Source organism: Thermococcus prieurii, from assembly GCF_054657655.1.
Genome location: NZ_BAAHYH010000001.1, coordinates 53,356 through 161,312 on the forward strand (window position 1 = coordinate 53,356; position 107,957 = coordinate 161,312).

At 53.7% G+C, this 107,957-nt stretch carries 124 protein-coding genes, 2 tRNA genes, 6 pseudogenes and 1 CRISPR repeat array (2 of these 133 only partly in view); of the genes and pseudogenes, 53 read left to right on the forward strand and 79 right to left on the reverse strand.

The annotated features are described in order from the left end of the window. Together ACYQ04_RS00315 and ACYQ04_RS00320 are read right to left on the reverse strand one after the other, a co-directional pair. A protein-coding gene (locus tag ACYQ04_RS00315) for an ABC transporter ATP-binding protein (RefSeq protein ID WP_099209144.1) crosses the window boundary here: on the reverse strand, positions 1-251 show its start. The gene continues 658 nt to the left of window position 1, outside the view; only the first 251 of its 909 coding nucleotides appear in the window; its start codon is at positions 249-251; its stop codon lies beyond the left edge, outside the window. Beyond that, the gene (locus ACYQ04_RS00320; RefSeq protein WP_099209143.1) at positions 248-1,576 is read right to left on the reverse strand and encodes a radical SAM protein; all 1,329 of its coding nucleotides are present in this window, start codon (positions 1,574-1,576) and stop codon (positions 248-250) included. The genes ACYQ04_RS00315 and ACYQ04_RS00320 overlap by 4 nt, the downstream gene beginning before the upstream one ends. A 406-nt stretch (positions 1,577-1,982) precedes the next feature. On the opposite strand from ACYQ04_RS00320, the gene ACYQ04_RS00325 reads away from it, so the two are divergent. The 5 genes from ACYQ04_RS00325 to arcS all read left to right on the forward strand — a co-directional run bounded on the left by ACYQ04_RS00325 (position 1,983) and on the right by arcS (position 7,964). Next, a complete protein-coding gene (locus tag ACYQ04_RS00325; RefSeq protein WP_460126687.1) occupies positions 1,983-3,245 on the forward strand; it encodes a phytoene desaturase family protein in 1,263 nt (420 codons plus the stop codon). A 142-nt stretch (positions 3,246-3,387) separates the two neighbouring features. Continuing rightward, positions 3,388-4,332, forward strand: a complete 945-nt coding sequence (gene arcC / locus ACYQ04_RS00330) for a carbamate kinase (RefSeq protein WP_460127227.1) — start codon at positions 3,388-3,390, stop codon at positions 4,330-4,332. Between the two features lie 47 nt (positions 4,333-4,379). After that, complete coding sequence (locus tag ACYQ04_RS00335) at positions 4,380-5,225, forward strand: SDH family Clp fold serine proteinase (protein WP_460126689.1); 846 nt, start codon at positions 4,380-4,382, stop codon at positions 5,223-5,225. Between the two features lie 121 nt (positions 5,226-5,346). Then, positions 5,347-6,252, forward strand: a complete 906-nt coding sequence (locus ACYQ04_RS00340; RefSeq protein WP_167913999.1) for a coiled-coil protein — start codon at positions 5,347-5,349, stop codon at positions 6,250-6,252. 5 nt (positions 6,253-6,257) lie between these two features. After that, on the forward strand, positions 6,258-7,964 hold the full coding sequence (gene arcS, locus ACYQ04_RS00345) for an archaeosine synthase subunit alpha (RefSeq protein ID WP_460127228.1): 1,707 nt from the start codon (positions 6,258-6,260) through the stop codon (positions 7,962-7,964). Here arcS and ACYQ04_RS11990 read toward each other — a convergent pair. Both ACYQ04_RS11990 and ACYQ04_RS00355 read right to left on the reverse strand, forming a co-directional pair. Further along, positions 7,942-8,262, reverse strand: a complete 321-nt coding sequence (locus ACYQ04_RS11990; RefSeq protein ID WP_487248088.1) for a PIN domain-containing protein — start codon at positions 8,260-8,262, stop codon at positions 7,942-7,944. The two genes, arcS and ACYQ04_RS11990, sit on opposite strands and share 23 nt — an antisense overlap. 24 nt (positions 8,263-8,286) lie before the next feature. Continuing rightward, entirely contained in the window at positions 8,287-8,559 is a 273-nt protein-coding gene (locus ACYQ04_RS00355) for a UPF0175 family protein (protein ID WP_460126694.1), read from the reverse strand. Between the two features lie 80 nt (positions 8,560-8,639). Between ACYQ04_RS00355 and ACYQ04_RS00360 the strand changes: the two genes are divergently transcribed. Further along, the gene (locus ACYQ04_RS00360) at positions 8,640-8,936 is read left to right on the forward strand and encodes a DUF2103 domain-containing protein (RefSeq protein WP_460126696.1); all 297 of its coding nucleotides are present in this window, start codon (positions 8,640-8,642) and stop codon (positions 8,934-8,936) included. A 28-nt stretch (positions 8,937-8,964) separates the two neighbouring features. Continuing rightward, positions 8,965-10,374 (forward strand): DUF2079 domain-containing protein, encoded by a 1,410-nt coding sequence (locus ACYQ04_RS00365; RefSeq protein ID WP_460126698.1) that lies wholly within the window; start codon positions 8,965-8,967, stop codon positions 10,372-10,374. Here the strand turns inward: ACYQ04_RS00365 and ACYQ04_RS00370 are convergent. Continuing rightward, complete coding sequence (locus ACYQ04_RS00370; RefSeq protein ID WP_460126700.1) at positions 10,339-10,974, reverse strand: hypothetical protein; 636 nt, start codon at positions 10,972-10,974, stop codon at positions 10,339-10,341. The two genes, ACYQ04_RS00365 and ACYQ04_RS00370, sit on opposite strands and share 36 nt — an antisense overlap. 59 nt (positions 10,975-11,033) lie before the next feature. Here ACYQ04_RS00370 and ACYQ04_RS00375 point away from each other — a divergent pair, with 59 nt between their 5' ends. Together ACYQ04_RS00375 and ACYQ04_RS00380 are read left to right on the forward strand one after the other, a co-directional pair. Beyond that, positions 11,034-11,666 carry a class I SAM-dependent methyltransferase gene (locus tag ACYQ04_RS00375; RefSeq protein ID WP_460126702.1) on the forward strand — a complete coding sequence of 211 codons (633 nt, stop codon included), beginning with the start codon at positions 11,034-11,036 and terminating at the stop codon, positions 11,664-11,666. Between the two features lie 13 nt (positions 11,667-11,679). After that, positions 11,680-11,757: transfer RNA gene (locus ACYQ04_RS00380), tRNA-Gly, on the forward strand. Between the two features lie 95 nt (positions 11,758-11,852). On the opposite strand, the gene ACYQ04_RS00385 is transcribed toward ACYQ04_RS00380, so the two are convergent. From ACYQ04_RS00385 to ACYQ04_RS00435, 11 genes are all read right to left on the reverse strand, one after another. Beyond that, a complete protein-coding gene (locus ACYQ04_RS00385) occupies positions 11,853-12,026 on the reverse strand; it encodes a hypothetical protein (RefSeq protein WP_460126704.1) in 174 nt (57 codons plus the stop codon). Beyond that, positions 12,023-12,238: a hypothetical protein gene (locus ACYQ04_RS00390; RefSeq protein ID WP_016049684.1), complete on the reverse strand. Its 216-nt coding sequence runs from the start codon at positions 12,236-12,238 to the stop codon at positions 12,023-12,025. Before ACYQ04_RS00390 ends, ACYQ04_RS00385 begins: the two co-directional genes overlap by 4 nt. Continuing rightward, positions 12,239-12,592 (reverse strand): hypothetical protein, encoded by a 354-nt coding sequence (locus tag ACYQ04_RS00395; RefSeq protein WP_016049683.1) that lies wholly within the window; start codon positions 12,590-12,592, stop codon positions 12,239-12,241. Between the two features lie 214 nt (positions 12,593-12,806). Continuing rightward, on the reverse strand, positions 12,807-13,370 hold the full coding sequence (locus tag ACYQ04_RS00400) for a hypothetical protein (protein ID WP_016049682.1): 564 nt from the start codon (positions 13,368-13,370) through the stop codon (positions 12,807-12,809). A 6-nt stretch (positions 13,371-13,376) separates the two neighbouring features. Continuing rightward, positions 13,377-13,901: a hypothetical protein gene (locus tag ACYQ04_RS00405; protein WP_016049681.1), complete on the reverse strand. Its 525-nt coding sequence runs from the start codon at positions 13,899-13,901 to the stop codon at positions 13,377-13,379. After that, the gene (locus ACYQ04_RS00410; protein ID WP_016049680.1) at positions 13,901-14,299 is read right to left on the reverse strand and encodes a hypothetical protein; all 399 of its coding nucleotides are present in this window, start codon (positions 14,297-14,299) and stop codon (positions 13,901-13,903) included. Before ACYQ04_RS00410 ends, ACYQ04_RS00405 begins: the two co-directional genes overlap by 1 nt. Continuing rightward, positions 14,296-14,544: a hypothetical protein gene (locus ACYQ04_RS00415; protein ID WP_016049679.1), complete on the reverse strand. Its 249-nt coding sequence runs from the start codon at positions 14,542-14,544 to the stop codon at positions 14,296-14,298. The genes ACYQ04_RS00410 and ACYQ04_RS00415 overlap by 4 nt, the downstream gene beginning before the upstream one ends. Before the next feature lie 31 nt (positions 14,545-14,575). Continuing rightward, positions 14,576-14,842 carry a hypothetical protein gene (locus ACYQ04_RS00420; protein WP_460126708.1) on the reverse strand — a complete coding sequence of 89 codons (267 nt, stop codon included), beginning with the start codon at positions 14,840-14,842 and terminating at the stop codon, positions 14,576-14,578. After that, positions 14,839-15,084 (reverse strand): hypothetical protein, encoded by a 246-nt coding sequence (locus ACYQ04_RS00425; protein WP_460126710.1) that lies wholly within the window; start codon positions 15,082-15,084, stop codon positions 14,839-14,841. The genes ACYQ04_RS00420 and ACYQ04_RS00425 overlap by 4 nt, the downstream gene beginning before the upstream one ends. A 10-nt stretch (positions 15,085-15,094) precedes the next feature. Beyond that, positions 15,095-17,770: a minichromosome maintenance protein MCM gene (locus ACYQ04_RS00430; RefSeq protein ID WP_460126711.1), complete on the reverse strand. Its 2,676-nt coding sequence runs from the start codon at positions 17,768-17,770 to the stop codon at positions 15,095-15,097. Beyond that, positions 17,767-18,072 carry an AbrB/MazE/SpoVT family DNA-binding domain-containing protein gene (locus ACYQ04_RS00435; RefSeq protein WP_460126713.1) on the reverse strand — a complete coding sequence of 102 codons (306 nt, stop codon included), beginning with the start codon at positions 18,070-18,072 and terminating at the stop codon, positions 17,767-17,769. Before ACYQ04_RS00435 ends, ACYQ04_RS00430 begins: the two co-directional genes overlap by 4 nt. Before the next feature lie 183 nt (positions 18,073-18,255). Between ACYQ04_RS00435 and ACYQ04_RS00440 the strand changes: the two genes are divergently transcribed. The 3 genes from ACYQ04_RS00440 to ACYQ04_RS00450 all read left to right on the forward strand — a co-directional run bounded on the left by ACYQ04_RS00440 (position 18,256) and on the right by ACYQ04_RS00450 (position 19,718). Next, the gene (locus ACYQ04_RS00440) at positions 18,256-18,561 is read left to right on the forward strand and encodes an AbrB/MazE/SpoVT family DNA-binding domain-containing protein (protein WP_158523790.1); all 306 of its coding nucleotides are present in this window, start codon (positions 18,256-18,258) and stop codon (positions 18,559-18,561) included. A 70-nt stretch (positions 18,562-18,631) separates the two neighbouring features. Continuing rightward, the gene (locus tag ACYQ04_RS00445; protein WP_460127229.1) at positions 18,632-18,835 is read left to right on the forward strand and encodes a C2H2-type zinc finger protein; all 204 of its coding nucleotides are present in this window, start codon (positions 18,632-18,634) and stop codon (positions 18,833-18,835) included. A 10-nt stretch (positions 18,836-18,845) separates the two neighbouring features. Continuing rightward, entirely contained in the window at positions 18,846-19,718 is an 873-nt protein-coding gene (locus ACYQ04_RS00450) for a hypothetical protein (protein ID WP_460126715.1), read from the forward strand. A gap of 146 nt (positions 19,719-19,864) precedes the next feature. On the opposite strand, the gene ACYQ04_RS00455 is transcribed toward ACYQ04_RS00450, so the two are convergent. From ACYQ04_RS00455 to ACYQ04_RS00535, 17 genes are all read right to left on the reverse strand, one after another. After that, positions 19,865-20,449, reverse strand: coding sequence for a hypothetical protein (locus ACYQ04_RS00455; protein ID WP_460126717.1), 585 nt, complete (start codon positions 20,447-20,449; stop codon positions 19,865-19,867). A gap of 48 nt (positions 20,450-20,497) precedes the next feature. After that, a complete protein-coding gene (locus tag ACYQ04_RS00460; RefSeq protein ID WP_460126719.1) occupies positions 20,498-20,701 on the reverse strand; it encodes a hypothetical protein in 204 nt (67 codons plus the stop codon). Positions 20,702-20,707: 6 nt separating this feature from the next. Further along, on the reverse strand, positions 20,708-20,959 hold the full coding sequence (locus tag ACYQ04_RS00465; protein ID WP_460126721.1) for a hypothetical protein: 252 nt from the start codon (positions 20,957-20,959) through the stop codon (positions 20,708-20,710). Positions 20,960-20,970: 11 nt separating this feature from the next. Next, positions 20,971-23,037 carry a LamG domain-containing protein gene (locus ACYQ04_RS00470; RefSeq protein WP_016049698.1) on the reverse strand — a complete coding sequence of 689 codons (2,067 nt, stop codon included), beginning with the start codon at positions 23,035-23,037 and terminating at the stop codon, positions 20,971-20,973. Beyond that, a complete protein-coding gene (locus ACYQ04_RS00475) occupies positions 23,037-23,384 on the reverse strand; it encodes a hypothetical protein (RefSeq protein ID WP_460126724.1) in 348 nt (115 codons plus the stop codon). The genes ACYQ04_RS00470 and ACYQ04_RS00475 overlap by 1 nt, the downstream gene beginning before the upstream one ends. Before the next feature lies 1 nt (position 23,385). Further along, entirely contained in the window at positions 23,386-25,254 is a 1,869-nt protein-coding gene (locus ACYQ04_RS00480; RefSeq protein WP_016049697.1) for a hypothetical protein, read from the reverse strand. Then, on the reverse strand, positions 25,255-25,515 hold the full coding sequence (locus ACYQ04_RS00485) for a hypothetical protein (RefSeq protein ID WP_460126726.1): 261 nt from the start codon (positions 25,513-25,515) through the stop codon (positions 25,255-25,257). It abuts the gene before it with no gap. Further along, positions 25,502-28,156 (reverse strand): hypothetical protein, encoded by a 2,655-nt coding sequence (locus tag ACYQ04_RS00490; protein WP_016049696.1) that lies wholly within the window; start codon positions 28,154-28,156, stop codon positions 25,502-25,504. Before ACYQ04_RS00490 ends, ACYQ04_RS00485 begins: the two co-directional genes overlap by 14 nt. After that, positions 28,156-28,926, reverse strand: coding sequence for a hypothetical protein (locus tag ACYQ04_RS00495; RefSeq protein ID WP_460126728.1), 771 nt, complete (start codon positions 28,924-28,926; stop codon positions 28,156-28,158). The genes ACYQ04_RS00490 and ACYQ04_RS00495 overlap by 1 nt, the downstream gene beginning before the upstream one ends. Before the next feature lie 2 nt (positions 28,927-28,928). Further along, entirely contained in the window at positions 28,929-29,369 is a 441-nt protein-coding gene (locus ACYQ04_RS00500; RefSeq protein ID WP_016049694.1) for a hypothetical protein, read from the reverse strand. Continuing rightward, a complete protein-coding gene (locus ACYQ04_RS00505; protein ID WP_460126731.1) occupies positions 29,366-30,259 on the reverse strand; it encodes a hypothetical protein in 894 nt (297 codons plus the stop codon). Before ACYQ04_RS00505 ends, ACYQ04_RS00500 begins: the two co-directional genes overlap by 4 nt. Before the next feature lie 2 nt (positions 30,260-30,261). Continuing rightward, positions 30,262-30,717 (reverse strand): hypothetical protein, encoded by a 456-nt coding sequence (locus ACYQ04_RS00510; RefSeq protein WP_016049692.1) that lies wholly within the window; start codon positions 30,715-30,717, stop codon positions 30,262-30,264. Continuing rightward, entirely contained in the window at positions 30,710-30,994 is a 285-nt protein-coding gene (locus ACYQ04_RS00515; RefSeq protein WP_460126733.1) for a hypothetical protein, read from the reverse strand. Before ACYQ04_RS00515 ends, ACYQ04_RS00510 begins: the two co-directional genes overlap by 8 nt. Before the next feature lie 45 nt (positions 30,995-31,039). Continuing rightward, positions 31,040-31,369 carry a hypothetical protein gene (locus ACYQ04_RS00520; RefSeq protein WP_460126735.1) on the reverse strand — a complete coding sequence of 110 codons (330 nt, stop codon included), beginning with the start codon at positions 31,367-31,369 and terminating at the stop codon, positions 31,040-31,042. Positions 31,370-31,601: 232 nt separating this feature from the next. Next, the gene (locus ACYQ04_RS00525) at positions 31,602-31,889 is read right to left on the reverse strand and encodes a hypothetical protein (RefSeq protein WP_460126737.1); all 288 of its coding nucleotides are present in this window, start codon (positions 31,887-31,889) and stop codon (positions 31,602-31,604) included. Beyond that, positions 31,886-32,302: a hypothetical protein gene (locus tag ACYQ04_RS00530; RefSeq protein WP_460126739.1), complete on the reverse strand. Its 417-nt coding sequence runs from the start codon at positions 32,300-32,302 to the stop codon at positions 31,886-31,888. The genes ACYQ04_RS00525 and ACYQ04_RS00530 overlap by 4 nt, the downstream gene beginning before the upstream one ends. Positions 32,303-32,480: 178 nt before the next feature. Beyond that, complete coding sequence (locus tag ACYQ04_RS00535; protein ID WP_460127230.1) at positions 32,481-33,275, reverse strand: integrase; 795 nt, start codon at positions 33,273-33,275, stop codon at positions 32,481-32,483. A gap of 1,181 nt (positions 33,276-34,456) precedes the next feature. On the opposite strand from ACYQ04_RS00535, the gene ACYQ04_RS00540 reads away from it, so the two are divergent. Continuing rightward, positions 34,457-36,376, forward strand: a complete 1,920-nt coding sequence (locus ACYQ04_RS00540) for an aldehyde ferredoxin oxidoreductase family protein (RefSeq protein WP_460126741.1) — start codon at positions 34,457-34,459, stop codon at positions 36,374-36,376. 179 nt (positions 36,377-36,555) lie between these two features. Here ACYQ04_RS00540 and ACYQ04_RS00545 read toward each other — a convergent pair whose 3' ends face one another. Both ACYQ04_RS00545 and taw2 read right to left on the reverse strand, forming a co-directional pair. Beyond that, on the reverse strand, positions 36,556-37,800 hold the full coding sequence (locus ACYQ04_RS00545) for an ATP-binding protein (protein ID WP_460126743.1): 1,245 nt from the start codon (positions 37,798-37,800) through the stop codon (positions 36,556-36,558). Positions 37,801-37,828: 28 nt separating this feature from the next. Further along, positions 37,829-38,674 carry a tRNA(Phe) (4-demethylwyosine(37)-C(7)) aminocarboxypropyltransferase Taw2 gene (taw2, locus tag ACYQ04_RS00550; protein ID WP_460126745.1) on the reverse strand — a complete coding sequence of 282 codons (846 nt, stop codon included), beginning with the start codon at positions 38,672-38,674 and terminating at the stop codon, positions 37,829-37,831. A gap of 89 nt (positions 38,675-38,763) precedes the next feature. Here taw2 and ACYQ04_RS00555 point away from each other — a divergent pair, with 89 nt between their 5' ends. The 3 genes from ACYQ04_RS00555 (at position 38,764) to ACYQ04_RS00565 (ending at position 41,298) form a co-directional block, all read left to right on the forward strand. Then, entirely contained in the window at positions 38,764-39,099 is a 336-nt protein-coding gene (locus ACYQ04_RS00555; RefSeq protein ID WP_167915070.1) for a hypothetical protein, read from the forward strand. A 120-nt stretch (positions 39,100-39,219) separates the two neighbouring features. Then, positions 39,220-39,885 (forward strand): CRISPR-associated protein Cas4, encoded by a 666-nt coding sequence (cas4, locus tag ACYQ04_RS00560; RefSeq protein WP_460126747.1) that lies wholly within the window; start codon positions 39,220-39,222, stop codon positions 39,883-39,885. Between the two features lie 87 nt (positions 39,886-39,972). Continuing rightward, entirely contained in the window at positions 39,973-41,298 is a 1,326-nt protein-coding gene (locus ACYQ04_RS00565; RefSeq protein ID WP_460126749.1) for an ATP-binding protein, read from the forward strand. Here the strand turns inward: ACYQ04_RS00565 and ACYQ04_RS00570 are convergent. Both ACYQ04_RS00570 and ACYQ04_RS00575 read right to left on the reverse strand, forming a co-directional pair. Then, entirely contained in the window at positions 41,232-42,107 is an 876-nt protein-coding gene (locus ACYQ04_RS00570) for an MBL fold metallo-hydrolase (protein WP_460126751.1), read from the reverse strand. The two genes, ACYQ04_RS00565 and ACYQ04_RS00570, sit on opposite strands and share 67 nt — an antisense overlap. A 62-nt stretch (positions 42,108-42,169) precedes the next feature. Then, positions 42,170-42,349 (reverse strand): hypothetical protein, encoded by a 180-nt coding sequence (locus ACYQ04_RS00575; protein WP_167913668.1) that lies wholly within the window; start codon positions 42,347-42,349, stop codon positions 42,170-42,172. A 136-nt stretch (positions 42,350-42,485) separates the two neighbouring features. On the opposite strand from ACYQ04_RS00575, the gene ACYQ04_RS00580 reads away from it, so the two are divergent. Both ACYQ04_RS00580 and ACYQ04_RS00585 read left to right on the forward strand, forming a co-directional pair. Continuing rightward, complete coding sequence (locus ACYQ04_RS00580) at positions 42,486-43,787, forward strand: 2,3-diphosphoglycerate synthetase (protein ID WP_460126753.1); 1,302 nt, start codon at positions 42,486-42,488, stop codon at positions 43,785-43,787. Then, a complete protein-coding gene (locus tag ACYQ04_RS00585) occupies positions 43,784-44,644 on the forward strand; it encodes a 2-phosphoglycerate kinase (RefSeq protein ID WP_460126755.1) in 861 nt (286 codons plus the stop codon). The genes ACYQ04_RS00580 and ACYQ04_RS00585 overlap by 4 nt, the downstream gene beginning before the upstream one ends. Here ACYQ04_RS00585 and ACYQ04_RS00590 read toward each other — a convergent pair. Genes ACYQ04_RS00590 through ACYQ04_RS00600 form a run of 3 tightly spaced genes read right to left on the reverse strand, consistent with a single transcriptional unit; the run spans position 44,616 to position 47,343 of the window. Next, complete coding sequence (locus tag ACYQ04_RS00590; protein WP_460126757.1) at positions 44,616-46,130, reverse strand: metallophosphoesterase family protein; 1,515 nt, start codon at positions 46,128-46,130, stop codon at positions 44,616-44,618. The genes ACYQ04_RS00585 and ACYQ04_RS00590 overlap by 29 nt on opposite strands. A gap of 6 nt (positions 46,131-46,136) precedes the next feature. Next, positions 46,137-46,544, reverse strand: a complete 408-nt coding sequence (locus ACYQ04_RS00595; RefSeq protein WP_042690647.1) for a CBS domain-containing protein — start codon at positions 46,542-46,544, stop codon at positions 46,137-46,139. A gap of 4 nt (positions 46,545-46,548) precedes the next feature. Next, positions 46,549-47,343: a class II glutamine amidotransferase gene (locus ACYQ04_RS00600; RefSeq protein WP_460126759.1), complete on the reverse strand. Its 795-nt coding sequence runs from the start codon at positions 47,341-47,343 to the stop codon at positions 46,549-46,551. Positions 47,344-47,412: 69 nt separating this feature from the next. Between ACYQ04_RS00600 and ACYQ04_RS00605 the strand changes: the two genes are divergently transcribed. Genes ACYQ04_RS00605 through ACYQ04_RS00615 form a run of 3 tightly spaced genes read left to right on the forward strand, consistent with a single transcriptional unit; the run spans position 47,413 to position 50,062 of the window. Beyond that, positions 47,413-48,276, forward strand: a complete 864-nt coding sequence (locus ACYQ04_RS00605; RefSeq protein ID WP_460126761.1) for a type I restriction endonuclease — start codon at positions 47,413-47,415, stop codon at positions 48,274-48,276. A 49-nt stretch (positions 48,277-48,325) separates the two neighbouring features. Continuing rightward, complete coding sequence (locus ACYQ04_RS00610) at positions 48,326-49,000, forward strand: metal-dependent hydrolase (protein WP_460127231.1); 675 nt, start codon at positions 48,326-48,328, stop codon at positions 48,998-49,000. A 45-nt stretch (positions 49,001-49,045) separates the two neighbouring features. Continuing rightward, a complete protein-coding gene (locus ACYQ04_RS00615; protein ID WP_099212280.1) occupies positions 49,046-50,062 on the forward strand; it encodes a cell wall-binding repeat-containing protein in 1,017 nt (338 codons plus the stop codon). Positions 50,063-50,136: 74 nt separating this feature from the next. On the opposite strand, the gene ACYQ04_RS00620 is transcribed toward ACYQ04_RS00615, so the two are convergent. From ACYQ04_RS00620 to speE, 6 genes are read right to left on the reverse strand one after another with little or no spacing between them, the layout of a single operon-like run. After that, on the reverse strand, positions 50,137-50,280 hold the full coding sequence (locus tag ACYQ04_RS00620) for a C2H2-type zinc finger protein (protein ID WP_460127232.1): 144 nt from the start codon (positions 50,278-50,280) through the stop codon (positions 50,137-50,139). Positions 50,281-50,326: 46 nt separating this feature from the next. Beyond that, positions 50,327-51,139 carry a hypothetical protein gene (locus tag ACYQ04_RS00625; protein ID WP_460126763.1) on the reverse strand — a complete coding sequence of 271 codons (813 nt, stop codon included), beginning with the start codon at positions 51,137-51,139 and terminating at the stop codon, positions 50,327-50,329. Then, a complete protein-coding gene (locus ACYQ04_RS00630) occupies positions 51,129-51,809 on the reverse strand; it encodes a hypothetical protein (protein WP_460126764.1) in 681 nt (226 codons plus the stop codon). Before ACYQ04_RS00630 ends, ACYQ04_RS00625 begins: the two co-directional genes overlap by 11 nt. Continuing rightward, entirely contained in the window at positions 51,787-52,518 is a 732-nt protein-coding gene (locus ACYQ04_RS00635; RefSeq protein WP_460126766.1) for a creatininase family protein, read from the reverse strand. The genes ACYQ04_RS00630 and ACYQ04_RS00635 overlap by 23 nt, the downstream gene beginning before the upstream one ends. A 42-nt stretch (positions 52,519-52,560) precedes the next feature. Continuing rightward, positions 52,561-53,436: a lysylphosphatidylglycerol synthase transmembrane domain-containing protein gene (locus tag ACYQ04_RS00640; protein ID WP_460126768.1), complete on the reverse strand. Its 876-nt coding sequence runs from the start codon at positions 53,434-53,436 to the stop codon at positions 52,561-52,563. Positions 53,437-53,441: 5 nt separating this feature from the next. Next, positions 53,442-54,287, reverse strand: a complete 846-nt coding sequence (speE, locus tag ACYQ04_RS00645) for a polyamine aminopropyltransferase (RefSeq protein WP_460127233.1) — start codon at positions 54,285-54,287, stop codon at positions 53,442-53,444. 93 nt (positions 54,288-54,380) lie between these two features. Between speE and ACYQ04_RS00650 the strand changes: the two genes are divergently transcribed. Further along, positions 54,381-54,857, forward strand: coding sequence for a hypothetical protein (locus ACYQ04_RS00650; protein ID WP_460126770.1), 477 nt, complete (start codon positions 54,381-54,383; stop codon positions 54,855-54,857). Here the strand turns inward: ACYQ04_RS00650 and ACYQ04_RS00655 are convergent. Both ACYQ04_RS00655 and ACYQ04_RS00660 read right to left on the reverse strand, forming a co-directional pair. Further along, positions 54,851-55,324 (reverse strand): pyruvoyl-dependent arginine decarboxylase, encoded by a 474-nt coding sequence (locus ACYQ04_RS00655; RefSeq protein WP_099212257.1) that lies wholly within the window; start codon positions 55,322-55,324, stop codon positions 54,851-54,853. The two genes, ACYQ04_RS00650 and ACYQ04_RS00655, sit on opposite strands and share 7 nt — an antisense overlap. A 72-nt stretch (positions 55,325-55,396) precedes the next feature. Continuing rightward, positions 55,397-56,524: a cation:proton antiporter gene (locus ACYQ04_RS00660; RefSeq protein ID WP_460126772.1), complete on the reverse strand. Its 1,128-nt coding sequence runs from the start codon at positions 56,522-56,524 to the stop codon at positions 55,397-55,399. Between the two features lie 110 nt (positions 56,525-56,634). Between ACYQ04_RS00660 and gcvH the strand changes: the two genes are divergently transcribed. The 3 genes from gcvH (at position 56,635) to ACYQ04_RS00675 (ending at position 58,769) form a co-directional block, all read left to right on the forward strand. Beyond that, positions 56,635-57,039, forward strand: coding sequence for a glycine cleavage system protein GcvH (gene gcvH, locus ACYQ04_RS00665; RefSeq protein WP_460127234.1), 405 nt, complete (start codon positions 56,635-56,637; stop codon positions 57,037-57,039). Between the two features lie 57 nt (positions 57,040-57,096). Then, entirely contained in the window at positions 57,097-57,438 is a 342-nt protein-coding gene (locus ACYQ04_RS00670; protein ID WP_042691817.1) for a DUF7132 family protein, read from the forward strand. 233 nt (positions 57,439-57,671) lie between these two features. After that, positions 57,672-58,769 carry an AAA family ATPase gene (locus tag ACYQ04_RS00675; RefSeq protein WP_460126774.1) on the forward strand — a complete coding sequence of 366 codons (1,098 nt, stop codon included), beginning with the start codon at positions 57,672-57,674 and terminating at the stop codon, positions 58,767-58,769. 26 nt (positions 58,770-58,795) lie between these two features. Here ACYQ04_RS00675 and gltA read toward each other — a convergent pair whose 3' ends face one another. Next, positions 58,796-60,241 (reverse strand): NADPH-dependent glutamate synthase, encoded by a 1,446-nt coding sequence (gltA, locus tag ACYQ04_RS00680; RefSeq protein WP_460126776.1) that lies wholly within the window; start codon positions 60,239-60,241, stop codon positions 58,796-58,798. Further along, a complete protein-coding gene (locus ACYQ04_RS00685) occupies positions 60,241-61,107 on the reverse strand; it encodes a sulfide/dihydroorotate dehydrogenase-like FAD/NAD-binding protein (RefSeq protein WP_460126778.1) in 867 nt (288 codons plus the stop codon). The genes gltA and ACYQ04_RS00685 overlap by 1 nt, the downstream gene beginning before the upstream one ends. A 168-nt stretch (positions 61,108-61,275) precedes the next feature. Between ACYQ04_RS00685 and ACYQ04_RS00690 the strand changes: the two genes are divergently transcribed. Continuing rightward, positions 61,276-61,494 (forward strand): hypothetical protein, encoded by a 219-nt coding sequence (locus ACYQ04_RS00690; protein WP_460126780.1) that lies wholly within the window; start codon positions 61,276-61,278, stop codon positions 61,492-61,494. Here the strand turns inward: ACYQ04_RS00690 and ACYQ04_RS00695 are convergent. Together ACYQ04_RS00695 and ACYQ04_RS00700 are read right to left on the reverse strand one after the other, a co-directional pair. Continuing rightward, the gene (locus ACYQ04_RS00695) at positions 61,481-62,242 is read right to left on the reverse strand and encodes a methyltransferase domain-containing protein (RefSeq protein WP_167913866.1); all 762 of its coding nucleotides are present in this window, start codon (positions 62,240-62,242) and stop codon (positions 61,481-61,483) included. The two genes, ACYQ04_RS00690 and ACYQ04_RS00695, sit on opposite strands and share 14 nt — an antisense overlap. Further along, a complete protein-coding gene (locus ACYQ04_RS00700; RefSeq protein ID WP_460127235.1) occupies positions 62,235-62,855 on the reverse strand; it encodes a DUF257 family protein in 621 nt (206 codons plus the stop codon). Before ACYQ04_RS00700 ends, ACYQ04_RS00695 begins: the two co-directional genes overlap by 8 nt. A 57-nt stretch (positions 62,856-62,912) precedes the next feature. On the opposite strand from ACYQ04_RS00700, the gene ACYQ04_RS00705 reads away from it, so the two are divergent. Then, positions 62,913-63,245 carry a signal recognition particle protein Srp19 gene (locus ACYQ04_RS00705; RefSeq protein WP_460126783.1) on the forward strand — a complete coding sequence of 111 codons (333 nt, stop codon included), beginning with the start codon at positions 62,913-62,915 and terminating at the stop codon, positions 63,243-63,245. Here ACYQ04_RS00705 and ACYQ04_RS00710 read toward each other — a convergent pair whose 3' ends face one another. Then, on the reverse strand, positions 63,246-63,488 hold the full coding sequence (locus ACYQ04_RS00710) for an Lrp/AsnC family transcriptional regulator (RefSeq protein WP_042691796.1): 243 nt from the start codon (positions 63,486-63,488) through the stop codon (positions 63,246-63,248). Between the two features lie 194 nt (positions 63,489-63,682). Here ACYQ04_RS00710 and ACYQ04_RS00715 point away from each other — a divergent pair, with 194 nt between their 5' ends. The 5 genes from ACYQ04_RS00715 to ACYQ04_RS00735 are packed head-to-tail and all read left to right on the forward strand — an operon-like array spanning position 63,683 to position 70,140. After that, positions 63,683-65,911 (forward strand): ABC transporter substrate-binding protein, encoded by a 2,229-nt coding sequence (locus ACYQ04_RS00715; RefSeq protein WP_460126785.1) that lies wholly within the window; start codon positions 63,683-63,685, stop codon positions 65,909-65,911. A 56-nt stretch (positions 65,912-65,967) separates the two neighbouring features. Beyond that, on the forward strand, positions 65,968-66,969 hold the full coding sequence (locus ACYQ04_RS00720) for an ABC transporter permease (RefSeq protein WP_099212227.1): 1,002 nt from the start codon (positions 65,968-65,970) through the stop codon (positions 66,967-66,969). A gap of 10 nt (positions 66,970-66,979) precedes the next feature. After that, positions 66,980-68,185 carry an ABC transporter permease gene (locus ACYQ04_RS00725; protein WP_460127236.1) on the forward strand — a complete coding sequence of 402 codons (1,206 nt, stop codon included), beginning with the start codon at positions 66,980-66,982 and terminating at the stop codon, positions 68,183-68,185. After that, complete coding sequence (locus tag ACYQ04_RS00730) at positions 68,178-69,158, forward strand: ABC transporter ATP-binding protein (protein WP_460126787.1); 981 nt, start codon at positions 68,178-68,180, stop codon at positions 69,156-69,158. Before ACYQ04_RS00725 ends, ACYQ04_RS00730 begins: the two co-directional genes overlap by 8 nt. Positions 69,159-69,165: 7 nt before the next feature. Then, the gene (locus ACYQ04_RS00735) at positions 69,166-70,140 is read left to right on the forward strand and encodes an ABC transporter ATP-binding protein (protein WP_460127237.1); all 975 of its coding nucleotides are present in this window, start codon (positions 69,166-69,168) and stop codon (positions 70,138-70,140) included. On the opposite strand, the gene ACYQ04_RS00740 is transcribed toward ACYQ04_RS00735, so the two are convergent. After that, on the reverse strand, positions 70,107-70,757 hold the full coding sequence (locus ACYQ04_RS00740) for a hypothetical protein (RefSeq protein WP_460126789.1): 651 nt from the start codon (positions 70,755-70,757) through the stop codon (positions 70,107-70,109). The genes ACYQ04_RS00735 and ACYQ04_RS00740 overlap by 34 nt on opposite strands. A gap of 44 nt (positions 70,758-70,801) precedes the next feature. On the opposite strand from ACYQ04_RS00740, the pseudogene ACYQ04_RS00745 reads away from it, so the two are divergent. From ACYQ04_RS00745 to ACYQ04_RS00765, 5 genes and pseudogenes are all read left to right on the forward strand, one after another. Next, positions 70,802-71,815 (forward strand): annotated as a pseudogene (locus ACYQ04_RS00745) (DEAD/DEAH box helicase); the annotation flags it as partial. A gap of 324 nt (positions 71,816-72,139) precedes the next feature. Next, a pseudogene (locus ACYQ04_RS00750) lies at positions 72,140-72,826 on the forward strand (LAGLIDADG family homing endonuclease); the annotation flags it as partial. A 180-nt stretch (positions 72,827-73,006) separates the two neighbouring features. Continuing rightward, positions 73,007-74,176: pseudogene (locus tag ACYQ04_RS00755) on the forward strand (helix-hairpin-helix domain-containing protein); the annotation flags it as partial. A gap of 45 nt (positions 74,177-74,221) precedes the next feature. After that, positions 74,222-74,797: a dephospho-CoA kinase gene (locus ACYQ04_RS00760; RefSeq protein ID WP_460126791.1), complete on the forward strand. Its 576-nt coding sequence runs from the start codon at positions 74,222-74,224 to the stop codon at positions 74,795-74,797. Positions 74,798-74,836: 39 nt separating this feature from the next. Then, positions 74,837-75,253: an RNA-binding domain-containing protein gene (locus ACYQ04_RS00765; RefSeq protein ID WP_460126793.1), complete on the forward strand. Its 417-nt coding sequence runs from the start codon at positions 74,837-74,839 to the stop codon at positions 75,251-75,253. A gap of 465 nt (positions 75,254-75,718) precedes the next feature. Further along, positions 75,719-76,217: a CRISPR direct-repeat array (repeat unit 30 nt; unit sequence GTTGCAATAAGACTCGAGGAGAATTGAAAG). 11 nt (positions 76,218-76,228) lie between these two features. On the opposite strand, the gene ACYQ04_RS00770 is transcribed toward ACYQ04_RS00765, so the two are convergent. The 5 genes from ACYQ04_RS00770 to ACYQ04_RS00790 are packed head-to-tail and all read right to left on the reverse strand — an operon-like array spanning position 76,229 to position 79,203. After that, entirely contained in the window at positions 76,229-77,506 is a 1,278-nt protein-coding gene (locus tag ACYQ04_RS00770) for an ABC transporter permease (protein ID WP_460126795.1), read from the reverse strand. Then, positions 77,503-78,258, reverse strand: a complete 756-nt coding sequence (locus ACYQ04_RS00775) for an ABC transporter ATP-binding protein (RefSeq protein ID WP_460127238.1) — start codon at positions 78,256-78,258, stop codon at positions 77,503-77,505. The genes ACYQ04_RS00770 and ACYQ04_RS00775 overlap by 4 nt, the downstream gene beginning before the upstream one ends. Continuing rightward, on the reverse strand, positions 78,248-78,457 hold the full coding sequence (locus tag ACYQ04_RS00780) for a helix-turn-helix transcriptional regulator (RefSeq protein WP_460126797.1): 210 nt from the start codon (positions 78,455-78,457) through the stop codon (positions 78,248-78,250). Before ACYQ04_RS00780 ends, ACYQ04_RS00775 begins: the two co-directional genes overlap by 11 nt. Continuing rightward, positions 78,457-78,822, reverse strand: a complete 366-nt coding sequence (locus tag ACYQ04_RS00785; protein ID WP_460126799.1) for a hypothetical protein — start codon at positions 78,820-78,822, stop codon at positions 78,457-78,459. The genes ACYQ04_RS00780 and ACYQ04_RS00785 overlap by 1 nt, the downstream gene beginning before the upstream one ends. Continuing rightward, positions 78,823-79,203, reverse strand: a complete 381-nt coding sequence (locus ACYQ04_RS00790; protein WP_460126801.1) for a DUF2178 domain-containing protein — start codon at positions 79,201-79,203, stop codon at positions 78,823-78,825. Between the two features lie 101 nt (positions 79,204-79,304). On the opposite strand from ACYQ04_RS00790, the gene ACYQ04_RS00795 reads away from it, so the two are divergent. Continuing rightward, a tRNA-Leu gene (locus ACYQ04_RS00795) sits at positions 79,305-79,392 on the forward strand. Positions 79,393-80,779: 1,387 nt separating this feature from the next. Here ACYQ04_RS00795 and ACYQ04_RS00800 read toward each other — a convergent pair. After that, positions 80,780-81,211, reverse strand: a complete 432-nt coding sequence (locus ACYQ04_RS00800; RefSeq protein WP_460126803.1) for a CoA-binding protein — start codon at positions 81,209-81,211, stop codon at positions 80,780-80,782. Between the two features lie 64 nt (positions 81,212-81,275). Here ACYQ04_RS00800 and ACYQ04_RS00805 point away from each other — a divergent pair, with 64 nt between their 5' ends. After that, on the forward strand, positions 81,276-81,710 hold the full coding sequence (locus ACYQ04_RS00805; protein WP_460126805.1) for a hypothetical protein: 435 nt from the start codon (positions 81,276-81,278) through the stop codon (positions 81,708-81,710). Here the strand turns inward: ACYQ04_RS00805 and ACYQ04_RS00810 are convergent. Both ACYQ04_RS00810 and ACYQ04_RS00815 read right to left on the reverse strand, forming a co-directional pair. Next, a complete protein-coding gene (locus ACYQ04_RS00810) occupies positions 81,667-82,089 on the reverse strand; it encodes an NfeD family protein (RefSeq protein WP_460126807.1) in 423 nt (140 codons plus the stop codon). The two genes, ACYQ04_RS00805 and ACYQ04_RS00810, sit on opposite strands and share 44 nt — an antisense overlap. Further along, a complete protein-coding gene (locus ACYQ04_RS00815) occupies positions 82,062-82,709 on the reverse strand; it encodes a M48 family metallopeptidase (RefSeq protein ID WP_460126809.1) in 648 nt (215 codons plus the stop codon). Before ACYQ04_RS00815 ends, ACYQ04_RS00810 begins: the two co-directional genes overlap by 28 nt. A gap of 38 nt (positions 82,710-82,747) precedes the next feature. Here ACYQ04_RS00815 and ACYQ04_RS00820 point away from each other — a divergent pair. Beyond that, positions 82,748-83,547: pseudogene (locus ACYQ04_RS00820) on the forward strand (SPL family radical SAM protein). Here the strand turns inward: ACYQ04_RS00820 and ACYQ04_RS00825 are convergent. From ACYQ04_RS00825 to ACYQ04_RS00840, 4 genes and pseudogenes are all read right to left on the reverse strand, one after another. Then, positions 83,548-84,177 (reverse strand): diacylglycerol/polyprenol kinase family protein, encoded by a 630-nt coding sequence (locus tag ACYQ04_RS00825; RefSeq protein WP_460126810.1) that lies wholly within the window; start codon positions 84,175-84,177, stop codon positions 83,548-83,550. A 34-nt stretch (positions 84,178-84,211) separates the two neighbouring features. Beyond that, a pseudogene (locus tag ACYQ04_RS00830) lies at positions 84,212-85,530 on the reverse strand (glycerate kinase type-2 family protein). A gap of 30 nt (positions 85,531-85,560) precedes the next feature. Further along, positions 85,561-86,229 carry a TIGR00703 family protein gene (locus ACYQ04_RS00835; protein WP_460127239.1) on the reverse strand — a complete coding sequence of 223 codons (669 nt, stop codon included), beginning with the start codon at positions 86,227-86,229 and terminating at the stop codon, positions 85,561-85,563. Between the two features lie 36 nt (positions 86,230-86,265). Beyond that, a complete protein-coding gene (locus ACYQ04_RS00840) occupies positions 86,266-86,691 on the reverse strand; it encodes a DUF371 domain-containing protein (RefSeq protein ID WP_460126812.1) in 426 nt (141 codons plus the stop codon). Positions 86,692-86,807: 116 nt separating this feature from the next. Between ACYQ04_RS00840 and ACYQ04_RS00845 the strand changes: the two genes are divergently transcribed. Continuing rightward, a complete protein-coding gene (locus ACYQ04_RS00845; RefSeq protein WP_042691737.1) occupies positions 86,808-87,011 on the forward strand; it encodes a 30S ribosomal protein S17e in 204 nt (67 codons plus the stop codon). A gap of 27 nt (positions 87,012-87,038) precedes the next feature. On the opposite strand, the gene phr is transcribed toward ACYQ04_RS00845, so the two are convergent. Further along, positions 87,039-87,632, reverse strand: coding sequence for a heat shock transcription regulator (gene phr, locus ACYQ04_RS00850; protein WP_460126814.1), 594 nt, complete (start codon positions 87,630-87,632; stop codon positions 87,039-87,041). A gap of 112 nt (positions 87,633-87,744) precedes the next feature. Here phr and thrC point away from each other — a divergent pair, with 112 nt between their 5' ends. Beyond that, positions 87,745-88,926 (forward strand): threonine synthase, encoded by a 1,182-nt coding sequence (thrC, locus tag ACYQ04_RS00855; RefSeq protein WP_460126816.1) that lies wholly within the window; start codon positions 87,745-87,747, stop codon positions 88,924-88,926. Here the strand turns inward: thrC and ACYQ04_RS00860 are convergent. The 4 genes and pseudogenes from ACYQ04_RS00860 to rbcL all read right to left on the reverse strand — a co-directional run. Further along, a pseudogene (locus ACYQ04_RS00860) lies at positions 88,906-89,217 on the reverse strand (thymidine kinase); the annotation flags it as partial. The gene thrC and the pseudogene ACYQ04_RS00860 sit on opposite strands and share 21 nt — an antisense overlap. A 66-nt stretch (positions 89,218-89,283) precedes the next feature. Further along, positions 89,284-89,823 (reverse strand): hypothetical protein, encoded by a 540-nt coding sequence (locus ACYQ04_RS00865; RefSeq protein ID WP_460126818.1) that lies wholly within the window; start codon positions 89,821-89,823, stop codon positions 89,284-89,286. Between the two features lie 26 nt (positions 89,824-89,849). After that, positions 89,850-91,163, reverse strand: coding sequence for an HD domain-containing protein (locus ACYQ04_RS00870; protein WP_460126820.1), 1,314 nt, complete (start codon positions 91,161-91,163; stop codon positions 89,850-89,852). Positions 91,164-91,272: 109 nt separating this feature from the next. Beyond that, the gene (gene rbcL / locus ACYQ04_RS00875; protein ID WP_460126822.1) at positions 91,273-92,607 is read right to left on the reverse strand and encodes a type III ribulose-bisphosphate carboxylase; all 1,335 of its coding nucleotides are present in this window, start codon (positions 92,605-92,607) and stop codon (positions 91,273-91,275) included. Positions 92,608-92,958: 351 nt separating this feature from the next. On the opposite strand from rbcL, the gene hpkB reads away from it, so the two are divergent. Beyond that, entirely contained in the window at positions 92,959-93,162 is a 204-nt protein-coding gene (gene hpkB, locus ACYQ04_RS00880) for an archaeal histone HpkB (RefSeq protein WP_011251239.1), read from the forward strand. Positions 93,163-93,188: 26 nt separating this feature from the next. Here the strand turns inward: hpkB and ACYQ04_RS00885 are convergent, their stop codons facing one another. From ACYQ04_RS00885 to ACYQ04_RS00895, 3 genes are read right to left on the reverse strand one after another with little or no spacing between them, the layout of a single operon-like run. After that, a complete protein-coding gene (locus ACYQ04_RS00885) occupies positions 93,189-93,677 on the reverse strand; it encodes a metallophosphoesterase (RefSeq protein ID WP_460126824.1) in 489 nt (162 codons plus the stop codon). A 2-nt stretch (positions 93,678-93,679) separates the two neighbouring features. Next, positions 93,680-94,591, reverse strand: a complete 912-nt coding sequence (locus ACYQ04_RS00890; RefSeq protein WP_042693272.1) for a transcription initiation factor IIB — start codon at positions 94,589-94,591, stop codon at positions 93,680-93,682. A 5-nt stretch (positions 94,592-94,596) separates the two neighbouring features. Beyond that, complete coding sequence (locus tag ACYQ04_RS00895) at positions 94,597-94,920, reverse strand: Gar1/Naf1 family protein (RefSeq protein WP_167913843.1); 324 nt, start codon at positions 94,918-94,920, stop codon at positions 94,597-94,599. Between the two features lie 108 nt (positions 94,921-95,028). On the opposite strand from ACYQ04_RS00895, the gene ACYQ04_RS00900 reads away from it, so the two are divergent. The 3 genes from ACYQ04_RS00900 to ACYQ04_RS00910 all read left to right on the forward strand — a co-directional run bounded on the left by ACYQ04_RS00900 (position 95,029) and on the right by ACYQ04_RS00910 (position 96,821). Continuing rightward, the gene (locus tag ACYQ04_RS00900) at positions 95,029-95,868 is read left to right on the forward strand and encodes a carbohydrate kinase family protein (protein WP_460126826.1); all 840 of its coding nucleotides are present in this window, start codon (positions 95,029-95,031) and stop codon (positions 95,866-95,868) included. A 78-nt stretch (positions 95,869-95,946) separates the two neighbouring features. Then, a complete protein-coding gene (locus ACYQ04_RS00905) occupies positions 95,947-96,459 on the forward strand; it encodes an NUDIX domain-containing protein (RefSeq protein WP_460126828.1) in 513 nt (170 codons plus the stop codon). 5 nt (positions 96,460-96,464) lie between these two features. After that, positions 96,465-96,821, forward strand: coding sequence for an Mth938-like domain-containing protein (locus ACYQ04_RS00910; RefSeq protein WP_460127240.1), 357 nt, complete (start codon positions 96,465-96,467; stop codon positions 96,819-96,821). On the opposite strand, the gene ACYQ04_RS00915 is transcribed toward ACYQ04_RS00910, so the two are convergent. Both ACYQ04_RS00915 and ACYQ04_RS00920 read right to left on the reverse strand, forming a co-directional pair. After that, on the reverse strand, positions 96,811-98,265 hold the full coding sequence (locus tag ACYQ04_RS00915; RefSeq protein ID WP_460126830.1) for a hypothetical protein: 1,455 nt from the start codon (positions 98,263-98,265) through the stop codon (positions 96,811-96,813). The two genes, ACYQ04_RS00910 and ACYQ04_RS00915, sit on opposite strands and share 11 nt — an antisense overlap. After that, complete coding sequence (locus ACYQ04_RS00920; RefSeq protein ID WP_460126832.1) at positions 98,265-99,026, reverse strand: ABC transporter ATP-binding protein; 762 nt, start codon at positions 99,024-99,026, stop codon at positions 98,265-98,267. The genes ACYQ04_RS00915 and ACYQ04_RS00920 overlap by 1 nt, the downstream gene beginning before the upstream one ends. 155 nt (positions 99,027-99,181) lie before the next feature. Between ACYQ04_RS00920 and ACYQ04_RS00925 the strand changes: the two genes are divergently transcribed. After that, positions 99,182-101,707, forward strand: coding sequence for a hypothetical protein (locus ACYQ04_RS00925; protein WP_460126834.1), 2,526 nt, complete (start codon positions 99,182-99,184; stop codon positions 101,705-101,707). Positions 101,708-101,709: 2 nt separating this feature from the next. Here the strand turns inward: ACYQ04_RS00925 and ACYQ04_RS00930 are convergent, their stop codons facing one another. After that, complete coding sequence (locus ACYQ04_RS00930) at positions 101,710-102,384, reverse strand: diphthine--ammonia ligase (RefSeq protein WP_460127241.1); 675 nt, start codon at positions 102,382-102,384, stop codon at positions 101,710-101,712. 92 nt (positions 102,385-102,476) lie between these two features. Between ACYQ04_RS00930 and ACYQ04_RS00935 the strand changes: the two genes are divergently transcribed. Genes ACYQ04_RS00935 through ACYQ04_RS00960 form a run of 6 tightly spaced genes read left to right on the forward strand, consistent with a single transcriptional unit; the run spans position 102,477 to position 107,210 of the window. Then, a complete protein-coding gene (locus ACYQ04_RS00935) occupies positions 102,477-103,775 on the forward strand; it encodes a bifunctional L-myo-inositol-1-phosphate cytidylyltransferase/CDP-L-myo-inositol myo-inositolphosphotransferase (RefSeq protein ID WP_460127242.1) in 1,299 nt (432 codons plus the stop codon). A gap of 43 nt (positions 103,776-103,818) precedes the next feature. After that, positions 103,819-104,967: an inositol-3-phosphate synthase gene (locus ACYQ04_RS00940; RefSeq protein ID WP_460126836.1), complete on the forward strand. Its 1,149-nt coding sequence runs from the start codon at positions 103,819-103,821 to the stop codon at positions 104,965-104,967. 46 nt (positions 104,968-105,013) lie between these two features. Beyond that, entirely contained in the window at positions 105,014-105,607 is a 594-nt protein-coding gene (locus ACYQ04_RS00945; protein WP_460127243.1) for a DUF4443 domain-containing protein, read from the forward strand. Positions 105,608-105,611: 4 nt separating this feature from the next. After that, entirely contained in the window at positions 105,612-106,247 is a 636-nt protein-coding gene (gene pyrF / locus ACYQ04_RS00950) for an orotidine-5'-phosphate decarboxylase (RefSeq protein ID WP_460126838.1), read from the forward strand. Further along, complete coding sequence (locus ACYQ04_RS00955) at positions 106,238-106,756, forward strand: RNA-binding protein (RefSeq protein ID WP_042691685.1); 519 nt, start codon at positions 106,238-106,240, stop codon at positions 106,754-106,756. Before pyrF ends, ACYQ04_RS00955 begins: the two co-directional genes overlap by 10 nt. A gap of 1 nt (position 106,757) precedes the next feature. Then, positions 106,758-107,210: an FAD synthase family protein gene (locus ACYQ04_RS00960; protein WP_460126840.1), complete on the forward strand. Its 453-nt coding sequence runs from the start codon at positions 106,758-106,760 to the stop codon at positions 107,208-107,210. A gap of 52 nt (positions 107,211-107,262) precedes the next feature. Here the strand turns inward: ACYQ04_RS00960 and ACYQ04_RS00965 are convergent, their stop codons facing one another. Then, the gene (locus tag ACYQ04_RS00965) at positions 107,263-107,589 is read right to left on the reverse strand and encodes a CopG family transcriptional regulator (RefSeq protein WP_167913833.1); all 327 of its coding nucleotides are present in this window, start codon (positions 107,587-107,589) and stop codon (positions 107,263-107,265) included. Next, positions 107,576-107,957, reverse strand: partial view of a ParA family protein gene (locus ACYQ04_RS00970; protein WP_460126843.1) — the 3' portion only. 389 nt of this gene lie beyond the right edge of the window; the window shows 382 of its 771 coding nt (coding positions 390-771); its start codon lies beyond the right edge, outside the window; it ends in the stop codon at positions 107,576-107,578. Before ACYQ04_RS00970 ends, ACYQ04_RS00965 begins: the two co-directional genes overlap by 14 nt.

The window sequence follows — 107,957 nt, forward strand, 5'->3', positions numbered from 1 at the left end:
TGGGGCACGTAGGCTAGAGTTTCCTTTATGATGCCCGGATTTGCCAGTATGTCCCTTCCCATAACCCTAATATGGCCCTCAGTAGGCCTTAGAAGTCCCAAAAGCTGACGTATAAGGGTAGTCTTCCCCGCTCCGTTGGGACCGATAATACCAACGATTTCATTCTTTCCCACGTTTATCGAAATTCCGTCGTTAGCCTTTGTACCATCGGGATATACTTTGGTGAGGTTGTTGATTTCTATCACGTTCATTGTTCACCCTCCAGAAGTTTTTTGTATCTTGACTTAACATAAAGTGTCAAAAATTCGCTGTAATTCTGTAAGTGCTCTATGTTACAAGAAATTTTAGACTTTAACGCACTGGCCATCCATTTACATCCTCCATAGCATATTGGGCCAAATTTACAATTGAAAGCACATGGTGGCTCAAAGTTTATTAAAGAATACCATCTAGAATTCATGATGATAAGATTACCATCTTCGTCAATGTATCCGTCTGGGTTTGAATATAAAAAGCCTGGACATTTATATACATTTAGTTGTTCATCCACCGCAAAACTAAAAGCATGGCTTGCCATACATGGACCGAGTACTAGGGGATTTCCTATTGGATATCCCAAATCCACAGCGTAGGAGTAAATTTCAATTAGTAGTTTTGAGATGTGTTGGCTTAATTTATAGCTTTCACCTGCATGTATTGACGTTTGCGTTGGAAATATGTATTCAAAACCAACCCCTCCTAACAACTTATGTAACCCGTATTCCTCTCTTAAATAATGTAATAAGGACTTAACACTAGCGATATTGCTTTCATTTATATTCGATCTCAATATGATTCTCTTTTTGTATTGATCAATATTATCTAGGATATTCTTCAGGATAATATCAAATGTTCCACGTCCATCGGGATATGGTCTCATCTTATCATGAGTCTCCCTCATTCCGTCTAGAGTGATCTGAACTGAATTTATGAAAGGTGCCAGCTCTTGACCCGTTTGCTTGGAGAATAACGTTCCATTAGTTATTATGGACATAGAAGTTTCAATATCTATCTCCCTTAAAGAATCTAGATCTCTTACTGCTACTTTCAGGGTATCATAATTCAACATGGGCTCTCCTCCGAAGAATACAACACTTATCTTCTTTAGAATATCTCCTTTTTTAGAAATCAACTTCATGATTTTGTTCCAATTTTCAACTGTTAAATCTAGATTAATGTTTGAATTCTTTCTTAAGTCTTGATAACAGTATGGACATGCAAGATTGCATCTTGATGTCATATTTACAAACATTCCCATATGTGTTGGGTTATATTTTGATAAATTTATGCGTGTCCTTGCTATCTCCCTTTCATCTAATTCTTCCGGCAATAGAAATCCCAGGTTTATTAATTCATCAAAAATCTCTGTTGGTATTTCTTTGAGATTATCGTTTCTAAGTTTCTTCCAAATTTTCTCTGATACAGCAACTAAAGAATGAGTGAGGGTATTAAATAATATTATATATCTATTGTCCCCTATATCACATGGAATGTCTAAAATATACTTCGAGGCCTTAAATTTACTACTATCTATCATTATTTATCACCTCCTATTTATTAGAAGGGATTAAATAAAAAAAGATAAAAAAGCTCAACGTCTAAACCTCCACATTAATTAGGATTATCTCCTCCTTTCACTGGATTGCAGAAAACTCCACAAAAGTTGGGTTCATCAAAACTTGCTGAACCCCTTTCCAGTACAATCAACTCTTCCATATCATCACCTCCTTAAATTTTTTGCATTATATTATGACCAATGTTTATTTATAAATCTTTCTCTTTATTTTAAGTAAACATTCTTTCTTTTTTTTCGAGTATAAATTTATTCCAACGTATGTTTTCCTATTAGAATTGCCCGAAAGAAGCCTGAGTAAAGGAGTTGCATGGCCATGCAACAGCCAAACCCTTTATAACCAAAACCCCAACCTCTTCCCGGTGGTAGAATGAGGGCTGTGGTAATAGGCTCAGGCATCGGCGGACTTTTAACCGCTTCATTTCTCGCCAAGAACGGATATGAGGTTACCGTTCTCGAAAAGTCCCCGAGAATCGGCGGCAGGTTCGCGAACCTTTCATACAGGGGCTTCGGCCTCTCCACCGGTGCCTTCCATATGCTCCCCCACGGCGAGGACGGACCTCTGGCCCATCTCCTGAAACTGCTCGGCGCGAAAGTCCAGATAGTCAACTCCAACCCGAAGGGCATGATTTTCTATGAGGGCAAAACGTTCCACTACCGCGAGGGCTGGAAGTACTTAAGCTTCACCGAGAAGGCCAAAGCGACGAAGTTGCTCCTCGACGTGAAGAGGAACAAACTCCCAGGGGGAGAAGAGGCCGAGATGAGCGGGCGCGAGTGGATTCGGGAGAAGATAGGCGACAACGAGTTCGTTGACCTCTTCATCAGAAGCTTCCTCGGCTGGGCCGACAGCGTCTTGGACGTTCCCTCTGGAGAGCTGGCGAGGGAAATCAAAGCGGCACTTAAGTGGGGCGGTCCGGGACTTATCAAGGGCGGTTGCAGTGCAGTAACCGATGAACTCGCGAGAATCGTCGAGCGGAACGGGGGCAGGGTTCTAACGCGGAAGAGAGTTGTTGAAGTCGACGTTGATGAAAAGAAGGCCATCACCGCCGAAGGCGAGGAGTTCCCCTACGACGTCCTCATATCAAACGCTGGAATCAAAGAAACCGTTGAGCTGATAGGCCGTGACAGTTTTGACCGCGATTACCTGAAGCGCGTTGATTCGCTGAAGCCGAGCGAGGGCATCAAATACAACGTCGCCCTGAAGGGGAAGCCGAGGATAGGCAACACCGTCGTGTTTACCCTCGACACAGAGAGGATAAACGGCTACAATGAGCCCTCCTCGCTCAGCCCGGAGCTTGCCAGGGAGGGCTACACCCTGATAATGCTCCACCACGCTTTGCAAAGTAAAAACGTCAAGGCCGAGCGGAGGAAGGGCATCGAGGACATTTACAAAATCTTCCCGAACCTCGATAGCGAGGGCGAAATCCTTCTCGTTCAGACTTACCTTGACGGAAACCCTGTGAACAGGGTTGCCAGCGGTCAGGTCGTGGAGGACTTTCCGGTAAGGAACGTCTACGTCGTCGGCGACGCCTACAAGCCCCCCGGCGGGATAGAGGTCGAGGGAATAGCGCTGGGCGTGATGAGGACGCTTGAAAGGCTCGGTCTCGGAAGCTTTTCGGAATGGTATTTGTGAAGGAAAGGCCTTCCGCGATTTTTCTTTACGTTTGCAAATTAAGTTCACCGCTCACCGAACCTTTTTCAAATGAACACCGTTGGGGCCTAACGAACGTTTTTATGCCCAGGCACAGAATCCTTCATCCCAGGAGGTGATGCTCATGAAGAGAGTCGTCATAGCCCTTGGCGGTAACGCAATCCTCCAGCGAGGTCAGAAGGGAACCTACGAGGAGCAGATGGAGAACGTGAGAAAAACCGCCAGACAGATAGCGGATATAATAGAGAAGGGCTACGAAGTCGTTATAACGCACGGAAACGGCCCGCAGGTCGGTGCTCTGCTCCTCCACATGGACGCGGGCCAGCAGGTCTACGGCATACCGGCACAGCCGATGGACGTGGCTGGCGCGATGACGCAGGGGCAGATTGGCTACATGATACAGCAGGCCCTAATCAACGAGCTCCGCGCGCGCGGTATAGACAGGCCAGTCGCGACGATAGTGACCCAGACGCTTGTGGATAAAAACGACCCTGCCTTCCAGAACCCGAGCAAGCCAGTCGGGCCCTTCTACGACGAGGAAACGGCAAAGAAGCTCGCGAAGGAGAAGGGCTGGGTTGTCGTTGAGGACTCCGGAAGGGGCTGGAGAAGGGTGGTGCCGAGCCCTGACCCCAAGGGACACGTCGAAGCTCCCGTAATCCAGGAGCTCGTCGAGAAGGGCTTCATAGTCATCGCGAGCGGCGGCGGTGGCGTCCCCGTTGTGGAGGAGGACGGAGGGCTGAAGGGCGTCGAGGCGGTCATAGACAAGGATTTGGCCGGGGAGAAGCTGGCAGAGGAAGTCAAGGCCGATATCTTCATGATTCTCACCGACGTCAACGGCGCCGCGATAAACTTCGGAAAGCCGGACGAGAGGTGGCTTGAGAGGGTTACCGTTGGAGAGCTGAGGAAGTACTACGAGGAAGGCCACTTCAAGAAGGGAAGCATGGGGCCGAAGGTTTTAGCCGTTATCAGGTTCGTCGAGTGGGGCGGCGAGAGGGGAATCATAGCCTCGCTCGATAGGGCCGTCGAGGCCCTCGAGGGGAAGACGGGAACCCAGGTTGTAAAAGGCTGAACCAAAGCCTATAAATACTCCTCCATCTTTTTCTATTAGGTGATAACATGAGTGACGCGGCAAGCGGGTTCTTCGGCTCGCTTATATGGTGGCTTTTCTTCCTGTACCTGCTCCTCTGGCCACAGATGCAGTACAGGAGCCTCCAGATGGCGAGGGCACGGCTCCTTCAACAGCTGTCCAAGAAGAGGGGCTCGACGGTAATAACGATGATTCACAGGCAGGAGAGCATAGGACTCTTCGGGATACCCTTCTACCGCTTCATCAGCATGGAAGACAGCGAGGAAATCCTCAGGGCTATCAGAATGGCCCCCAAGGACAAGCCCATTGACCTGATAATCCACACTCCAGGGGGACTCGTCCTCGCGGCGACCCAGATAGCCAAGGCCCTCAAGGACCACCCGGCTGAGACTCGTGTAATAGTCCCGCACTACGCCATGAGCGGTGGAACGCTTATAGCCCTCGCGGCGGACAAGATAATAATGGACCCCCACGCGGTTCTCGGCCCGGTCGACCCACAGCTCGGCCAGTACCCGGGACCGAGCATAGTCAGGGCCGTCGAGAAGAAGGGCGTTGACAAGGTGGACGACCAGACGCTAATCCTTGCCGATGTCGCGGAGAAGGCCATAAAGCAGGTTCGCGACTTCGTCTACAACCTCCTCAAGGACAGGTACGGCGAGGAGAAGGCCAGGGAGCTGGCACAGATACTCACCGAGGGCAGGTGGACGCACGACTATCCGATTACCTACGAGCACGCCAAGGAGCTCGGCCTCCACGTGAGCACCGACGTTCCCGAGGAAGTTTACGCTCTCATGGAGCTCTACAAGCAACCTATGAGGCAGAGGGGAACGGTGGAGTTCATACCCTATCCCCAGAAGGCCGAGAACTCGAAGTGAGTTACTTTCCTTTTACTCCTTTTCGATTTCGGCCAAAAAGTTTTTATTGGGTCTTGCATTTTTCAGTCCAGATGTTTGGAGTGAACAGAGCTGTTCTAAAAATGGGAGAGGGGTAAGAGAGATGCCAACGGTTAAAGTGGACCCAGAGGAGATTAAGAGAATCAAGAGAGAATTGGAGGCCCTTGAAAAGGAGAGAAACGAGATAAGGGCCAAACTTGATGAGCTCGAAAAGGAGCTCCAGACCTGGATTCAGAAGAGGGACGAGAAGAACAAGGAAGTCCAGCAGTTGAGGCAGAAGGGCAGGGAGTACAAGGCGAAGAGGGACGAGATAAACCAGAAGATAAAGGAGCTCAAGAAGAACAGGGAGGAAATCAACGCCAAGCTCGACCTCCTCTACCAGGAAATCCTTGAGTACAGGACGAAGAGGGACGAGTACAACCAGCTCAGAAGGCTCCGCATGCCTCCGGAGAAGATACAGGAGAGGATAGAGAAGCTCGAGTGGGAGCTCCAGACCAACCCGAACATCACCCCTGAGAGGGAGAAGCAGATAGTCGACCAGATACAGGTTCTCGCGACCGAGCTTGAGATAATCCAGCAGGCCGACAGGTTCCACAAGAAGCTCGTCGAAACGAGGAAGAAGGTTGACCAGCTCAAGAAGGCCAGGAAGGCCATAAGCCTTGAGATACAGAAGCTCGCCAACCAGAGCCAGCAGTACCACGAGCAGATGATTCAGGCCTTCAACAAGGCCGACGAGGTCAAGAAGGAGGCCGACGAGTACCACGCCAAGGTCGTCGAGCTCCGCGAGAAGGTCAGGGAGGTCAGAAGGGAACTCCGCGCCATCGAGAAGAAGATTCGCGAGTACGACGAGAAGCACAAGGAGCTCATAGCTTACAGGCTCGTCGCAAGGATGCGCTCCAAGAAGGACGCAAGCTTCGAGAGGGCAGTTGAGGCCCTTGAGAAGTTCAAGCGCGGTGAGAAGCTCACCCTCGACGAACTGTTGCTCCTCCAGCGCTACAACCTCGTGTGATGCCCATGGAAGTCATCAAACACGAAGGTCCCGGCAGGCTTGGGTTAGTTCGCTTAGGGGATTACTCCTTTAGAACCCCCTCTCTGGCCGGGGTAGACTTCACGCTCTCGCCCTTCAACTCCTTCTTCCACCCCAGCGAGCCCGGCGACTACGACTTTAACTTGGCTCCCTCAATCCCGCTCGGCTTCTACACTCCCGCTGAAGTCATCGAGAAGGCCCTTGGAAGGCTCTGGAGCGTCAGCTATGACGGCTTCAACGCCTTCTATTTGCCAGCCCTGAGGAGAACCGAGTACCTCGAGGAGTTCTTCAAGATAATCGAGCGCCACAACTTCGATGCCGTCTACCTCGGCAACTCCAAAATCCTCGTCAAGGAGTACCGCTACTTCGTTAAAACCCTCCGCGCGCTCCGCGAGAGGTTCCCCAACCTGATGATTATAGCGGATTTGGAGCCGTTCTTCTATCCGTTAGCAGTTTACCTCGGCGTTGACGCCTTCGACACGCGCTCGCTCAAGCTCTACGACTTCGAGGGCAAGGGCTTCACCCAGTACAGCCCGTTTCTCTGGGGCAAGGAACCGAACTCCCTCGACTTCGCGAGAGAAACTATCCTCCTCGTGAGGAAGGCCCTTGAGGGCGGTAAGCTCCGCTACCTCGTGGAGAACCTGTTCTACACCCAGTATCACGCTGGAATTCTCCGCATAGCGGATTTGGAGCACGCCGATTACCTCGAGAAGTACACGCCGATTCAGAAGGAGACGGTCTATTTCATCAGCGACGCCTCCATCAGGAGGCCCGAGGTCAAGCGCTGGCACTCCCGCGTCCTCGAGCGCTTCACTCCTCCGAAGAACACCGAGCTGGTTCTTCTCTTCCCATGCTCGGCCAAGAAGCCCTACTCATTCTCCCGCTCGCACACCCTCTACAGGCGGGCCGTGAAGGAAGCATTAGGCTCCGGAACGGCCAGGGTTCACGAGCTAATCCTAACTTCCCCCTTCGGCGTGGTTCCGAGGGAGTGGGAGTGGCTGGCAAAGTACGACATAGTCGTCACCGGCCACTGGGGCGAGGAGGAGATTAAGCCAGCCGCCGAACTCCTCGCGAAGACCCTTGAGAAGTACCCGAAGGACGTTCCGATAGTAGCGCACCTCGACGAGGCCTACGTCGAGATAGCGAGGCTCGCGAGCGAGCTTTCGGGCAGGGAGATAATCTTCACCCGCGTTGAGGGTGGAACGACGAGCAAAGAAAGTTTGAAATCCCTCACCGAGACCCTGAGGGAGTTCCACCTTGAGGGAACGAAGGAGGACAGGACCTACCGCTACTTCGAGAACATAAGAAAGGTCTTCGACTTCTACTTTGGCGTTGGCGCCGGAGAGGCCGTCCTTCCAGATAACGGCCATGTTAAAGGCTCTAAAATGCTCCGCCTCTTCGTTGAGAACCAGCAGACGGGAACCTTCAGGGAGGGCCTCATAAGCGTCACGCCCTTCGGAATGCAGAGGATTTACGACTCGCTCAAGGCCTACTGGGTGAAGATTGACTTCGACCTGCGCGGCGACGTCTTCGCGGTCGGCGTGAACGAGGCCGACGAGAGGATTCGCCCGGACGACATAGTTGGTGTCGTGAGGGACGAGAAGGTCGTCGGCGTCGGCAAGGCCGTTCTCGCTGGAGAGGAGATGATTAGGGCAAAGAAGGGCGTCGCCGTCAAGGTGAGGAAGCGGGCATAACTTCTTCAAGTCTTTTCACGGGAGAGTAGAAGCCCTTTTCAATCATTTTCTCCAGCAACTCGTTGCCTTCTTCCAACGTTAGAATGCCTTTCTTGACTCCAAGCACGAGAAGGCCTATCGTCCCCGATACTTTGACCCCGAGCAGTCTCGCCTTCTTTCGCGCGTCGTAGTCATCGCTGAGCAAAATTAACCCCCTGTGTTTTGCGACTGCTATGCAAGATGATTCTCCCTTTCCCAGCTTCGCGCGAAGGAGTCTGTACAATCTTTCCGAGAACGTCCATCGAATTCGTCTTTGCAAAGTTGGACAACACCGTTGTGTCTACTACAAACACGCTATGACCCCCACCTCTGAGAGAACGTCTTCTCTGTCGGGAGTTCTGATGGGGATTCCCCGTTTTTTAAATTCCTCTATAAGCTCCTCTCTCGTTACCCCGAGGACTTCTGCGGCTTTTCCGAGACTTATGATTTCATCAAGATACGCTGAGATTACTATTTCCTTTAAGAGGTCTGGGTCCCTCTTTATAAGGCGGAGGGCTTTCTCTGGCATCAACTCCGCCACTTTTTCAAACTCTTTAACAATCCACAGGTCCTCCATTCTCCCACCGATTTAGTTTGACATTGAGGATAACTTAAGCCTTGCGCAAGAGCTAAAAGTCCCGGGTTGAATCTACGCCCATGCCCAAGCACTTCCGCAAAGGCGTCAAGAGGGAGCACCACTTCCTCAAGGGCCTTGAAAAACCGCTTGAGGAGATAGCCTCGATTCCCGGCGTCAAGAAGGTAATCCCAGGAAGGATTTACGCGAGCGATTCTCGGGGCTTCGAGATTAAGGTAACCCGTGAGACGCATACCGGCCTTAAGCTCGTCGCCAAGAGCGATGGGAGCGTTCAGGAGGTGTTTCTCGTCGTTGACAAAGCCGACCGTGCCAGAGTCCGCGAAGAAGTAGTGCGTCTCGCTGACGAGTGGGCGAAATAATTTTAAACCCCTTTTTTAACTACTTCCGATGGCAAAATTTAAATTTAAAACTCGGTTATCAGCTTACGACGTCACCGCGGCGTCCGTTGCGTTAGTTTACTCGCTCGTTATGATTCATCTTAGTTTCATTAAGTTCAGGCACTTCCGCTACACCAGCTTTGACCTCGGAATCTTTACGCAGTCCCTCTCGAGCTTCCTACGCAACGGCACGTTTTTTAACACCGTGGAGTGGCAGGTTCACGGCGTTACCAGCCACTTCGGTGTTCACTTCCAGCCGATAATGTATGCTCTTGTTCCCATTTTCAAGCTATTCCCCTCCGCGAAGGCCCTTCTCGTGGTTCAGAGCCTTGCACTCGGCACATCCGTTATCCTCGCCTACGTCTTTGCCAAAAAGGTTCTGAACGAGAGGCTGGCACTCGCGCTGACAGGGCTCTACGCCTTCAACTCCTCCCTCATTGGAATAAACCTCTTTGAGTTTCACCCCGTTTCCCTCGCGGTCCCGCTCTTCCTTCTCGCGGCAATTCTCCTCGTTGACGGCCGGGAACGGGCGTTTTTCGCAACCTCTGCCATCTTGCTCTCGGTGAAGGAGGACACGTTTCTCGGCGTGGCTTCGCTTTCGGTGTGGTGGGCCCTCCGCGACGGTCTTTCCATTGAGGGACTGAAGAAAAACCGCCGCTTTCTCGTTCTCGCGGTCCTATCCGGGCTCTACGGCATAATCGCCATCAAGCTCGTCATTCCCCACTTCGGGAAGAGTTACATATACGGTCACCTCTACAAACACATCCACATAACTGGGAGAAAGCTCGCCTACTTCTTGCTCTTCAATCTAAGCTTTGGTCTCCTCCCACTCTTCCTCCCGAGAAACTGGGTTCTCCTTACCCTCCCCTGGTTCGAGAACATCCTTGCCTCAAGGACCAGCCAGTACTCCTTTGGCTTCCACTACCCTTACATGCTCGTCCCGCTCTCGTTCGTTGGTGCGGTATTCGCCCTGAGAGAGCTCGAACTCCCGCGGCTTAAGAAGGTGCTCTCAGTGCTTCTCATCCTTGGGCTCATGACATCTTGGGCAACGATGCCAATTGCCAAGAGACCTCCCAAGGAACCGCTCCAACTCGTTTACTACTCGGTCCTTGAGCCCGTCCCAGGTTATAGAACCGCGTGGAACGTCATAGATGTCCTCTTGAAGACGAACCTCTCGGTCTACACCCAGCCGATATTCTACCCTGCCCTCGCAGTCAAACCGAACGTATACATCTACCCAGCCCACATAAAGCCGGACTTGCTCTTTCTCGACATGAAGACCTATCACGGCAGGCTCTACCTGAGGAGGCTCATGGAGATGGTGGGGGGAAAGTACGTTCTCATATACTCAAAGAACGGAATAAACGTCTACATCCGTGCTGGCTTAAAGGTCCCGCTTCCCCTCAAAGAACTCAATTAGCTCCTCATCGCTTATTTCCTCGTCCGCTTCGGTGTAGCCGAGCTCCCTCTTCTGGAGCTCAATGAGGCCCGGCGTGAGCAAAAGCCTCCCGTCCAGCTTCGGAACCGCGTAGTGGAGCGTTATCTCGCTGAACTCGTCGAGCCTTATCGTCGGGTTCTCCTCGTACTCAATCTCCTCCAGCCTCTTGCCGTCCGCGATTAGCTTGGCCACTATGCTTGCCCCGTCAATCGAGAACTGGGGTTTTCCGATGTGCCTGACCTTAACGCCTTCCATCCTCGACGTTATGAGCTCCTTTGTCCTGCCCCTTGGAACGGCATCGCCGAGGATTCCGCCGACGACTATTATCGTGTCCTCCTCGATGTCTTCTGGCTTCAGCTCTTCCCCCGCCTGAAGGTCAAGGACTATGATTTTTGAGCGGTCAAAGGGGAACCTTGTAACGCTTTCACCGATGACGCTCCCGAGCTTCGCGAGTTTCTCCCTCTCCTCCGGCAGGACGTTGGTGAAAATCAGCTTATCCTTCCACCACTCGCTAACATGCTTGTACTCCAGCCACAGCCAGTCGCTTATCTCCTCGAGGTGCTCTATGACGAGGTACGGCATGCTCTCTCACCGCCCGGCTTTGGGTTCAACTTTTTAAAAGCTCTTCCCAAGTTAGGCTTATGTCGTTCAGGGAGAAGTACTCGCGCATTGCCGGGCACTACGAGACCCTCGAGAAACCCCTCGACAGGTTTTTCTGTCCGCTGAGGAAGAAGGCGGTTTCCTTTGCGGAGGGAAAAACTCTGGAAGTCGGCGTTGGCGTCGGGAAAACGCTGCGCTATTACCCAAAGGACGTTGAGCTCTGCGCCGTCGATGCCGTTCCCGAGGTCATTGAAATCGCCCGAGAAAAAGTCAGAAGGCTTAACCTGAACGCCTGTTTCGAGGTTGCCGACGTTGAGAAGCTTCCTTTTCCCGACGGTAGTTTTGACACAGTTCTGAGCTCCTTCGTCTTCTGCACCGTTCCGAACCCCGAGATGGGGATGAGAGAAATCCTCCGCGTTTTGAAGCCAGGTGGAAGGGCGATTTTCCTCGAACACACGAAGAGTGACTCGGTTCTGCTCAACTACCTGTTTCTCCTTCCCCTGAAGTTGCCGTTGAGGCTGCTCCTCGATGACGACCCGCTCAGGGAGACGCATAAACTGGTCTCGAAGCACTTTGAAATCGAGCGCGAGGAGCGCTATTACCGCGGAATCGTCCGTTTAATCGTCGCGCGGAAGCCCGCTGAGAGTAAAACTTTTAAAGCTCCCTCCCCTTAAGAATAACGGGCGTGCGGTGGTAGTCTAGCCTGGTCCAGGACACCGGCCTCCCAAGCCGGTGACCCGGGTTCAAATCCCGGCCACCGCACCATTCCAGTTTTACGATGATTTCTGGCATCTCTTCTCCCAAAAAGACCCACCTCGCCGTGTCATTGAAGAATTGCGACTTGTTGATGCCCATCTCGTTCATGGCACCGACCACCTCTTCATCGATGGTGATATGAATGCGTGTCTTTCACCCTTTTCCGGCCTTTTGGGGTGTGTGAGAGCCTCTCTCTGGAGTGGCCACTTTGCCCACTTTGACCCACCAAAAATCAAATGCTCCAGGAGTGAGATAAACACTGCGGTCATGAGAATCACCCCTCTACCCCACTAACATCTGCCAACAACGCTCCGAGTGCAACGAGAGCTAGCAAAATATGCCCCCATATTGGCCCGTCGACGATGAAAGCCCCAATGATGGCAACAGAGGCGACGACTTTGAAGAATATCCTATCTCCTGTTAAGTGTTCATATATAATAATAAAGACCCCAAGGAGTAGACCTGCTATTGGTAATACTTCCATGGCCATTCACCACAATTCAGCGACTTTGCCTATCTCGAATTTCCACATCTTTGCCAGGCTTTCCATTCTTTCCGAGAAGCGTTCTGAGAGCTTGTACATTCCTCTGTCCTCTTTAATCATGCCAAGGGCGAGGAGCTTCTTCACGACCCTAAAGTAGAGGACCTTATCAGCGCCTTCAATTCCAAGGACCTCTTGATACTCGTCCTTGAACATGCCTTCGTTCTTTTTGAGATACTCGACGAAGCGCTTTGCTATGTCGAGGGTTTTGCCCTCGAAGAGGAGCTCGAGGGTGCTGGCCGGTGGCTGGTAAACTGGAACTCGTATTTCTACATAGTCGGGAAACTTTCTCCTGCGGGGCATTATACCACCTCTGTTACTTTGTTAGCGAGACTTATATTTTTCAGGCGCCAGGACGCTTCGGAAGTCGTGGGGAATAAGTACAGGTGGTGTATATTTGGCCGGGTTTTCCGGGTAATGAAGTTGGTCATGTGAGGAAGATGTTTTGGAAAGATGGATAATATACAGAGGCTGTTAGTATCCCGAACGTTAACATTCATACGAAAGTTAACATGAGTCATGCCACGTCCCATAGACTATTACCCCCTCCTTCTTTCCATGCTCCATTCGCCCACATATCCCAATACACCTCGAGCTCGAGCCAGAGGTCATGGTCAAAAGCTCCCCTGTCAAAGCCCTCCGGATAGAATAGCCTCGCAAAGCCCATCCAGGCTCTCAATAAGTCAATTCTGCGCGCACTGTTCCAGTTTGGAGAGTACTTCCAGGATCTAAACCCTCCCCACTCAAAGTTTGGTTCTCCATTCACGACCTCAATCCTGAATCCGCTCGACTCAACTACTACCCTGATATCCTCCTCATGCTCAAGGAAAACGCTGATGCCCCTCTTCCTGTACTCCTCGAGGATAGAGAGATAATCAATCTCGTCCACGAGCTGAATCCACCGGTCCATCATCCAATCTTCCCACAGCTCCTGGTCGTAGAGGATTTCCGGCGGGACTCCTTCCATCTCCTTCTTGAACTGCTCCCACTTCTTGTCCACCTCGGCTTTGTAGCGATTATAAATCTCCAGTGCAATCTTCTCAGCCTCCTCAGCAGATAGATGACAATAAACCTCAACCACGCCCCGTCACCTCCCCCACAGCAGGAACCTGAGCGTTTCCGGTAGCTCCTGAGCGGGAACACGAATAACATCATCCAAATCCACGAACGCATAGTAATCATGAGCGTGCCCCTCGCCGTACCACATGAAGTCCGCGTAAGTGTTCCTGACATTCCAGATGAGAAACTCCCTGCCGAGGTTAACGAGATAGTAGAAATCGATGTCAGCCTTCTGAGCAAACCACTTGTGCCCCTCGTACTGCTTCCCATTCACCTTTACGCGCTCGTTCACGATTGCCGAGCGCGGGTTCATGTTCTTCAGCTCAAAGCCGGTGAAGCGGAAGCCCCTGACGCCGTTTCTCCTGAGATACTGTACGATGAGGCTGTCAACGTCGGTAACATACATGTGAACGTCCAGGCCCTTCCGGGCCTTCTGGAGCGCCCGGCTGAAGTGAACCCTGTTCTCAGCGTCCCGCATCAATCTCTTGAAGTACGTGAAAGCGTCGTCAATGCTGAGCGCGTCCTGATAAACAAAAGCCGTACGGGAGGCCATCAGGCCCGCACCTCCTTGGGCGTGATAACAATCTCCTCGACCTCGAGCTGTTCTTCCTCTGGAATCTCCTCCACGCGGGCCACGATGACGGCTCTGACATCTCGGTCCCAATGGGCCGGCGCGAGAGCATTCAAGCCCGCGAGAATTTTCCTGTATTCTTCCCTGCTCACGCGCTCCCTGAGTTTGATTTTGTAAACCTCGGGCGTCACGTAAACCTTTGTGGGCACTGAGAGGCCCTCGAGGTATTTCTCAAGGTCCTCGAGCGGGAGTTTAACGCGGTGCCCTTCTGGCACGTCATCGTCCTCGATGAGGACTTGCACTTTCCTGAGTTGCCAGGATTTTCTGGCTTCCTCCAGCTTCACGGCAAGCTCCTCGGAAAGAGTGATAAAGCGGGTCATGCCCGCTCCCTCCTCTCAAGCCAGTTCAGAGCCTCCTGTGTGGCCTTTGTCAGCTCTTTGAGGGCTTCCTTCGGACTGTACTCGAACTTTGGTGGCCAGATGACCAGGAACTCGCCGACCGCGATTATCTGCACCTCGGGCGGGTCGAAGGCCATGAGCCACGGGCCGTTGATGGGAACAACATGCTGGCCCTCATGCTTTAGGACCGGGCGGGACCCGCCGAGCCAGGGCTTCAGGGTCGTCATGAGCGACCCTCCTCAAACGGGGCTGGAATGCTCATACCAAATCCCCCCTGTCTGTCTTCTCGTAAATCCAGTAGAACCCTTCAATCCAGTTGACGAGGACAAGAACCTGTCCATTCGGAACGCCCTTGTCGTAAGCCCATATCTGCTCGTCCCTGTTTGGACGGCCGTAATGGTCGTTCAGATAACCCCAAAGCTGGAAGCCGGCAAGCTCAAGCTGTTCCTCGATGAGTCCGCGGTCGCGGTAGCTCTCAAATATCTCCATGACGCGCTGTTTAATTGCCTGTATGTTGATGCTCATGCCCTCACCTCCCTCCTCCTTATCGCGTTCAGCACGTCCTGCAAAGCGTCCGCGTAGCCCGTCCAGTACTCCGCGTTCTCCCTGCGCGCGAACTGCCTGAACGCTGCCTCGCGAGCCTCCTGAATCTCCTGCTCCAACCACTCAAGTATAGTAGGCGGTTCCTCCCGGGCCTGCTCCCTCCACCTGGCCTCGGCCACAAGGGCCGCCAGGGTGTCGCCAGCATACACCAACGTCCTAACCATGGCTACCACCTCATGCGCGTGAAGCCAAAATCCACCCTTTCTCCCTCTCAACAACCAGTCCACGCTCATGAGCAAGCTCCAGAGCATAGCGAGCCTTCTCAGAATCGAGGCCTAAGTCTTCCAGGGCCTCAATAATCTCCGATTCTGGAATAATTGTGTAGTACTCATGGAGTTTCTTGAAGACTGCTTCAACTTTCTCCAAAAGCTCAAGCTCTTCTTTGCTCGCCTGAGCCTCAATCTGGCCGAGAATAGACCAATCAACGTCTTTATCGCCCCACGACCTTATGGCTGCAGTAAATACCTCCTCCGCCGCCAGAACGTCCTTAAGCTCAACTCTCTCTGAAAGCCTGAGTAAAGCATTTGCAAGGGAAAGACGCTTCAAAATTCCCCTCAACCTCATGCTATACTTGAAACCCGCGTTAACCAGCGCTTTATTCACCATCAGGCCGAAGCGCTTAATCTCTCTGTACGCCTCATCAGTAAACTCGGGCCGGAGCTCGCGCACGTAGAGGAAAAACTTCCTTAGAAGGTCCTCAGGAATCTCGCGCGTTATCAACCCTTTCTCAAACTTCTCCTGATGGTCGTATATGGCCTCAATGACCTTTGGATCCTTCGGCTGACGGAGGATAAAAATCACATCAAACCTGTCGAGGAGTGAAGATGGAAGAGTAATCTGCTCAAAAACTCCCTTGTAGTCATTGAAGTATCCTCCGACTGGATTCGCGGCGGCAATAACACTCTCCATGGTTTTAAGTGTCGTGGAAATTGAAGCCTTCGAGAAGTCCACAGTTCCATAACTCATTCCACCGTGCATTCTTGCGTAATCATCTGCCTTCGCTTTCTCGAACTCGTCCAGAGCGAGGACAAAACCGTTGGCTCTAACCATCAAGCCACCGCGGAAAACCCACTCGCCAGTCAACTCCTCACGCTCTGGCATTCCAATGAGGCCCGCACCGCTGACGTTGCCTCCTTCTCCATATACGGCCACGGTAACGTTCTTGATGTCCCTGATGATGCGGCTCTTTCCGGTCCCCTTGTCTCCAACCGCTAAGACGTGAATCCACAGCCTCTCGTCGCCAGGTCCAAGCTCCTTTGGGCTGGCAATCGCGTAGACAATCGCCTTCTTAAAGAACCAAAGCTCAGGAAGAAGCTTGGGGTCCGCAAAGATGCCCGGAGCAAGAGAGCGGGCCACCGCGTCCGGAAGCTCATCGCCGTACTTCTCCTTCAGCTTCTTAATCTCGGCAATATCCTCCTCGGAGAGCTCCCCCACGCCAATGTCATCAAGAAACTCCACGTGAAGGACCTCAAGAACCATGTCATTGTTCTGTCTCCTGTCCTTGTGGATGGTGTCTCTGAGGATGCCAGTAACAAGAACGCGGTCGCCAGGGGCAAGCGAAGCGTGAGGCCTGAGCATATAAGCAGAAACCTTCGACGGCTGTTCCTTGTTGCCGAGGTCCTCAACCATATCCTGGAGGGCAAAGAAGACGATATCTCTAACCTCGCTCTTTTTCGGGTCAACCTTAATGTTCCTTGAGCCACAGGCCTCACACTTAGCAGGCCATTCGACCTTAGCAATCGGGTCCTGAATCCTTGCAGTTTCCCAACCACAGTCTTGGCAGACAAAGACCATCTTCCTGTAGAACAGCTTCTTCTTTGACGTAACGCCTGAAACCATGGCCCTGACAGTAACCATCTTGCCAAGCTGTCTGTCCTTGAGGTTCTTCACGCGAACCGGCTCGCCCACGTTCGTGAAGTGGACGGCATAATCACCAGGCTCAAGGAACAGGCGGTCTCTGCGGAAAATCTTAAGGGCCGTTTCAAAGGCGTCGATAGCATCTTCAGGGTTCTCGACGACATACTCTGCCAGCTCAGGGTTGTAAGAGCGGAGTTCTTGCCAGTCAACCAAGAGGTAATCCTTGTGAGTGAAGGTAGTCAATTCAATGATTTTCTGCTTGTAAACATTCTCGTAGAAGTCAATGGCCGCCTCAATGACTTTCTCCCTATCGGCCTGCTTGAGCTCCTCCTGCTTTTGAAGAACTTCTTTCTCCTTGAGAATAATCTGAAGAGTATCGATGATTTTCTTTGCCGTCTTCTCCTTCAGGCGGTAAACGAACATTCCAGTCGTCGGGTCCTTGCTCGACCAGACGTGAGGAGAGTTGCGGACGAAGGAGATGGCCTTTGCTATCGTGTTAGAATCATACGGCTCTTTCTTGCGAGAGAAGATAGTTCCTAACTGTGCAAGCTCTCTCCTGAGGTCAGGGTCAAACATTTCCTTGTTTCTCAAGAGAAGATAAACAGCCAGTCTTTTCACCGGCCTGTCAGCAGTATTGATAACTTTACCTATAGCCTCAAGCCAGAGGTCCATACTTTCCCCAACTTGGTCATCAGTTTGGGAAACTGTTTGGGAAATTGGGAAAGTATTTCCCGAAGCCTTTATTTCGTCTTGGGAAGTCTCGGGAAATTGGGAATTTGGGAAATATTTTTCCCAACTCTCTTTGACATGCTTCTCTATTTCCTGTGTTGATATCATGTCTTTGTCAGAATAGCCAAGTTTGTACAGGACATTGCGGAAGTTGAGAGTCAGGGTCATGACCTTGACCTTGTCCCTGCCCATCTCTCGCATGAAGTCGATGAGTTCCTTCAGCTCCTCAAAGTCGGAAGGCGTGAGTTTTATTTCCTCACTCATACGCTCCCCTCGGCGCGTATTATTGGTCTGTATATTGCGAGAAGGGTGACCTCCAACCAAGAGCCGGGTTTGAGAGAAAGTCTCTCTCTAATGTGCTTAGGAATCACTACTAAGCCTCTTTTTCCAACGTTGCTTATGAAAAGGGCAGATACATCGTCTTTGGCGGGTTTAATTTTCAGTTCAACTTGGTCTCCCTCCTTGAGTTTGAGAAAGCTCCTGGTTCCTTCGGGGATAATTATCCTCCCGTTTTTCATGAGACGGGCATAATATATTGCGATTGGCTCTTTGTTTCGCATGTTCATCACCTTAATGCGATATTTTCACATTAATTAGAATACTCAGCATATTTAAGGTTTTCTCTTGAAAATGTGATAAAATAACAAAAACGATTGGGAGCTTTTAGCAGTCGTGGGAAAAGATATATATGATGCTGGACATTCACACAATAAGGAATCTCCCACATAAACTCGATGGAGGAGAGCAATATGGCAGAAGAGGTCTTGCTGAGGTTTCATGCAAAGATTTCCAGTGGGGGCAGGATAACTCTACCAGAGACTTCGAGGAAGTATCTTAAGCTTAAAAATGGAGATTTTGTTAAAATACGGGTTAAAAAAGTCAAATTTGACGAATCAAAGTTGACAATAAGACGGATTTCAGAGGCAGTAGTTTATGGAAAAGTCGCGTCACGTGGACAAATCACGATTCCTAAGCATATAATGCAGGCTCTTGGTCTCAGGGAGGGGGACATTGTCGAGGTCGACCTCTTGGAGTTCTCTTATGCTCCTTCTTGATTTAAACAATTTCACATTTTAGCGAAAAAATTTATAACTATTAACATCGTTTCTTTTTAGGGTGGTACTCATGCCAGAGTGCCCTTATTGTGGGAAGTGGTTTAAGACGAAGAAGGGCCTCCAGCAGCATATCACGAAGGTTCACAAGGTGGACACTCCTTTTGGGAAGGTTCTGGACCCGTCGACGTTTGATTTCATGGGCAAGATGAAGAGGGAAGAGGAGAGAGCTAAGAGAAGGAGGAAGAAAAAGAAAGACCCGTTCAGCCTCTTCTGAGGGAGCGTAAATGGGGTTCAAGGACCTTCTCAAGAAGGTGGGTAGCGCCACCAAGAAGGCTATGGACAGGGCCGCGAAGGAGGTTAAGTGGCGGAAGCGTATTGGGGAGGCGAAGCGGGAGGTTCTCTCACGGTTTAAGGTTGAGCAGTTGCGCAGAATTGCCAGCGCGAAGAGGATTTCATTGTATGAGACTGACCCGCTTACTGGCGAGCGTCGGGCGTTGAGGACTAAGGCCGAGATTGTGGACAAGCTGGCGAGGAATTTGAGCTTTGAGGATGTTGTTCGTTTGGCCAAGAGATACAAGATAAGGTATTCTGATGTTGTCAAGGAGCTGGAGGAGTTCCGGCGGGAGTTGTTTGAGGAGGCCCCACGCAGTAGAAGTGAGGAGGATATTCTTGAGGATATCTATGAGGAGGAAAAGGAGGAAGTTGAGGAGCTTGCTGAAGTAGAAAGGGTTCTTAGGGCAATTGAGGAGTTTAAGCCATCAAGGCCAATCAGAAGGGAGAAGGAGTTACAGGCTCGTTTGGCGTCATGGCTGGCTTCAAGGTTTGGAGCGGATGCCGTTGTAGAAGAGTATCCATTTGAGCATGGACAGGTTGACATTGTCGTTTGGGATTCTATTGCGATTGAGCTTAAGATTGCTAAGGGGAAGCAGTCTCTGAAGGACCTTATGGGTGAGGTTGATACAGATAAGATGTACTTCAGTACGGTTATAGCGGTAATTTTTGATGTAGGGAAGGACGTGGGCTTGGACTTCTTTGTTAATATGATAAGGAGCAAGGGTGCAAAAGCGGTCGTTATTCCGGTTCAGATTCGCAGAGGCAAGAACAGGAGGCAGGAGATTATCATCAAGCAGGGGGCGCGCAGGATTATTATTCGCTGAAGGTTTAGCGGGAAGTAAGCTTTATATATTCTTGTTTTCAATCTAAAACTAGGCGGGGGTTACCCCCGAGTGGACCCCCGGTTCGGAAACATGATGACGGCCGGGGCTTCCGTGAGGGGGTTTGGCGAACGCCGTTCCCCCGTTGTTCATTCTACAAGATTTATCCCAAGTTTTCTCAGTAGCGCCTTAATCTCTGAGAGTTTTCTCTCATGTGTGTATCTTTCTTCATAGATCGCGCGCCCGAAGTAAGCCACGTTATCGGCTGTTGTCATTAGGTACTTGTAGGTTTTATGCTTCTTTGCAATGCTTTCTCTCATTGCTTTTTCAGTGGGGAATCCTTTTTTCTCGTAGAGTTTGTCTTCTAAGAGTACAAGTTTGTAGCTCTCTTTCTCCAGCCGTTCTTTAATCAGCCTCTGGTTTGGTGTTATCTCAACTCTGTTTAAGAGGGGACGGATTTTCAGAAATTTATTCTCAAACTTATGTTTGTATCCTTTGTTCTGTTCTTTTGCATGTTTGAGCCAGTCTCTATCTCTGCCGATATTAGCTATGAGCTCAGGAAGTTTTGTTTCAGGAATATCTACCCATGAATACACGGTGACTTTCACGGATTTTCCTTTCTTGGTTTTCACCGATTTTTGGCTCCTATCAATCGCTATTATCAAGTCGTTAAAGGGTTCTGGAACTTTTTGCATGTTCTTTTTCTGTTTCTTTTTCTTCTTCCGCTTCCCCACTTCTGGCCCTCCAAAAAAGATGGGGGTTGGGGCGCGAAAAGCGCCCCTTCACCTGCGCTTGTGGTGCTTCCTGTGGTGTTTCTTGTGGTGGTGTTTGGCCTTCTTGTGGTGCTTGCGGTGATCCTTCTTCAGGGCTTCGTGGGTGACCACTGCAAGGATTTCCCTCTCGTGCTTGCTTAGCTTCTTTCCCTCTGCCACTTTCTTGGCCAGGATGTGCAGGACTCTTTCGGAAGTGTCTTTCTTCTTCGCCATACCACATCACCTCCCGTACGTTTTCTTCAGCCAGTTCAAATCGGCCCGGGCGCGGGCCTTTAGGTAGGGAGCTATCCGAGCGGCCCCGGCCAGGAAGGCAACTTTCTCGACTGTCTTCTTGTACCCGTACCTGCGGACGGCCTTTCCAAGGGCCTGGTGCCTGACTTTGGCCGGGGCGTGGAGGCTGTACCCGTACTTCTCGAGGCTTCCGGGGTGTTTGACGGGGTTCCATTTCCGCTTTTTGGTTCGCCGAGTCATGTTTCCACCCCCTAAGTTTCGCGTGAGTAGTTGTAGAAGAGGTCCCACAGGGTCCAGGCCACGAGGAAGACCACGAGCATAAAAGTCATGCCGCTGTTCCTCAGGCTCGGCGCTTCACCGAGGATTCCGAGGCTCATGGCCCATCCTATCAGGGCACCGCCGAGGGCCGCGAGTGGGCTGGTGGTCTGGACGAGGACGACGATGACAATCGCGAGAATGAGAACCTGCGGCAGGATTAGTCTCATCAGGGAGTCGCCTTTCAGGGCGAGTTTTATCGTATCTCCAAAGCTCCCGCCAGAGTCCATGAATGCCTTCGCATAGGAGTTTATCGGAGTTATTGAGACGTAGGAGGTGATGTTCTTGACGACTTCTGTTGCGTTAATGCCCTGTTCGACGTTCAAGGCCTCGCTCTTGTTCTGAGGTTGGAGATAAATCGTGAGCGCGCTAACTGGAGTTGATAGTCTTAAGGTCCTCGGCAAGTACCCGGTCGCGCTGACGTTCAGCGTGATGGTAGAGTTGTAAGGGAGAGTTAGGAGGCTTGGAATCAGGCTTATCGTCTGGTTCTGTTCGAGCATGGCGACGCTCACGTTGCTAATCGGGATTTCAGAGTTGTTCTCGATGTCGTAAACGGCCAGCTGAGGAATCGAAACTCTCACGGGCTCGGCGCCGTAGTTGGTCGCGTCCAGCTCCTCCGCCAAGGGCACCGTGGGAAAGATGGGCGCAACATTCAACCAGCGCCCCGATTCGGGGTCGTAGGAATACGGGCTGTAGAACAAGACGAGGCCGTCCTTTGGCGGGTCGAGCGGGTGCTCGTAAATCTGCTGAATCTCAGAGCTGTTGAGGGCGCGGGCGTAGATGATGACGAGGTAAATATCGCCCGGAAACGGATACAGGAGATTCGAACCAAACGATTCATGCCCGATACCAAGCACAGTGTTTGGAGAATATATTATCTCATCTGCGGCAACAGTCGTCCCTGCGACTTTCTGCCCATTAATATACAGAGCTCCTCCAGTGCCGACATCATAAACCCCTGCAACCATAACCGTGTCATTATAGTAGTTTGTAAAACTCGTGCCGAAGGTTATGACAGACGTTGTTCCACTCTGATTTACGCCAACGCGCATCTCAAGACGAGTTTTTGATAAGACATCAAGGTGAAATCCACTCTCCACATCCCTGCCCTTGCCGACAATCCACGCGTGAACTTGCGTCTGCTCAGAGGGGTCGTATCGTATCACAGCAATGACAGAGACGGCTTTCGTGAACATGAAATCGTTGAGATTGCCGACGTTCATGCGCCCGTTCGTGAAATTCAGCCCCCAATCCTCTGTGAACTGCGCCTCGCTGATTGGCCGAAGCGGCACGTACGAAGCGCCCACGATTGAGCCGTCATTACCGTTGCCGCTCAGGTCCTTCCAGACATTGTTCACCATGTCCACCGAGCTTGGGAGATACTCCAGCACGAGGCCGTCACGAGGCGGGTCGAGCGGGTTCTCGTAAATCTGCTTTATCTCCTCGTCGCTGAGGGCACGGTTGTAGATGAGGACCTCGTATTCCTTTCCAATCAAATGTTCTGCTGTAGGCACCACTGCTCCTAAATATAAGGGTGTCCCATTTCCTCCAATCCTGTTCAAAGTATATTCCATTGAAGCATCGAGTTTCCCATTCACATAAATCTTCATGTACCCGCCAACTTTAACCGAAAAAGCGAGCATGTAAGTCTCGCCTTGGTGCAAAGTAGTGTGCCCGATTAGAATTTTAAATGCACCACTACCATTCCCAACTAAGAACCAAGGCTTGTGATTCGCGTTAAATCTTGCCCTCCACCCTAAATTACCAGCTCTTGCGAAGACGTTACCGTTCGTGCTGTCATTGTACGAAACTGCAAATACTATCGCAGTAAATGCGCCATTGCTCGTAATTGAATCAAGAGACGATGAAGACTTGACGAGAACGTATGAACTCTTGTTAAACTGCACTCCATAATACTGCTCTCCCGCCGCCCGCACCGGGGCCGTCACTACCGCGAGCGAGCCGAGCACAATGAAGAGGAGCAGGAAGGAAGCGCGCCTCATCACAGCACCCTCCCAAACAGTATTGCTATTATCACGATGATGTAGCTCAGATACGTGAGAATCCTCAATGCGTTCGCCCAAACGTCATTCAGTCCGAGAGCACGCCAGAGATAGTAGTTTCCGCCAACTACGTTCGAGAAAAACGTCTTGATGACATCATAGGCGCTCCACTGTAGTGGAGTGTCAGGATTGATGTTCTCAACCTTCTCGAGGCTCTGATTCAGCTGTGGATACTGGTGAGTGTCAACGTAGCTGAACTGTGGATAAGCAGCCCCTACTATAGCCACTGCCAAGTTCAGCATGAAGATGAAATACATGAAGTTGAGTCCGGCATTAGTTAACCCCATTTCAATCACCTCTCGATGACGGCCTGTAGATTATCAAACTCAGCAGGGCGAGCCCCGTAAGCGAGCCGAGAAGCCATGCCGGCGTGCTGAACATTCCAGCGAGCTCTGCGAAGCCGAGGATTCCTGTTGTGATGAGCGGGCTAAGGAACTTCCAGCGGGCCGGGGCGATGAGGAGGCCCCCAACGCCGAAGAGCCCCATGAGGAGCCACCAGGGGAACACCTGTGATGGAATGAGGCCTGTTCCCTCTTTCGCGAGGTAGACAGTCATTGTCTTGGAAAAGCCAGAATCTGTTGAGATTTTCACAACTGCTTCGTCTGCCCCTGCGGGAGGTAAAAAGGTTGCAATGTACTTCCGCGAGGTCTCAGGAAGCGTGAAACTGCTCATGAGCTTCGCACTCTGATAATACTGCACCGTCAGATTCCAAGAATTAGTTTTTCCAGTCCCATCTACGAACTCTATTTTCAGCGTGCCGTTGTCCCACCAGGCGTTTGCGTATGTCCCCGTAACATTCTGCAAGTTCGATGAGAGCAAGAGTGTCAGGCCCTTCCCTGTGAACGTGAACCAGCCCGCCGCCCTCGTTACGTTGTTTTCGTCCGTGAATGAGACGTAATAGCTCCCGCCGAGGACTCCTATCACGTCGTTTGAGCTTTTCAGCTCGTCAGCGTAGATTATTTGTCCCTGAGCGTTTTTCACTGCCAAAATTCCCGGCTCGGAGGGGACGACATAGATTGGCTCGACAGTTCCGCTCGCGTCGCTCGAGAGGAATGCAATGCTGTTCGTCACACGTGCTAGCAGATAAATCGAGCTGGCTCCTCCCGAGCTAATTATGAGCTTGTAAGTATCGTTTGGAACTAGGATGGTGTCACTAGAGCCGTACCAGGTGAATGAGCCGAGGTGAGTGCCGTTCTGAGAGTAAAAATTGAAAGTTAGAGGAACAGGCAGATGAGTCCCGCCGTCCGGATAGACTGTTATTTTCTCGCCCCTGTACTGCAAAATTGCAGTCGTGACTCCTGTTAGCTGTGATAAGTACTGGTAGTCGATGTAGGTGTTGTAAACTACAAGCTCATCGATGATTGATGCAGTCTTAATCCCATTTCCAATTTTGTTGAACACTAATTCACCATTCCAGCTCACTTTAACGATGCTCGAATTTAGCATGATGTAACCAAAGCCGTTCTTCCACCCGATTCCAATTGGAACGTATTTACCGATAGGAACTTGCGACTGCAAAGTGTATACTTGTCCTGTTGAAGAGTTCACGAAGAGATATCCGTTGCTATCAACCCCTACAACAACTTTTGAGCCATTGAGGAGTATTGGAAGGGGTTTTGTCCCGTCCCATTTCAGCCAAAACTTTATTGCTCCTTCTGAAAGAGTATATGTTGTGTTCAGGGTTATTTCCGTTCCGTTCAAAAGAAGCCCTTGAGGTGTTCCTTCCGCGCCGGGAGGAAGATATACCCACACCCCCGTTTTAAACGACTCAAATGGAGAATCCGCTGGCACTACAAGAACTTGCACATGCCCATGCCACCCTATTGATTCAGAGTTTACCGACTGATCTACATTAATCGTGAAAGAATCCCCACACACATGTGTTGAGATCGAGACAATCGAGCTCGATGTACTTGCAACATCATACAACACATTTGAATTTAATATAATAGAAGTATGGACAGTTGCTCCAGTGGAAAGATTATCAACACTGACTGAAACAATGCATACAGTCATTGGGAATGAAAAGGTTGCAGAACCTGACGACACAGTGTTTGAGATCATAATGTTATCAAAGTTGAGGTAAAGTACCTGCTCCGCACTAACCAGCCCGGCAGTAAAGACCAATGTAATGAAGAGGGCCAGCCAGCGCTTCATTCACATCACCTGCCTTTGTTGGCTCTCGTAGTAGAACGCCCCGACGATTATCGCGACGAATGCGCCGAAAATCAGCACGAGAGGAGTCTTGTTCCAGAGGTCCAAGAACTGGCTAACTAAAGGTGCAGTTAGGGAGTTCTGCATGGCAGGTTGGATTATTGGCTCGTTGATAGCACTGAGCACTAAACTGAAGACTGAGAACACGAAGATGACGAAGAAAATGAAGAGTAGCCCAAGAAGGGCGTTTCTATAGAATCCCACGCTTCCTCCCTCCTTTCCTGCGCTTTCCACGCGATTTGGGAGCAAAGGGGTTCGGGATTTTTATTGGCGTGAGAGTGAACAACGGCGTGTCATTTTTCCTGCCCCATCCAATCCATGGGCCTTCGTATCTCCCACTCCCCGCGAACATTCCTCCTGCGAATGGAATTGGAACGGCGGGTGGCTTTACTCTCGGTTTTCTTGGCCGAGGAAGTTTCCCCGGCGGGAAGAATGGAGGAATCTCATTCTTGGGCTTGGTTTTTGGAGGCTTCGGCGGTTGCCATGGTAGAACGCCCGGTATTTCTACTTGTGTCTCTACTGGAGGAACATTCGGAGGTGGAATCGGGACCCACGGTTTTGGTTTAGTTTTCTGGTCCTCCTCATATTCCGGTGATATGTCTGGAATCGTTATGGGTATGTCTCCTTGGTTCTGTGAGGAGGTTCCTACTCTTGTTTGCCTCTTCAATTTCTGCTTTAGCTTGTTAATGTCGTAGTCAAGCTCCCAATATGTGTTAGTCTCTGTCTCTCGCTCAGAATCAGCATAGCTCTGTGGGGATACTGTCTTAAAGAGCGATAAGTAGGATAGTTGGCGGAGTTGGGGGATAGTAATGTGCAAATCTACATCTCCTACAATCATTGGCGTCGGAATAAACTTTGATGAGGCGCCTTTTGGTAGAGTGTTTACTTTATAGTTGCCTAATTCAGGTTTGAATTGGTATGAGAGTTTCTCTGTCTGTATTGTCTCGACTGGCGGGTCATAAAAACTTTGGAAGACATTTCCTGACTTAGAGACCTTTAACCACTTATTTCCTGCTTTTTTAGCTCCGGCCTTTGTTATTTTTGTTAAGAGCTTCCAGTCTTCTGCAGAGAGACCGGGAGATTTCTCAAATTGCAGTGTGAACTCTGGCGTGAACTTTTGAGGTGAAAACTTGCTTTTTCTAACGGCTACGAGGGCGTCTGAAGTGGTGTCGGGTGTTGCACCAGGGAAATAAACATCTACGATTTCCCCACCACTTTTAAGACTTATGCCGAGGTCATCGATTTTTTCAGCCCCAATTGTCCAGGGCTTCCCTGTTATTTTTTCAAACTTTGCAGGCGTGATGAATTCATTTGGGGCGAGAACATCTCCCTGGTTATTAAATGGAGTTTTGGACCATACTTTTGTCATTGTAAATTCTCTTGAGTCCCTACCTGCGATTTTTAGAAATGCACTACTGTCATCTGTCATTAATGACTTCATGAACCCAACATTTCCGGTTTTTACTGCCGAGATTGCTTCATCTGGAGGAACGAGGTTGTCTACGAGTCCTGTAACGTATTTTGTTTCAATTGGCCGTTTTCTAAGCCAGCCTTTGTATACTGTCTCTTTTAAGGTGACTCTAGTTGCAGGGTTGCCATGTAATATGTCGGGATTTATTTTTACAGATTCTACTGTCTTCTCTGGAGCTATTAAGGTAAGAGTGTCGCCTGCGGTTTTTGATAGCAATGTTCCTGAGACAAGACTTCCAACAAGCTCGCCAATTGCAAAACTCTTCGAGGCTTTCTCAAGGTTTTTATTAAAATTATTGACCCTCGCTAGGTCTGGACTTAATTGTTGGTATTGACTTAGGAGGTCATTGACTTGTTCATTATATTCGTTGATTTGCTGATTAAATAGGGCGGCTTCTGAGTTATATAGTCTGGCAAATACAGGGTCTTGCTCTGCCTTTTTCCTGTATTGCTCAAACCATCTTGCTTGCTCCTCTAACTCTTTTCGTTTTTGGGATAACACTAGAGCTTGCTCATTCAATTTTTCTATCTGTTTTTCAAGGTTGGTTCTGCTTTTATACACTCTTGGTGCATACCTGGCGAGGATTAACTCATTTTCAATATCCTCATCAGGATTTCCAGTAATGATCTTTTCCGAGTTTGTTTCATGTTTGATGCCAGTTGGTCCCATGTCATTGGCAGGAATGGACTTCCATAATGAATTCAATGTATCATATGCCGCACCAGGAAGGTTGACTATTGGATCCACGAGTTCCCCATATAAAAAGCCCATTGCTTTTGCTTTCCATCCTGTTTCCCCTTTTGCCGCCAGTTCTACCATTGTCTCTTTTTTGGCACGTTCAGTTTGCTCGTGCATCAAATGGAAAAAGTTCAATACTGGAATCTTGTCAATATTCCTATCAAACCACCATTTAATTTTCTCAGTAGTGCTCGGATGATATGCGTCAAATGTTCCCTCAGTTACTGTATTTGGGTCGACAGTTACATTGTAGCTACGATGAGTGTTTCTTTGGTTGGGTTTAACGAGTTGTAACCAGTTCTTGGGCGTGCTGACTTCTTTAGCATCCCCGCTCTCAACGAGTAGTGAGAGCGCTGTTGTTCTCTTTTGAGAAGCGTCTTGTTTTTTGCTCGCAGTATTCCCACTTGTTGCAGGCGGTCCTGTCGCTATGTCCCATTCTCCATCAATGTACAGTTTCCCTCGCGGCAATCTGGCGGAGGTGGTAACTTGAGTCTTAGGTTGCGAAGCGGTAGTAGTTGTTTCCTTGGAGGATGTGGCCTGCTGGCTTTTCTGAGCTTGTGCTTTTGCTTTTGTTATGAGAGAGCGTATCGAAATGCCGTCAACATATAAGTTAGGACCTCTTCCGAGGGAAGGCATCAGCTCACCACCTTACTCACCAGTTCGTCCAAATCAACTGATTCAATCTTCTCGCTAATCTGCTCGAACGTGAGCGCAATTCCGAGCTTCTCGATGATTTTGTCGCCAATCTGGCTCGCGAACTCGCGAATGTGCTTGTTCTTCAGCTTGTTGTAGTCGGCCTCGTCGCCAGGGGGCGAGAAATGGAAGTTCATCGTGGGTACTATGCCAGTCTGCGAGACAATCTGCGAGAAGCTGACTATCTTCGTCTTCCTCTTCAGCGTCATCGTTGCAGAGAACAACTGCCACAAGCGTGGAGGGATCCAAGCTCCAGCATAGCCACGGCGGTAGACATGGACAAGGATATCAGTACGGCGGTGCAGAATGTCCAGCTCCCAAAACGCAGGAGTGCAGAAAATGAAGACCTGCCTCAGAGCACCGATTGACTTGATAGCCTCGTCGAAGAGCACGTTGAATGTGGACATCGAGCGTCTGTGGTGGAGGACGTTCTGAGCTTCATCTATGATGTGGATTGTTCCCGCGGGCGTCTGTTTCTGGCTCCTAAGAGACTTAAACATCATGGCAACGTCTGCGACTGTGAAGTAAACGTTCTTCGAGAGGCCGAAGCGAGCGCCGTGGTTGTCGCGGAGGTAATACGCAAGGCTCCTCGCGAGGGCCGATTTTCCAGTCCTCTCCCTTCCATCGACGAGAATCACAAGGTCCTCATGGTTCTTCATGGCCTCGTCAAACGCCCGCCCGACCATCTCGAAGAACTTGTTCAACTTGTTCATACTCATCCCTCCTCGGCTGGAAGGGTCTGTGGGACGTTCAACTGCATGATGTCCAGAAGGCCGTGCTTCACAGCGAACTTCACGAGAGCCTCTGCGACAGTGATGAGAACGTTTGCCTTCACGTCAAGCGGAAGCTTCTCGGGCTTCAGCTCGAGGTTCTTGAGCTTCTTAAACGTCTCAAACGCCTTCTGCTCCTTCTCTGTCAGCTCATCCGGTGAAATCTTCGGTTCAATGAGCGTGAAGGCCTCATCAGTTGCAGTATAGAGCTCGTGGAACAGATTCATGCTGAAGTTTCCGCTCAGGAATCTGCTTCTGAATTGGGCGAGTATGTTGTTCAGCTCGAGGAGGGAAAAAGTCATGTAGAGGCGAAAGGCCTCGTGAGGCATTGCCATGTTCTTTTTCAAGGCCTGCGCCTCATACTCCATGAAAACGTCGAGCTTCATACCTTCACCACCCTCGTGGCGTTCTTGGCCGTCTCGTTAGCCAGCTGATGGAGAAGTTCTGGAGAAATCTGGACGTTCACTTTCGGAGGCTGGTTGCCGTGCAGAAGCATGTAAGCGAACGCTATGCCGATTATGATGAGCATTGCCGCGAAAGCGAACTTCACCACGTCGCTCTTGAGGATAGAACTCATTTCGAGAGCGTACAGCTCCATGTTGCCAGTGAGCTTCGGCGAAGTGATTCCTGTGCTGTACTCGCCAATTAGGGCCGGGTCTACCTGGCGAACAACAAGAACCTGTTTGTCGCTCGCGAGTTCCTCAAACTCGAGGTTCTGCTTAACCTCGACAACATGAGCGTTCTTGTCTACAAAAGCCCTCATCTCCTGCTCTTTTGCCTTCAGCGCTTTCTCAATCTGCTCCAGCGTCCGCTCAAGCTCCTCCTTCTGCTCATTGTCCTCGACATTGGCAATGCTGTTCGCAAGCTTGTTGTAAGCATAGTTCAGCTCAAGATAATCCTTTATCATGTCCTCTCTGCCAAGTTCTTTGAGCGCTGTCAGAATTGCGAGCATAGAGGGGTGAATGCTTGTCCCGTACTCAGTTGAAAGGATGTAGAGCGGTTTTCCCCACAGGTAGGTGCGATGAGCAGGGTTGACGATAAAACTCAGCTTTGACTTTCCGAGCTTTATTCTCAGAATGTTTCCGATTATGTTTGTAGTGTAGCCAAACTTCGTCACCGTTCCATACAGGAGATACCACGCTCCCGCTCCTGGAAGGCGACCGCGCAGTATTGGACCTCCAAGGGCCAGGCCAAGGAAAGCTATGAATGCTGCAACTATCGCAAAGAATATCAACCCCATGAGGATTGTTGAGTTCACGAGAATTGGAACTCCCACTTTCAATCACCTCCAAAGCCGAACAGGGAGAAACGGCGCTTTGGCCGGGTTGGCACGTTCGCCTGATAGCTAATTATCTTGCTAATCTGCGTTATCTTGTCGAGAAGGTGGCCTTTTCTCGCGAGGCTGAGGTGCGCGTCAACGTAGAGCTTCATCTGTTCAAAGTCCTCAATCGTCTGCCTCAAATCCTCATCAAGCCAGCGGGGTATCTTACTGACCTCGAGCAGTTCGAACTTTGCGAGTGAGGCCCGAAACTTTGCGATTTCTTTATCCGAGAGATTTGCGAGAGCGAGACCAGGATTCTTCAGCACTGTGAACTTTGACATTGAGGCAGGGAAGTAGCGCTCGTTGTCTTTTATTGCCGCAATCAGGACGTCATGACTCTCAAAGCTCGGCGTGGCATCAATCTCAGTCCTAAACTCTTCAATGATGTCATTGAGATTTGGTTCTTCAGGCATTTACATCCCTCCTTCTGAACGATAAGCCAGAAAGAGCTATCGCGAGGATTCCAATCATCGCAAAGGCCCACCAAATAAACGCGAGCGCCCACTCGGCACCGTTGAGCGTGAGAACATCACCATTAGCAGTTATGTAAGTGAGATTGAAGCTGTAGAAACCGGCGACGAGGAAGAGGACAACTGACATTGAGAGAAATGACAGCTCACTCTCAAGTATCCCTATGATGAACAAAGTGACCGCGATTGCGACAATGAACATGTAAATGCTCGTGAGCATGATGACCACCTCAAACTCAAAAGTGTGGGAAAGAATGAAAGGACTTCAACCACGTCCCAAGAAGCCGTAGATTGCTCCGACAACCATTCCAAGAACACCAATGAAGATTGCTAGGCCCCACATGCTGAAACTCTTGCCGACGTATCCAGTAAAGGTCTGGTAGGAAGTATAAAGTGTACTGTTCGCTGGTATGGACTGGTCAACCTGCGGCTGAACCTGTGCAACAACAAGAAGAGCTATGAACCCGCCGATGAACGTCGCTGCAAGAGCCATTCCAATCCTTGGGTCGAGAGAACCCCTGCGCCTTCTCTTCATTGCCAGTTTCTTTCCACGTTCAAACCCATCTCTCCAAGCACGTCTCAAGACCTCAAGCAACAAACCCACCTCCAACAGGGTGGTTCAAAATAACAAACTACGGTGCGGGCTTAAATAGGTTTGTCGGACAGAACGAAGGGCGTTTGAAAGCGTAGGAGCGATGAAAAGACTGCACTCGTGAAAGCTATCATTCTAATAGCAGATGACATAATATACTATTATTAAATGCGCGAAAAATCGAGACGAAAAGATTGCAAAGAAAAAGGTCGTCAGGGGCCGGTCGGGCGAGGCATCACAGCTCGGCCTCGAGAAGGGCCTCGTAGACCTCGAAGAGGACCTTGCGCGAGTTGGCCTTCGTGCGCTTTTGGAGAAACGGAGCGAGCTTTTCAGGCTCAATGCCGAGGCCGACGCTAAGGAGGGCGAGTTCATAGACCTTCTGCCTCGAATCGAGGTTATATTTCTCAGCGAGCTTCTCGGCGAGTTTTATTAGCGGTTCGTTTTCGCGCAAGTACACGTAGCCCGCCGTCTTGGGTTCCTTTATGTATCTTAATAGGAACGCCTTCTTCGGGTCAACTGTCAAGATACATCACCCCTCCTTCTTTCCACAATCACGGTCGTCCCATTCACGACGAGCGTGTAATCAATGGGAGCATTCTCCGCAACCACATACGAGACCCACACCGTCCCGTTCACAATAGTGTAGAAGCCGAGCTCCACATTAGTGCCGAGAGAAAAGATTGGGGAGTAGCTGTCGACAACGTCAACATACACCGTCCCGGTCGCGTGCTCTTGGAATGTCTTGAAGTCAACGACAATCTGTGGAACGACCGCAGAACCGCCGAGGCGAACGCCCTGCGTCAGTTTGAAGTCCTTGACGACGATAACCTCCTTCGCGTGGGGTAAGGTGTACCTGTATGAGTGTGGTTTCTCAAGACAACCTGCAGAGAAAACAACGAGGGCGACAACAAAAGCCAAGAGTTTTTTCATAATCACCCCTCCAGCACCTTCTCAGCTCGGATAGCGAGCAAGGCAGCGATGGCGAGCATAAAAAATGCTGGTAGTGTTGACAGGTGCAACACCACTGCCATACTCCCATAGATTCCCCCTAATATCCAAAGAGCAACCCCTGCATTCCTCCAATGCTGCCCACGACATGTAATCCTCAACATGCTCATTCCCCATCCTCCAGCACCTTCTTCAGGTCGGGCAAAACACGAGAATACGCCTCGTCGGCGAGTTTTTCCAGCTGGACATAATACGCATCGAGAACGTTCTTGGGCTTCCGGCCCTGGATGTAGTTCACTGCCGCGGGCGGAACTCCCTTTGAGACCAGGAATGTTGAGAACCACTTCCTGATTGTCGAGGCCGAGACCTTGCCATAACGCAGGTACTTCCTCGCCATGTCTTCAGTATAGCCCGACTGGAAAAGCTCCTCCGCGAGTTCACGAGGCATGTAAGCGTAGTAAACCACCTTTGTTCCCTCGTGCTTGAAAAGCGGATACTTAGCAAAGTTCTCGTGGTAAATCAGTTTGTCTCTGCTGAATGAATTCAGGAGCTGGACTGCATGCCTTAGCCTTATCCCGCTGTAAGCCAAAATCCTGAACAGAAGAAGCTCCTCGGGACGGCCATGCTTTCTAAAGTAGTCATATGCTTCAAGGAGCTCCCCGGTTGTTATGAACTTCCCGCTGGCCTTTGTGGGCTTCAGCTTAATGATGTTCTTCAATTTCTGGTAAAGCTCGAAGCTAATGGCGTCATGCTGATAAAGAAAAGTGAAGAACTTCCTCAGGCCTTTTCCAAGGTTCCTCTTTTGGCCCTCTTTAAGGTAGGAATTGCGCAGGTCCTCGGTGGTCTTTATCTTGTGGGCACCGAAAAAGCGGTTGAGCGCGCTTAGGTAGTCTTTCGCAGTAGTTTCTGCAACTTCAGCCAGGAGAGCCTTCTCGAATTCTGCCCTGTACGCGACCCACATCTCGTTCAAACTGAGACTCCTCCCAAGCCGGTGACCCGGGTTCAAATCCCGGCCACCGCACCACACAAACTTCGCCTGCGCGAAGTTTGACCAAGGTTTGTAGCTCCTTCTTTGGAGTTAACTTTTGAGGGATTTTCCTTATTGGCGGGGGCCCTTTGAGTGTGAGAACCGTTTAATATTGCTTCTTGGGGGAAGGGTTTACCTTTAAACCGGCGCCCGAAGGGCGTCAAGGGAGAGTAAACCCCTTGGAGAGGCTTTCTGAGAGAGTTCTCCTTTTGAAAGTGCGATTTATGAGCAAAATCTGCTCTACTTGAGCCCTCGATCAGGAGCTACTAACTTTTGGTGAAGCTTTTTCCAAAAGCTTCAGCGCTGGCGGGGAAAACTTTTGCTTGGTAAAAGTTTCATTAAAGTGAAGCATGCGTTTTAAAAGAGTTTATTTTCGAGGGTTTGCTTCTAAACTCGCCGTTTTCGAGCGTGTTTTTTCCATTAGCGCCCTTCGGGCGCGTTTCGAGTTTAAACACCTTTCCCAAGAGCCCTTATTAAAGCAAACCCAAAAACCAACAGGTTACTTGGAAAGGCATGCACTCCATCTTTGCCCCCCGTGAGGGTTTTACCCTTTTGGTCAAGCTTTTCCCAAAAGCTTGCTTAGTGAGTGTTTCTCCCTTTGAAGGCGTCCTTCGGGCGCCGATATGAAGTTGAAACAATCTCAAGGAGTTTTGTTGTAGTATTAAACCCCCTGTGAATTTGCCCTTTTGTTAGTGCACGACTGACCTCTTGCTCTTTGGTAAGAAGGGCGCTCTTTTCGCCAGCCTTTCTCAAAGGCTGTGGGCAAAGTTTCCTTGGTCAAGCTTTTCCCAAAAGCTTGCTTGGCGAGAGTTTCACTCTGAAAACGGCGTCCGAAGGACGCCAATAACAAAAATCCTTGTTTAGTGTTAAACCCCAGTCAAAGTTGCACTTGGTTAGTGCACATTCTGTCCTCTTATGTTGGATTTTGAAACCTCATGAACTAACTTTGAGACTCTATTCATGATTAACTCTCCCTTCCCAGTTCTTTGAATGACAATGTACATGAAAGTTCGCTCAAGTTAACGAATGGACTTAACTCCCCCAGTTTTGTCAAATGTACCCCTTTTCGAAGCCCTTATATTCCCCTCCCCGAAAAATCTTCGAGGTGGTATCATATGGAAGTCAAAGGTGGTTATTGGGGTAAGATTCTGAGGGTCAACCTGACGACGGGAGAGATTAAGGTCGAGCCCCTTCCCGAGCACTTCCCGAGGAAGTACCTCGGCGGCGTCGGCTTTGGAACGAGACTCCTCTACGACGAGGTTCCGGCCGGAGCCGACCCGCTCGGACCCGAGAACAAGATGATTATTACCCCCGGTCTCTTCGTCGGAACCGGAATCGGAACCGGTTCCAAAACCGCTTTCAACTTCAAGAGCCCGCTCACCGGTGCCTACGGCCGTTCGATGGCTGGCGCCAAGATGGGTGAGGAGCTCAAGAAGGCCGGTTACGACGTTCTCATAATCGAGGGGCAGAGCGAGGAGCCCGTTCTTCTCTACATCAAGGATGATGAGGTCAAGCTCGTTCCGGCAAACGAGTACTGGGGCCTCACCACCGGCGAGGCGAGAAAGAAGGCCAAGGAGGAGTACCCGGGCTTCGCGACCGCTTTCATCGGTCCGGCCGGCGAGAACCTCAGCCTCATCGCGACGATAGACACCGACGAGAGGCAAGCCGGTAGGGGTGGCCCTGGAGCAGTTCTCGGAAGCAAGAAGCTCAAGGGAATCGTCGTCAAGGGCACCAAGAAGATACCGATTGCCGAGCCCGAGAAGCTCCGCGAGCTCATCAAGAAGTGGGCCATGATATTCAAGGACCACCCTGCGACCAAGGCGGACATGGACTACGGAAGCGGGGAGTTCCTCGACTGGATGAACCGCGAGCGCGGAACCTTCCCGACCAGGAACTGGCAGATGGGCTTCTTCAAGAAGGCCTATGAAAGGCTCAAGGAAATGCAGGAGAAGGGCCTCCAGTTCAGGGTTCACATTGAGATTGACCCCTACTACTGGGCGCCCAAGTACCGCGTCGGAAGGAGACCCTGTCCAATGTGTAACAAGCCCTGCAGTCAGTACGTTAAGGTCGAGAGCGAGAAGTGGGGCACCTTTATGACCGACGGTCCGGAGTACGAGACCCTCTACTCCTTCGGTGGCGCGCTCGAGCTCGACGACTTCGAGACCGTCGCGTATCTCAACTACCTCGCGGACGAGCTCGGTCTTGATACAATCTCCGCCGGTGTCACAATCGCCTGGGCCATGGAGGCCTACGAGAGAGGGTTGCTCACCAAAGAAGAGGCGGACGGCCTTGAGCTGACCTTCGGCAACGGCGAGGCCGCAGTCGAGGCACTCAAGAAGATGGCCTACCGTGAGGGCAACCTTGGAAAGCTTCTCGCCGACGGTGTTAAGAGGGCAAGCGAGAGGCTCGGCAGGGGAAGCGAGAAGTTCGCCATGCACGTCAAGGGCATGGAGCCTCCAGCTTACGACGTCCGCGGTATAAAGGGAATGGCTTTGGCTTTCGCGGTCAACGTCCGCGGTGCCGACCACCTCACCAGCGGTGCCTACGGAACCGAGCTCGTCGGCAAGTGGTGGAAGTTTGAGGGTGTTGACAGGACCAAGGGCGAGAACAAGGGCTTTGAGATTGCCTTCCACGAGAACCTTATGGCAATCTACGACGCCACCGGCGTCTGTAAGTTCTCAAGGCACATGTACTTCCTTGAGGGCTTCCCCGAGCTCGTCGAAGCGGTTACCGGCATGAACATCGGCGAGGCCGAGCTGATGGTCATCGGAGAGAGGATAATGAACATCGCTCGCGCCTTCAACGTCCGCGAGGGCTTCACCAGGAAGGACGATACCCTGCCTTACAGGATTATGTGGGAGCCGATTCCGGAGGGACCGAGCAAGGGCCTCCACGTCCCGCCGTGGGAGCTCGACAGGATGCTCGACGAGTACTACCAGGCGAGGGGCTGGAGCAGGGACGGAATTCCGACCAAGGCCAAGCTCATGGCCCTCGACCTGCCGGACATCGCGGACGACATTGGAGCGGGAATCTGAAGGTTTTTATCCCCTCCCCTCTTATTCTCCCCGGTGGGGGAAAATGGACGAAAAGCTCAAAGGCCTGCAAGAACTGTCGCTGGTTCGGGCCGATTGATTCCTACTTCCTGACCTATGGAATGTGCAGGAAGCACATGAAGACCGTCCACATGAACTTCGTGTGTGATGATTGGGAGCCGTTATGGGGCGAGCGCTAAAGCGTCCCTCCAGTCAAAGACCCTTGCATTCTCGGGCTCCCGTGGGAGGACGCTCCTGTCCGGGACGACGAGGATGTTAACCTCCGCTCCAGCACTCTCAAACTTGTTTTCAGCCTTTCTAATGTCCCGCTCTCTAAGTTTCTCCTTCCACTTGACCTCGGCGACCAAATAGAGCCTCCTGTTCTTCACAAGGGCAACGTCGAGCTCAAGCTCCGGCTTCTCAATCCTGACGGGCTGAAGGCCGTAGTGCTGGGCGAAGAGACGTTCAAAGAACACATCAACGTAGTGGGGTAGTTTTTCCCCCAGCACTCTTCGGACAGTTTTCTGGGGAAGACCCGTCTCGAAGAAACCGTACTTTGCGTTCAGGTAGTACGCGAAGTCCACGAGGGGCGATACGTGGCGGTAGCGGTAGACCTTCCTTTTCTTTCCGAAGACGGGGATTCTCTCAAGCAGGCCCATTCCCGCGAGGGTTTCGAGATATGGCGCAACAGCTCCCGGGGAAGCGTTCTCCATCAATCCCCGAGAAGATAGCTCCCCCGCTATTTCCCCAGTGCTTACCTTTCCCCCGGCAACGGCCTCAAGGATTGCCCAGTATCTCCGGGTAAGCTCGCGCTCCTCCTCGGTGAATATCTCGCCCACGAGGCCGGGAACATAGTCCTTGAGAACGGTACCGAGGACGTCAAAGGTTTCGACGCCGTAGGATTCCACCGTAGGAGCGAGCCACGGTTCCTGAACGAGAACGGCGAGCTCTACGAGGGGCCTGCCTTCAAAACCAATGGAGTGAACGAACTTTAGGGCGTCAGAGGGTCTAACGAGACCCACCTCCTGAGCGTGGAAGAGGCCCAGCAACGGACTGCTCTCCCCGAGGAACCTCCTGAAGTAATGCCTCGTCGAGGTTATGAGGGTCAGTTCACCCTTTCCCGACAGGCCCTGGAGAAGAGAAAAGAACGGTTCTCCAAGGCGATGAAACTCGTCAACGACTATTCTACCTGTTTGGAGAAGGAGCGGGAGAAACTTCATGAATTCGTCAAGGGTCATTCTCTCTCCGCTATCCACATCGATGAGCTCCGAGCCCCTCGTAACGATGAAATACCTCGCGTACTTACTCTTCTCGCGGACGTAGAAAGTCTTTCCCGTCTTCCTGCGCCCGTAGAGGAGCAACCACTTCGCTTTGAGGGCAACGTCGAGTTCGGGCCTTTCTATAATGGCCATTAGTATAACCACCATTATACTAATTTTGCTTATTCTTAAAAGCCTAACGCTTGAACACCCTAACGTCAACGACCACGTGCCAGACGCCGGGGGCGTAGCGCTTGATAATCAGCTCGTTGAGCTTCTCGGCCTCGTAGCCATATTCTCTAGCTATCCTCCTGAAGGTCGCAAAGGGCTCGTCGGGCATCAACCTCTCCGGCACGGTGTTGTGGTAGTGAATAATCGCCTCGTCCTTCGCTATGCTCAGGGCCTTCGGTATGAACTCAGCAGTCTTCACAACGTAGCCCATCAGAACCCTATCGGCTATGTTTTCAGCGGGAAAATCGCGGTTGTCGATATTGTAGGGCGTCATCAGGTCCTGGACGTTGTTCAGCCAGATGCTCTCGACCAGGAAGCGGAAGGTGTAGGGGTCCTTCTCAATCGCTATAACCCTCGCTCCCTTGTGAACGGCCATCGGGAGGCTCAGATGACCTATTCCCGCGAACATGTCAACGACCAGCTCGCCCGGCCTCGCCACTTCCGCCATTCTGACGCGCTCCTTGACGTTGGCCGGGGAGAACATGATTTTGGCAACGTCGAGCTTGTATTTGACGCCGTTCTCAACGTGAACGGTAACTGTATCCCCGCCGTAGAGAACCTCGTAGTCCGGCTTCCGGGTTTCGCCGTGTATGTGACCCTTCCTGAGGACGGTTTTAACGCCCAGAACTTCCGCGTAAACCTCGGCTATCCTGTGTTTGTAGGGCTCAAGCTCCGGCCGGAGGGGCAGAATCAGGACGTCGCCAATCTGGATCCAGTGCTTGGGGAGCAATCTAACCAGCTCAGGCGGAAGTTCCTTCGAGAGTATCTCCCGTATGCGGGGTTTTATGACCTGGGTTCGCTTCGCTCTCATCTTGGTCCCTTCGTCAAAAAGCGATAGGAAAGCCTTAAAAACTTAAAGGACGGATTTAGGGTGAGAACCATCGGAGGTCGATGAACGGTATGGAGGACGAGCCCCCGAATAGTGGGCTGTTTTCGAGGCTGTTTGGCCGTAAGGAGGAGGCACTTCTTGAGCAGAGGCTGAGCGAGGAGGCATATGAAGATTACCGCAGGCTTCTCATGCGGGCCAGGCCCGAGGTGGACGGCTCGAAACTGACGGTTCGCCTCGCGGACGGGGTCGTTGAGCTCGACAAAGGCGTCTTGAGGGTTAAGGCCAAGGATAAAAGGTCGGCCGAGAAGATTTTGAGGAACCTTCACCACTACGAGCAACCCCCGAGCATCTGGCCGGCCTACGGGCTCAGCTACTCGATTAAGAAAAAGAAGAGAATGATTCTCTAACGGACCAGAAGCTTTAAATTCTTCCCTTCTACCTCTCTTCGCGGATGACGACCCTTGCCCAGTCTGAACTGTGATGACGTCGGTATTAGCTGACGCAGGGGCGGGGAGGTTCGCGGGCCGATGAACCGCCCACCGGAGGGAAGAGAAGTGGGAAACAACGGAAGCGCTGAAAACGACGGGCTAATAGAGTTCTACGCGAGCGAAGCCCTGACCTGTCCGAGGCGGATATACTTCCGCCTGAAGGGCTACCCTCCAAGGTGGCCCGAGAACGTCAAGGTTAGGCTTAATCAGGGCGTTAAAACCCACGAGGTCCTCGGACAGATTCTTAGCAAACGTTTCGGCTTCGAGCTCGAGAGACATCTCGTCCTGCGCTCAAGAAAGCTTGGTTTCGAGATTCACGGGAGAATAGATGCGTTTCGCGAGTTTCCAATCGAGATTAAGGGGAAGACGAGCCTGCCGAAGGTGCCCTATGACTACCACCTTGCCCAGCTCAACGTCTACCTGCGGTGGGCCGAGGCGGAATACGGATACCTGTATTATATTAAACTCCACGACGAGCCGACGAAGATAATCGGCAAGCTCGACATGTCGAACTTTCCGGTGATAAAGGGCCCGAACTTCAGGGCCTTTGAGATTCCCTACGACAGCAAGCTCTTCAAGGAGACGCTAAGACACTTCTATTCGGTCAAAAAGGCCTACGAGAAAGGGAAACCGCCAGAGGGCTGGAGGAGCTACGCCTGCAAGTTCTGTCCCTACCGCTACCTCTGCTATCCAGGGGACGAGTGAATTTTGTGGTTGGTAATCACAAAGTTTCTTCCAATCTTTGAGGTTGGTGACCGCAAAGTTTAAGGGCACCAATGCCCAAAAAGATTCATGCGAGTCGAAGAGCTGAAGAGGATACTCGTCTCCCAGAGGGAGGAAATGCTTGAGTTCATGGGGCGTGAGAGAATAATCCCGAGGGAAGCAGAGGAAAGCGCGAAGTCACTCCTCGCTACTCCAAACGTCTTGGCAATACTGGGCGTGAGACGCTCCGGAAAATCAATCATGGCCTGGCGTTTGGCCGGCGATAATTTCCTCTACGTGAACTTCTTTGATGAGAGGCTAACGGGCTTTACAAGTGGAGACTTTGAAAGGCTCCTAAACGCTTCAAGGGAGCTCTGGGGGGAGGTTAATTTCGTTGTTCTCGACGAGGTTCAGGAAGTTGAGGGCTGGGAAAGGTTCGTTTCGAGACTGAGGCTCAACAAAAGGGTCATCGTTACTGGCTCGTCCTCTCGCCTGCTCTCCGGCGAGTTGGCGACTTATCTGACGGGGAGACACTTCTCAATTACGCTCTACCCATTCTCCTTCAGGGAGTTCCTTTCGTTCAGGGGGGTTGGACTCTCAAAAGAATGGGAGTACTCGGACAGGGAAGTCAGCAGGGTCAAACGGCTCTTAGAGGAATACCTCAACATCGGGGGCTTCCCCGAGGCCCTGAAGTTCGGCAGGATATACTTGAACCAGATATACCGGGACGTGGTTGAAAAGGATGTTGTTCTGAGGCACGGGGTAAGGCACAGAAGCGCGTTGAGGGAGCTCGCCCTGTACCTGCTCTCCAACTGCTCCTCCGAGTTCACATACTCCAAGCTCGGCTCCATAGTTGGCCTCAAGGACGTCCACACCGTCCGGGACTACGTCTCCTACCTTGAGGACGCTTATCTGATATTCCAGCTCAGGCGGTTTTCGTTCAAGCCGAAGGGACAGCTCTTGGCCCCGAGAAAGGTCTACCCAGTTGATACTGGACTCGCAACGGCGATGTCGCTCAAGAGCCATCCATCACGTGGCAAGTTGATTGAGCTTGCGGTGTTTTTGGAGCTCAAACGCCAGCTCAGCTATTCGCTGATGCCGGGGAAGCTCTTTTACTGGAGGGATGAAAAAGGGGAAGTGGACTTCATCTTGCGGACGGACGAAATGCTCCCCATCCAAGTGACGTTCTCTTTGGAAGGGACTTCCGACAGGGAGCTCAGCAACCTCGTTCGAGTCTCAAAAGCGCTGAGGGTTAAGAGGGGCCTTGTTGTCACGTGGGAGGACGAAGAAAAGCTGGTAAAGGACGGGGTTACGGTCGAGGTTGTACCCCTGTGGAAGTTTTTAACGGCTCATTCCCTCCTCACAACCCACCTGAGCCCGTTATCAACCACCGCTTCAATGAGCCCGCGGTTGTAGAGCTCCGATATAAGGGCCCGAAGGGGCACGAGGTTCAGGGCGAGCTTTTGAGGGGTAACCTCAACGCGGTAGTGGTTCATTATCCCGAGCGCGAGCTCTTCAACGGTCATCGGCTTCCGGAGGAACTCAAGGGCGAGCTTTTCAACCTCATCCAGGCGGTTGAGGTTGAATTCGAGCGTTTCAACGGCTTCGTCGCCCTTCACGGGCCTTCCGTGCGAGGGAATGAGTAGGTAGCCCCTCTCGGCGAAGTCCCTGAGAGTTGTGAGGGACTCCCTGAAAAGGGCCCAGTCCACGAGGTATGGAACGCCAACCGCGCCTATGAGCTTTTCGCCGAAGAACGCATCACCGGCGTAGAGGAGATTGTTTTCTTCATCGAGGAACCCAGTCATTCCAGGAGAGTGGCCGTTCAGCTTTAAGGCCTTCAGTCCGAAAAGCTCATCGCCCCACTCGAAGACCGCTTGAGCCTTCACCTCGCCGGCAGAGTACGCCAGAAAACCCCGTGGAGCTCTCGAACCGAAGGTCAGGATTTCCCTGTTGAGGGGGCTCTCTGCTATGGAGAACTCGAATCGGTGAACGAAAAGAGGGGCGTCAAGCTTCGGAGAAACGGCCACGTGGTCAGCGTGTCCGTGCGTCGCGAGCTGGGCTTTGAGGGGAAAGCCGAGCTTCCGCAATTCTCGCCTGAGGTCCTTGTGCCTCCCGCTCCCGTGGCCGGGGTCAACGAGAACGGCCCCACCATCGACGACCCGAAGGAGCGTGGAGGGACTTCCGGGGTAAAGGTAAGCAGAATCGCCGAGCTTTCTCAACGCCATGAAACCACCGGAGAAGTTAGGAACCAATCAATAAAAGGCTTTGGAAGGAAAGAAAAGGGGCATCAAACGTGCCTGGCGTAGAGGGTCTTCCTTCCCTCGGCCTTGGCCCTCTTGACGGCCTTTTCGACGAGGGCCTTGAGCTCCTCCTCAAGGGCGTCGTAGAACTCCGGGCTGACCCTCATCTCGGGGTCGATGTTCTTAACGAGCTCCTTAACCTTGGACTTAACAATCAACTCGGCCATTTTACACACCTCCTTATCTGGCCTTTGAGGCCGTCCTTAGTTCATCGTTCCCCTTTATAACTTTTCTCCTCAGAGAGTGCTTGGAAAAACGGAAAAGGTTAAATTAACCCGAGGTAATCGAGTATGAGGTGAGGGAATGAGGAGGCTCGCCCTAATCGACGGCGAGCACTACCCGCCCGTGACGAGGTGGGCAATTGAAAAACTCGGCGACGTGTGCTGTGCGGTCTTCCTCGGGGGTGGTGAGAAGATAGGCTCGCCCGAGAAGCTTGCGGAAGAACTCGGGGTAAGGCTTTACGTTGACGAGGACCCTTTGAAAGCTCTTGAACTTGCACTTTCGGAGAACGATGTTGACGAGGTCGTTGACCTGAGTGATGAGCCCGTTGTCGATTACAGCGCGAGGTTCCGGATAGCGTCAATCTGCCTGCGCAATGGAGTTACATACAGGGGAGCCGACTTCGAGTTCAGGCCCGGGGAGCTGATAAAGTCGTCAAAGCCGACCATAAGCGTCCTCGGCCTCGGAAAACGCGTCGGGAAGACGGCAGTAGGGAGCTTCGTCGCGAGGGTTCTGAAGGAGAGGTACCGCCCCGTCGTTGTCACGATGGGCAGGGGCGGGCCGGAGAGACCGGAGCTCATAGACGGCGAGAGGGAAGAGCTGACGCCAGAGAACCTCCTAAAACTCGCGGAGATGGGCAAGCACGCCGCTTCGGACCACTACGAAGATGCCCTCGTCGCTGGAGTGACGACCATCGGGTGCCGGCGCTGTGGGGGAGGAATGGCGGGCTTTCCGTTCTTCCACGTCGTCCACGAGGGGATAAGGCTCGCCGAGGGACTTCCTCACGATATCATCATAGCCGAGGGAAGCGGGGCAACGATTCCGCCGGTTCTGGCGGACGGCTACATCACCGTCCTCAGCGCCCTCCAGCCAAGGGAAACCGTTGAGGGTTTCTTCGGACCCTTCAGGATTGGTCTGGCTGACATAACGGTAATCACCATGGCGGACGTTGAGCCCCGGAAGGCCAAGGAGTTCCAGGACTTCGTGAGGAAGGTTAATCCCAACGCTGACGTCCACTTGGTCCGGTTCACGCCGAAACCGCTCGGCGAGGTCTCGGGGAAGAGGGTTGCACTCTTCATGACTTCCGAGAGAGCAATTAAGAGGGCCGTTGGAGATATCGAGGGACTCGGTGCCGAGGTTGTTTTCACCAGCGGAAACCTCTCGAAGAGGCCCTCACTTGAGGGTGACCTCGTGGAACTCGGGAGAAAAGCGGGGGTTGATGCAGTCCTCGTTGAGCTGAAAGCCGCGGCGGTTGACGTCGTGACGAGGTGGGCCCTTGAGAGGGGCATCGAGGTAATCTACCTCGCCAACGAGCCGGTCAACGTGGACGGCAAGGACTTAAGGAAGGCAGTTCTGGAGCTCGCCAGGAGGGTGGTGGGGAGATGATAATCGTCACGGACCCCGAGAGGAGGGTGCAGTTGCCGTTTTCGCGCGGAATCCTAACTCGTTCTATAACCCTGGCCGGGGTGGATGTGGGTATAGCTTACATAATCGCGAGCGAGGTTCAGAGGGAGCTCGTGGAGAAGAGGAAGCGCGTTGTAAGCACTGACGAGATAAGGGAGCTCACCTACCGGAAGCTCATCGAGCACGGGCTCAAGAAGGAAGCAGAGCGCTACCTCTTCTGGCGCGAATTCAGGAGGAAAAAGATTCCGCTCGTCGTCCTCCTCGGGGGCGTTACCGGCGTCGGAAAGTCCACGATAGCGACGGAATTGGCCTTCAGGCTCTCGATAAGGACTATAATCGGCACCGACACCGTTCGAGAGGTCATGAGGAAAATAATAGCGAGGGAGCTTCTGCCCGATTTGCACGCCTCATCGTTTTTAGCGTGGCGCGAGCTCAAGGGGGCGAGCAGTCTGATTGAGGGCTTCGAGAGCCAGGTCAGGCACGTTTCCGTTGGCGTCAGGGCCGTCCTCGACAGGGTTCAGCGTGAGGGAATGAACGCGATAATCGAGGGGATACACCTAATTCCTGGCTTCATCGAGACCAACGAGAACGCCTTCATGTACATCCTGACGGTGAGCGACAGGAAGGCTTTGGAGGCCCACTTCTACGAGCGCTCGCGCTACAGCAAGAGGCCGGCCGAGTACTACCTCGAACACCTCGACGAGATTCTCTGGCTTCAGGAGTACATAGTCAGAAAAGCCAGGGAGCACGGAGTAAAGGTCATAGAGAACGTCGAGCTTGAAAAGACCGTGAACGAAATAATGGAGGACCTCATGGAGCGCCTCCGCGAGAGCCTTTGAGCTTCCACACTCCGAGGAGCCTCCTGCTCCCCCACGTGGCCTGGACCTCGAAGGCTATCACCATGCACGGGTAGACGTCTATCACGTTGAAGCTGTTTCCAAAGGGGTTCCTGTGGAGCTCCCAGCTGACCGAGCCGGCGTTTATGACGATTGTGTTTTCTACGCGAACTGCAAAGGCGTTGCCCCCGTGCCCGGTCAGAACGAGTTCAACGCCCCTCTCTGTCAGGAGCTTCAGCACGTCGCCCGCGTCCTCAAGGAACCCGCGCTCCCTGCTCCTTGGTATCGGAACGACGTTGTGGTGCATGAAGACAACGCGGAAGTTCTCGGCGTTGTCCAGTTCCTCCGCCAGCTTCCTCTGGCCGAACCTCCCCACGACGCCTATCTCGGTCTCGTACTGCGGTGTTGAGACCGGAATGAACGTGAATCCGTCGAAGGAGAGCGGTTCAGGTTCTCCGAAGTACTCGGGGAAGAGTTCGTAGCCGAGGTATGTCATGTCGCTGTGGCCCGGGACGACGAGCTTTGGCCTCTCAATCCTATCCCAAAGCTCCCTGGCCCGCTGGAAGTTCCGCTCGATGCCCATGTCGACGACGTCGCCGTTGTGGACGACGATATCTGGCCTGAGACGGTTGTTTATCAGGTTCACAACGTTCTCGAGTACCTTCCTCCTGAAGTAAACCCTGTCCGAGACCTTGCTCTCGCTGAGCTGGACTATCCTGAGGAGCCTTCTTCCCCTGGGAACGAAGAGCTTTGGCTTAACTGGCCTGTGCTCCGCTTTAACCTCCTCGCCGGTGACGCGCCGTATCGTGACTTCCACTTTGCCATCGTCGTGTATCGTAACGATGTTGTAGCTGTTGACGTCGCCACGCCTCGTCTTCCGGCAGGAGGTACAGCCGGCATTGTCAACAACCAGGTCCTCGACGCGGTAGACGTTGGGAACGTGCTTGTGACCGCAGAGGTAGAGCGTGACGTCGTTCCTGAGAAGCAAATCGAGAACGTCGCCAGCGTTGAATAGGACGTTTCTCTCGCGTCCGGTGTTCGGGAGCGGGACGAGGTGGTGGTGCGCGGCCACTATCTTGATTCTCCTGTCGGAGTACTCCTCAAGCTTCTTTTTCATCCAGCGGAACTTGTGCTTCCCGATTCTGCCGTCGCTTAAATCCGGAATCGTCGAGTCCACCCAGATTAGGACGCCGTCCTTAAACTCGTAGACGCCGTTGAGCGGGCCGATGAATTCTTCGAAGAGGTCGTAGCCGACGTTCCTGACGTCGTGGTTGCCCGGAACGACGACGAGGGGCTTCTGAATCTTCTTGAGCTCGTATTCGGCCCTCTCGTACTCCTCGCGGAGGCCGTTGTTGGTGACGTCTCCTGTGTGGACGACGAAGTCAAAGTTCAGCCTGTTCACCTCGTTGGCTATCAGGTCGTAGGCATAGCCCTTGTAGGCGCTCTCACCGGTGATATGGGTGTCGCTTATGTGAGCAATCCTTATCATGGCACATCACTCCGCCGCTATGGCGGTTTCAAGCTTTCTCCTGCTCGCACTCAGCAAATCGCTGAGGCTGAATATCCCGACGATTTTCCGGTTCTCGCTCACGAGCATGTGCTTTATGCCCTTCTTGGCCATTATGTCGAGAACCTCGCGAAGCGGGGTGTTGGCGTCCACCGTAACGAGCTCCCGCGTCATTATCTCCCGAACCGGTGTCGTGTTGGGCTTGCCCGGAATCACGACTCGCCTTATGACGTCGGTTTTCGTGAAGAAGCCGACGACCTCGTTGTTCTCCACAACGACGAGCGAGCCTATGTCGAACTCCATCATGACCTCGCAGGCCCGCTTTACCGTATCTTCCGGCGAAACGCCGATGAGTTTCCGCGTCATGTAAACCCTAATCGGGGCGTTCTCGTCCATACCATCACCCCAGGGGAAAGCGTTCGATTCCATCGGGCGTTATTAAAAGCGCGGTACCATTGGGGATGCTTCTCCAGCGGGCATCGTGGTAGAGCTCAAGGGTCGAGCTCGCAACCGCGAAAACGTCGCCGTCGAGCTCAATCAGCCTCGCGTAGTCCCTGTGGAGGTCGTTCTTCCAGTACTCGTCGGTCATGTATGCCGTCACGAGAGCCCTCCAGCCCCCGTCGGAAAGGAGGAAGAGCGTGGCCGTGTTGAAGGTTGTCTTCGCCAGCGACGTCCCGAGTGAGTAGTGCTTCAGGAGTTCTTCATTTTCAGGCCTCTGAAGGGCCCTGCACAGGTAGGCCGAAAAGGCGTAGCTGTCCGATGCCTCCCTCAGGTCTTCTCCCTCGAACCCCGCCAGCTCGATAATCTTTTCCTTGTCGAGGTCGCCGTTGTGGAGGAACCAGAAGGAAAAACCGCGCCTCGTGGAGAATGCAAAGGGCTGGACGTTGAAGAGCCCGAGCGAGCCCTGGGAAGACGCTCTCGCGTGGGCAAGGAGAACCGCATTATCGCTTCCCCGGAGGAGCTCAACAAGCCTTGAAAATCCCTTCCCATCCTCAAAGACTGCCCTTGCCGAGCGGTAGTGATGAACGCTTCCATCGCTCAGGAGGACGTAGCCCCATCCGTCGCGGTGCTGGTTCTTACCGCTTCTCCTCGCGCGGTAGGGGTCTTTCTCGGCAGACTTCATGAACGCTCTAGCGAGGGGCTCAATCCCCTCCCCCGGCCCCATGGCAAAGAGTATCCTGCACACGGTTTCCACCTTAGATATCTAAGCTCTCAAACCCCAAAAGCTTTTAGGTGGCCTTACCAACGGGGAAAAGGTGAGGGGATGGAGCGCGCGGTTCTCAACGTTATGTCGCGGATTGGTCTACACAGGAAGCTCTACGAGAGGAACGAGGAAGCGGTAAAGCAACACCTGATAGGCGAGATAATGACGGCCCTCGGCTGGGACTGGAACAACCCGGAGGAGGTCAGGCCCGAGGAGAGGACCGAGGACGGGAGGGCCGACTACGCGCTCCTCCTCAACGGCGAGATTGTGGCTTTCCTTGAGGCGAAGAACCTTTCGGTGAACGTAATAAAGCGCGACGAACCGCTCCGCCAGCTCGCCCGCTACTGCTTCAGCAGGGGCGTCCGCTACGGAATCCTCACTAACGGCGCCAAGTGGGTGGTTGCCAAGGCCTTCGCAGAGGGAACTTCCCTCAGGGACAGGGTTCTCTTCACCGTTGATTTGGAGGAGGAACCCCTTGAACGGGTGCTCGTAAAGCTCTCCCTGCTCTCCAAGGACAGGATAGGAAAATTGGAGCGCCTTGCCACGCTTCTCAACGCCTTTGAGATAGCCTACAAGAGCCTGCTCAACGAGGGGTTTGGGGAGGAAGTCCTCCTCAATTACCTCCGCGCGAGGGGCAAACCCTCCATAGTGCCCGTGGACAAGCTGTCGGGCGTTGAGGTTCCGAAGGCAGTCTACGTTCACGAAAACGGCTGGAGACCCCTACCCCTCGGCGACAGGAGCCTTAAAGGGGCCCTCCTGGCGGTTCTCGACTACCTTGAGGGAAGGTCAAGCGGGGAAAAGCGGGAAGAGGTTAGAAAAGCTAAAAAACTGCTCTCCAGGATGGAGCTTCCGCCCGAGAAGGTCGTTCTCCTCCTCCGCGAGATAGAGAAGGACGAGGGAATAAAGATTGGGGTGGAGGTTTAGTCGAAACATTTAAGTGTGCTTTGGTTATTTTATCTTCGAGGTGATGGTCATGGTGAAGGTGAAGTTCCTTGGACACGCGGCTTTTCTGATTGAAGGGAGCAAGAAAATCCTGATAGACCCGTTCCTCAGTGACAACCCGCAGGCTGCGGTGAAGCCGGAGGAGGTTGAAGCCGACCTAATACTCGTTACCCACGCCCACGGTGACCACGTTGGAGACGCGGTCGAGATAGCCAAGAGGACCGGTGCAAAGATAGTTGCGATGTTCGACGTTGCGAACTACATCGCCCAGAAGGCTGAGGGGGTTGAGGTCATCGGCATGAACTACGGGCCCACCGAGGTTGACGGCGTCGGAATCGTCCAGGTTCCGGCCTGGCACTCTAGTAGTGACGGCGTTCACAGCATCGGCAACCCCTGCGGTTATATAGTCAAGCTCGATGGAAAGACGATTTACCACGCCGGTGACACCTTCGTGTTCCTCGACATGGGCCTGTTCGGCGAGCTCTACGGCCCGATTGACGTTGCCCTGCTCCCGATAGGCGGACACTTCACGATGGGTCCGAGGGAAGCGGCGAAGGCCGTCGAGTTGCTCAAGCCGAAGAAGGTCGTCCCGATGCACTACAACACCTGGCCCCCGATTTCAGCCGACCCGGAGGAGTTCAAGAGGCTCGTCGGGGACAAGGCGGAGGTAGTTATCCTCAAGCCCGGCGAGGAGCTTGAGCTTTGAAAAACCTTTTAAGAGCCTCCCTTTATCTCCTTTTCAGGTGGTGAAATGGGAAGGTACGTTCGGGTTTTCGCGGTAATCGTGCTGGTTTTTGTGTTTCTCCTCCCGCTCACCCGTCCAGTTCTCGCTCAGTCCACGGGCGAAACCCCACCGTATGACCTTATAATCGTCCGAAACGATAACTTGATAGATTACATAGTTGCGCTTCCATATTCAAAGCTGCTCGGAGTCCCAATACTCCCCGTGAACCCCCAAAAGCTTGATTCAACGACCCTTGCCCAGCTCCAGAGCTATGAACAGTTCGGCTGGTACAAGGTACTCGTCATAGGTGACTACAAGGCCATAAGTCAAACCGTTCAAGAGCAGCTCATCAACCTGGGGTTCCAAGTCACGAGAATAGGCGGCGCCACGAGGGTTGACACGGCCGTTAAGCTCGCGGAGGAGTTCTACCCAAACGGCGCTAAGACTGTAATCCTCGCGAGTGCAAGCGACTACGGCTCTGCTCTCGCCGCGGCCAGATGGGCGATGAACTACAACAACCCTCTCCTCCTCACCAACCCGGACAACCTTTCCCAGTCCGTCATCACGGCCCTTAAGCAGCTCCACCCCAACCTCGTGGTCCTCATCGGCGCGGGCATGTCAAAGAACGTCGAAACCGAGCTACAGCACCTCGGGTACCAAACCTACTGGGTCAAGGAGAACCTGAAGATAACGATTACTCCGACGACACCGCCCGCGAGAACCAACTGGACCCTCGTCATCGGTGCGGTGATACTTACCCTTGCGGTCGCGATTCCGGCTTCCCTCTACTACGCCAAGAAGAAGTGGTCCGCCAACAAGGTTCCAATCGAGGTTTTAACCGAGAAGGAGCGCATAGTCGTCAAGGCAATCCTTGACAAGGGCGGAACGGTAAAGCAGGAGGAACTGCCGGAACTGACAGGTTATTCAAGGCCGACGATAAGCAGAATCATCCAGGAGCTCGAGAAGAAACAGCTCGTCGAGAGGGAGAAGGTCGGAAAAACTTTCATAGTCCGCCTCACGAAGGAAATCGTCATGCGCGAGTAGCGGTCGGCCAAGCCCTCCGCTCATCACTTTTCAGGGTCCTGGCTGTTTCTTCATCCCGCAAGAAAAGAAGGAAATCACCTGCGGAAGAGATGGCCGTGAGCCCTGTTCACGTGCCTCGTGAAGGCCTTCGCGTCGCGGAAGACCATTCCGCACCTCGGACAGCGGAAGAGTATCTCCCCGTCCCTGTCCTTAATCTTGATGGCCTTCAACACCGCCATCTCCTCCACCCCCGAGCGGAGTTTTGGTTCGGGCTTTTAAACTTTGCTAAATCCATATCCTGTTGCCCTTGACCTTGAGGTAGCCGAGCGTTTGAAGAACCTTCAGGAAGTCCTCTATCGCGTCCTCGTCGTAGTAGATGTTTATCCTCTCGTTCTTGCCCTCGACGGTTATCGGTTCGAGCTCCATAATCGCCTCGATGAGCTCGTTCTTCCTCCTGTACTTCTCGGCCAGCTCAAGGATTCTCTCCGCCAAAACGGAGCGGGCTATTCCGTCGAACATCGCCTCGACGTAGCTCTCCTCGGTCGCGTAGTCCTCCGCTATATCAAGGGCAGTCTCTATCAGCTCCCTCTCGACCTCCAAAACCTCAACGTAGTAGCGCTTCTCAAGGGTGTATTCGGTTACGAGCGTTGCCCTTAACCTTTCCTCAAGCTCCTCAAGCTCGTCGCCGATTTCCTCAATCGGGAAGCGTAGCTCAAGGCTCAGCGCATCGAGGGGAACTCTTTCCCTCAGCAGGAAGCCCCCGTCGGTTTCCTCTATCGCCCCGGATTCAATAAGCGCGCTCACAACCGAGAGCTTTGGCAGGTCGGGCTCTTCGAAGAGGGTTCCGAGCTCCTTAACCTCGCCGGGCTCCCAGTTTTCGAGAAGTTCGTCGTAGGCCAGCTTGACGGCCTCAAGCTCCTCACCTATGGCCGGAACATCTGAGGCCACCTCGACGAGCTCGGCGTAGGTTCCCCGGATTACAACGTAGTGCTCAATCTCGGCCCTGGTTTCTTCCTTCGTCCTGTTCATTATTCCCGCCCTGCTGAGCTCGCGCGAAAGGGCGTTCATATCGTCCTTGGTGAGAACTTCAAACCTCATGGTCTTCCCCCTCTATCGAGCGCCCTTCACCGTTATAACCTTTCGGCTCGAGCAGGGACTGGAGGAGGGCCTTTACGGGCTTGTTGTGAACCCTTTCCACGGTTTCCGCAACCTCGTCTTCAAGGCCGTCCCTGAAGTTCGCGTAGAGGAGCAGGGCGTAGGCGATGACCTTCGGGTCGCCCTCACCGAGCCTCTCGATTGCGCTCGCGAGCGGGGGGTTCCTCAGGAGCTCATCCGCGAGGGTCCCGAGGGCCTTCCTGTCGTCCCTCTCCACGGCCCTTCTCAGGGGCTCGTAGAAGGCCCTGAGAACGAGTCTTGCCATCCTTTCCCTCTCAAGCAGGTTCTTTCCCGGTTCTTCCTTCCTCTCCCGGGTCAGGAGGTAGTAGGCGAGGGGCACGCTGAAGGCGACAATCATCAGCGCGTAGAGCCCTGTGGGTATCTTAACACCTGAGGGCGCCCTCCTTGAGATGACCACGAGGAGGACGAGGCCTATTGCGAACCAGAGGAGCATTCCCGCGAGGTAATATGGGGAGTAGTCCTTCACCTCCGGCCCCTTTGCCCTGGCCCCGAGCTCCTCAATTCTCCTTAATCCCGCCTCCGCTATCTCAATCTCTGCCTGAAGGCGCTTTATCCTCCTGTCAATCTCCTCAAGAACCCTTTCCCTCTTCATCCGCTTCCACCAGGAGTTCGGCTATCCTCTCGCTGACCCTTTCGAGTATCGCCTCGCCCTTCTCAGCGCTCGCCTTCCTCGGGTCGTCGTTCACCCCGTCCGGGAAGAGCTCGAAGCCGATGTCCCTCCGTATGACCCGGACTTTCCTCGTTCTCCTCTCTCCTCTGGCCTCTTCCATCTTCACGAGTTCTGGCCTTATCGCGAGGATTACCGACGTCTCGTCCTCGCCTGCGTGCCCCTGGCTCGAGCAGACCCCGAGGATTTCCTCCCTGAAGTCGAGCCACCAGTTTATCAGCCATATCTCTACGTCGGACTCCTCCGCAACTTCCTCCGATGCCAGAACCAGCGGGGAGTGGTTTCCGCCGTGCCCGTTGAGGAGAACGAGCCTTCTGAAGCCCTCCCTCGCGAACTCGCGCAGGATTTCGGCCACGTAGGCCTTCAGCGCGTCGGCTGAGACGTTTATCGTCCCGGGGTAGACGTTGAGAACGAACGTGTGCCCATACCACACCGGAGGGGCCACGAGGACGTCAACGCCTTTCTCCTTCAGCTTCTCATCAACGCGATTCGCTATCTCCACCGGCGCGAAGACATCAGTGCCGAGGGGCAGGTGCCTCCCGTGGGCCTCGACGCTTCCGACGGGGATTATAACGGCCTTCACGTTCTTTCTGACCCTCTCAAACTCGGGCCACGTGAGTTCCTCGAGCCTCATGGTACCACCGGTTTAAGCTCGAGGTCATGGTTAATTAGGTTTTCACTCCAGCTCCTTTGAAACGACCCGGTAGAAAGCGACCGCGCCGATGATTGCGTAGGCGTACTGTGTTATGAACTTGTAGAGGAAGGCCGTTACGATTCCATCTGGATTGTCGCCTATCGCCATCGTGACGCCGAGTTCGTTGGCACCCACACCGCCGGGGGTCCCAAGGATTCCGCCCAGGAAGTTCGAGTAGAGTATCGCCTCAACTGCCTTTAGGTACGGGAACGTCAGTCCCATTGCCCGTCCGACGAGATAAAGGGTGGCCGCGTTGTTGAGAGAAAGAGCCATCCCTGCTCCGATGGCCAACAGCACCGTCCGTGTGTCGCCCCTTGCCCGGTGCCAGCCCGAAAACATCTTGTCCAATGTTTCCCCAGCCCGGAGGAGCTTGAATACCGGGGCGAGCGTGTAGTACGTCACGGCGTCAAAGACCATAGCCACCATGAGCGCAACGGCCAGAACGAGGGCCACGGGGTTCCTCCCGATGAGGGCAACCAGGAGCAGACCAGACAGGAACTCGGTTGCTATCGCAAGCAGGCCGACGCCCATCGTGTACCAGTAATCGGTGCCCAGGAGCTTGACCTTCACGAGAACTCCAACCGCGTTGTTGAGTGAGAAGCCAAGGTACGTTCCTGAGAGCGTCGCGAGCAGGGTTCTTCTGAACGAAACCCCCGAGGCGTGGTGGACGTAGACGTACCAGAGGAGCGTGTAGAGGATGTAACCGGTTAGACCCATGAGAACCGCCAGGAGAAAGTATGGGGAGAGAAGGGTTGAGAGGCTAAGGCTAACCCTGGAGGCTTCGGCCTGGACCTTGTGGAGCAGGTAGGCGGTTATAACGACTGTGAGCAACAGCGTTGCCAGTTTTTTCCAGTTCACACCCTTCACTCCTTCTCAAGGAGTTCCCTGACGTAGCGTGGCATCTGGAATAGCGTCTCGTGCCTCTCGGGGTCGTAGTAGTAGAGCTTCTCCGGGGCCCTGCTCACGTCCACCTTCCTGAAGTCCACGTCTCCCTTAACCCCCACGAGGAAGCTCCAGGGGGACGCGTAGCCTATCACCGGGAAGCTGAAGTAATAGACCCTGTCGAAGACCTTCTTCATCGCTTTGTAAGCGTCTATGAGCTCGTTGGTGAAGAGGTAGACGCTCCCTGCCTGGGTGATGTAGAGGCCCTTCTCGTTGAGCCTCTCGTAGGCCGAGCGGTAAAACTCCTCGCTGAACAGGAGCTTCGCCGGGCCGACGGGGTCGGTTGAGTCCACGATTATGACGTCGAAGCTCTCCTCAGTTTCCTTCAGATACTCCACGCCGTCACCGATTATCAGCTCGGCCCTCGGGTCGTCGAAGGCGCCCCTGTCTATGCCGAGGTAAATCCTCGAGACCTCGACGACCATCTCGTCAATCTCGACCATCGTGGCCTTCTCAACGCTCTCGTGCCTGAGCACTTCCCTCAGCGTCCCACCGTCGCCGCCGCCTATGATGAGCACCCTCCTCGGATTCGGGTGCGCGAGCATGACCGGGTGAACGAGAACCTCGTGGTAGCTCTCCTCGCCTATCTCAACGAGCTGAACAGTCCCGTCGAGAACGAGCAGTTTGCCGAATCCCTCCGTCTGGTAGAGCTCCAGCCGCTGGTATTTCGTCTGCGTCTCGAAGAGTCTCTCCTTAACCTTGAAACCGACGCCGTAGCCCCTCGGATACCACTCGATAAAGGCCCTCTCCTCCTCGCTGTAGCCCATGAACCTCACCTGAGCTTAGCTCGCCCTTCGGGTTTTAAACCTATGGGTTTTCACGGGGCAAAGTTATTAAAGCCCTCCCGCGAGTTGGTAGCGATGGCCGAGGCAGAGCTCAGACGGCTTTTGGCGCAGAGGATTGCCGAACTCTGGGCTGAAATCAGTGAGGAAGCCCGGACTGGAATTCCGCACTTAGTGGGAGAGATTAGCGGTGGCGAGGAATTGAGCGTTGAGTTAAACGTTGCCTTCTTCGATGACTACCGCCTCGAGCGCTTCCTCGACGATGGGGTCCTCTTCTTCGTCTTTCCCGCTGACGAGGGCAGTCCGAGGGCACTCTTCGTGTCGCTATGGCGCTTCCTTCAAGGAAAGGGCGTCCCGAGGCTTCTCCTTCCCGGTGTAAGGCTTGAAGGCCCCTTGGGTGAGGCGCTGAGAAAGCTCGGCTTCGACGTTCTCTGGATGACCGGGGATTCAATCGTTGAGGTCTGGGCTGTCAAGGGAAAGGTCCGATACGAGATGGTGTTTGAAAGAACGGGGGAGAGGGAGTTCACCCTCGTTGAAAAGAGAAGGGTTCAGTAGGGGAACATGACGACGACCGCTATGGCCGCGGCGGGCTTGTCCTTGACTGTTATCTCGGCGCTCGCCACCTTGAACTCCCCGAGCTCCCAGCCGCGGTTTGCAAAGCCTTCCTCCACCATCTTCCTGACGATTTCCTTGGCCTCCTCCTCACTGCAGTAGCCCGCGTACTCGTAGATTAGGCCACCCTCGTTGTTCTTGCTTATTCCGACTCCAAGGGCCGCGCTGATTGTCATACCTGGCTCGTCACTCTCGATGTGTGCGTATACGGTCGGCAGGAGCATTCCAATTGGAACGTCGTGGACCTTCTCCATCCACTCGATGTGTGCCGGAATAACGCTGCTGAGCTTGACGAGGTTGACGTTTCCGATGCCGAGCTTAAGGAGTGCGTTGTCGAAGGCGTTGAGCTTGGTTCCGCCCTCTGCGGCGGCGGCACCCATGAATGCCCTCTTCGGGGTAGTCCAGCTCATTTTCACCACCTTAAAACTTCTTCAATCACTCCACCGGTTAGCGGCGAGCTTATAAACCTTGCCCAAAAATTCTTAGGGTTTCTGGGCTGCGCTGAGGATTCTTCCAATCGTGGCGGACAGGAATATCCCCGCGACTGAGGTGAATGCGGTTATCGAGTAGAGGGTTCCAGTTAAAACGCCGTAGCTGTTTCCGAGGTCCGCCACGAGCAGGCCAAGGATTCCAAAGCTGACGAGTCCCGTTGCCTTGGCGAGCGAACTGACTGGCCGCCCATCCCACTCGAGGATTACAGTCAGCAGGAAGCGGACGGAGTACACCACGAGGAACCCGTAGAGCACCACGGGGGTTATCTCCGCCCTAAAGTTCATCCCACGCCAGGCGAAGAATATGGGTGCGAAGATTCCGCTGGTCACACCGCTTAGAATCGTTTCAAGCCTCTCGTACTGCTTTGTACCGACCAAATCGCTGTGGAGGAGCAACCCTGCGAGGAAACCGCCGATTGTAAAGTGCATTCCCACTTCCTCACTTATGAATCCGAGAGTCGCCGCGAAGACCATGAAGATACCGAAGACGGCCTCGTCGCTCTTCAGCTTTCTGAGCTGTTTTATGAGCCACACCTTGTGCTGGATTCCGATTTTATAATTGATGTAGAGCACGCCACCGATGAAGAGAACCTGTTTCGCTATCGTCGTCAAGAGATTTAGGGTGCTCTCTGCCCCCTTGAAGTTCGCCAGGATGTACACTAGTATCAGTATTGAGACCTCACTGATTATCGCGTAGGACAGGGCAACGTGGAGGTAGTCGTCGCCGAAGAAACGCTTGAGCTTGACCACTATCGGCGCGCTAGCAACCGCTAGGATTGCCGCGGCAAGCACGTTTCCGGTTCCGATGCTGTAATCAGTGAAGGGTAGGGTGATTAGAAGCATGACGCCAAACGTCACCCCATAGACTGGCAGAGCCTTTCTCCCGCCTATGTGGAGCTCCTCCGGCGTTATCTCAAGCCCCGCCGAAATCATAAGGAAGAATATACCGAACTCTGCGAGGAGGTTCATCTCGTTGGAGGGAACGCCGCTCAGAACGTAGCCCAGTATCAGGCCGGCCGCTATCTCGCCCACTATTCCCGGGTAGCCGAGCCTCTCGAAGAGCTCCGCGAGGAACCTGCACAGGGCTATGATGATGAGAACGTAGCCTATAATCTGCATCGGCCCACCTCGCTTTAGAGTCCCCTAAACTCTGGGCATGGTGCGATATAAGCCTTCCGTTTCGAGAAAGGTTTAAATGCCCAAAGTTGTTAGGGTGGACGGTGATGTTCATGATTGAAGTTGGAGACTACAAGGTTAAGGAAGGTCTCTACTACACGAAGGACCACGAGTGGGTTCAGGTCCTCGACGACGGAACCGTTCTCGTCGGCATAAGCGACTACGCCCAGAAGGAGCTGGGCGATTTGGCCTACGTCGAGCTTCCCGAGGTTGGAACCGAGGTCAACAAAGGCGACGTTCTCTGTGAACTCGAGAGCGTCAAGGCAGTCAGCGAGGTCTACGCTCCGGTCAGCGGCGAGGTCATTGAGGTCAACGAAGAACTTGAGGACAGCCCCGAGGTTCTCAACGAAGAGCCTTACGAGCACTGGATTGCCAAGCTCAAGCCGAGCAACCTCGAGGAAGAGCTCAAGGAGCTCATGGATGCAGAGGCCTACGCGAAGTATCTGGAGAGCCTCTGACCTTCTCCTTTCCGCAACCGTTAAGTATCTTCTTGCCTATTCTTCTTGGTGGTTACTATGAAGGTTCTGAAGGAATGGGACGTTAAGGTGAAGCTTGTTAAGACAAAGAGGGGAGCGATTCTCCACATGATTGAACTGGAGCCGGGGCACTTCTACCTCGAACAGAACCCGCTCAAGGACTCAAAGTACGGCGTCGCCTACAGGAAGATAAAGGAGAACTTCCCCGAGTTCTATATGTTCTGGGAGATTAAGAACAACCGCTACACCGGAAAGCTCTTAGCTGGAGCGTTCCTGGAGAAGAAAGAGATAGACGACTTCATAACTCTCCTCGCCCAAACCGAGGACTTCAAGAAGTTCGAGGAAATCCTTGAGGAGATTGAAGAGCTTGAGGAGGAGTGAGCTCGGCCCTTAGCTCTCATCATTTTTGCCGTGTAAAACACGGACTCAGATACCCTAGAGGTCGTCATCGCTCGGTTTCTTTCAAGAAGGGGAGGATAAAAGCCTAACGGCTCCGTCAGTATACCCCTCATCACGTTTCAGCTACCGTGAGGCTCGTCATCGCCTTCCCTACTCCTACCAGCGACTTAAAAACCAAACCCTTATAACTTCTGCCCCAGTAGTTAACTACTGGGGTGGTAGTTACGTACTTCGATACCCGACCGAAGAGGAAGCGCGAGGATTTGTACGACAGGGAGAAAGAGCTGAGCGACTTTGAAAACTCCCTCCGCTCAAACAATCCCCTCACGGTCATCACTGGAATCCGGAGGCTGGGGAAAACCTCTCTCCTCCTCGTGGGGCTGAACGAACTCGGCGTTCCCTACGTTCTCGTGGACTTCAGAGGAGTGAACCCGAACTCCAGAATGGACGTCTACAAGCGGATAGAAAGCGCGTTAAACCTCTTCTTCCGTGAGAACCGCAGCCTCTGGGAGGACCTCAAGGAGAACCTCAGGACCATAACGGGCCTTCGAGTTCTAAGCTTCGGCGTCAATCTCTCTTGGCGCGAGGAGAAAACGGACTTGATAGCCCTGTTCCGGGAGCTCGAGAAGCACAACGTCGTTCTGGCCTTCGATGAGGTGCAGTATTTGAGGGGCCCCATAGGAAGCGAGTTCTCTGGTTTAATCGCTCACCTCTACGACTACTCGAACCTGAGAATCGTCATGACCGGCTCCGAAGTTGGTCTGCTCCACGACTACCTCGGCGTGGACGACCCCAAGGCGCCCCTCTACGGCAGGTACTTCCACGAGGTTACACTCTCAAGGTTCACGCGGGAGCAGAGCAAGGACTTTCTGATTAAGGGGTTCGAACAGGTTAGGGTTACCCCTCCAGAAGAGCTAATCGAGGCTGCGGTGGAGAAGCTCGACGGCATCGTTGGCTGGCTCGTCCTCTTCGGCAGGAGGGTTCTCGAGAAGGGGCCCTCCAGTGAAATAGTCGAGGATGTCTTTGAAGAGGCCAAGAGACTCGCGCTGGAGGAGTTCGAGAACTTCCTCTCCAAGAGACCCTCGGCAAGGAAACGCTACCTGGAGATAATGCGCGCAGTTGCGAGCGGAAGGAACACGTGGGAAGAGATAAAAGAGCACCTCGAACGGAAAGAAGGCAAGAGCATAGCCGACAGCGTGCTGGCGAGGCTTCTAAAGGCGCTCGTAGATTCCTCTTTCCTCCAGAAGGTCAAAGAGGGCCGGAACGTCCATTACAAAATCCCTGACCCGGTGCTTGAGGCGGTGTTTAAGTAACAAGAAAACAAGAGGAGAGGAACCCCTCACGCGTTCTGGCCTTCCCTCTTCTTTGTGAGGTACTCGTGGATTGCCTTCGCGGCCCTTCTTCCGTCGCCCATTGCGAGGATAACCGTTGCCTCTCCCCTTATCGCGTCTCCGCCGGCGAAGACTCCCGGAATGCTCGTCATAAGGTTCTCATCGACTACGATTCTTCCGCGCTCGACCTTCAGGCCGGGCGTGTTGATGATGAGCCTGTTGGGGTGCTTGCCGATTGCTATTATGACGGTGTCCGCCTCAATCGTCACGTACTCGCCGGTTCCGACTATCTTCCTCTTGCCCCTGCTGTCGCGCTCCTCGAGCGGTTTCATCTTCTCGAACTTAACGGCTTTGACGTTGCCCTTCTCGTCGCCGATGAACTCAACCGGATTGACGAAGTACTCGAACTTTATACCTTCTTCCTTGGCGTGCTCGACCTCTTCCTCCCTGGCGGAAACGTCCTCCTCACCGCGCCTGTACGCGATGATAACCTCGGCACCGAAGCGCCTTGCAGAGCGAGCCGCGTCCATTGCAGTGTTTCCGGCGCCGATGACGATTACCCTCTTCCCGACCTTCACAGGAGTGTCGTACTCGGGGAACAGGTAGGCCTTCATGAGGTTAACCCTTGTAAGGAACTCGTTGGCAGTGTAGATTCCGTTGAGGTTTATGCCGGGAGCGTTGATGAGTCTTGGAGTTCCGGCGCCCGAGCCTATGAAGACGGCGTCGTACTCTTCAAGGAGCTCCTCTATGGTCACGGTCTTTCCAACTATGTGGTCGGTGAGTATTTTGACGCCGAGCTTCCTGAGCTTGTCAATCTCGCTCTCGACGATGCTCTTGGGGAGCCTGAACTCGGGAATGCCGTACATCAGAACTCCTCCGGGCTCGTGAAGGGCCTCGTAGATTGTAACGTCGTAGCCGAGCTTCGCCAGCTCTCCCGCTGCCGTAAGTCCGGCCGGACCGGCCCCTATGATTGCTACGCGCTGTCCCTTCTTCTCTATCTTCGGCACCATCTCGAAGAGGAGCTCCTCGTCTATGCCCTTCTCGCGGGCGTAGTCGGCAACGAACCTCTCGAGCTTGCCGATGTTGACCTTGTCTCCGACTTTACCCATGACACAGTTCATCTCACACTGGTCCTCCTGTGGGCAGACGCGACCAGTCGTGGCCGGAAGGGAGTTGCAGGCCCATATGACCTGAAGGGCCTCCTTCACGGCCTTGTCCGGGTCGTCGCGGTACTGGACGAGCTTGCCGATGAAGCCCGGAATGTCTATGTGGACGGGACAGCCTTTTATACAGGGCGCGTAGTTTGCCGGACACTGGAGGCAACGCTCCGCTTCCTTAACGGCAAGCTCGAAGGTGTAACCGAGGTTGACCTCCTTGAAGTCCTTAATCCTCTCCTCCGCCGGCCTCTCCGGCGTTGGAACGCGCTCCTTGATGAGCTTCCTCTTGACGGCCATCACTGCTCACCTCCCTGGACGGCCTTCATGTACTCCTGAAACGCCCTCATCTCCATGTCAGTGTAATAACCGGTCCTCGCTATGAGAACGTCCCAGTCAACCTGATAGGCGTCGAACTCGGGACCGTCTATGCAGGCGAACTTGACCTCACCGCCGACTGTAACACGGCAGGCACCGCACATACCGGTTCCGTCTACCATAATCGGGTGCAGGTCGGCCTTCATCGGGATTCCAAACTCCTTGACGACCTCGAAGACGGCCTTCTGGTCGCCGGCCGGGCCGACCATGAAGACGAGGTCGTAATCCTCTTTTTCAAGCATCTCGCGAACCTTCTCGACGAGCCTCTTGGTGACGTTCTTCATGTTGGTCGGGAAGTCGAGGTTCGGGTCAATGGGAACGGTCTCGAGGACGTGCCTTCCAACGGCCTTCTCAAGCTCGTCCCTGAGAACGACCATCGGTTCAAATGTGACGTGGAGCGTCGTGACGTCGTTTCCAAGTTCCTGCCAGGCCTTGGCTATAGGATAGACCTCGACTATTCCAGTGTAGGCTCCAATCGCGAGAATCTTACCGAACTTTTCCATCTCGGCCGGGTTTCCGAGGGGGCCGGCTATGTTTAGGATTGAATCGCCGGGCTTGAGCTCGTTGGCCATCCTCATGGTCGTCTTTCCGCGGATGAAGGTTATCAGGACAATCCAGCCCTCTTCCCTGTCCCACATCACCGGCGTGAGGGGAATCCTTTCGCCGTTCGGGAAGGCCCTCACGATGACGAACTGGCCGGGCTGGACCTTCTTGGCCACGTGGGGGGCCTCAACCTTATACCAGATGTTCCTCATGGAGAGCTCCTTCTTCTCGAGTATCCGGTACACGATGAACACCTCCGTGCATGAGCCCAAAGTTGGACATCTAAAGGTTCAGAACCTTTAGTGTTTATAAAGATGTGCTCAACCTTTGGTTGAGAACTCCGAAGGGATTTCGAGGGAGGACTTTGAAACCTGAAGGAAACGCTTTTTAATGCTGATATGGAGGTTATTGCGGTGCTGAAAATGAAATGGAAGCGGGTTGTGTATCACATCGCCGTGATTGTGGCGGCCTTGGGGATGTTTCTGCCCCTTCTCTATGGGGCGGTGCCCCTTGTCAGGGAACTCCTCGGGAGCAATCCCCTCATTAAATCAGTGACGGTGATAGCACTCAGCTGGTTAATAGCCTACCTCACGTTTGGGGACGGAAAGAAAGAAGAGCTCACAGCTTCCTGAGGAAGGTTATATAGCCTGTATGGGCCAGCATCGTCGTTTTCGGCCTCATACAGTCCCTCTTTACCTCCTGTTCTCTGACGAGGACCTCGACGACCCTCGGCCTCATGAAGTGCTCCCTGTACTCCTCCAGCGCCCTGAAGAAGCGGTGAACCTGGTTCATACAGGGTGTGTAGGCCACGAAGTAGCCACCGGGCCTTAAAACATCAACCGCGTGCGGAAGGACGTTCTCCGGTTGCGGTAAATCCAGAACGATGTGGTCGGCGGTTTCCTCCTCTATGCCGTCGTAGATGCTCCTGTTCTTCAGAACAACCCTGTCCGAGAAGCCGGCAAGCTCAATGTTCCTCTTCGCTATCTCGTAGAAGTCCTTCCTGACCTCGTAGCTTATCACTTTTCCCTCCGGTCCTACGGCGTTGGCGAGGAAGATTGTCAAAGCCCCGCTCCCGGCGCCGGCTTCTATGACGGTGTCGCCGGGTGAAATGCCGGCGTAGGCTATTATTATGCCCGCATCCTTGGGGTGGACTATCTGTGGTCCGCGTTTCATCTTCGCTATTATGTCATTGATGTCTGGCTTGAGCGCCACGAAGGTTTCACCTTTATGGCTCTCTATCCTGCTCCCGTAGGGCTTTCCTATGAGCTCGCCAAGTTTGAGGATTCCAAGGTCGGTGTGGAATTCCCGGTCCTCAACCTTCACAAGGTAGCGCTTTCCCCTCTTATCGACGAGAAGAACCCTGCTTCCCTCCTCAATCACCAATCCCACCGTCCTTGTAGACTTTGAACTCCCCTCCGGAGACCTCTACTATTGCCGTGCTGAGTTCCTCGAGTATCGCGAGGTGAGCGCGCTTTATGACGTCGGCGTTCACGAAGTTGATTATGATGAGGTCCTCCGCTGGAATCGTGCTCACCGCCGTGAGTATTGACTTGATGGCGTTCTCGGGGTTGAAGTGGATGTAGTGGCCGAGTCCGAAGGTCACCATGTACTTCGGCTTCTGGGGAAGCCGTGATATCTTGCTCATGATGGAGTGGTAGCTCCTCAGGAACGTGTGCGGGTCGTAGCTCGGCACAACGTCCTCAAGGATTTCGCCGTAGGTTACCGTTCCCGGCCCGACCCTCACGACCCTTAGGTCCTTCAGGAGCTCCAGAACGCCGGAGTAATCAACATCTCCCCTCCTCATGAACTTCCTCAGCAGAATCTCGCCCATTCCAAAGAAGTCAACAACGACTACCCCGCCGGCGTTTATGGCAGGTAACAGCTCTCCCCACGCGAGGCTCTCTATTGGTTCTCGCGACTGATACTCGATTAAAACAACGTCTCCGGGGGTCATGAAGCTGAGCACGTCTTTCTCAAGGTTTTTGATGGCCATGACCTTCACCAAAAGGGTTTTTAACGGCCGGTCTTTTAAATCTTGCCGGGTGGGAAGATGAAGTTCGCGGTGTGGCCGAGCGAGCTCGACGCGAGACTCAGCAGGAAGTACGGGAGAACCGTTCCCAAGAACGTCGCGGTTGACGCCCCAAAGCTCTCCGAGGTAGAGGACGCCGTTCTAATCCTTGGGATGAAGGTCATTGAAAAGGACCACAGCAAGCTCAACCCCCGTCTCTCTGGCCTCGACGAGGAGCTCAGAACCTACGGTTTCCTGAGGGTTGAGAGCCCCTACGGAAAGGGGAAGAGCCTCAAAATGATTGCGGAGAAGATTAGAGAACTCCGTTCGAGGGCAAAGTCCAAGAAGGGCAAGGCTAAGAGGAAGAGAAGGTAATCACTCCTCCTCCATCTCAACGACGATGGCGGTAGTGGTGTCTATAACGCCGTCGATGTTGTGGATGTCGTGGAGGATTCTCCTCGTCAGCTCACCGAGGTCCTTGGCCTCGATGTGGACGATGGCATCGTAGGGACCGGTGACGGCGTCGGCCTTGGTAACGCCCGGTATCTGCTTGAGGGCCTCGATAACGCTCTCAACTTTTCCAATTTCCACAGTCAACAAAACATACGACCTGACCATTGGCATCACCGCCGAAATTTTCTTCGTTCTTTAATTGGAGGGCCGCTCATTTAAGCTTTTCTGTAAATGTCTTGAGTCCAGATGGACATCATTACTGGGGTTAGTAGTTCATCACCATGATGAAACGTTCAGCGAAAGCTTTATTACTTCATCGACACAATTCTTATTGCCTCAATAGACAGAGGTGGGCATTTATGAAAGGTAAAACCGCAGTAGTGCTTTTGGTAGTTTTTTTGGTTGCGTTTTCTGTAGTGGCCAGCGGCTGTATTGGAGGAAGCAGTGTTAGCAAGACGACCGTTAGTCCGGCTTCCCCAAGCTCCTCATCCAGCCAATCCAGCGCGAGCTCAAGCACTTCAAGCACAACTTCAAGCTCCTCGGCTGGAACAACCACCACAACCGTCCAGCAGTCCAAGGCGGTTAAGTACATAGAGGAGCACCTCTCCAAGGCGACCGTTGTTGATACTCCGAAGTACGTGGTTGTCGTTGGTCCAGCGGGAAGCGGTGCAAAGGTTAGCAACCTGCCGAACAAGCCCGTTGTAGTCGTCTCCTACAAGGTCAACGAGCAGAAGACTCCGACCATTCAGGAGCTCATGAAGAACCAGCAGGGTTTCGGTCAGATTAACCCCGCCTTCATGCGCGACCCTGACCTCGATGCCCTCATCCAGGTAGCGAGGAAGGTTACCGACCCAACCCTTAGGGGTGCCCTCTACAACGCCCTCTACATCCTCGCCAACAAGCTCGTTCCCGAGATAATCATCGGTGACAACAAAGCAACCCGTGTTTACTGGAGCTGGGTCCACAACTGGTATTACAACCCGGTCCTCGCCGCGCGCTGGGACCTCGTTATGGAGGACAAGAACGCCCCCAAGGTGCAGATTGGAATAGGCAACTACGAGAACGAGCCTGGAACGATAGTTGAAACCACCATCGGATGGCCAAGCTCCTTCGACCCGGCTTTCGACTACGAGACCTTCGGATGGGCCCTCTACCACAACGTCGGTGACACGCTCGTTACCTACTGGGAGAACGAGACCAAGAAGGTCTCACCCGACCTTGCGGTTGCTTGGGCTCACAACAAGAACGGAACCGTCTGGTACTTCGTCATCCGCGGTGGAGTCAAGGCCTACGACCCCAAGACCGGCAAACTCTACCCGATTAACGCCACCGACGTCGAGTTCGAGTTCTGGCGCATCCTCAGGGCTGGCTACTCCGTCAACTGGATGCTTGCTACCTACACCGACCTCAAGAAGAGCTACGCCATGAGCGACCAGGAGTTCAACAAGGTCCTCGCCAAGGGCGGAATAATAGCCGACTACAACGGCAAGACCAAGGAGGTTAAGAGCCTTAATGAGCTCCTCCAGTTCTTCGGCTACAGTGGACCCACCGCCGGCGTTTACAAGCTCGTCCTGCCGCAGCCGTACGGTGGAATACTCAGCGTTCTTGCCGACCCGTACCTCATGGTCATCCCTGCCAAGTACATGCTCGGCGACAAGTATGAGGAGGCCATGAAGGCGGCGGACTGGGGCAGGAACCCCGAGGCCTGGAACAAGTACATCCAGCAGGGTTCCAACGACCCGATTCACAAGATGCTCCAGAACAACCTCATCGGTGTCTTCACCGGGCCGTTCTACATTAAGGCCGCCAAGCAGAACAGCTACATAATCCTCGAGAGGAACCCGTACTACTGGAACGCCAGCGTCTGGAAGAAGCTTGAGCAGAAGTACCCGAACTACGTCACCACCAAGCGCGTCATCTACGTAATCTCCAACGACGCTACCACGAGGATAAGCCTCTTCCAGAAGGGCGTCGCCGACATCGCCGCAGTCCCTGTTGACAGGCTCAACGCCGTCAAGAACCTCAAGCTCGGCAACTTCCAGTCCAAGATTGACTCCTTCGTAACTCCGGACATGCTCTTCATAGTCCTCAACGTCCAGAAGAAGCCCTTCGACAACCAGCTCGTCAGGGAGGCCCTCGCATGGGCAACCCCGTACCAGCAGATTTACCAGGCCGTCTACAAGGGCTACATGGTGCCCAACTACGGACCGATTCCGATTGGATGGCTCGGCTACACGACCTACGGTGTTACCAAGTACACCTACAACCTCGCCAAGGCCCTTGAACTCATAAAGAAGTCGGGAATCGACCCGAAGAAGTACACGATAAGCATCTACTACAACACTGGAAACTCACAGCGTGAGAAGCTGGCAACGCTCCTCCAGAACAGCTGGGGACAGCTCGGCTTCAAGATTTCAGTGACGCCGCTCTCCTGGCCGACCCTCCTCAGCAAGACGGCCAGCGGCGACTTCGACGTCTACATCGTCGGATGGGCCCCGGACTTCCTCGACCCGGACGACTACATTGGCCCGTTCCTCCAGAGTGCGGTTGTCTTTGACAGCCTCAACTACGAGGTTATAAACGGCTGATTCCCTTTCTTTTCTTTCGATTGTTCTAAACGTAGAAGCTAAAGGAGGGAAAGGACGTGGCAGGGCTTGGAAAGTTCCTCGTTAGAAGGGCACTGACTTTTATCCCAACCCTCATCGGAGTCACGCTCATCGTTTTTGTAATAGCCTACGTAATCCCGGCCAATCCCGTCCGAGCCTGGGCCGGGGGTGAGAAGGCTTCTCAGGCCGCAATCGAGATGATTAAAAAGGAGTACCACCTCGACCAGCCTTGGTACGACCAGTACATTTTCCTTGTTAAGGGTCTCTTTACAAACTCCCTGCTCGACCCCCTGAATCAGGAGCCGGTTTTTACGAACATAGGTAATCGTTTCGTTGTAACGTTCCAACTGGCGTTGTTTGCGTTCCTGTTCGTGGTCCTAATGGGCCTCCCGTTGGGTATAATCTCCGCGCTTAAGAGGAACACAACCACGGACATGGTTCTCAGGATAATAGCTTTGATATTCATCTCAACGCCAATCTACGTTATAGCCTACCTCTTCATATGGCTCTTCTTCATTCACTGGAACATGACGACACTCGCGGGAATTCCGCCGGGTCCGCCCCACAAGATAACACACATCCCCGTCATAGACGACATACTAACGCTCAACTGGGGCAACTTCGTCGAGCAGGTCAAGCGCTTCTGGCTTCCGGGCTTTACGCTTGGAATCGCCGCGGCGGGTGTCCTCATGAGGTTCACGAGGAACTCCTTCCTTGAGGCCTACAGCAGGGACAGCACGCTCTTCCTCAAAGCCAAGGGAGTTCCAAAGAGCAGGCTCTACAGGCACGTTCTCAAGAACGCCCTCGTCCCCGTCATAACAATCCTCGCCCTCCAGTTCGGAGGACTGCTCGCAGGAACGCCGATTACCGAGACCGTCTTCAACCTCCCCGGAATCGGTCGCTACGCGCTCCAGGCGATAATGTACCTCGACTTCCCTGCCTTAATAGGCGTGACCTTCCTCTACGCCATAGTCTTCGTTACCGCCAACCTCGTTGCAGACATCCTCTACGCGGTCATAGACCCGAGGGTGAGGTTCTGAGGTGGTTGCCATGGCCGATACCAATGTTGAGGAGTACGAGACGAGGGAAGAATACGAGATGGGCATACTTGACAGGTTCAGCGACAAGCTAATAGACGGCTTTGCGTCCCTTATGGACCACATCAAAAAGGACTGGAAGCGTAAGAATCAGTCCAGGATAAAGGAATGGAAGCTGATGGCCTACGCCATAAACCGCTCACCGCCGACGCTCTTAGGGCTCTTCATCGTTATCATCTACATTTTCATCGGAATCTTTGGCCCATATCTGGCCCCGTGGCCCTACGACTTCTTCCCCGTCAACTACAACTACTCCGCCCAACTCGCGCCTCCCGGCTCAACGTATTTCCTCAACGTGACGACGATAGAGAACGGCTACATAGTCCACTACACGACCCACATTCACTACCTCCTTGGCTCCGACACCTACGGAAGGGACCTCGTCAGCATCCTGCTCGCCGGTGCGAGGACGGCACTCGTGCTGGACATCTTCATCATCCTGATAGGCCCGACGATAGGCATAATCCTCGGCTTAATCTCCGGCTACTACGGCGGCAAGATTGACGAGCTCATAATGCGTATAACGGACATGTTCCTTGCCTTCCCTGGATTAATCCTCGCAATAGCCCTCTCCGCAGTTCTGCCCGGCAGGATTCAGAACTTCCTCAACGCACACGCATGGGCGCAAACCCTCGTGCTCAAGCTGTTCGCACTCCATCCAAGGGACGTTAACAACCTCGGAAAACTGCTGGCCGTCTTCGTTGCCCTTGTCATAGTCTGGTGGCCGGGTTACGCGAGGATAACGCGTGGTTCGACGCTGACCGAAAAGGAGAACCTCTACGTCGAAGCCGCCCGTGCTATAGGTCTGCCAACGAGGACGATACTCTTCAGGCACATTCTTCCTAACATCATCGGCCCGATACTGGTTATGATTACAATGGACTTCGGTGGAATCATCCTCACGGAGGCCGGTCTGAGCTTCCTTGGACTCGGTGCGGTTCCACCGATACCGGACTGGGGTAACCTCATCAACCAGGGCTCTCAGCAGTTCCCACAGGCGTGGTGGCTGGTCGCCTTCCCGGGAATAGTCATAGTCACCGTCGTCCTTGGCTGGAACCTCCTCGGCGATGGTTTGAGGGACATACTCGACCCGAGAACGAGGAGGAGCCTCGAGTTCAAGCTCAAGAAGAAGTCCACTGGAGGTGAGGCCAGTGCCTGAACCAATCATAGAGATTAGAAACCTCAGCGTTTACTTTTACACTTACGCGGGAGTGGTCAAGGCAATCGAGAACGTCTCATTCGACATATACCGCGGTGAAACCCTGGCACTGGTCGGCGAGACCGGCTGTGGAAAGAGCGTCACATCAAGGGCGATAACCAAGCTCATCGAGAGTCCGGGAAAGATAGTGAACGGACAGGTCATCTACCACCGCGACGACGGCTCAACCGTTGATTTGCTCAAGCTGAGCGATGAGGAAATCAGGGAAATCCGCGGTAACGAGATAGCCTACATATTCCAGGACCCGCACTCCTCCCTGGACCCGCTCTACACCGTCGGCTACCAGATTGGAGAAGCTATGGAGGTTCACGGAAAGGTCAAGAACATCAAGGAGGGCATAGCGAAGGCCGTTAACATACTCCGCGAGGTTCTAATTCCAGACCCGGAGAACAGGGTGAAGAACTATCCCCACGAGATGAGCGGTGGTATGAAGCAGAGGGTCGTCATAGGAATCGGAATCGCCAACAATCCACGCCTGCTCATAGCGGACGAGCCGACGACGGCCTTAGACGTCACGGTTCAGGCCCAGATACTCGAGCTACTCAACGAGCTGAAGAGGAAGTACAACGCGACCGTGCTCATGATAACCCACAACCTCGGTGTCGTTGCTGAGACGGCCCAGCGCGTCGTCGTCATGTACGCCGGGAAGGTCGTCGAGATAGGAACAGTCGACCAGATATTCCACAACCCGCTTCACCCCTACACCGCGGCGCTCCTCAGGGCCGTCCCGAACCCGCTCGGAAAGATAGAGAAGCTCGAGAGCATTCCGGGAACGGTGCCGAACCTCATAACGCCACCGAAGGGCTGTCGCTTCCACCCGAGGTGCCCGCTGGCCGAGGAGAGGTGCAGGAAAGAGGTTCCAGAGCTCAAGGAGATAGAGCCGGGCCACTTCGTGGCCTGCCACAGGTACTGAGGTGATGATGATGGAGCCAGTGCTCAAGGTTGAAAACCTCAAGAAGCACTTCCCGGTTAGGAGCCTCCTGAGAACGGTGGCGTGGGTTAAGGCCGTTGATGGCGTCAGCTTCGAGATTCAGCCCGGAGAAACCTTTGGACTCGTCGGCGAGAGCGGTTGTGGAAAGACCACCACGGGGAGGACAATCCTCAGGTTAATCGAGCCGACCGACGGAAAGATAACCTTCAAGGGCAGGGACGTGACCAAGCTCAAGGGCAAGGAGCTCCTCTGGTTCAGGAGGCACGCCCAGATAATGTTCCAGGACCCCTACTCGTCGCTCGACCCGAGGCAGACGGTCTTCAACATCATAATGGAGCCGGTCAAGTTCCACGGCATCGAGGTTGACGACCCGGAGGAGTTCGTGATTAGGCTCCTCGAGAGCGTCGGCCTCAACGAGATGCACCTCTATCGCTACCCCCACGAGTTCAGCGGTGGTCAGAGGCAGAGGATAGCGCTGGCGAAGATACTCGCCCTTCAGCCTGATTTCGTCGTCCTCGACGAGCCGACATCAGCTTTAGACGTTTCGGTGCAGGCGAACATACTCAACACCCTCAAGGACCTCCAGAGAAGGCACGGCTTCTCGTACCTTTTCATAAGCCACGACCTCGGTGTCGTTAAGTACATGAGCCACAAGATGGGCGTTATGTACCTTGGAAAGCTCGTCGAGGTCGGTCCAGCCGAGAAAATCTTCGAGAACCCACTCCATCCTTACACCCAGATGCTCCTCTCGGCCATACCAATTCCCGACCCGGAGCTGGCGAGAAAGAAGAAGAAAATGGAAATCAAAGGCGAGCCGCCGAGTCCGATTAACCCGCCGAAGGGGTGCCGCTTCCACCCGAGGTGCCCGCTCGCCAAAGCTGGCCTCTGCGACAAGCAGGAGCCTCCAATGGTTGAGGTGGAGACAGACCACTACGTCGCCTGCTGGCTGTACGCGAAGGCTTGAGCTCCCTTTCTTATTTCTTCCGTTAGAGTTATTTTTCTGAGAATGGCTGAATAGAACGCCGTTCTAAACGTTGGGTCCATCCTCAGAAGGTTGGTGTAGACCTTATCTGTTCCCCCGTCACCTACGACCTCGCCCCCTTCAAGCCACAGCCTGCGGTAGACAACTCCCTTCTCCCTCACCCTAACCTCGGTCAGCTCACTTTCTCCTTTTACTCCGAGGATTTTCCCAAGGAGCGCCAGTCCGAGTGTATTCTCACGCTCGACCTTGGCAAGCTCCTCATCTATTGCTATATGTCTGCCGTGACCTGTTGGAATTCCAAGTATTCTCCAGACGTTCCAGCGCCTCATGTGGCCGACTCTCTTCTCCCGAGCCTCGATGGATGCACCCTGCAGGACCGTATAAAGCTCTTTTAGGAGTTCTTCAACTGGCCTTCCCAGTAGAACGGGGAGGGGATTTGTTGCCTTGACTGCTCTGAGCGACCTAGCGTCCCTAACAAGCGTTACCTTCCTGGGGGTCAGAGAAACAAACTCCGTGAAGTATGCGTCAATGGCATAAGTGCCTCTTTCCCGGTCTTTCTTCCAGACTTCAAAAACAACGTACGGAACTTCCATACCCATCCCAAACCTATTTAACCGCTCCCTCAATAAGGATTGCGGTCGAAATGAAGGTTGACGAACTTCCCGTTGACGAGAGACTTAAGGCCGTCATCAAGGAGAGGGGAATAGAGGAGCTTTACCCACCGCAGGCTGAAGCCTTGAAGAGCGGTGTATTAGAAGGTAAAAACCTCGTTCTGGCAATCCCAACGGCGAGCGGAAAAACCCTCGTGAGCGAGATAGTCATGGTGAACAAGCTCCTCCGTGAGGGAGGCAAAGCCGTCTACCTCGTCCCCCTCAAGGCCCTCGCCGAGGAGAAGTACCGCGAGTTCAAGGAGTGGGAGAAGCTGGGCCTGAAGGTCGCGGCGACCACAGGAGATTACGACTCGACCGACGACTGGCTCGGGAGGTACGACATAATAGTTGCCACAGCTGAGAAGTTCGACTCCCTTCTCAGGCACGGCGCGAGGTGGATTGACGACGTTAAGCTCGTGGTTGCCGACGAGGTCCACCTAATCGGCTCCTACGACAGGGGTGCGACGCTCGAGATGATTCTAACGCACATGCTCGGCAGGGCGCAGATATTGGCCTTGAGCGCCACAGTCGGCAACGCGGAGGAGCTGGCTGAGTGGCTCGACGCTTCCCTCGTCGTCAGCGACTGGAGACCCGTTCAGCTGAGAAAAGGGGTTTTCCACCTCGGAACGCTCATCTGGGAGGACGGGAAGGTCCAGAGCTACCCCGAGAACTGGTACTCCCTCGTTACCGATGCCGTAAAGCGGGGCAAGGGTGCCTTAGTTTTCGTCAACACGAGGCGCTCGGCAGAGAAGGAAGCCCTGGCCCTCTCAAAGCTCGTATCGTCTTATCTGACCAAGCCCGAGAAGCGGGCGTTGGAAAGCCTCACCAGCCAGCTCGAGGACAACCCCACGAGCGAGAAGCTAAAGCGGGCCCTCAGGGGCGGCGTCGCCTTCCATCACGCTGGACTGAGCAGGGTTGAGAGAACCCTCATCGAGGACGCTTTCCGGGATGGACTGATTAAAGTCATAACAGCGACGCCGACCCTCTGTATGCACCCAGAAACGCCAGTAATAACAAAAAACGGCGTTAAAAAAGTAAGTGAGCTCAGTGAAAGAGATGAAGTCCTGACTCACAGCGGCAATTTTAAGAGAGTCATCTCCCCCATCAAACGGCCACATAAGGGCAGGATGCTTGTAATCAAAGCGAGAGGCACCCTTCCCGTGAGGATAACACCTGAGCATATGGTGTGGGTCGTTAAAAGAATCCGCCACAAGGCCCACTACTCCGATGGAAGGCAGGTGATATGGTGGGAGTTCAAGGGGCCGGAGTGGATAACCGCTCAAGAACTCAAGGAACTCGTTGAAAACAACAGGGACGAAAAGGTATCGTACATGCTCCTTCAGCCAATTCCAGAGCCGAAAGTTACGGTGGACAGAATTCCTCTGCGGAAACCGAGTTATGTCTCAAATCAGTTCGGAAAAACGGATAAATTGCATCCCTCTGTGAGGAGAACCCCCGAATTCTTACCACTAAACTTTGAAACTGCGAGGCTGTTAGGCCTGTGGATTGCCGAAGGTTCAACGTCTAAAACAGGTGCTATAAGCTTTGCTATTGGTACTCACGAAATAGAGATTACAGAATTCCTCGTTCAAACTATTAAAAAGTATTTCCCACATGCTAACGTTGTTGTGGAAGACCACGAGCGGAACAGGAGAACTGTCCGCTTCTGCAACAAGAGATTTGCAGAATGGCTCAGAGAGAACATCGGACACCAGGCCCATAAGAAGCGGATTCCCGACGTGCTTCTCTTTAACAGGAATCGAGAAGTTAGACTCGGCCTTCTGAGGGGCCTCATTGAGGGAGATGGCTACATTAAAAGAGACAACGGTGCCGGTAGGGTCAACTACATAAGCTATACCACAGTTTCTCCCACTTTAGCCTACCAGATTCAGCTCCTCATTGGCTCCCTTGGATATGTTTCTTCAATTTCGAGAAGCATACGCAAGTCGGGAATTGGGAAAACCAGAAAGCCAATTTACGAGGTCAAAATCAGCGGGCGCTCCTACTATATGTTGCTCGAAGAACTCGGTCTTGAGGTTCCTCCGAAAGGAAACAGGACCTACAACGTGAACACCATCTGGAACGGTTATCTTCTATTCAAAGTTCGCTCCGTTGAGGAAGAGTTTTACGAGGGAGAAGTCTACAACCTTGAAGTCGAGGACGATGAGAGCTACAGCGTCGGCTTTATTGTGCACAATTCAGCGGGTGTCAATCTCCCCTCATTTAGAGTAATAATCCGCGACACCAAGCGCTACGCCGGCTTCGGCTGGACGGATATTCCCGTTCTGGAAATCCAGCAGATGATGGGAAGGGCTGGAAGGCCGAGGTACGACAAATACGGCGAGGCGATAATAGTTGCCAGAACCGACGAGCCGGGCAAGCTTATGGAGCGCTACATTCGCGGAAAGCCTGAGAAGCTCTTCTCTATGCTCGCCAACGAGCAGGCCTTTAGGAGTCAGGTTTTAGCCTTAATTACCAACTTCGGAATCAAAAGCTTCCCCGAGCTCGTCCGCTTCCTTGAGAAAACCTTCTACGCCCACCAGAGGAAGGACTTGAGCTCGCTCGAGTACAAAGCCAAAGACGTGGTTTACTTCCTCATAGAGAACGAGTTCATCGACCTTGACCTCGACGACAGCTTCATGCCGTTGCCCTTCGGCAAGAGAACGTCTCAGCTCTACATAGACCCGCTCACGGCCAAGAAGTTCAAGGACGCCTTTCCGGCAATCGAGCGGAATCCGAACCCCTTCGGAATCTTCCAGCTCATAGCCTCAACGCCTGACATGGCAACCCTGAACGCGAGGAGGCGCGAGATGGAGGACTACCTCGACTTAGCTTACGAGCTCGAGGACAAGCTCTACGCGAGCATACCCTACTACGAGGACTCACGCTTCCAGGGCTTCCTCGGCCAGGTGAAGACGGCAAAGGTTCTCCTCGACTGGATTAACGAGGTTCCCGAGGCGAGGATTTACGAGACATATCTAATAGACCCCGGCGACCTCTACAGGCTCCTTGAGCTTGCCGACTGGCTCATGTATTCCCTCATCGAGCTCTACAAGCTCTTCGAGCCGAAGGAGGAAATCCTTAACTACCTCCGCGACCTGCACCTCCGCCTGAAGCACGGCGTTAGGGAAGAGCTCCTCGAACTCGTCAAACTTCCCAACATCGGAAGGAAGAGGGCAAGGGCTCTCTACAACGCCGGCTTCCGGAGCGTTGAGGCGATAGTGAACGCGAAGCCCGCTGAACTCCTCGAAGTCGAGGGAATAGGTGCCAAAATCCTCGACGGAATCTACCGCTACCTTGGAATCGAGAAAAGAGTGACCGAAGAAAAGCCGAAGAGAAAGGGAACGCTGGAGGACTTTCTTCGGTGAGGGTTATCTTTTTAAATCCCATTCGAGCTACTCGGGGTGGGCTCAATGATAGTAATAGTCACCGGAATGCCCGGTTCTGGAAAGAGCAGGATCGTGAAGGAGTTCGAGAAGAGGGGATTTCCAAGCGTTTCTCTCGGCGACATCGTCCGCGAGGAGACGGTAAAGCGGGGCCTCGAGCTCACGAAGGAAAACGTCGCCAAGGTGAGTATACGGCTGAGGCAGGAACTCGGCCAGAACGCCGTTGCCAAGCTCGCGGTCGAGAAGGTGAGGGCCCTTCTGGAGGAGAGCCCGTTAGTGGTCATAGACGGCGTCCGTTCCCTCGACGAGGTGGGAACCTTCAGAGGAGCCTTTCCCGGGGAGAAAATCGTCATCGTCGCGGTCCACACACCGCCGAAGCTCCGCTTCGAGAGGCTGAAGGCTAGGGGGAGGCACGACGACCCCCAGAGCTGGGAGGACTTCGAGGAGAGGGACTGGAAGGAGCTCCGCTTTGGAATCGGTGGTGTTATAGCGATGGCAGATTACATGCTGATAAACGACGGGAGCAAGGAGGAGTACGAGGAGAAGGTAGAGACCCTCATTGAGGACATCACGCGCGAACTCAAGAAGGGTCAGAACGGTTGACTTTATAAGTCCTCCCTCGACATTAGGCCCGGTGGGAGCATGGAGGAGCTGTTTGAGGAAGTCGAGCTTGAGGCGTACGTTTACCCGACCGAAAGCCTTGAGAAGGTAAAGAAGGCTATGCTGAACCTCGTGCCGGATTTGGAGTTCGAGGCCTTTGACCGGGGCGATTACGTAATCCTCACCGGAAAGACGAGGAGCAGGAAAGCGCTGAGCAGGCTCTACGAGCTGTTCCGCGGGCAGGCGATACTCGACACCGCGCGCTCCTTCCTCGAGGAGGGCTACTTCGGTGAGGAGATAATCGTCAAGGTGAACAAGCAGGCCGCTTACGCGGGAGTGGTGAACTTCAACGAGGAGTCCCCGTTAGGCCCGATAACGATAATAATCCGCACGAAGAACCCGAGGAAGCTCATGAAGTGGCTCGCCCCGAGGACAAAGGACGGCGTGCCGATTGAGTGATACCTCGACAAATGCGGTTCTTCACAATTTTTTGGCTCGCTTTGGCCTTCCTTTGGGGAATACCCTTACAGGTCCGCCCCGGAAATCGATTTTTGTGGTTATGTAGACGTAACTTATTGGAATGATTTTGTTGGTCTGTGTAACGAGATATTTTCGGACAGTCTTAATGATGCATTCCCGCGCCTAAACGACCGTAAAACCTGCTTAAATTGGATTGTTTTTGGGACAGACGCAGGATAGCCGTTGGACAACCCAACAGAGGTCAGTAACACCCCGGGAAATCGCGGTAAGGTATTCCACTGACTGAGGGAAGCACCAATCAGGGTTGTTCGCGCTTGTGGGAGTGCCCATCAAGCGGTTTGGACAAGCCACAAAGGGTCCGGGTTAAAGCCCGATTTCCAGAAATGCTTAAATATTAGAAGGTCCGTCTTTCTCTGTTGGGCGAAAGGGCGAGTTTCGCGCCTTGTTGCAATAAGACTCGAGGAGAATTGAAAGCACTAAGTCATCGTCGTCGTCTTTCTTGCCGACCGACTGTTGCAATAAGACTCGAGGAGAATTGAAAGAACTAAGTATTACTCCAGGACCGGCGTTGTGGTCGGCAGTTGCAATAAGACTCGAGGAGAATTGAAAGTAAGCCCAAAAAAGTCAAATCATAGCCCTCCTGCTTGAGTTGCAATAAGACTCGAGGAGAATTGAAAGCTCGCTATTACTACACTGAATTTGAGGACAGGGACGAGTTGCAATAAGACTCGAGGAGAATTGAAAGGGGGACAGATGGGGATGGTAGGGCTCCGTGGGGAGTCGTTGCAATAAGACTCGAAGAGAATTGAAAGTCATTTCCGAGTCTATCATCTCGTGTATCTCTATGCGTTGCAATAAGACTCAAGGAGAATTGAAAGGAATGGGAAGTCGTGCTCTTATACTCGTAAAGAGGGTTGCAATAAGACTCAAAGAGAATTAGAAAAGAAAACCCGCTCACTCTCTCCCCTTCCGCCTTCCCCATCCGAGCCTTGCGGTCAGGATTTTCTCGCTGGCGAAGACCCTCGCGGTTACGTAGAGCGTTGCACCGGCGACGATGGCGAGGTAGGCTATACTCGCGCCGAGGGCCGTGTAGTCCTTCGCTATGAGGTAGCGGTAGTCCACGACAGGGTGAGTGAAGGGGCTGGCGAGCAGGAGGTACTTCCAGAGTGCCGGGAGCTGGCTGATATCAACGAACATCAGAATGAACGACGGGAAGGCGAGTGGCAGTATAATCGAGCTGACCACCGTGTTGGCGCTCTGAACGTCCTCGGCGAAAACCGCGAGGAGCATCGCAAGGCTCAGCGAAAAGGCTATCGTCAGGAAGACGACGATGCCGAAGAGTGCCATGCCTGTTGGTGTTATCGAGAGGCCGAGTTCACTCAGCGAAACGCCAGTCTGGGTTCCGAAACCCGCCATGTACTGCTTGAGGCCAATCATGTAAGCTAAGGCCGCTATGACGCCCATAACCGCCGTTCCCGTTATCTTCGATGCCACAATAGTCGTCCTTCTCACCGGGAGCGTCAGGAGCGTCTCAAGGGTTTTGTTCTCCTTTTCGCTCGCCACAGCCCCCGCCGACATCTGGGACGTTATCATGACCATCAGGAAGACTATGAGGGGCAGTCCGTAGGATTGGGAAGCCAGGACCTGCGAGACAACCGTTGGGGGAGCGTCAACGATTCTACCGAGCAGGTAAGACTTGCTCTCCGCCCTTATCGGATGCAGAACCGCGTCCGGGTTCTTCGCGCCGAGTTCCTGAACCTTGAGCTTTGCTATCTCCTCCGAGAGAACGTTTATCACGGCGTTAATCCTGCCCTCGCTCACGCTCTCTCTCATTCCCGAGCCAATCTCCTTGAAGACCCCGTATATCTGGACCGTCGCCACTTCATCGGACTCAATGCTCTCGCTGAAGTTATGAGGAATCACGACCAGAACGTTTTGGTTCTCCTGGAGTGCCTTTCTCAGGGCGTCGTCAACCGAACCCGCGCTTATGACGGTTACCGTGACGTTGGGGGTGACGTTTAGGGCCTTTATCAGCAACTCGCCGTACTTTCCATCGTCGAAGTTGACTATCGCCACGTGCGTTTCCTTCGTCGCGCTTTCAAAACCGAACTGCATCATCTTTCCAAGGGCGGGGTAGACGATAAGGGGCACGATTATAAGGCCGAAAATCAGCTTTCTGTCCCGCATCAGGTTCTTTATCTCCTTCTTGGCCATGACAATGAAATCGCTCATGAGCCCTCACCTCCGACCGGCTCCGGAATGCTCACGCCGATGGCCCTCATGAAGACCTCCTCAAGGTTCTCGGCGTTGTATTTTTCTTTCAGCTCCTCCGGCGTACCAATCTCGACGATTCTTCCGCCGGCAATCATGGCAACGCGGTCGCAGAGGAACTCGACTTCGAGCATGTTGTGGCTCGAAATAAGGAACGTCGTTCCTTTGCTCCTCGCGAAGCGCCTTATCGTCTTCCTTATCTCGTAGGCGTTCACTATGTCGAGCCCGCTCGCCGGCTCGTCGAGGATGGCTAACTTCGGCCTCACCATGAGGGCCCTCGCTATCAACAGCTTGCGCGTCATTCCCTTGGAGTAAGTTGAAACCTTGTCGTCGAGCCTCTCCCCGAGGCCGGAGAGCTCAACACCCAGCGTAAGCATCTCCCGGGCTTTCCGCTCGTCTTTGGCGTAGAGCCTTGCCATGAACTCCAGGTACTCCCTCCCGGTGAGGTTCTTGTACGCTCCGGCCTCCTCGGGCAGGTAGCTGATTAGTGCCCTGACCCTGTCGGCTTCCTTGACGACGTCATAGCCCGCTATTTTCGCCGTCCCGCCGGTTGGCTTCAGGAGCGTTGCGAGGATTTTGAGGGTCGTGCTCTTTCCCGCTCCGTTCGGCCCGATGAGACCGAAGATTTCGCCCTCTCGGATGGAGAAGCTCACACCCTTGAGGGCCTTTACCTTTCCATAATCCTTCTCAAGGTTCTCAACCTCAACGAGCATTTTCATCACCCTCGTAGATGAAGATGTCCTCGATTTTAACGCCGAAGAATCGCGCTATCTTGAAGGCCAGCCTTAGGGAGGGGTCGTATTTCCCTTTCTCAATCGCAATAACCGTCTGCCTCGTAACCCCTAAGGCCCTTGCGAGCTCTTCTTGAGTTAGCCCTTTCGCCTCCCTAAGCTCGCGCAACCTGTTGTGCATCACATCACCCTCTCGTAGTAAGCTTTCAGAATTGCTGCGGCCAAAACGCCTGCAAGCAGGGGCAAAATGAGCCACTTAGAAAGCAGAACTGCCGTTTCGTAGTCGTGGCCAATAAGCCATATCAGCTCGTAGCCGAAGACCACGAGACCAATCCCCATTCCGTTGTAGAGGCTCTTCAGGGTTAGCAGCTCTGTCCTCTCGTCGGTTACTGGTTCCCTTTTGTTGTACACCCTCAGGAGGAGCCACGCCCCGAGCCATGTGATTGTGAAGAAGAGCCAGCTCAGGTAGGTGTTTATCCCGGAATAGTAGCTCATCAGCAACATAGTCGCGAAGAGAAACAGGAAGTGGATTGTTTTGAACCCCATTCACATCACCCGCGAGTAGTAGTGCCTCATGCACAGCTTGAGGACAGACGTTAAAACCATCAGGGCAAGGGCGAGGTAGTAGGCGCTCCTCAGGCCCGGCTCCCTCTCGGAGAGAACCGAAAGGACCACTACGGAAAATGCCATTGCCAGCACGACCCCCTGGAGAGTTCTCCGCGAGGCGGCCTCCTCGATGCGGAGTGTTCTTTCATCGCTTATGACTTCACCGCGTTTTTGGAGCCACTCCGCGTAGAGGAACGAAGATGCAATTGAAGCCGCTAGAACTCCGAAGGCCAGAAGAACACTTCCCTTCCACAGTGCGAGGCTCAGCAGGAGGGCCGTTGTTGTGGGGATTGCGTATCCAATGAGCTTCCACCTATCCATGCTCCCACCATGTAAAGTTTCCTTTACGTAAAGCTTCCTTTACGTCCTTATAAGGCTTTCCCCTCAAAGCTTTTAAAGGTGGAGCGAAAACTCACTTCCGCGCGGGGGTAGCCGAGCCTGGCCAAAGGCGCGGGATTTAGGGTCCCGTCCCGCAGGGGTTCCCGGGTTCAAATCCCGGCCCCCGCACCATAACGAAAGACAAGGGGGCTCCGCCCCCTTATCTCTCTGTACTCTCAAACCCCCGGAGTGGGGCTTCGCCCCACAACCCCGTTTTCTCTTAAAACTCCGGGGGGCTAACGCCCCCACACCCCCTAATAGCTTTTTCTGACGAAAACGCTGGCGGAGAAACTTTTCTGGTGAAAAGTTTCATCAAAGTTCGTGATTCCCTTGTTGAAAAAAGCCTAATTCTTTGAGTGGATTTCTTTTTGGGTTGCTCCTTTGAAGGGGTGAATTCCTTTAAAAGCGCCTTTTAAGTGGGTTCACGTCTTTAGCGCTCCAAAGGAGCGCGGGTAAATGGAACCCGCGTGGAAGGCCTTAATCCAAATGAATTCAAACTTCCAACGGCGGGCTTGGTTTTGAAATCCTATTATGCTGGAGCTTTAAAGAAGAATCACGAGCTTTTGGTGAAGCTTTTTTCAAAAGCTTCCTTCGCAAGCGCTGGCGGAAGATGATGTGCCTTTTTGAAGTATTCATTTCTGAGTGGGTTTCTCATTCACTTGCTTTTAGGCGAGTGTTCCATTCTTTAAACGGCGTCCTTCGGACGCCAATGACAAAGTTGGAACTGCTTGAAAAGCCTTGTTTGGTGGTAAACCCGGTCTAAACTTGCACTCGGTCAGTGCACGACTGACTTTTTGCTTTTTGAGAAGAAGGGCGTTCTTTTCGCCAGCCTTTCTCAAAGGCTGAGCGCGAAGTTTGACCAAGGTTCGTGATTCTTCTCTAAGAATGAAATTTTAAGGAGTTTGTACTCTTAAGTGGCAGTACTCTCAAGGAATTCTCTTTAAAAGGAGTTATTTAGGAGGGGTTTCTCTAGGAGGCGCTCCTTCGGAGCGCGGGGAAATGTAAACCCGCGTGAGAAAGCTTCCAAAATTTAGGAATTCGCCACACTACAAGAGCCCATTAAAAGCGCAAACACTCTCAACGGAGCCCCTACAAAAAGAATCACAAACTTTGATGAAACTTTGCCGGGCAAAGTTTCTTTGGTGAAGCTTTTCCAAAAGCTTCAGCGCTGGCGGAAGATGCGTGCCTTTCTAAGAATTGGCAAGTTCTGAGATGGGTTTCTACTCAACTTGCCCTTTGGTGAGTGTTTCACTCTGAAAAAGCGCCCAGAGGGCACCGATAAAAATGTGAAACTGCTTGAAAAATGTTTGTTTGGGGGATTAAACCCCTTTCAAAGTTTTGATTGATTATTGCACGACTGTTTTCTGCTCTTTGGCTAGAAGGAGCATTTCTTTCGCCAGCCTTTCTCAAAGGCTGTTGCAAAGTTTCTTGGTGAAGCTTTTGGGAAAAAGCTTGCTTGGGGGGTTCGCTTTGAGAAGATGTTATCCAATGCTGGAAAAAGTTGGATTAAAGGCCAATATCAGTCCCCGATGAGCCTCGCGTGCTCCTGCTTGATACAGCGGTGGGCGACGGCGATAAGGCCGGACTCTTTGGCCCTTCTGAAGGCTTCCCGGTCATAGGTCCCGAACTGGAACCAGACAACTTTCGCGCCCCTCTTTATCGCCTGCTCAACGTAGTCCTTCGTGAACTCCGGCCTTACGAAGAGGTCAACTATCTCGACCTCGTTGGGAATGTCGAGGACGCTCGGGTAGCACTTCCGCCCGAGAACCTCGGAGTAGCGGGGATTAACGGGATAGACCTCGTAGCCCTTCTCGATGAGGTAGCACATGACCTCATTCGCGTCGCGCTCGGGCTTCGGAGAAGCTCCAACGAGGGCTATCTTCCGGTACTTCGTCAGAATCTCCCTCACGTCATCGTCGGTCAGCCTGTCAACGGGCATTATCCTAACCATCGTATCACCACCATAGGTTTGGGAAGGGGTTTAAAGCGTTGGCGGGAACCTCTACCGATGGGCCATGCTCTACGAGGAAACGCTCTATTCCAAGTGGATAATCGCCCTGCTCGTCCCTCCGATAATAGGTATGTCAATCGGCCTCTACGAGAGCTTCGCCACCGGCCAGGGCGTCCTCATAATGACCGTTGCAACGGCCCTCACGATAGCGGTAATCCTTGAGGCGATGGCCTTCCGCGTGAGGGTTTACGAGGAGGGAATATTTCTCAGCGGTTTCCTCGGCCTCTTCATCAGAAAAACCATTAGGATTGACGAAATCGAGTGGTTCGCGGTCAGGGAAGGCTGGACGAGCTGCCCGGCGAAGATTCACTTCACCCTGCCGGCGAGGGCCTGCGTCTATCTCAAGAGGCGGAAGGGCTGGGACGTCTCGTTCTCGACCAACCGCCCGGAGGAGCTCACCGAGGTTCTTCGCTCGCTGGGGGTTCAACGAGGAGCTTAGTCCCCTCAACTCCCACGACCCTCACTTTCTCGCCCCTCCTCGCCGTCCCGTGAAGGCATTTCGCGCGCCAGAACTCACCGTCGAGCTTCACGAGGCCCTCGGGCGAGAGGTCCTCCACGACAATAGCGGTTCTGCCGACAAGCGATTCTGGCCCCGTCTGGGGCCGTTTTTCGAGCCCGCCTCCGAGCACGTACGGAGCTATCAGAACGTCCTTGACGAGGAGGATTCCCAGAATCAATCCCGTGACGAGGGCCGGCACTTCTATTCCCAGGGCTGGAAGAACGGCGAGCAGAACTATGGCAACGATTATCTCGTCCGCCATTAGCGCGATGAATTTAAGGATTCTTCCAATCACTCCCTTCCCTCCAGCCATCTCCATCCCTCGTTGACCTCAACTACCCCCCACCAGCGCTTCAATTCCCGTCTGGCCGTTTTGTAGTCAGGATAAAATCCCCCCACGAGCCTCCAGAAAGCCCTGGAGTGGTCGAGGTAGCGTAGATGCGCCATCTCGTGGATTACGACGTACTCAATCAGCCTCTCGGGTAAGGCCGCGAGGCGGAGGTTGAAGCTCAGGTTTCCCCTGCTCGAACAGCTCGCCCACTTCGTCCGCTGGTTTCTGATGTAGATTTTGCCCGGGGAAACACACATCAGGACGGAGTAGAGGGCGACGAGCGCTGTTACCCTGTCCCGCAGGAGCTCCTTCAGGGCCTTTCGCGCCCGCTCGCGCTCGGCCGGGAGGATTAGCTTCTCGTCCCTGCACTCAACTTCCCGAACGTTCCCCAGCTCGAGCCGGTAGAACTCGCCGAAGAACGGGAAGCCCCTCGACGATTCCCTCCTGACCTCCTCGAGCTCCCTCAGCCTGTTGCTCAGCCACCTCTCGTGCTTTTTGATGAAGGCATTTACGTCAAAGCCCTTCGGCGCCGTCACGACGATTCTCCCGTCGGGCTTGACTTCGAGCCTCGCATAGCGGACGGGCCTGTGGCGAACCTCGACTTCCATGCGACCACCTTATTAAGGTGTAGTCACTACCCGTGCTTATGAAGGTTGAGGTAATAAAGCGGAAGGCCAAATCCATCTACACGCGCTCGCGGATTCCCGGCGTTTCTTGGAGCGTCAACCAGTACGTTGGCTGCTCCTTCGCCTGCCCATACTGCTACGCTAGGAGCATCGTTCGTGAGTTCAGGGGGAAGGAATGGGGGAGCTGGGTGATGGCTAAAATCAACGCGCCTGAACTTGCGAGGAAGCACGTGAAGGGGAAGGTCGTGATGTCAACCGTCAGCGACCCCTACCAGCCGGTTGAAGCCGGGCTGAAGCTCACCCGCTCGACGCTCCGCTTCATGGACAAGAGGAACGAGCTCTCAATACTCACCAAATCGCCCCTCGTGACGAGAGACATCGACCTCTTAAGCTCTTCCGCTCGATTGAGGTCGGCTTAACTCTCAACTCCTTTGAGGGTCGTGAAAAAACCGTACTCGAACCGTTGACACCGGTTATGAAAGCCCGCTTCAACGCCCTCCAACGGCTCCATGATGAAGGAATAAGAACGTACGCCTTCGTCAGCCCGATAATACCGGGGGTTACAGACGTCTCGGGGATTGTGGAGGAGACAAGAGGTTTTGTCGATTACTACTTCTTCGAGGTGCTAAACCTCCGAAAGGCCGGGAATGAATTTCGAGAGACGCTCCACTCCGAGTTTCCAGAGAGCTACAGCGTTCTAACCAGCGAGGGGCTTTTCAGGGTTTTCATCTCGGAGCTCCGCGACGAGGTTCGCTCGCTGGGGATAAAAACGGAGGGCATAGAGGCGCACTTTAGAGGTTGGGGGTTTGTGCGGGTTTAATCACCACGTCAGCGACAGCAGGGGCTCGCCGTAGGCGAGCCACAGGAGGAGGGCAGTCGTGAACGGAACCGTAAACTCGTCGTAGGCCGAGCGGAGGGGAAGGCTCTCAAGGACAGTGGCGACGAGGGCGACGCCGGCGATGAGGCTCCAGCTTGGGTCGAGCGAGAGAACCCTGTGGGCACCCCAGAGGGCCAGAACTGAAACAATGAACATCGTTGCGCTTCCGATTAGGGTCTTCCGCGGGTTCCAGGGAATCCTCGGTCCGCCGAGGGCCTGTCCGGCTATGGCGTTGAAGCAGTCGCCGAAGGTCGAGACCCATAGGGCCGAGAGCGCCATGAGCTTTGGAAAGACCGTGCAGATAATCCCCATCGTCACCCAGAAGAGGAAGCTCCCGAGGAAGTTGTCGCGCTCGTCTTCCCTCGCCATCGTTCGGTAACTGAGGTCCGCTACCGGAACGGTGAACTTCCAGCCCCGGAGGAGCTTGAGGTGCTGGAGCGTGTAGAGGAAAGCCAACGACCAGACGACGAGCAGGGTAACCCATCTCGGTGTGAAGAGTATTATCGGAGCGCCGAGGATTCCCGGTGAAACGTGCCAGAGCTTTCTTACAAGCTCCCTTCTGCTCAAGCCCATTGATTGCACCCTAACATCATCGGAGTGGGAGTATTTATCGGTTTTCCCCGGGAGCTCCAACAACCGCTATGACCATCGAGTTCACGTTCGTTCCGGTTGGGCCCGTCTTGAGGAGCGCGCCGATCCTTTTGAGCGCGCGGTAGCTCTCGTGGTTCTGGAGGGCCTCCTCAACGTCAACACCCGCTTCCTCAAGCCTCTTTAAGGTCTCCCCGTCCACGATTCCTCCCGCTACATCTGTCGGTCCGTCGGTTCCATCGGTGTCGAAGGTAACAACGGTAACGTTGAGACCCGCTATCTTTCGGGCAATGCTCAGTGCGAACTCCTGATTAGGTCCACCGAGGCCCTTCGCGTCCCCGACGGTCACCGTCCATTCGCCCCCGAAGACGAGGACGGCGGCTTTTTAACGGGCCTGTCCCGCTTTGCTACCTCCTCTATTATCGAGCCGACCGCCAAAGCGACCTCTTTAGCTTCGCCTTCGAGCGTAGTCGTCATCACCGTCGAGTTGAAGCCGAGCTCTTCAGCTTTCCTTGCGACGGCCTCGCAGGCCCTCGCATTGCCTGCGATTATGAAGTTGTGGACGTTGTCGAGTTCCTTCGGCGTTTCTTCTATTTCCCCGCGCATGCCCCGCTCGATGACTCTTCTCACGCTCTCTGGGACTCTATCCCAGATTCCGCGCCTTACAAGGACTTCGTAGGCATCTCGGTAAGTTGTCGGGTCCGGCACGGTTGGGCCCGATGCTATGAAGCTCGGGTCGTCACCAACGACGTCCGACACGAGCAGGCCGATTACGGTTCCCTTCACAGCCTTTGCCAGCCTTCCGCCCTTGACCTTAGATATATGCTTTCTGACGGTGTTGATTTCCCTTATCGTTGCCCCGCTCCTGAGTAGGAGCTCGTTCGTCCTGATGAGGTCTTCGAGGCTTATTCCTTCTGCCGGATAAACGAAGAGTGCGCTTCCGCCTCCGGAGATGAGGGTCAGAAGGATATCGTCTCTGCCAACATTCTCCGCGAGCTCAAGGCCCAGCTTTCCGGCCAACAGGGAGTTCCCGTCCGGAATCGGGTGGCCCGCTTCGATTATCTTCGCTTCAATTCCATCGCAATCCATAGCATAGCCGTGCTTCGTAACTATCAGCGCGTCCCTTACCCGCTCACCCGGGATGGTCTCAAAGACCGCCCTCGCCATTCTGCAGGAGGCCTTTCCTATGGCGAGGACGTAAACCCTGCCCTTCACTTCGAACTCTCTGCCCAGAACGGTGAGCTTCCTTCCATCAAAATTGAGGCTCCGCTTCACCGAGAAGTAAGGGTCGGCCAAGCGTATGGCAGTTCGAACGAGTTCAAGGGCGACTTCCCTCATGGGATAAAATTGATAGGGAAGCCTTAAAAATCAGTCGAGCATCGCCAGAATCTTGTCGACCTCGTTCGAGACCTCGACGTCGAAGAGGTGTATCGTCGGCAGGAGCCACCAGAGGCGGTAGTTGTGGGTCTTGTCTTCTTCGCCGTAGTACTGGAAGACGAACCTTCCGAAGCCGGTCAGGTCGCGGTGGACGTCCCTGACCTCCCTCAGAACCCTCCTCACCTTCGGCGGATACTCCTTGAAAGGTAGCGGAAGGCTCTTCACGAAGACGTTGTCCTTGAAGAAGTCCGTGGTCAGGCCGACACTGCCAACGTGCTTCTCAAGCTGGTTGAACTTCTTGGCCGTCCAGAAGCGGTGCAGGATTAGCCTCGGGTCCTCCTTGGCGAGCGGGTAGTTGGCTTCCTCCGTATCGAGCCAGAACTCAAGGTAGGGCTGACCGCGCTCTATGACGATTCTCGCCAAAAGCCTTGCGTTCTTCGGTATCTCCCTCTGGGTCTCGCTGATGTGGTACTCCCTGCCGTCCTGCGTGTAGGTCTCGCCCTCCTCGTGGGTTCCCGTCCTTGAGACGAAGTAGGCCTCCTTTCCGTCTATCGTTCCGAGGTGCAGGTCGTAACCCCACGCCTTCAGGTCCTTGAACTTGAACCTCCTCTCGGCCGGAACGACTCCGGTGTTCTCGACTATGTAGTAGCCCTCGAGCATTTTCTTCACCTCAAGTAAATAAAAGAGTTGAAGCTTTTAAGCTTTTTCCTCGATTATGAGCTCGACCGTGACAATGGTTTCGGGGTTCCTGAGGAGCTCGACGAGCTCCCGCTTTATGTCCCTCGCGGACTTAGTAGCTTTTATCGCGAGGGTTCTGGCGTCTATGTAGTCGCTCTTCCTTACCACCATCGAAACCGGGCTTTCGAGCTTCAGCTCCGGGCTTCCATATGCGGTGAGCTCATCGGAAAGGTTTCCGGCGCGTATGACCACGCGGAGCCTCGCGCCCCTCCTGAGGGCACTCTTGAACTCCTCGCTCAGGTCGCTCAAAGCCCTGTCGGCGGAAACGCAGATTATGCAGTCTCCCCGGGGCGTTAGAAAGTCCTCGGTCGTTATCTCGAGCGTCGAGCGGTGAGTTGCCCTTACGTTCTCGTGCCCCCTGCAGTGGATTACCTCCCTCAGCATGGGTTGAGCTTTTCGTGGCACTATAAAACCCTTGGGTTTCCGGCGGTGTGGGAAAACTTTTAAAAGATGCCCTTGATTTGAGATACGGCCACAGGGTCAGGTTAGAGGTGATGGAAATGGGGAACATAAAGCAGACCTTCATCAAGAGGACCGCTCGCGAGCTCTTTGACAGGTATCCGGACAAGTTCACCAGGGACTTCGAGCACAACAAGAAGATGGTTCAGGAGCTCACCAACGTCACGAGCAAGACCATCAGAAACAGGATTGCCGGTTACATAACCAGGCTCGTCAGGATGAAGGAAGAGGGCAAGATACTTTAACGGCCCTCTTTATTCTCTATCCGCTTCCTAAAAGTCGTTCAGGTCTTCCACTATCTTCCTCGGAAGCCTCGGACCGAACTCGCGCATGAGCCTCTCGAATTCCCTCTCGTTCTCCTGGGCTATCCTCCTGAGGAGGTTCTCTATGTAGGTCTCTATGAGCAGTCTGACCTCTTCGAGCTCTTGCTTGGTTCTCAGGACCTCGTCAACGCGCCTCTCTATCTCGCCGAGGAACTGGAGGAGCTCCCCTATCTTCGTCTCAACGGGCTCTGTTGATTTTATGAGCTGTCTCGCCTGGGCGTATTCAGCGGTTTGCCTCGGCTTCTTCGGCTCGTACATCTCGGTGCCGAACGTGTAGGGGGTAAGCAGTACCTCAAGCCTGAAACCGCGCTTTATGGTGTAGTACTTCCTCGGCCTTCCTCGCGGTATCTTTTCCGTTCGGCCCTCAATGAGTCCTGCCTTTTCGAGGATTCTCAGGTGCTCAAGGACGGCTTTCTGTCCGACTCCGAGTTCCTGACTCAGCTCGCTGACGAAGTATGGTCTCTTGGTGAGAAGGATGAGAATCCTTCGCCTGGTTTCGTTTCCGAGTATGTCGAGCAGTTTTCCCATCTCGCCCGATTCCATGCTCTCACCCCCTTTCCCTAACTTGAAGTTAGAAAATATCCTTTAAACCTTTTTCGGTTTAAAAGCTGAATTTAAAAACCCACCTTATCCTATGTAAACCAAGGTGGTTGAGATGTTCGAGGCAAAACTCGTCTGCACCCACTGCGGTGCCGAATACCCGCTCGCTTCCGGAATCTACAAATGCCCCAAGTGTGGCGCTCCGCTCGATGTTACCTACCACTACGACGACATAGCGAACCTAATTGAGGACGACGACCCCTGGTTCAGGGAGAGCCCGCACGTCTGGAAGTACTGGATGTTCCTTCCGGTTTCGAACCTCAAGAGAATCGTCACGCTCAACGAGGGCGGAACGAGGCTTTACAGGCTCAAACGCCTTGAGGAGAAGCTCGGCTTTGGAAAGCTCTACGTCAAGTACGAGGGCGAGAACCCGACGGGAGCCTTCAAGGACAGGGGTTCGAGCGTCGAGATAACCAAGGCCCTGGAATTCCACGCGAGGAAGGTTATAGTGGCATCGACAGGCAACATGGCGGCGAGCGTTTCCGCCTACGGCGCCAAAGCCGGACTCGAGGTTACCATTGTCGTCCCCGAAGGAACGCCCGGGGAGAAGCTCACTCAGGCGAAGATGTACGGGGCGAAGGTCGAGGTCTTCGGGAAGACCTACGATGAAGCTTTGGCGGAGGCCGAGCGGAAGGCTATGGAGGAGGACTACTACCTGACGGGCAACTACCACTACCGCGTCGAGGGGCAGAAGACGACAGGCTTCGAAATCCTCGACCAGCTCCGCTACAACGTCCCGGACTGGATTATCGTTCCGATAGGGGCCGGAACCCACCTTCGCGCCATCTGGAAGGGCATCAAGGAGTTCCACAGGGTCGGCCTCGTTGAGGACCTGCCGAGGATTGCCGGGGCACAGATAGAGGGCTACGACGCGATAGTGAGGGCCTGGAAGACGGGCAAGCCGATTGAGAAGGTCCAGAAGAAGGTTCCGACGATAGCGAGTGCCATAGCGGTTAAAAAACCTGTCGACGGCGAGAACGTGATAAGGGCCGTGAGGGAAAGCGACGGCCACCTTGACACGGTCACCAACAGTGAGACGGCGGAGGCCGGCATGCTCCTCGGAAGGGAGGGAATCTTCGTCGAGCCGTCCTCGGCAACGGCCCTCGCCCTCGCCAAGAAGATGCGTGAGGAGGGAGTAATAGACAAAGACGAAACCGTGGTTGTAGTTGCAACCGGACACGGCCTCAAGGACGTGAAGACGTGGGAGAGGGTTCTCTCAGGGGACTTCGTGATGTAACCTGCACCTCGCCTCGTAGCTTTCCTTTCCTCCCACCATTATTACCGGCGAGTCCCTTGGGGCCGGCTTTCCGTCTATCGGCCTCTGACTTCTCGTCGCCGGCCTTCCGCAGACCGTGCAAACTGCAGTAAGGTAAACTATGTTGTCTGCCCTGACGGGGAGCCCCTTCATTACGGGAAACGGTTCGGCCTTGAAGTCGAGGTTCAGACCGCTTGCTATGACGTAAACGCCATCGTCGGCGAGTTCGTTGAGCGTGTCAACGATACCCATCGGAAAGAACTGAACCTCATTGTAGTATGCAAGGAGGCGTTTATAGGAACTTTGAATTGAATTCCATCCGGTAATGAAGAGTAGAGTTTAGAGGGATAACTCAAGAAACTCATCGAGGTATCTATCTAATATAGACTTGATTTCTCCTTTGGAATAGTTAGGCTTTAGTTTGTGAACCTTATCCACAAGCACGTCTCTATCTGTAATACCCTGTTCATATAGGTAAATTGCAGTAGCTAAAATCGAGAGTTCTCTGGTGTTAAGTTTTCCAAAGCCTTCAAGTATTTTATCTATGGCTTGAGTGTTAATATTGCGTTCTGTTAAAATAATGCCCTTTGTATCTTCAGGTAAGATCCTGTATCCATAATATCCACTACCATAGTCAATCCATTCGATCCGCACGGTACCATCATGTTTCAAATATGTTAAATCCAAGTCCACAACAGACGAATACGGACCAAAATGATAAAGTTGGTAATCTGGCACATCAACTATCTTTTTCACAGTTAACAGATACATTAACTTTTGGAATTTGGTCTTCCCGAGAGGTATCCCATCCTGGGCAAGCTTCGAAATTAAATATTGCTCCACTAACAATCTTTTTTTAACCATCCTACGTCCCCCCATTAATTCTACAAATGCATAGAGGATATTTAAGACTTTTCTTTTTGACGCTTAGTGATATCACTCACAATATTTTTAGCGGCGGTCACATAATTAGGATCCACATATATATTAATCTTTTGAAAGTGAAGTTCGCTTAATTTTAAAACAAGGGGTGAATACATTGAAAGGGGGTATAACTCATCTTTTTTCATCCCCATGATATAAATCTCTTCTCCACGCTCTTGCTTGTACCATCCCCGAGACCCCGAATATTTAAAATATTTAATATTCCTTTCCTGAAGTTTTGTTTCAATTTTCTCGATGAGTTCTAAATCCGAATCATTAGGGGTCTCCATAGTAGAATAAACCAATCTAAAATGATTCCTATCCACAATTGCCGCACAATGTGGGCATTGTTTTTTATATTCTCTGAACTTTACCCATGCATAGTAGTCATCCCAGTGCAAAAATTCCTCAAGCTCTTGTTTTGACTTTGGTTGGGGAAATGTGTTCTCACCAGTTTCTTGTTTCAACACGAACTTGAGAGCCTCTTGAATATGGTAATTATATGCAAGCCTTGTTTTATGAAAGTACACCTGAGTGTACATTAGGTACCGTGATAGAAGTAAAGATTCAGCAGCATGCCATCCTCCCTTTTTGATGGCGATAATCAGGTCGTCGTTACCTTCCATTTTATTCTTTGCAATAGTCATGCTCTCAAGGATCCTATGGTAATCATAAATGCCATATTTAACCCCCGTATAATAAGAATCCCTCAACAAGTAATCCCCACGGTCAGCATCTAGTTGACTGGAGATAAGCAGTTTCCAAAAATATTCACCTTTACGAATCCCTTGAGGATCACCTTTTTTTAGTAAAGAGCTAATTTCTTCTGCAGTTATCTCAAATTCATTAAGTTCATTATTGGCTAAGATTTTATCAAAAAATGTATCGATAATTTTTGCAGAATAGTCCTCATGCTTGTGTCCATTAGGCAATAATTCTTCGGCACTATGAGAAAATGGACCATGACCAATGTCATGAAGTAATGCTGCTAATCTAATGACCTGCCTATACCTTTGAATATCCCCATCGTTGTCTATATATTCGTAGTCTTTCAAGAGTTTCATATTTTCTTCATCCTGGATTATAGCATCAAACATCAAAGTAGCTAAATGCATGACCCCAATAGAATGCTCAAATCGGGTGTGATTAGCGCCGGGATATACAAAGTTTGTAAGACTAAGTTGTTTTATTCGTCTTAGCCTCTGAAATGGCTCCGAATCAATAATAGCACGTTCTAACTTAGTTAATTTGATAGTTCCATATATTGGGTCTCTAATTTCATAAAATCTTGGCATTCACTTCACCATATGACGATAGAAACAATTATTTTAAAAATATTGCTGTGGTATTTTTCATTAAAAAGTTTGAAAAGTAAAGTAAATAGTGTAAAAGTAATTTGCAAACTCAGACCGGTGTGACGTGGCCCCACTTCTCGAGGGCGCGAGCGAGCTCCTTATGGGTCTTGGCGTACTCGTCGAGTGGAATGCCCTCCATTATGGCGTCGATGGCCTGCCTCGCGGCCATTGCTCCCGCCCTTGGTCCATCGGGGTGGCCCATCGTTCCGCCACCGAGCTGGAGGACGAGGTCGGTTCCGAGGGTCCTTATGACGGGCTCGATGTTGCCGGGGTGAAGTCCACCGGAGCTCGTCGGGAAGACGGGCTTCATGTGGTAGAACTTCTGCTCCATGTGAATGACGTCGTTCTCCTCCGGCTTGTAGTGGCTCTCGGTGATTATGCGCTTGTTCTGAATGACGTCCCACTTGCCACCCTCGAGCTTTCCGACGCCGGCCGTTCCGATGTGGAGCTGGTCAACGCCGATGACGCGGAAGAGCTTGGCCAAGACGAACATCGAGATGCCGTGCTTGGGGTTCCTGTCGAAGGCCGCGTGCATTGCCCTGTGGGCGTGTATGGCTATGCCGTAGTCCTCCGCCAGGTCGCGGATGTACTCAAGCGCTCCCCAGCCGGTTATGACGACGTCGACCATCGCGTGCGGATTTCCGAGGTCGGCCAGGATTTCCAGCCTTCTCTCCATCTCGCGAATGTCGGCGGTGATGTTGGCGAACCAGGTCTTCTTCTCGCCGGTCTCGTTCTCGACCTTCTCCATGACCTTCGTTATCCTCTCGGCCCTCTCCTCGAAGCGGTTGTACCAGGGGCTCGTTATGTTCTCGTCGTCCTTGAGGAAGTCCGCTCCACCGGAGAACAGCTCGTAGGCAAGCTTTTCAACCTCCTCAGGGGAGTAGCCGACCTTGGGCTTGGGGACGACGCCGTAGAGGGGCCTCTTCTCGATGCCGAGCTTCTTCCTGACGCCCTTGATACCGAAGGCCGGCCCCTTGAAGTCCCTGAGGAACCTCTCTGGAAGGTAGAGGTCCTCGAGGCGGAGCCACTCGACGCGCTTCATTCCGAAGACGTTGCCCGCGACGCTCGCGAGGAAGCCTGGCATGTTCCACTCCTCGAAGATGTGAACCGGGTAGGCTATCCTGACTATCCACTCGTTATCCCCCACCTGAACGAAGTCGTAGGCCTTGGCCGACATGTCGGCCCAGCGCTCCTGCTCGTACCAGGGGTAGAGGGTCGTCCAAGTTCCCGTCGAGCTCTCTGCCGCTACCGCCCCAGCGGCCTGCTCGATTGTAAAGCCCTTCGCTGGGGTTACCCTAAAAACGGCCACGACGTCTCTCTTCTTGTTCGGCTCGTAGCCCTTGTCCACGTAGTAGTCGTATATCTTGTCGAACTTCTCGACCATTCGCAACACCTCCTTGGTAAACACTATATATCATCCATGACTATAAAAACCCTACTGGCAAATTTTGAGGATTGATGGACTGGTTTTTACATAAGTGAAGCTCTTTTTGAAGGATTTTCGGGCCACCGCAGGACTTTTGGAGCGTTCTCTGGCCATTTTTAATCTTCCCTTGTGGGTTGTCATTTCCGTGTAAAATAGTGATGGGCCCGACGGACTCGGAATTCTCGACGATTAACTGAAATCCCGCCGATAGGCCCACCCAGAGGCCTCCGTTTCCGAAAGGTTTATATAGGCCTTCGCTCCTAGAATAGAACGCAGAAACCTGCAAAAAGAAAGTAGGAGGTGTTGTGAATGGCTGAGCTTCCAATTGCCCCGGTTGACAGGCTTATAAGGAAGGCCGGCGCCGCCCGCGTCAGCGAGGAGGCCGCCAAGGTCCTCGCCGAGCACCTTGAAGAGAAGGCCCTTGAGATTGCCAAGAAGGCCGTCGCCCTCGCCCAGCACGCCGGCAGGAAGACCGTCAAGGCCGAGGACATCAAGCTTGCCATCAAGAGCTGATGTCCTTTTCCCGTTCTCTTTTCCGTTTACCAGAGCTTGACCCTTCTAACGGTCGGCTCTTTTCCGGGCTTTAGAACCGCGAAGCCGGCCTCGTCCCACCTTGGAAACGTCGGCGAACCCGGATTCAGGAGGTAAACCCTTCTTCCGTAGACGCTGAAAGAATCGAAGTAGAAGCGGTGGGTGTGGCCGAAGACGAGTAGGTCAACCTCCATGTCGAGGGCCTTCAGGCTTAAAAACTGCGCGTTTAGACTTAGAAGCTGATGCCCGTGAATCACGCCGATTCTCATTCCTTCGACTTCAATGGTCTCCTCCTCCGGAAGGTTGAGGTGGTCAACGTTTCCCCGGACCGCTATCACGGGCGCTATCTCCTCAAGGGTCTCAAGGGCTTCCGGTGACGTTACATCGCCGGCGTGGAGAATGAGCTCTGGATTAATCTCCTCAAGCTTCTCCAAAAGGGGAATTGGGAGGGCCTTTGCCTTGTCCCCCACGTGGGTGTCGCTTAAAACCGCTATCATCGTCACATCGGTACGTTTATACCGAGCTTCTCTACGAGCTCCTTGTACCTGTTCCTGACGGTGACCTCGGTGACGTGCGCGACCTCAGCCACTTCCCGCTGGGTCTTCTTCTCGCCCTCAAGGAGCGAGGCAACGTAGAGCGCCGCCGCTGCGAGTCCGGTTGGGCCCTTTCCGCTGGTTATGCCACGCTTTATGGCCTCGCGGAGGATTTCCTTCGCCCTCTCCTTGGTTCTCGAGCTGACGCCGAGGGCGTCTCCAAAGCGGTCAACGTACTCTATCGGGCTCGTCGGGCGGAGGTTCAGGTTGAGACCCCTCGCAAGGAAGCGGTAGCTCCTCCCGATTTCCTTCTTCGTAACCTTTGAAACCGCTGCAATCTCATCGAGGGTCCTTGGAATGCCCTCCATCCTGCACGCTGCGTAGAGAGCGGCAGAAACCATGCCCTCTATTGACCTTCCACGGATTAGCTTCTTCATGACAGCCTTCCTGTATAGAGAAGCCGCTACCTCCTTGACGCGCCTCGGGAGGCGCATCTGTGCCGCCATCCTGTCGAGCTCGCTCAGCGCGAAGGCGAGGTTTCTTTCCGCGGCGTCGTTTATGCGCATCCTTCTCTGCCACATACGGAGCCTTCTCATCTTGCTCCTGTACATTCCCGTTATCTGGTTGCCGTGTATGTCCTTGTCGCGCCAGTCTATATCGGTCGAGAGGCCCTTGTCGTGTATCATCAGCGTCATCGGCGCGCCGGTCCTTGCGCGCTTGGCCCTCTGGTCCGGGTCGAAGGCCCTCCACTCCGGCCCCTCATCGACGACGTTCTCCTCGATGACGTAGCCACAGACCTTGCAGACTATCTCACCCCTCCTGGGGTCGTATATAAACTCGGTTGACCCGCACACGGGACAAACCCTTTTCGGAGTAATCGCTCTCACCCCCTTCTCCTGGGGGCGGGGCGAGAACGCTTGGGCCTCTTAGAACCCTTAGAGCCTCTGACTTTAGCCTTTTTACCCGGCTTTTTATCCTTCCTCCTCTTGTCCACGTACAGAAGAGCACCGACGTACCTCTCGGGGTCCTTAACACGGGGTTTAACGGCAACATAGGGGTAATTAACGGGACCAAAAACATCCTTAACAATGCCTACCGGCTTCAAATCCTTGTCAACGACGGGCTCATTGAGCGATGGAACCCAGTTCGTTCTGACTATGAGGAAGCCCTGCTTCGCGTAGTGAGAAACCTTCCCTAAGCGCTTCATAGCCCCACCCCAAAACGACATCTCCTTTTAAACTTTTCGCTTTTCCCCTTAAAAGCCTTTCGGTAATTTGGGAAAGGTTTTTAATATGCACTCACAAACAGTATAAGATTGGGACTGGTAAAAATGAAGTGCCTCGTCGTCGGCCACGTCGTCAGGGATGTAATAAGGCGCGGTTCGAAAATCGAGGAGAGACTCGGTGGCGGTGCCTACTACTCCGCCCTGGCACTTTCGCGCTTCTGCGACGTTGAGATTCTCACGAGCTTTTCCCAGCTCCCCGAGGAGTGGATTGACGAGCTCCGCTCCCTGGGCAAACTGAACGTTCTACCCTCCGATGAAACAACTTCCTACGAGCTGACTTACCTGGACTCCAACAGGAGGGAGCTGAGGCTGATTTCACGCGCCTCCCCCATTACAGAGCTCCCGGCCCGGAGGTACGATGCCATAATCCTCAACCCCGTTGCCAACGAGATTCCAGAGGGCATCGTGAGGGAAGCTCTAAACCGGGCAGGGCTCGTCTCGGCCGACCTCCAGGGGTTCATACGCTCTCCCGAGAAAGGCCCGGTGAGGCTCATCGAGCGCGACGGGTCGTTCCTTAAGGGGGTTGATATTCTGCACGCCGACGTCGCGGAGTTCCCCCACGTGAACCTTGACCCCGGCTCAGTTGGTGTTCTCCTCCTATCGGACGGTCCGAACCCGGGAAAGGCTTACCTCCACGGGAGGCCATACCGCTTCGTTCCGCTGAAGGTTGACGTAGATGAATCAACGGGCGCGGGAGACGTCTTCCTCGGAGCTTTCACCGATTTCTACCTGGAATGTCCATTCCTTCAATCCCTGAAGCGGGCCGTCGCATTTACGGCGCTGTTCCTCCAGTATCGCTCGGTGGATTTCAGCCTCGATGAGGTGAGCGAGCTCGCAAGGGGTGTAACCGTTGAGGCTTTAAGTGATTAGACATAACTTCAACCGACCGATGATGAAACGTCAGCACGCTGAACGCTGATGAGAAGGGACTTCCCTGAGGTGAAAAAGATGGACCGTTACGTTCTGCTCGTTAAAGCCCCGAAGGGGGCTGAGGTAAGCGAATTCCGCGAGGAGGTTAAGGCCCTCGCAGAAAAACACGGCCTCAAGGCTGAGCTCCACCGGTGCATAGGCTTAACCGTCGATGGTGTCATACTCTATCGGGGCGGTGTCGTTCTCATAAAGCGGAAGCACGAGCCCTTCAAGGACTTCTACGCCCTCCCCGGCGGTTTCGTCGAGTACGGCGAGACCGTTGAAGAGGCCCTGAAGAGAGAGATGAAGGAAGAGACTGGCCTGGACGTCAGAATCCTCAAACTGGTGGGCGTTTACTCCGACCCTGGCAGGGACCCGAGGGGACACACCGTTTCGGTCGCCTTTCTCTGCATCGGCGAAGGGGAACTTAAAGCCGGTGACGATGCGAAGGAAGTCCACGTCGTCCCGATTGACGAGGTTGAGAAGCTTCCGCTGGCCTTTGACCATGCGAAGATTTTGAGGGACGCACTGCACTCAAAGGACTGCTGGTGAGTGCCATGAAGCTCGAATATCCCTCCTTCGGGAGGATAGTGGTTGACGGAAAAACATATGAGCACGACATCGTGGTTTATCCGAGCGGAAGGGTTGAGAAGAGGAAGAAGTGGCTGAGCAAAAACAAACACGGGACGAGCCACAAGCTTGACCCCGACGAGCTCAGGGAGTACCTAACTGAGGACTTCGAGGTTCTAATCGTCGGCACCGGCTACTACGGCTACCTCTCGCTACTCCCCGAGAGCAGGGAGCTTGTCAAGGACAAGAAAGTTTATGAGCTCCCCACCGGGGAAGCGGTGGAGCTATTCAACGAGCTCAACGAAAAGAAAAGAGTCCTTGGAATCTTCCACGTCACCTGCTGAGGTGCCAGAGCAACAGCGCATCGACGAGAAGCACGAAGGGGAGCGAGAGGAACCACTCAACGTACCACAGCTCCGCTGTAGCTCCAATTATCAGCCCGTTTGCGAACAGGGCGAGGAGCATCTTTTTCCACGTCGTCTGGGGTAGTGCCACCTCCTTGATTCCCCAGTAAAAGATTGTCAGCGTTGTTCCTGCTGTCGCTACCGGCAGGAGGAGCGCGAGGGGAAGGACCTTCAGTGAGCCCGGGTTCATGAGCGAGAGACCCAGAACCGCCAGCAGGCCCGCAGTTACCGGAACGGCGGTCATCGTCACGAGCTTGCCCCTCAGAAACGTCCTGAGGCTCAGCGGGAGCGAGTGAAGGACTTCAAATGCCCTGCCGTCTATTTTCAAAACGGCGTCTATCGCTATCGCTGAAGTCCAACCAATCGCCAAGATAAAGCCGAGGGCCGAGTCCTCGCTTCCCGACTTCAACGCACCTGCGAGGGATGGGATTATGACCACAACGGGCATCAGAAGGCCCGTTAGAAGGGACGTGTTCCTCGTTGCTATCTTGAAGTCCTTGAGCGCCAGCGCCAGGGCCGGGCTGTGGAGCGAGAGCCTCGCCTTACCGCCTCTTCTCTCAGTTGCCGTTCCCTCGCTTATCCTTCTCCAGAGTCTCCTGACTGTTGAAACGTAGACCACTCCAACCACAAGGCCGTAAACGGCCAGAAGGCCGAGCGAGAGGAGGGGCTTCTCGACGGTCGCTACCGAGAAGGGATATGCCATGGAATACTTCTCGAAAACGCCCTTAAGCGCCTCGTAGTGGCTTGCAACGTAGCGCTGGAGGTAGTTCAGGCCATAGAAGAGGGACATCATGAGGAGTATCCCAAAGGCCTTGAGGGCCGTCTTTAAGCCGGAGAACTTCCCGCCAGAGGCCTTTCCAAACCTGTCGTAGATGAGCAGGCCGAGGGTATGGCCGAGCATGGCCCCCATTAACGCCCAAGCGAGGCCGAGGACTCCAGCAACGGGCCCGAGCTTGAGAGATAAGGCCACTGCCGGAGGGAGGAGGAAGAGAACCGATGGGAGCTGTGTAATCAAAAGCATTACGCTGAGGTACTTCCCGCCGACGCTAACCGGGAGCGAGAGTAAGGGTTCAAAGAGGCCGAGCGAGACCGCGTACTGGGCCGTAACGGCCGTTCCATAGAGGGCCATTATCAGCGGGAGCATGCAGTAGCTCGCGTAGATTACCGCCGAGCCTGAGGGGTCCTTGACGTAGTAGACGCCCGGAAAGAGCATGAGGCCGAAGATGCCGAAGAGGATTGACTGGCTCAGCAGGGTTCTCTTGAGGCTCCCGCTCCGCTTGAAGGCCTTGATGAACTTGTTCCAGTCCGTTGAGAGCTGGGGATTTGCCTTGAGCCTCCTGTAGGTCATCTCTCGGTAGAGGACGTTTACTATCTCCCACTCCATCAGAAGGCCTCCCTTAGGGCCCTGACAAGGGAGCTTACCTCCTCCTGACTCTCGGTCAGCTTGAGGAAGACGTCCTCAAGGCTCTCCTCGTGGGCGAAGCGCTTGAGCTCCTCAGGGGTTCCCTCCGCTATCAGCTCGCCGTTGTAGATTATGCCTATTCTGTCACATAACGCCTCGGCAACGGCGAGTATGTGCGTCGAGAAGACTATGCTCTTTCCCTCCTCCTTGAAGCCGTTGAGGAGCTCCTTCATTATGCGCGCGCTCTTGGGGTCGAGGCCGTTGATGGCCTCGTCGAGGATTAGGGCCTTCGGGTCGTGGAGCAAACCGGCTATTATCGAAACCTTCTGCTGGGTTCCAAAGCTGAGCGTTCCTATCAGCTCGCCGAGATATTCCTCGATTCCGAAGGCCTTCACGAGCCTTTCAACACGCTTCTCAAGCTCCCCCTTTGGAATTCCCCTTATGCTCCCCACGAAGGAAAAGAACTCCATCGGGGTCAGGCTCTCGTAGAGGACCGGCGTCTCTGGTATGTAGCCGACTATCCGCTTGACTTCAATCGGGTTCTCGGCGACGTCTATTCCCTCAACGAGGACTTTTCCTTCGCTCGGGGGAATAATCCCGGCCAGAATCCTCATCGTGGTGCTCTTACCGCTCCCGTTTGGGCCCAAGAGGCCGTAGATTTCGCCGTCGTGGACGGTGAAGGAAATTCCCTTGAGCGCAACCTTCCCGCCGAAGCGCTTGACGAGGTTCTCAACCTCTATCACACCACCACCCGGGGTAAATTCTGCACTTTCTTTAATAACTTTTCTGTGTGAAGAGACATTCATGAAAAGCCCTAAATAGAATGAGTGCCTACTACCTACAGTCCAAACCTGTGTGGCTTTCTTTTCTTGCCGAGGTTTGGGTTGGAGGTGTGTATATGAGAAAATTCTCACGGGTTTTGCTCCTCCTTCTTCTGACAGGGTTAGTGCTGGCTGGCGGTTGTCTCGGCGGGAACGGCATCGGTGTTCCGACCGGAACTGGGGAAGACGATACCGGAAGCTCACCTCCTGAAGATGCCGGAGCGCACTCTGAGACCGGTTCTTCGACTGACACTACAACCATAACCGAAACGCCGACTGAAACGCAAACCGACACCGGAACCCAAACCGAGACACCAACGCCAACCGAGACGCCCTCATCGAACACGAGCCTTCAGTACGACGAGGATGGAAAAGTTCTCTGCGATGAAAGCTCGGACCCCGATTCCGGTTGCGAGGCCGGGGAGACCAACGGGAACGGAACCGGGCCGGGCTTCTCGATAGGACTTCTCAACGTCACGCTCGAGCCTGTGATAATCCCCGTTTACAGGCTCACCGTCAACCTAACCTACGCCGGTCCAATCTGGAGCGACGCCTTCGAGCCGAACGGGAAGGGTATAGAGCGGGTCTCGCTCCTAACGTCCTCAACCGACCCCGGAAGGAGCGTTAAATTCACGATAACCTTCGAGAACGAGAGCCTGGCCAACGCCTACGTTCACATCCCGGTTTTCATAGACCTCTCGGGCAGGAAGTACACCTACCAGCCGACGGTTCTCCGCTTTGATGAAGGCGACGAGTTCGGGAGAATCTGGGAGCTCCACCTTTACTCCACGGGCTTCACCCTCTACGAGCTGACAGGAGAGGGGCCGGTTGAAGTGGGGGCCGGAAACGTCCAGCTCGACGGAAGGCGCGTTAGCTTCACCGTTGAGAACTTCTCGGAAATTTTCCCCGACAGGGTTTACCTCAGAATCTACGGGAGCACGATGGCCGACAAGAGCCCGAGCCTCGTCTATCCCTACACCGGGAGCTTCGTAATCGAGGCCGGGAAGGGCTGGATTGACTACTACTCGCCGGCTAGCTTCTTTACTGGGGAAGGCAAGCTCTACATGGAGGCGAGGGGCTACGACCTGATGATAAGGGTCTATCTCGACGACCGCAAGTACCGCGACATGATGCCGATGAAGGTCTTCTTCGACAGCACCGACAACGGTAAAGCTGACTGGATTGCCTACGTAGACGAGGACTCCTTCAAGTTAAGGGACGCGCACGGAAGCGTCTACCGCGAGGGGGAGGTTAAAACTTACATCGAAAACGACAGGCACGTCGTCGAGTTCACCATCGAGAACTTCTTCTCCCTCGTCCCCTGGCGCTACTTCCGCCTCTGGTTCTCGGGCCAGGTCTATGCTCCCTCGATGAAGCCCCGCTTCCCGTCTCATAGCAACCTGTGGGTGAACGCCACCAACGGGCTCAGCATAGAGAAAGACGTCGACCGCTACCTTGTCATCGTCGTCGAGGACGTCTACATAAAGGGCAACAAGGACAGCGCGGAGGGCGAAATACAGCTCGTCTCATGGGCCTTCCCTGTTTACTGGGAGCACGAGAACGACCTGAACTGGAAGTACGGGCCGATTTACGCCGTCGGCTATCCGGCAAAGCGCTGGGTCGAGGCGGACGACCACAGCCGGCTTTTATACCACGACGAGAGGGCGATAAGCGTGAGCTACCCCTTCATCAACGGCTACCCGATTTTCGCGATGCCCCTTGACGAGGTTAGGGAATACCGGAAAATTTACGTCCATACAGCTGGCTGGGACATCGACAGCCCCGGAAAGTATGTAACGCTCGGGGCTGGCTTCCTCGTTGATACGGCCCTGGGCCTCGCCACCGGCGAAATCGGAACCGCGATGAAGTACGGCTACAACGGGGTCATGTTCATCAACCAGCTCGTCACCGGAGAAAGCGCGAGCGAGTTCTACGGCTCAAGGATTCTGGCCGTTTTCGGGACCGAACCTGATATGGTCGGCTACTCCGGCTACGCGATAGACGCGAGGGCCGATTACAGCGACGGCGTGCTCGTTGAGGTCTGGTCAACGGACGGCAACATGAGGGTTACCTACCTCGTCCAAACCGTTGAAGTCCCGAGGACGCTCCGCTACAACACCCTTCAGGCCTACCTCGACACCGTTCAGTTCACGAAGGACACGGAGCTCGGCGACGACGAGTACTACCTCTACGCGAGCGGGTTCATCTCCTTCAAGCAGGAGGAAGTGGACGTTCCCGATATAACGGCCGAGAGGACTACGGGAATGGCGCCGGTTCAGCCCGTCAATAGGTATCCAAAGTCGGGCGTGCTCTCGGGCAACAGGTTCACCACGAGACCGCAGATTCTGATTATTGGCCACACGAGGGCGGACGTGCCGTTCCTCTACCTCGAATACGACGGCTGGGAAGAGGATGCCGGAAACTGGGGCAACGATGACGACCCGATGGGGCAGGTTTCCATAACGCTCCTCTTCGACGATGACTACTTCGACTGGGAGCCGGATTCGGCGATTCCGACCAAGGAGTGGAGCCTTGAGTTCCCGAGCTGCGGCGTTTCGGGCGGTTGCTCGAAGGCGTGGTTCCGGGTCAGGGTGAAGCCCTGACTTTACTTTCTCTCAAGGTGCGCCCTCTTCACCTCAAGCACCCCCGAATAGTTGCACTCGTTCCACTTCTTCTCGACTTTATCAAACACTATGCGAGCCTTGAAGAACGGCGCGTCGCGGACGAAGGTCTCGAACTCACCGCCTTCCCCGGCGACGTGGATTTTGTACCTCTCGTGGAGCTTTACTAACTCCTCCAGGGCCTTTTCGTCAATCCTCCGCCCGAGCCAGCGCTCGTCCAACCCGTAGGCCGAAACTCCGACCATCACGATGTCGAAGATTCCAATCAGCTCGCGCATGTAGTCAACGGGGTTCCTGTGCCAGGCCGGCGCGAAGCTCTCAAGGCCGAGTTCCTTCGCGACCCTGTCAACCCTCCGCTTCTGGTACTCGCTGGCCAGAGCGCCGGCAACGACGCCGTCAATCTTCAGGCCCTCGAGGACGGCCTTCATGTCCTCAACTTCCTTCTCCTTCTCGCCACTCGTGAACCCCTTGACGAGCGGAATCCCTATCGCCCTCGCCTGCAGTTCCGTGAGGTGAATGTTGGGCACGTGGTACATGTAGCTGTCTTCCCTCTCGCTCACCATCGAGATGAGGTACTTTACCTCGAATCCCTGCTTGAGCGCCCAGTAGAGGGCGTAGTTCGAGTCCTTGCCCCCCGAGTAAAGGACCGCCACGCGCATTTCCACCACCGAAAGCTTTAAATTACCTTCGGTTAATTTAATCTTGGTTCTCTTGATGGGGCCTCTTCGAGGACCTTAAAAAGGTGATGTCGATGACTCCAAAAACGGCAGTGATTCTCGCGGCCGGCCTTGGGACAAGGATGGGCGGAAAGCCCAAGGGACTCGTTAGAGTCGCCGGAAGGGAGATTCTGTACCGAACGATGCACCTCCTCCAGAGGAACGGCGTTGAGAGGTTTGTAATCGTCACCAACGAGAAGTACGCGCCCCTTTACCGCGAGTTCGTTGAGAGGAACGGCTTCAACGCCGAGCTCGTGATAAACCCCGAGCCCGAGAAGGACAACGGGCACTCACTCCACCTCGCCAAGGGCCACATCTCCGGGCGGTTCGTCCTCGTCATGAGCGACCACGTCTACAGCGAGGCCTTCGTTGCTGAGGCTATAAAGGGAAACGGCCTCATAGCGGACCGAAGGCCGAGGTGGATTGACGTTGACGAGGCGACGAAGGTTAGGGTGAAGGACGGCAGGGTCGAGCGAATCGGAAAGGGCCTTAAGGACTGGGACGCGGTTGATACCGGCTTCTTCGTCCTCGACGACGAGATTTTCAAGGTAACGGAGGAGCTTGAAAACGAGAAGAACGGTGACTACTCACTCAGCGAGGTCGTCGGGCGTGCTAGGCTTCCGGTTACCTTCGTCGACGGTCTAGGCTGGACCGATGTGGACACGCCGGAGGAGCTAAAGAGGGCTCGAAAGATGCTCGTCTTCACGGCTGTCAAGGGGACTGGTGACGGATTCATCAGCCGACACCTCAACAGGAAAATCTCGACGAGAATCAGCTATCTCCTCGTTGAGAGAGTCACCCCAAACCAGATGACAGTCGTTACCTTCGCCCTTGGCGTGCTCTCGGCCTTCCTAACGCTCGTCAGCCTGCCTTTAGCTGGAATCCTCTACCAGCTGAGCTCAATCCTCGACGGCGTTGACGGCGAGCTCGCGAGGGCCCAGCTGAGGACGAGCAGGCTCGGCGGCTACGTGGATTCAATCCTCGACCGCTACGTTGACGGCTCTTTCCTCGCGCTCTTAGCTTACTCGGCTCTGAAAGAGCCCCTCTGGTATCTGGTCGCGCTCTTAGCTCTGCTCGGTTCGGTCATGGTGAGCTACTCGACCGAGCGCTTTAAGGGGGCCTTCTGCAGGGACGCCTACCGGGAAGTCCCGGCACTCAGAAAGCTCCCCGGAAAGAGGGACGAGAGGGTCTTCCTGACGATGTCCTTCCTGCTCGTTCCTTCGGGCCTCGCCGTCAGGGCACTCTTCGCGCTCCTCGCAGTCCTAACGAACCTCCGCGTCGGGGCGACGGTTTACCTCGTATCCAGAAAGGTTTCGCGACCAAAAACTATTTAACCACTGTAAAATATTTGAGAACAACGAAAAGGAGGTGGGTGTAATGGTCAGGGTTGTTATACTCGGCCAGGGTTACGTTGCAAGCATATTCGCGAGCGGTCTTGAGAAGATAAAGGCAGGAAAGCTCGAGCCCTACGGCGTCCCGCTGGCGGACGAGCTCCCGATTAAGATTAAGGACATTGAAATCGTCGGTTCCTACGACGTTGACAAGGCCAAGGTCGGCAAGGACCTTTACGAGGTCGTCAAGGCCTACGACCCGGAGGCCCCGGAGAGCCTCAGGGGCATCACCGTCAGGAAGGGAATACACCTCGGAAGCCTCAGGAACCTCCCGCTTGAGGCTACCGGTCTAGACGACGAGATGACCCTCAGCGAGGCCGTTGAGCACCTCGTCAACGAGTGGAAGGAGCTCAAGCCTGACGTTTTCGTCAACGTCTGCACCACCGAGGCCTTCGTCCCGTTCGAGAAGAAGGAGGAGCTTGAGAAGGCCATCGCGGAGGACAGGAAGGACAGGCTCACAGCTACCCAAGTCTACGTCTACGCCGCCGCCAAGTATGCCAAGGAAGTGGGCGGTGCGGCCTTCGTCAACGCGATTCCAACTCTCATCGCCAACGACCCGGCCTTCGTCGAGCTCGCGAAGGAGAACAACCTCGTTATCTTCGGCGACGACGGAGCCACCGGCGCCACCCCGCTGACGGCTGACGTCCTCGCGCACCTCGCCCAGAGGAACAGGTATGTGCTTGACATCGCTCAGTTCAACATCGGCGGAAACAACGACTTCCTTGCCCTGACCGACAAGGAGCGCAACAAGAGCAAGGAGTTCACCAAGAGCTCCATCGTCAAGGACCTCCTCGGCTACGACGCCCCGCACTACATCAAGCCGACCGGCTTCCTTGAGCCCCTCGGCGACAAGAAGTTCATCGCCATGCACATCGAGTACGTCAGCTTCAACGGCGCCCACGACGAGCTCGTCATCACGGGCAGGATAAACGACAGCCCTGCCCTCGCTGGTCTGCTCGTCGACCTCGTCAGGCTTGGAAAGATTGCCATCGAGAAGAAGGCCTTCGGAACCGTCTACGAGGTCAACGCCTTCTACATGAAGAACCCCGGCCCGAAGGAGATGCACAACATCCCGCGCATCATCGCCCACGAGAAGATGCGCGCCTGGGCCGGACTCCAGCCCAAGTGGCTCTGACGGCAAGCTTTTAACTCCCTTTTCCTACTTTTCTCGGTGGGTGAGGATGAGCTGGAAGAGGGGAGCGTATCCTGAGTTCACGATTGAAGACGCGGTCGCGGTTCTGTTCCTGATGAAGAATCCCGTTGGGAGGAAGACGATTTCGGAGCTCCTTGGCATAGGGGAGGGAAGCGTCAGGACGCTTTTGAGAAAGCTCTCGTGGAAGAAACTCATAGAGTCCTCCCAGAGGGGCCACACCCTCAGCGAGAAAGGCAGGGAGCTCGTTGAGAGGCTTTCCCGGGCCTTTTCCGAAGTTCACACTGTTGGAAGGGTTGAGGGGTTTCCTGCCTACGCCCTAATCGTAAAGGACCCTCCCGAGTTCAAGAGCATCGAGCTTCGCGATGAGGCAATAAGGTTCTTCGCCAAGGGTGCGATGATTCTCGTCGTTAAAAACGGGGAGATAGTTTTCCCGGAGGACGGCAGGCCCCTGCGGGAGACCATGCCGGAGCTGGCTGAGAAGCTCTCCGTTCTTGGGCCTGATGATGGAGACATGGTCGTCGTTACTTGGGCCGAGAACCCGGCTGACGCCATGAAGAGCGCCTACCACGTGGCGGTTTTCCTCAAGGACGTTCCCGATGAGATAAAGTCTCTCGTGAGGTGAGAGCTTGAGCAGGCTTATACTTGCCCTTGACGTCTACGAGCGCGAGAGGGCCCTTGAGATAGCCCGCGAAACGGCGGACTACCTCTGGGCGATTAAGGTGAACTGGCCCCTCATCATCGGTTCCGGACTGAGCATAATCCCCGAACTCAAGGAGGAGACCGGCCTTCCGGTCATAGCCGACCTCAAGCTCGCGGACATTCCAAACACCAACCGGCTTATAGCGGGGAAGGTTTTCGAAGCGGGGGCGGATTACATCATAGCGCACGGCTTCGTCGGGAGCGACAGCGTTGAGGCGGTTATGGAGCTCGGGAAGACGATAATCGTCGTCGAGATGAGCCATCCGGGGGCGAGGGAGTTCATACAGCCCGTGACGGATAGGCTAATAGAGCTCGCCAACCGGCTCGAGCCCTTTGGGATCATAGCTCCGGCCACGAGGCCCGAGCGTGTCAATTACATCCGCTCGAGGCTCAAGCCTGGAATCAAAATCCTAACCCCCGGAGTCGGGGCGCAGGGTGGAAAGGCGGGCGAGGTTTTAAAGGCCGGTGCCGACTACATCATCGTGGGCCGTTCGATTTACGCGAGCGATAACCCGAGGGAGAGCGCGAGACGGATTTACGAGGAGGTGAGAGCGTGGAGCTGAAGGTCAAGCACCCCCTCAGCAAGAAGGAGGTAAAGGCCATAATCCGCGAGATGGCCGAGATTTTCGGCGAGGAGATAGCCGAGAAGATGCTGAGCAAGAAGGACCGCGTTGAAGTGGCTGAGTTCGACAAGACCACCGAAATCCTTCTCGTCAACGGAAAGCCCTTCTTCATACGGAGAAAGGGCCTGATTTTCCCGCTTGTCATAGCGCTCTACGAGCTGTCCAACGAGGAGGACTTGAGGAAGTGGCCGAGGCGCGTTGTCGTTGACGAGGGGGCGGTTCCATACATCATCAACGGTGCAGACGTAATGGCCGCGGGCATAGTTGATGCCGATGAGAACATCAGGGAAGGAGATTTCGTCTTCGTGGTTGAAGAGCAGTACGGAAGGCCACTCGCGATAGGCATAGCCCTCATGAGCGGTAAGGCGATGAAGGAGAAGCCCAAGGGGAAGGCAGTGAAGAACATCCACCACGCCAAGGATAAAATCTGGAACGTCACGGTGGGATGAGATGGAGGAATCTAAAGGCCGGAGAATCCGCGTTTTAGCCGGTGGAGTCTTTGACATCCTCCACGTCGGGCATATACACTTTTTGAAGCAGGCGAAAGAGCTGGGCGACGAGCTGATAGTCATAGTCGCCCACGACGAGACCGTCAGGAGGAACAAGCGGAGGAACCCGATAAACCCAGCCGAGGACAGGGCGGAACTGCTGAGGGCGATAAAATACGTGGACGAGGTTTACATTGGCTCGCCCGGAGGGATAGACTTCGAACTCGTGAGGCGCATAAACCCGGACGTGATAGCAATTGGTCCCGACCAGAGCTTCAACTGCGAGAAGCTCAAGGAGGAGCTGAGGAAGCACGGCATAAACGCTGAGGTAATACGAGTTCCCTACCTCTACAAGAGCGACCGGGCGAAGACGAGCAAGATAATAAGGAGAATAGTCGAGGAGTTCTGCGAGTGAAGGACTTATTTTATTCGCCTGATTTGACCTCACCCGGGGTGGGGCCCTGAGTTCAGGGTCTCAGTTTTGAGATGTAATCGCGAAGGAACTCGGGGTCCTCCCTCTTCACGGCGCTTAAAAGCTCCTCGAACTTCTTCTCCCCGAGGGCAAGGCGGAGGTAGTAGTAGAGGTTGACAGCATCTTCAACGATGGCGCTCTGCCTTCTCCCTTCCTCGGCGTAGAGCTGGATGAGCTTCATGTTCATGTCCCTGCTGATGTAGAGGGTCTTCTGCATCTTCTCCTTCTTCAGGTCGGGCTTTTTCTTGGGCTTCGGCTTCGTCGGCTTCGTGAGCTCGTCTATCGAGCCGTCAAAGAGCTTTGGAATTTTATCCCTCGGCAATCTCAACCACCTCTTTCGCGAGCTTTAGGAAGGCCTTCGCGGCGCGACTCTTACCGTCGAACTCGAATATGCTCTTACCCTCACTTTGGGCCTTCTCGAGGGCTATCGCCTTCGGAATCGTCGTCAGTATCGGCGCGTCCGGATAAGTCTCCTTGAGCTCCTTGAGGCGGAGCTTCGGAACCTTGGTCTGCCTTGTGAACTTGTTGGGAACCAGTCCGAGCAGTTTGAGGTTCTCGTTGGTTTCCTCGCGAATCATCCTCATGAGGTTGAACATGAGTTGCATTCCTATGACACCGAAGTAGCTGAGCTCGAGCGGGATGAGCACGTAGTCGGAAGCCGTCAGCGAGTTGACGAGGAAGATTCCCATG

Coding starts and splice junctions, on each gene's coding strand:
- ACYQ04_RS00320 (WP_099209143.1), bottom strand. CDS start 1,576: ATGATAGATAGTAGTAAATTTAAGGCCTCGAAGTATATTTTAGACATT.
- ACYQ04_RS00325 (WP_460126687.1), top strand. CDS start 1,983: ATGAGGGCTGTGGTAATAGGCTCAGGCATCGGCGGACTTTTAACCGCT.
- arcC (WP_460127227.1), top strand. CDS start 3,388: ATGAAGAGAGTCGTCATAGCCCTTGGCGGTAACGCAATCCTCCAGCGA.
- ACYQ04_RS00335 (WP_460126689.1), top strand. CDS start 4,380: ATGAGTGACGCGGCAAGCGGGTTCTTCGGCTCGCTTATATGGTGGCTT.
- ACYQ04_RS00340 (WP_167913999.1), top strand. CDS start 5,347: ATGCCAACGGTTAAAGTGGACCCAGAGGAGATTAAGAGAATCAAGAGA.
- arcS (WP_460127228.1), top strand. CDS start 6,258: ATGGAAGTCATCAAACACGAAGGTCCCGGCAGGCTTGGGTTAGTTCGC.
- ACYQ04_RS00355 (WP_460126694.1), bottom strand. CDS start 8,559: ATGGAGGACCTGTGGATTGTTAAAGAGTTTGAAAAAGTGGCGGAGTTG.
- ACYQ04_RS00360 (WP_460126696.1), top strand. CDS start 8,640: ATGCCCAAGCACTTCCGCAAAGGCGTCAAGAGGGAGCACCACTTCCTC.
- ACYQ04_RS00365 (WP_460126698.1), top strand. CDS start 8,965: ATGGCAAAATTTAAATTTAAAACTCGGTTATCAGCTTACGACGTCACC.
- ACYQ04_RS00370 (WP_460126700.1), bottom strand. CDS start 10,974: ATGCCGTACCTCGTCATAGAGCACCTCGAGGAGATAAGCGACTGGCTG.
- ACYQ04_RS00375 (WP_460126702.1), top strand. CDS start 11,034: ATGTCGTTCAGGGAGAAGTACTCGCGCATTGCCGGGCACTACGAGACC.
- ACYQ04_RS00390 (WP_016049684.1), bottom strand. CDS start 12,238: ATGGCCATGGAAGTATTACCAATAGCAGGTCTACTCCTTGGGGTCTTT.
- ACYQ04_RS00395 (WP_016049683.1), bottom strand. CDS start 12,592: ATGCCCCGCAGGAGAAAGTTTCCCGACTATGTAGAAATACGAGTTCCA.
- ACYQ04_RS00405 (WP_016049681.1), bottom strand. CDS start 13,901: ATGGCCTCCCGTACGGCTTTTGTTTATCAGGACGCGCTCAGCATTGAC.
- ACYQ04_RS00410 (WP_016049680.1), bottom strand. CDS start 14,299: ATGACCCGCTTTATCACTCTTTCCGAGGAGCTTGCCGTGAAGCTGGAG.
- ACYQ04_RS00415 (WP_016049679.1), bottom strand. CDS start 14,544: ATGACGACCCTGAAGCCCTGGCTCGGCGGGTCCCGCCCGGTCCTAAAG.
- ACYQ04_RS00420 (WP_460126708.1), bottom strand. CDS start 14,842: ATGAGCATCAACATACAGGCAATTAAACAGCGCGTCATGGAGATATTT.
- ACYQ04_RS00425 (WP_460126710.1), bottom strand. CDS start 15,084: ATGGTTAGGACGTTGGTGTATGCTGGCGACACCCTGGCGGCCCTTGTG.
- ACYQ04_RS00430 (WP_460126711.1), bottom strand. CDS start 17,770: ATGAGTGAGGAAATAAAACTCACGCCTTCCGACTTTGAGGAGCTGAAG.
- ACYQ04_RS00435 (WP_460126713.1), bottom strand. CDS start 18,072: ATGAACATGCGAAACAAAGAGCCAATCGCAATATATTATGCCCGTCTC.
- ACYQ04_RS00440 (WP_158523790.1), top strand. CDS start 18,256: ATGGCAGAAGAGGTCTTGCTGAGGTTTCATGCAAAGATTTCCAGTGGG.
- ACYQ04_RS00445 (WP_460127229.1), top strand. CDS start 18,632: ATGCCAGAGTGCCCTTATTGTGGGAAGTGGTTTAAGACGAAGAAGGGC.
- ACYQ04_RS00450 (WP_460126715.1), top strand. CDS start 18,846: ATGGGGTTCAAGGACCTTCTCAAGAAGGTGGGTAGCGCCACCAAGAAG.
- ACYQ04_RS00460 (WP_460126719.1), bottom strand. CDS start 20,701: ATGGCGAAGAAGAAAGACACTTCCGAAAGAGTCCTGCACATCCTGGCC.
- ACYQ04_RS00465 (WP_460126721.1), bottom strand. CDS start 20,959: ATGACTCGGCGAACCAAAAAGCGGAAATGGAACCCCGTCAAACACCCC.
- ACYQ04_RS00470 (WP_016049698.1), bottom strand. CDS start 23,037: ATGAGGCGCGCTTCCTTCCTGCTCCTCTTCATTGTGCTCGGCTCGCTC.
- ACYQ04_RS00475 (WP_460126724.1), bottom strand. CDS start 23,384: ATGGGGTTAACTAATGCCGGACTCAACTTCATGTATTTCATCTTCATG.
- ACYQ04_RS00480 (WP_016049697.1), bottom strand. CDS start 25,254: ATGAAGCGCTGGCTGGCCCTCTTCATTACATTGGTCTTTACTGCCGGG.
- ACYQ04_RS00490 (WP_016049696.1), bottom strand. CDS start 28,156: ATGCCTTCCCTCGGAAGAGGTCCTAACTTATATGTTGACGGCATTTCG.
- ACYQ04_RS00495 (WP_460126728.1), bottom strand. CDS start 28,926: ATGAACAAGTTGAACAAGTTCTTCGAGATGGTCGGGCGGGCGTTTGAC.
- ACYQ04_RS00500 (WP_016049694.1), bottom strand. CDS start 29,369: ATGAAGCTCGACGTTTTCATGGAGTATGAGGCGCAGGCCTTGAAAAAG.
- ACYQ04_RS00510 (WP_016049692.1), bottom strand. CDS start 30,717: ATGCCTGAAGAACCAAATCTCAATGACATCATTGAAGAGTTTAGGACT.
- ACYQ04_RS00515 (WP_460126733.1), bottom strand. CDS start 30,994: ATGCTCACGAGCATTTACATGTTCATTGTCGCAATCGCGGTCACTTTG.
- ACYQ04_RS00535 (WP_460127230.1), bottom strand. CDS start 33,275: ATGTGGGTCGCGTACAGGGCAGAATTCGAGAAGGCTCTCCTGGCTGAA.
- ACYQ04_RS00540 (WP_460126741.1), top strand. CDS start 34,457: ATGGAAGTCAAAGGTGGTTATTGGGGTAAGATTCTGAGGGTCAACCTG.
- ACYQ04_RS00545 (WP_460126743.1), bottom strand. CDS start 37,800: ATGGTGGTTATACTAATGGCCATTATAGAAAGGCCCGAACTCGACGTT.
- taw2 (WP_460126745.1), bottom strand. CDS start 38,674: ATGAGAGCGAAGCGAACCCAGGTCATAAAACCCCGCATACGGGAGATA.
- ACYQ04_RS00555 (WP_167915070.1), top strand. CDS start 38,764: ATGGAGGACGAGCCCCCGAATAGTGGGCTGTTTTCGAGGCTGTTTGGC.
- cas4 (WP_460126747.1), top strand. CDS start 39,220: ATGAACCGCCCACCGGAGGGAAGAGAAGTGGGAAACAACGGAAGCGCT.
- ACYQ04_RS00565 (WP_460126749.1), top strand. CDS start 39,973: ATGCGAGTCGAAGAGCTGAAGAGGATACTCGTCTCCCAGAGGGAGGAA.
- ACYQ04_RS00570 (WP_460126751.1), bottom strand. CDS start 42,107: ATGGCGTTGAGAAAGCTCGGCGATTCTGCTTACCTTTACCCCGGAAGT.
- ACYQ04_RS00575 (WP_167913668.1), bottom strand. CDS start 42,349: ATGGCCGAGTTGATTGTTAAGTCCAAGGTTAAGGAGCTCGTTAAGAAC.
- ACYQ04_RS00580 (WP_460126753.1), top strand. CDS start 42,486: ATGAGGAGGCTCGCCCTAATCGACGGCGAGCACTACCCGCCCGTGACG.
- ACYQ04_RS00585 (WP_460126755.1), top strand. CDS start 43,784: ATGATAATCGTCACGGACCCCGAGAGGAGGGTGCAGTTGCCGTTTTCG.
- ACYQ04_RS00590 (WP_460126757.1), bottom strand. CDS start 46,130: ATGATAAGGATTGCTCACATAAGCGACACCCATATCACCGGTGAGAGC.
- ACYQ04_RS00595 (WP_042690647.1), bottom strand. CDS start 46,544: ATGGACGAGAACGCCCCGATTAGGGTTTACATGACGCGGAAACTCATC.
- ACYQ04_RS00605 (WP_460126761.1), top strand. CDS start 47,413: ATGGAGCGCGCGGTTCTCAACGTTATGTCGCGGATTGGTCTACACAGG.
- ACYQ04_RS00610 (WP_460127231.1), top strand. CDS start 48,326: ATGGTGAAGGTGAAGTTCCTTGGACACGCGGCTTTTCTGATTGAAGGG.
- ACYQ04_RS00615 (WP_099212280.1), top strand. CDS start 49,046: ATGGGAAGGTACGTTCGGGTTTTCGCGGTAATCGTGCTGGTTTTTGTG.
- ACYQ04_RS00620 (WP_460127232.1), bottom strand. CDS start 50,280: ATGGCGGTGTTGAAGGCCATCAAGATTAAGGACAGGGACGGGGAGATA.
- ACYQ04_RS00625 (WP_460126763.1), bottom strand. CDS start 51,139: ATGAGGTTTGAAGTTCTCACCAAGGACGATATGAACGCCCTTTCGCGC.
- ACYQ04_RS00630 (WP_460126764.1), bottom strand. CDS start 51,809: ATGAAGAGGGAAAGGGTTCTTGAGGAGATTGACAGGAGGATAAAGCGC.
- ACYQ04_RS00635 (WP_460126766.1), bottom strand. CDS start 52,518: ATGAGGCTCGAGGAACTCACGTGGCCCGAGTTTGAGAGGGTCAGAAAG.
- speE (WP_460127233.1), bottom strand. CDS start 54,287: ATGGGCTACAGCGAGGAGGAGAGGGCCTTTATCGAGTGGTATCCGAGG.
- ACYQ04_RS00650 (WP_460126770.1), top strand. CDS start 54,381: ATGGCCGAGGCAGAGCTCAGACGGCTTTTGGCGCAGAGGATTGCCGAA.
- ACYQ04_RS00655 (WP_099212257.1), bottom strand. CDS start 55,324: ATGAGCTGGACTACCCCGAAGAGGGCATTCATGGGTGCCGCCGCCGCA.
- ACYQ04_RS00660 (WP_460126772.1), bottom strand. CDS start 56,524: ATGCAGATTATAGGCTACGTTCTCATCATCATAGCCCTGTGCAGGTTC.
- gcvH (WP_460127234.1), top strand. CDS start 56,635: ATGATTGAAGTTGGAGACTACAAGGTTAAGGAAGGTCTCTACTACACG.
- ACYQ04_RS00670 (WP_042691817.1), top strand. CDS start 57,097: ATGAAGGTTCTGAAGGAATGGGACGTTAAGGTGAAGCTTGTTAAGACA.
- gltA (WP_460126776.1), bottom strand. CDS start 60,241: ATGGCCGTCAAGAGGAAGCTCATCAAGGAGCGCGTTCCAACGCCGGAG.
- ACYQ04_RS00700 (WP_460127235.1), bottom strand. CDS start 62,855: ATGGCCATCAAAAACCTTGAGAAAGACGTGCTCAGCTTCATGACCCCC.
- ACYQ04_RS00705 (WP_460126783.1), top strand. CDS start 62,913: ATGAAGTTCGCGGTGTGGCCGAGCGAGCTCGACGCGAGACTCAGCAGG.
- ACYQ04_RS00710 (WP_042691796.1), bottom strand. CDS start 63,488: ATGGTCAGGTCGTATGTTTTGTTGACTGTGGAAATTGGAAAAGTTGAG.
- ACYQ04_RS00715 (WP_460126785.1), top strand. CDS start 63,683: ATGAAAGGTAAAACCGCAGTAGTGCTTTTGGTAGTTTTTTTGGTTGCG.
- ACYQ04_RS00725 (WP_460127236.1), top strand. CDS start 66,980: ATGGCCGATACCAATGTTGAGGAGTACGAGACGAGGGAAGAATACGAG.
- ACYQ04_RS00735 (WP_460127237.1), top strand. CDS start 69,166: ATGATGGAGCCAGTGCTCAAGGTTGAAAACCTCAAGAAGCACTTCCCG.
- ACYQ04_RS00740 (WP_460126789.1), bottom strand. CDS start 70,757: ATGGGTATGGAAGTTCCGTACGTTGTTTTTGAAGTCTGGAAGAAAGAC.
- ACYQ04_RS00760 (WP_460126791.1), top strand. CDS start 74,222: ATGATAGTAATAGTCACCGGAATGCCCGGTTCTGGAAAGAGCAGGATC.
- ACYQ04_RS00765 (WP_460126793.1), top strand. CDS start 74,837: ATGGAGGAGCTGTTTGAGGAAGTCGAGCTTGAGGCGTACGTTTACCCG.
- ACYQ04_RS00770 (WP_460126795.1), bottom strand. CDS start 77,506: ATGAGCGATTTCATTGTCATGGCCAAGAAGGAGATAAAGAACCTGATG.
- ACYQ04_RS00775 (WP_460127238.1), bottom strand. CDS start 78,258: ATGCTCGTTGAGGTTGAGAACCTTGAGAAGGATTATGGAAAGGTAAAG.
- ACYQ04_RS00780 (WP_460126797.1), bottom strand. CDS start 78,457: ATGCACAACAGGTTGCGCGAGCTTAGGGAGGCGAAAGGGCTAACTCAA.
- ACYQ04_RS00785 (WP_460126799.1), bottom strand. CDS start 78,822: ATGGGGTTCAAAACAATCCACTTCCTGTTTCTCTTCGCGACTATGTTG.
- ACYQ04_RS00790 (WP_460126801.1), bottom strand. CDS start 79,203: ATGGATAGGTGGAAGCTCATTGGATACGCAATCCCCACAACAACGGCC.
- ACYQ04_RS00800 (WP_460126803.1), bottom strand. CDS start 81,211: ATGGTTAGGATAATGCCCGTTGACAGGCTGACCGACGATGACGTGAGG.
- ACYQ04_RS00805 (WP_460126805.1), top strand. CDS start 81,276: ATGCTCTACGAGGAAACGCTCTATTCCAAGTGGATAATCGCCCTGCTC.
- ACYQ04_RS00810 (WP_460126807.1), bottom strand. CDS start 82,089: ATGGAGATGGCTGGAGGGAAGGGAGTGATTGGAAGAATCCTTAAATTC.
- ACYQ04_RS00815 (WP_460126809.1), bottom strand. CDS start 82,709: ATGGAAGTCGAGGTTCGCCACAGGCCCGTCCGCTATGCGAGGCTCGAA.
- ACYQ04_RS00825 (WP_460126810.1), bottom strand. CDS start 84,177: ATGGGCTTGAGCAGAAGGGAGCTTGTAAGAAAGCTCTGGCACGTTTCA.
- ACYQ04_RS00835 (WP_460127239.1), bottom strand. CDS start 86,229: ATGCTCGAGGGCTACTACATAGTCGAGAACACCGGAGTCGTTCCGGCC.
- ACYQ04_RS00840 (WP_460126812.1), bottom strand. CDS start 86,691: ATGCTGAGGGAGGTAATCCACTGCAGGGGGCACGAGAACGTAAGGGCA.
- ACYQ04_RS00845 (WP_042691737.1), top strand. CDS start 86,808: ATGGGGAACATAAAGCAGACCTTCATCAAGAGGACCGCTCGCGAGCTC.
- phr (WP_460126814.1), bottom strand. CDS start 87,632: ATGGAATCGGGCGAGATGGGAAAACTGCTCGACATACTCGGAAACGAA.
- thrC (WP_460126816.1), top strand. CDS start 87,745: ATGTTCGAGGCAAAACTCGTCTGCACCCACTGCGGTGCCGAATACCCG.
- ACYQ04_RS00865 (WP_460126818.1), bottom strand. CDS start 89,823: ATGGGGGGACGTAGGATGGTTAAAAAAAGATTGTTAGTGGAGCAATAT.
- ACYQ04_RS00870 (WP_460126820.1), bottom strand. CDS start 91,163: ATGCCAAGATTTTATGAAATTAGAGACCCAATATATGGAACTATCAAA.
- rbcL (WP_460126822.1), bottom strand. CDS start 92,607: ATGGTCGAGAAGTTCGACAAGATATACGACTACTACGTGGACAAGGGC.
- hpkB (WP_011251239.1), top strand. CDS start 92,959: ATGGCTGAGCTTCCAATTGCCCCGGTTGACAGGCTTATAAGGAAGGCC.
- ACYQ04_RS00885 (WP_460126824.1), bottom strand. CDS start 93,677: ATGATAGCGGTTTTAAGCGACACCCACGTGGGGGACAAGGCAAAGGCC.
- ACYQ04_RS00895 (WP_167913843.1), bottom strand. CDS start 94,920: ATGAAGCGCTTAGGGAAGGTTTCTCACTACGCGAAGCAGGGCTTCCTC.
- ACYQ04_RS00905 (WP_460126828.1), top strand. CDS start 95,947: ATGGACCGTTACGTTCTGCTCGTTAAAGCCCCGAAGGGGGCTGAGGTA.
- ACYQ04_RS00910 (WP_460127240.1), top strand. CDS start 96,465: ATGAAGCTCGAATATCCCTCCTTCGGGAGGATAGTGGTTGACGGAAAA.
- ACYQ04_RS00915 (WP_460126830.1), bottom strand. CDS start 98,265: ATGGAGTGGGAGATAGTAAACGTCCTCTACCGAGAGATGACCTACAGG.
- ACYQ04_RS00925 (WP_460126834.1), top strand. CDS start 99,182: ATGAGAAAATTCTCACGGGTTTTGCTCCTCCTTCTTCTGACAGGGTTA.
- ACYQ04_RS00930 (WP_460127241.1), bottom strand. CDS start 102,384: ATGCGCGTGGCGGTCCTTTACTCGGGGGGCAAGGACTCGAACTACGCC.
- ACYQ04_RS00935 (WP_460127242.1), top strand. CDS start 102,477: ATGACTCCAAAAACGGCAGTGATTCTCGCGGCCGGCCTTGGGACAAGG.
- ACYQ04_RS00940 (WP_460126836.1), top strand. CDS start 103,819: ATGGTCAGGGTTGTTATACTCGGCCAGGGTTACGTTGCAAGCATATTC.
- ACYQ04_RS00945 (WP_460127243.1), top strand. CDS start 105,014: ATGAGCTGGAAGAGGGGAGCGTATCCTGAGTTCACGATTGAAGACGCG.
- ACYQ04_RS00960 (WP_460126840.1), top strand. CDS start 106,758: ATGGAGGAATCTAAAGGCCGGAGAATCCGCGTTTTAGCCGGTGGAGTC.